Origin of the sequence: Bradyrhizobium sp. CCBAU 45321 (genome assembly GCF_028128975.1) — a bacterium.
Taxonomy (GTDB): Bacteria; Pseudomonadota; Alphaproteobacteria; order Rhizobiales; family Xanthobacteraceae; genus Bradyrhizobium; species Bradyrhizobium yuanmingense.
Genome location: NZ_LFKZ01000120.1, coordinates 55072 through 169315, shown reverse-complemented (window position 1 = coordinate 169315; position 114244 = coordinate 55072). Strand labels below are relative to the sequence as shown.

Genomic DNA, 114244 nt, shown 5'->3' with positions numbered 1-114244 from the left:
CCGGCAATCTCTGCTCCGCAACCACGCGCACTGGCGGAAAAGAAACGCAATCCACGACGTCGAACAGCACGCTGATGCTGCCGCTGAATGACTCCGCGAAAGCGATCGCGTCATCGCGCTTTGCATCGGCGATTTGTGTGCCGAGCGTGCAATGAGGTCGCCAGTTTTCCGGCCGATAATGCAGCCGACACAAGGCTGGATCGATTGCAGCGCTGATGGAAGCGTGCCACCGGACGAGCGTTTCATCGAACTCCGGCTCCGCCCAGAGCACGAGTGGCGGACCTGCGAACCAACGAATTCGCTTGAACCCGACCTGCAATGGCCCTTCGCCTCCAACTGCGCGGAGCATGGTCTCCCACGCGGTCTTGGCGGCAATCTCGGGCGCATCATAAATGGCGAATGTAAAATGCGGCCGATAGCCGAGACCCCTCATCGAAGGCTGGCTCTCAAACGCGGCAACTTCATCCCACAAGGCTTCGATCCGCTCTGCGGAGGAATCGTCGGACCGAATGTTGATAGCCAAAGCCATGCGCCGGTCGCTCTGTGAGGCAATGGATTTTTGCCTCACCAATGGCGACAAAACCAGGCCTTTTGTGCGCTAGTGAGCCATAAGGACGGGGATATCCGCGTGCTCCATGATATAGCTGGTCGCTCCACCGAATATCATCTGCCGTAGCCGCGTGCGGGTGAAGGCTCCTTTGATCAATAGATCGCAACCGTGTGCCCTGGCGGCATCGAGGACCGCCTCACCAGTTTCGCGCCCGTCCAACTCAACGCTGATCAAGCTGGCCGCAATGCCATTGTATTGGAGTTGCCGAGCGATCTGACCGGCAGACGGTCCTGGCACCGCTTGGCCGCCGACAACGGTTAGGACCGATACCCTTTCGGCCAGACGAAGCAGCGGCATGGCAAATGCGTTTGCCCGAGCTTGCTCGGTACTCCCGTTCCAGTGGATCATAATGTTTGTTGCGACGCTTCTTGGTCCATTCGACGGCGCCAGTAGAACGGGCCTGCCGCTCTCAAACAGCGCGGACTCAATCGCGCGGCGGTGAGGGCCCGCAGCATCAATATCAGACCGCGCCATCACGATCAGATCGAAAGCGCGCCCATAACTTCCGACAAAGTCTTCGCCCTCAGGCGCGGTCTCCAGCCAGCCGAAGCAAGGCGGGTTCGACCCTGCGGTGGCGCGGGGAACATCATGCTTCAGCATGAATGCTTCAAAAAAGTTGCGCATGTCGTTCAGTTCGGCTTCGCTCTTCACTTGATACGAATCCAGGAGAATGCCGGTGGCCAATTCGGCGGCCGCATATTGTGGGATGCCGAACCGGAGTGGAAAACCTTCGATATAGGCGCCGGAGCGACGCGCTAGGCCTACGGCCACAGCGAGCGTGGCTGTCATCATCGGAATATTCTGAAGCGGGACCAGGAGCGTCTTCATTTCGAATCTCCGATTTTCTGACGAAGATTGACGGTGGATGCATGCTCTCAATTGGGGCGGCGTCTGCAACAGCTTCACTTTGCGAGCCGCTCTGGTTTACCACCGGCAACGGTTGCAATCATGCGGCCTGCTCAAGCCTCGCATCGATCTCCTGGCGCAGCGCGGCGAAGTCGATTGGCTTGGTCAACAGGTCGGCGGCGCCCTTCTCCAGCGCCTTGCGCTTGGTCTCGGCATCACCGTAGGCCGTGATCATGATAACCGGTACATCGGGGCGGGCCGAGCGCACGATAGGCAGCATCTCCAGTCCGCTCATTCCGGGCATGTTGATGTCGGACAGGATCAGAATCAGGGTGGCATCCGCAATCTCGGCCGCGCGCTGCAATGCCAGGGGCGCCGAGGATACAAACTCCATCAGAAAACGACCGGCGCGCAGATCGCGCCGAAACTGCTGCCGGAACAGCGCCTCGACATCGGGCTCGTCGTCGACCACCATGATATAGACGCTCAACTTCTGCCTCCGCTCTGCAATGGTGCCGCCCGCGTACGTGGCAGCGTAATGATGAACTCGGTATACTCGCCCGGCTCGGTATCGACCTCGATGCTGCCGCCGTGCTGCTTCACGATGATGTCGTGGCAGATCGAAAGCCCAAGGCCAGTTCCTTCGCCGGCCGGCTTGGTCGTGAAGAATGGATTGAATATCTTCTCTCTGACGTCGGCCGGAATGCCGGTGCCATTGTCGCGGATGCGGATTTCGACGGCGCCGCCGAGGTCTGTGGTCGTCGCGCGCAGCCTTGGCTCGAAGCCGTCGCCGGCGGCGTCCCTTTGCTTGCTGGCTGCGTAGAAACCGTTTGACACCAGATTGAGGAACACCCGGGTGATTTCCTGCGGATACAGCTCGAGCGCTCCCGCAGACGGATCGAGTTGTCTTTCAAGCGTGATGTTGAAGCCGGCTCTTTCCGCGCGGGCTCCGTGATAGGCCAGGTTAAGACTTTCCTCGAGGATGGCGTTGATGTCCGCCGCGCGGCGTTCGCCAGACCCTTCGCGGGAGTGCAGAAGCATATTCTTGACAATGGAATCGGCGCGCGTTCCGTGCTGCACGATCTTTTCCAGGTTACCTTGCAGCATGTGGATCAGCGCATCGATGTCCTGCCTTTCCGCCTCGCCCAGGCTGGCTGAGCGCAGCGCTTCGCCGAGCTCGTCGGTGAGTTCGGAGGACAGCGCAGCAAAATTGTTGACGAAATTGAGCGGGTTCTTGATCTCGTGCGCAATGCCGGCGGTGAGTTGCCCGAGCGAGGCAAGTTTCTCGGTCTGGATCAGACGATCCTGCGCATTTCGCAATTCCTCGAGCGATTGCGACAATTCCATGGTGCGCTCGCGCAGTTCATTCAGCAGGCGTGCATTCTCGATCGCGATCACGCCCTGATGTGCGAAGTTGGACACGAGCTCGATCTGCTTGTCTGTGAACGGTTTCACTTCCTGGCGGAAGATCGTGATGGTGCCAATCAGCTCATCTTCCTTGAGCATGGGCACGATGACGAGGGTCCTTGCGCCGGCGAGGTCAGCGAGCGCGCGAACATTGGGGTTGCCTTCAATATAGGGCGGCTGCGTCCTGATGTCGTCGATATGAACCGTCTGATGAGTCTTCTCGACGGTGCCGAGCCCGCTCGCGGGATGCGGGCGAATGTTCTGGTACAGCCGGGTATCGACATAAGCTTGCGGCGCGTTGTGCAATGCGACCGTGCGAAAACCGCCCTCCTCGTAGAGATTCATGGTGCCAAAGCCGGCGCCGCAAATTCGCGTCGCATTCTCCAGCATCTTGTGAAAGACAGGGGTGAGTGCGCCCGATGAAGCGCTTATGATTTCCAGCACCTCCGACGTTGCCGTCTGCCGCTCGAGCGATTCATTCAATTGCTCGAACAGACGCACATTGCCGATGGCGATAACAGCCTGATCGGCAAAGGTCTGCAGCAAGGTGATCTGCTTGTCGTCGAATGGGCGCACCTCCATACGACGCAGCACGATCGCCCCCATGCTCTCGCCTTCGCGCAAGAGCGGCACACTCAAAACAGTCCGAACGTTCGAGCGAGCCGCATATTCGCGTCCTATCGGGTATTCCTCTCCATCGGGCCCAAGCAAGTCGTGCACTTGAACGGTGCGACGATCGACAATTGCCCGGCCGGTGGGCGATTTGACACTGATCGCCCGCCGGCTCCACACCACGGGAACTTGGCCATGATGCGCCTCGATGACGATATCGTCGCCATCCCTCAGAACGACCAGCGCATCATATGCCTCGCAAAGCCCGCATGCGCTTTCCACGATCGCCTTGAGCACCGGTCCGACTTCAGTCGGAGAGGAAGCGATGACCCGCAAGATATTGGCGCTGCCGGTCTGGTACGTCAGCGCCTCGGATAGATCTCGCGTCCTGGTTTGCAATTGTTCGAAGAGCCGGACATTCTCGATGGCGATCACCGCCTGGTCGGCAAAGGTCTGCACGATCTCGATCTGTCGCTGGGTAAATGGGCCCGGCTCCGGTCGCGCCAAACTGAGAACCCCGATCGAGGTGCCCTCGCGTATTAGCGGTATGTTGAGGGTCGCGCGATAGCCGCCGATTCTCGCGAGGTCGTGCCGCGAGAAGTCGGGGTCTTTCATGAGATCGGCGACATGGTCGACGCGGCCAGTGAGCGCTGCCCGGCCGCTCGGCGTGTCGCGGCTCGGCGCAAGCGGCTGGCTCTTGCGTAGCGCGACCCATTCCGGTGGGTTGTTATGGGAGGCTTCCAGGTGCAGCAACCCATCGCGAATGAGATAGATCGCGGCTCTGGGGTCGCCGCAGAGCCGTGCGGCCGAGCTGACAAGCGTCTCGAGAACATTGGGCAAATCGAACGCCGAACGGCTGATCACCTTCAGCACGTCGGCCGTTGCGGTCTGCTGGCGCAGCGACTCGCTGAGATCCTCAGTACGTTCGCGCAACTCCTTGAGCAACCGCGCATTCTCGATGGCGATCACCGCCTGGTCGGCAAATGTGGCGACGAGCTCGATCTGCTTTTCGGTGAAGGGCTGCACGCGCTTGCGGGCAATCACGATTGCGCCGATCGGCTCATTCTCGCGCAGAAGGGGAACACCGAGCGCCGTGCGTTGACCAGCGATCGTGATCGACGCCTGCAGGCCGTATTCGGGATCGGCAGCGACGTCGAGGATTTGCACCGGACGGCGTTCGAGGACGGCCCGACCCGTGACCGTGGCCCGTCCGGGGGCGATCGGATGAGCCTGCAGAAAGGCAATGTAGTCCTCGGAAAACCCGACCGCCGCTCCGGCCTGATATTCATCGCCCTCGCGGCGCATGACGAATGCCATCTCCGCTTCGCACAGCCGTGCCGCCGACTCGACCAGCGTGTCGAGCACGGTTTGCAGATCGAAGGTCGAGCGGCTGATCACTTTCAGCACATCGGCCGTCGCAGTTTGCTGCTGGAGCGACTCGGCGAGGTCGCGCGTCTTCGCCTGGACCTCATCGAACAGCCGCACATTTTCGATCGCGATCACGGCCTGATCAGCGAAAGTGGAGACAAGGTCGATCTGCTTGTCCGTGAACGAGTTCGCGGTCTTGCGGCCCAGGAATAGCACGCCGATCACTTCTCCGGACCGAAGCAGGGGTACGCCCAGAAGGGTGCGGTAACCGCCGGCCCTCTGTTGCTCGGGATAGGCATAGTCGGGATCGACCAGGACATCCGGGATCTGAACGGCCTTGCCGCACAGCAGGACGCGCCCGACCAGGCTACCGCGTCCGGGATTGAGCCGAATGCCCGCCGAGACCTTGGCCCATTCGGGCGAGAAATTGTACCGAGTTGCATGAGAGTAGGCACCATCGGCGTCCTGCCGGACGATTGCCGCCATGTCGGCGCCACACAGCGACGCCGCCGATTCCGTCAGCGTGTCGAGAACCGTCTGCAGATCGAACGCGGAGCGGCTGATGACCTTCAACACATCCGCGGTCGCGGTCTGCTGCTGCAGCGATTCCCGCAAATCGTCGGTACGCGCCTGCACCTCGTCGAACAGCCGCGCGTTCTCTATGGCGATGACAGCCTGGTCGGCGAAGGTCTGCAGAAGCTGCACGTGATGCGGAGCGAAGGCCCCCGGCTCCGCTCGCGTGACGCTGATCATGCCGATCACCGTGCCGCCGGTCGCGAGCGGAACGAACAACATGCTGCGAAAGCCGCGGGCACGCGCGATGAACTTGATGTCATTCGTCAGCGCTTCCGTATCGGGGGTCGGCACCACCTTGCCGGCCTCTGTCCTCGCAAAACTCTCGAAATCGGCGATCGGACGCGGAAACATCTTCTTCAAGGCTTCATCGGCGGCAGAATTCGTCGGCGTGAACGCCGCCAAGTGGGCATTGCCGTCGATGAAGCGGAATACGGTCGTCGAAAAGCCGCCGAGCAAGGCATTTGCGCGCCTCGCGATAGCATCGAATACCGGCTTTACCTCCGATGGCGAACTGGCAATGATCTTGAGAATGTCCGCAGTGGCGGTCTCGCGATCTTGTGCGGCGCGCAACTCGGCCAGGAGCCGCGCGTTCTCCTGCTGCAATTCCGCCACAACGTCCTGAGGAAGCGCGGCCATGATGAAAATCCACGTCGCCAGCCGGTTCGCGGCCGACGTCAAAATTCAATCAAGAAAGCGTCGGGATTATTTCACCATCAGGTGCTTCCGACCAGACCTATCGTGAGTTGATTTTCAATCGACTGCGCGTCGATTCGCCTCCACGATCTGCGGCAAGGACAAAGGGGGGCGGCTGGAAATGGTGAGCGACGAGCCGTATCTGAAATGATCCGCGGGGGCGGTAGATTGCGTCCTGAAACAGCCTGGGAGAACCGCATGGCGACCATATTCATCACGGGCAGCACGGATGGCCTCGGCCGGGCGGCGGCGCAATCGCTGCTCGATCAGGGGCACCGCGTCGTGCTGCACGCGCGTTCGGCCGATCGTGGGGCAGCCCTCGGCGGGCTCGCGTCGCGTGCGAAGGGATTGGTGGTCGGCGATCTCAGGAGCGCGGCGGAGACGCGGAGCATCGCCGACCAGGTCAACGCGATCGGGCGCATGGATGCGGTCATTCACAATGCCGGCGTCTACACGCGGCCGAGCCGCGGCGCGACGCCGGAAGGCCATGCCGAGACGCTGGCCATCAACACGCTTGCGCCGTTCATGCTCACGGCCCTGATCGCGCGGCCGGCCCGATTGGTCTATCTCAGCAGCGGATTGCACCGCGGTGGAGAGGGCTCGCTCGACGATCTCGATTGGACCAAGCGGACGTGGGACGCGGGCACGGCCTATGCCGAGAGCAAGCTGCACGTCGTCGCGCTCGCCTTCGCACTGGCGCGACGCTGGCCCAACGTCCTCTGCAACGCCGTCGATCCCGGTTGGGTGCGCACGAAGATGGGCGGCGCAGGCGCCCCGGTCGATATCGACACCGGGCAACGCACCCAGACCTGGCTGGCAGTCAGCGAGGATCCCGCGGCCCTCGTGAGCGGGCGCTACTGGCATCACCTCGAGCAGCAAGCGCCGGCCCGTGAGGCGACGGATTCGAGATTTCAGGACCGGCTCATCGGCAAACTGAGTGAGCTGACGGGCGTCGAGCTGCCGGAGGTGTGACGCTCGATGTATCCTCGTCATTGCGAGCCAACGGGTCCGCGCGAAGCGCGGCCCGATGACAGGCTCCACGAAGCAGTCCAGAATTCTTCTGCGGAAAGACTCTGGATTGCTTCGTCGCAAGGGCTCCTCGCAATGACGGTGGAGAGAGCGGCGCCTCACATCGCGCGCTGTGGCCGCCAGGCCGTGTAGAGACCGATCAGTGTCCCCATGGCGACCAGCGCGGCCGCCAGCAGTACCTGCAATTCGCCATCATCGGTGGGGCCGATGGACGACACCAGCCGGGATACGATGACGAACAGAATGCCCACTGCGGCCGCGGCCCCCACGCAGAGATAAGCGAGCTCGCGCGTCAGGCTGCGGCCGAGCAGTCCGAGCGCGGTGAAATACATCGAGCAGGCGTTGGGATGAACGAACAAGGCAATGCGCGCATAGCGGCCATAGGCGTCGAACAGCGACTCGCATCGGCGCAGGGCCGCCTTCGAGGCCACCCGCTGCAGAAACGGCCTGAAGAAACGCGCCTGTCCATAGCTGAGAACGGCGCCCAGGATGATGGCGAGCCACGCCGCGAGGAAGACGGAGCCATCCACGGCCTTCGGACTGAGCGCCACGGACATCAGAATGAGGGCGGTGCCGGGAAAATAGCCGAAATACGGGAAGACCGCTTCCACCAGCACGCAGGCGAACATGAAGGCTGGAAACCATGCCGACCCGGCCGCACCATGGACGATGGCGTTCAGGTCGAACAGGCTCGTCCTGTAGAGAACGAGGTACATGCACATGGCGAGGCCCGCCAGCGCATAGAACGGCAAGGCTCCAGACAAAAACCGTCTCATCCAATCATCAACTTCGTTTGGCGGAGACGACGGCCTCGCGCTGTTCCGGATCATGCTTTAGGCGAATGGGATTGAGGCTGTCGATGGCGCTCTTTGCCACGCAACTCACCTCGGCTTGCGCCCCCCTACGCAATCGACAGGATCTCGATCTCCTGCGCGCCTGAACCGACGACGTCGCCGACCGCCTTGCCCATCAGCGACCGCGCGACCGGCGCGACGAACGAGATCGAGCCGGCCTTGGGATCGGCTTCGTCCTCGCCGACGATGCGGTAGGTCTGGACGCGGCCGTCAGCGCGGCTGAAGCTCACGGTGCTGCCGAAGGCGACGATTTCGGTCGCGACAGGATCGGGCATCACCTGCGCCGTGCGCAAGCGTTCGGTGAGATAGCGGAGATCGCGCAGGGGCACGGCGGACTGCCGGCGCCTCTCGTTGACGTCCTCGATGGCTTGCGCGGCTTCATAGGCCGCCCGTGCTTCGGCGAGCTGCGCCTGCAATGCGTTGAAGCCTGCTTCCGTCACGAGGTTCGGATGCGGCGAGATCGGGCGGTCCGGCAACAGCGTCTCGGACGCGGTTTCGGCGCTCTCTTCCTTGGTGAAGGCGACGCTCAATTGAAGATCCTGTCGAACTGTTTCGCATGCGACGCCATGGCGCCGACGACGAGATTATATCTCAAGTTCGACGAAACGGCGGAGCTTGAAGACGAGGTCCGGCACGGCCTGGCGGAACCGGGTTGCGTTCTGGAAACTGGTGGAGAACGGCGCGAAAGTGAGCATCGCGTTCCAGTGCCGGTAACCATAGACCGTGACCGAGACGCCGGAACTCGGGAAGTTGTCCAGCTTGCGCAGCTCGCCGAGCACGAGATCGGCGATCGCCTCCGCCGGCAGCAGCCGCTTGCCGTCACGCGTGGTTGCGATTTGCGCGGGCGGCTCGGCCGGCTCGGCGGCCGCCGCTGCGGCATCGGGCGCGCTCTCGGCTTTGGCCGCATCGGATCCGGACTCGGACCTGGACTCGGACTTGGACTCGGACCTGGACGTCGCGGCCGGCTCCACGGGATCCGCCGGAACGATCGGCGGGACCTCGGCGAGCGGAGGCGGTGCAACAGGGTCTGCGCGCTTGTTGCCTCCCAGGATGCTGCTGATCATGGCCACAAGGCCGGCATCCTTCACCTCGTCGCTCATCATTCCCCCCGGGCTTCGGCCTACTCTAGCACCGCTCGCGCAGACCGCCACCGGCGATCTGGCAGGGCTATCGCACATGGGAGCTCTTCCCTTGCGGCCATCCTTCGAGACGCCCGCTTTGGCGGGCTCCTCAGGATGAGGTCGGAGTGCGCGGCAGCAGCTTCAACGAGCGCTGGTGCCGCAGAGCCTCATCCTGAGCAGGCGCGTAAGCGCCGTCTCGAAGGACGAGGCGTGCGCGCCGGCCCCGCCACAAGTCATAGGCGATAGCGTGCGATCCGTTACTGCTTAGCGAACGGAATGTATTGGTGGTACCGCTTGGGCACCGAGCTGCGGTAGCGCGCCGGCACGGTGCCGGTGTCGACCGAATGATCGATCTCCTGCTGGCGGGTCATCTTCTTCTTCGCCGGCTTCTTCGACGCGCTCTTCTTGCCGTCAGTAGGCTGGCTGGACGTGTCGGTGGTCGCGCTTGGCGCTGTGGTCGTCGCAGCCGGCGCAGTGCTTGTCGCGGCAGGCGCAGCGGTTCCGCCCGTGGCCGGCGCGCCCTGCGCCAGCGCGAGCGGCGATTGCATCATGAGCATCAGCGCTGCCGTCGCAGCCAGCAAATATGATTTCTGCATCAGAACCTCCAAAGTGCCTGATCCGAATGAGCCAGCGTAGGCCTCCGGCATCGACGCGTGCAAGTCCGCCCACGATAGGCCCGATCGCACGCCGAAACTGTGGTGGGGGTCACACTCCCGGCATGGTCTGCCTCACGACCTCGCAGCGCGCGCAGGTGCGCAATGGCGCGCTCGGCTATGCGCGAGCTGCGCGGCCGGCCTCCTCCAGTCGCGAGGCGAACCAGCGTGACAGCGGCTCGTCGACGGCACCGCTGACATAGACCTCCGACATCGTCACATGTTGCCTGTCCAGCACCAGGAGCAGGCCGATCCAATAAGGAAACCAGACATGGACGTCGGTCAGCGCCCGCAGCTTGTGCTGGTCGTGATCGAGCGGCGTGTGGTTGCTCGCCTTGCGGATCTCCACGGCGAGCAGATTGTTCGGGATCTCGCGCTGATGCACGACGACATCGGGGTAGATCGACTTACCGAGATGGTCGTCGGTCGAGATGATGGTGCCGTGCGGCAGATGCAGCGTGCGCTCGCCGAGCCGGTCGTAATTGCAGTCGACCGACCAGCCCGAAAACTGCTTCTCCAGATGCACGGCGAAACGGTGCGTGACCGCCCGCTCGCCGACGTCCTTCTCGAACAGGAAGCCCTCGTGGGCGTAGAAGTCCCTGACAGAAGCGATCACCTTGTTCAGCTCGGTCTGCATCGTGCCTCCGGGCTCACGGCGCTCTGTCTGCTGCCGCCCTACATCTGAACTTCGATCAGGCGCGGGCCGGGCTCGGCGACGGCCTCTGCCAGCGCCTTGTTGAACTCGTCGGCGTTGGTGACGGCGCGGCCGGGAACGCCCATGCCTTTGGCCAGCGCCACGAAGTCCAAGGTCGGGCGGTCGAGGCGGAGCATGTCGTTGGCGCGCTGGCCGGGCTCGCCGGCGCCGACATTGTCGAACTCACCGCGCAGGATCTGGTAGATGCGGTTGGCGAACACGATGGTGACGATGTCGAGGTTCTCGCGCGCCTGAGTCCACAGCGACTGGATCGTGTACATCGCGCTGCCGTCGCCGACCATGGTGATCACCTTGCGGTCCGGGCAGGCGATCGCGGCACCGATCGACAGCGGCGTCGAGAAGCCGATCGAGCCGCCCATGTTCTGCAGCCAGTCGTGCGGGGCGGCCGCCGCCGTCGGCGGGAAGAAGCCGCGGCCGGTGGTGAGGGATTCGTCGACCATGATCGCGTTCTCGGGGATCGCACAGGCAATGGCCTGCGCGATGGAGGCGAAGGTGAGCGCGCCGGTCGGCTTGACCAGTTCCTGCAGCGCCTGCGGCTTGACGTCCCTGGCGCTGGCTTTCACGGCGCCAGCGAGCGCTTCGAGCGCGGCGACCGAATTCTCGCCCCAGGAGGTCATGCGATGCACCTCGCAGCCCTGCGGCTTGAGCATGCTCGGCTTGTTCGGATAGGCGAAGAATGCCACGGGGTCGTCGGACTCGACCAGCACGATGTGACGGAATTTCGCCAGCATCGGCAGGGCCTGATCGATGACGTAGTGGATGCGGTCGATCGAGAAACGGCCACGGCCGCGCGCCATCTTCGGACGGAAGGTCGGGCCCATCACCGTGCAGCCGGTCTTGCCGGCGATGCGCTCGGCCAGGGCCAGACCCTGCGCGCTCAGCGCGCTGCCGGTCATCAGGAGCAGCGTGCCTTCGCCGTCGCCATGCAGGATCTTTGCGGCCTGCTCGACCGCCTGCGGCGAATAGCTGGCGCGCTGCTGCTCGGCCGGAACCTCGGCGATGCCGTCGGCCTCGTTCCAGGCGGTATCGGCGGGCAGGATCAAGGTCGCGATCTGCGGCGGCGCGCTTTTGGCGGCGGCAATTGCCGCGGCGCCGTCGGCGGCGACCGATTTGGCATCCGGCGAGGTGCGGACCCAGGACGACATCGGCCGGGCCAGGCCTTCGATGTCCGAGGTCAGCGGGGCATTGTAGCCGATGTGGTAGACGGCGTGCTGGCCGACGATGTTGACGATGCCGGAATTGGCCTTCTTGGCATTGTGCAGATTGGCAAGGCCGTTGGCGAGGCCGGGGCCGAGATGCAGCAGGGTCGAGGCCGGCGTGCCCTTCATGCGGAAATAGCCGTCGGCCGCGCCCGTCACCACGCCTTCGAACAGGCCGAGCACGCAGCGCATGCCGGGGACACGGTCGAGCGCCGCGACGAAATGCATCTCGGAGGTGCCGGGGTTGGTGAAGCAGACGTCCACCCCGCCCTTGACCATCGTCCGCACCAGGCTTTCCGCACCGTTCATTCTGTCTGCTCCCGCAACCGGCATTTCCAGCAATCCGTTCGATCAATCATTGTTCGCGCCGCCCGTCAAAGCAATAGCGGGCATTGCGGCCCTGCCCCGCGTGGTGAGACGCGGATTTGGCTAACGCTTTCCAGCAAATTGGCGCAGTTGCGATTTGGTAACGTCAGTCGTTAACGATGCGACCCTCACGGGCCCGTGGCTTGCGAAACGCGCGCAAATATGGCCTCTGGGTCCGGTTGAATCGATTTTTTCTGGGGGAGATGATGATCCGGTTTTTTGCCGCTCCGATGGCCGCAATGGCGCTGCTGCTGGCTGGCGCAACCGACGCGTCCGCGACGGGGATGATAGACTTCACGGGCACCAGTTCCACCAGCTATATCGGCCGCGGCGGCTCGAGCCCGATCCCCCGCACCACCGTCATGTATAACGGCAGCTACGCCCCGGGCACCGTCGTCGTGAACACCGCCGAGCGGCGGCTCTATTTGGTGCTCGGGAACGGGCAAGCGCTGCGCTACGGCATCGGCGTCGGCCGCGACGGCTTCCGCTGGGCCGGGGTGCACAGGATCACCGCCAAGAGGGAATGGCCGGACTGGACGCCGCCCTCGCAGATGCTGGCGCGCCGGCCGGACCTGCCGCGCCACATGAAGGGCGGCATCGACAACCCGCTCGGCGCCCGCGCCATGTATCTGGGCTCGACGCTGTACCGCATCCACGGCTCCAACGAGCCGGAGACGATCGGTCAGGCCGTCTCCTCGGGCTGCTTCCGCATGACCAACGACGACGTCACCGACCTCTATAGCCGCGTCTCGATCGGCACCCCGGTGGTGGTGCTGAACAACTGACCAGGAACCCGCGCGACGCGTGAATTTGCGCTCTTGTGCACGCGGGGCGAATGCGGCAGCGTCACAGCACGATGAGCGCATTCCCGCCCTCGCCCGGCTTTCGCTTCGCCCTGCTGGCCCTCGCGACGCTTGCCTGCGCGCCTGACATCGCACCCATGGCTGCCGCCGGCGAGCTGCCCGCGGTGTCCTCGCGCCAGCGCGCCGAGAAGAAGAGCTTCACCGACGGCGAGATCATCGAAGGCTTCCTGAAGACGGCATTCGGCGCCGAGTACCATCTTGCCGGCCGCGTCGACCGCATCCGCAAGTTCGACGGGCCGGTACGCGTCTACGCCGAGAGCGACCGCGAGGATCGCAAGACGCAGCTCGCCAAGGTCGTGGCCGACATCGGCAAGCGCGTGCAGCATCTCGACATCGCCATGATCGACACCAACGAAGCGGCGAATGTGCGCGTGAAGCTGGTGCGCGACCGCGATCTGTTCCGCACCATCTCGAGCTTCTACGGCGCCGAGAAGGCGCGCGAGATCCGCTCCTCGCTCGATCCGCAATGCCTGTCCGGCTTCCGCAAGAACGACAATTTCGAGATCGAGCATTCCGACGTCATCCTCACCGTCGACAACGGCGATTTCACCTTCCTCGATTGCGCCTATGAGGAGCTGCTGCAATCGCTCGGGCCGATCAACGACACCACGAGCGTGCCCTGGACCATGTTCAACGACAACGTCTCGATGGGCTATTTCGACGTCTACGACCAGTACATCCTCAACCTGCTGTACGATCCCCGCATCAAGGCGGGCATGACCGTGGCGGAGGTCAAGGCCGTGCTTCCCGCCGTCCTCAAGGACGTGCGCGCTTGGGTGAAGCGGGCGAATAATCTGAAGGAGTGAGGCGGTCCAAGGGAGCGATCTACTCGTCCCCGTCCTTCTTCCGCAGCAGATCCGTCGCCAGATCCGACAGCTTCGGCGGCGGCAGGGCCGCGAACGGCAGCGGCCGCGTCACATCGATCGCGGCCAATCCCAGCCGCGCCGTCAGCAGCCCGTTCAGCACGCCTTCACCCAAGCGCTGCGACAGCTTCGCCGCGATGCCGTGGCCGAGCATCTGCTGCACCAGGCTGTCGCTCGCGGCCATGCCGCCGGTGATGGCGAGATGGGCGATGACGTGGCGAAGCAGGCGGATCATGCCGAGCGCGCCGGGACGGCCGCCATAGAGATAAGCGAGCTGGCGGATCAGGCGCAGCGCCGCCACGAACACGAACAGCACGTCGATGGCGGCGCGCGGGCTCACCGCCGTCACGATGGAGACTTTTTGCGCGGCCGAGGACACCAGCCGCCGCGCCTCGGCGTCCAGCGGCGACATCAGCTCGCGCTCGGCGAGGCGGATCATGTCGGCGCCGTCGATGATCTCGCCGGCGTGGCTCTCCAGCGTCGCGCGGGCGCGCGCCAGCTGCGGATTCTGGTGCGCGATCTTGAGCAGGTCCTGGACGATGACGCGGCTCTCCTTGCGATCGTCGCTGGCCAGCACGGAAGCTGCGCGCTGGTGCAGCTTCTCGATGGTCGCAAGGCGCGCGAGACCGAACGCCTCGCGTCCGATCACCACGGCAAGCGCCAGCGCGGTGACGGCGGCGAAGGCAAGCCCGACGAAGCCGAGTGTCTCGTTGCGCGCGAACAGATCCTCGATCAGGTGGACCACGCCGAGCCCGGTGCCGAGCAGCGTCAATCCGGCGAGCCCCGACCAGAACAGCGTGCCCCAGGGAAAGCCGCGCCGCGCCGGGACTGCGGCTTGCACCGGCACCGGCAGCATCGCCGGATCGGGCTCCGGCGTGATCTGGATGGTGACGCGACCGAGACGGCCGGTCTCATCGGCCTCGGCGACGACGACGCCGGGATCGTCGAGCCGGAACGTCGCCGGCCGCCGTGGCTTGGATCGCTCGGTCATGACAGCTTGTCTCCGATCAGGAACTGCAAGGCACGGTCGAGGCGGATGTGTGGCAGCGTCGGCTCTTCGGCACCCTCGCGTTCGAGCTTCGGCGGGCGGAAGCGCAGGAAGCGGAAATCGCTGTTCCCGGCCGCCGCCGTCGCGAGCCCGCGGAACGCATCCGTGCCGTTGAACAGCGGTTCGGGATCGAGCGGAAGATCGCCCGGAAAGGTCGCAACCTCGGTGTTGCCGTCGAAGAACTCGCCCCCGGCGCTTTCGCCCGCGGCGGGTGTTCCGAGGATCGACGGCAGCTTGTCGCGGCCGTGCGCCACCTGCGCTTCGCGCGTGGCGCGCACCGCGGCCAGCGCCACGACGTCGATCGCCGCGCCGGTGTTTTCCGCGCGCGCGACCGCGCGCGCGACCGCGCGGCGCAGCACGGCCTCGAGCCGGTCGTGGCTCGAATGATGCAGATGATCCGCCTTGGTCGCGGCGAACAGGATGCGGTCGATGCGCGGCCGGAACAGGCTGGAGAGAATCGTGCTGCGGCCGGTGTTGAAGCAGTCGAGAATGCCTGATAGCGCGGCTTCGAGATCGTGCAGCGCCTCGGGGCCTGAGTTGAAAGCGGAGAGCGCGTCGGCCAGCACGATCTGACGGTCGAGCCGCGCGAAATGATCTCGGAAGAACGGCCGCACGACGACGTCCTTGTAGGCTTCGAAGCGCCGCACCATCATCGCCCACAGCGATCCCTCGCCCGCCTGCCCGACAGCAGGCACGTCCAGCGGCGCAAAGGTCAGCGCCGGCGTATCGGCGAGATTGCCAGGCATCAGGAAGCGGCCGGGCGGCAACAGGCTCATCGCAAAGCGCTCGTCGCGGCAGGCGCGCAAATAATCGGTGAAGAGCTTTGCGGCCGTCAGCGTCGCCTGCTCGTCCTCGCGCGATTCGGGCTTGAGCGTTGCGAGATGACTGTGCCACTCGGCCGCGAGATGCGCGCGCGGCGCCTCGCGCGACAGCGCCAGGCTCTCCGCCGACCATTGCTCGTAGCTCTTGTGAAGCAGCGGCAGGTCCAGCAGCCATTCGCCGGGATAGTCGACGATGTCGAGCGTCAGCGTTCGGTCGGCGCCGTTCGGGCGCTGGTAGTCGATCACGAGCCTGAGCTCGCTGATGTCCACGGTCGAGCTCGGCCAGCGCCGTTCCTCGATCAGCGCGCGCAGATGGGTCTCATAGGCAAAGCGCGGCACGGCATCGTCCGGCTGCGGCGCCAGGTGCGCCCGCGCGATCCGGCCCGAGGCATAGGCCTCGAACACCGGAAACCTGCCGCCGCGCGTCAGTCCATGGATCAGCGCGGTGATGAATACGGTCTTACCGGCGCGCGACAGACCGGTGACACCAAGCCGCACCGTCGGGTTGAAGAAATGCTCGCCATAGTCGATCAGCGCCCGCGCCGACAGCCGCGCTTCCTCGACCATATCCTGGAAACTGAATGCCATATGAACGTGAGGGGATCTCGGGCGAGGGATACGCAAAACGGATTAGTCACAAAAGTGGCAATTGCCTGAAGAAATTCAAGCTTTCATACTTCCACCGCCTTTCTCGGCAAATCAGCCGTTTGAACGACCCGCCGGTCCCGAAACACCCATCGAGAGGGCATTGCCTCGAGCCTTTGCGGATTGCCATGACCGTCTTCCAGTTGAAGCAGCTTGCATCCTCTTCCGTCCACGCCGCAGCCGACGCGATCGGCTGGGACTACGATCGTGCCGAGCTGATCGCCGACGGCATCGTCCACGGGATCGGCGTGCTCGCGGGCATCATTGCCGCGACGGTGCTGGTGGTGCTGACGGCGGTCTATGCCGACGCCACCGACATCGTCGGCGTCTCCGTCTATGTCGCCGGCCTGCTCTCGATGCTGGTGCTGTCGGCGACCTATAATCTCTGGCCGGTCTCGCCGGCTAAATGGCTGCTGCGCCGCTTCGACCATTCCGCGATCTATCTTTTGATCGCCGCGACCTACACGCCGTTCATCCTGGAGCTGAAGGACAGCGTGTTCGCGTTGGTGCTGCTGGCCGGCGTCTGGTGCGTGGCAATCCTCGGCATCGTGCTGAAGCTGCTCTATCCCGGCCGGTTCGACCGCGTCTCGGTCGGCATCTATCTCGCGATGGGCTGGAGCGGCATGATGCTCTACGATGCCGTGGTCAGGGCGTTGCCCACGCTGGTGCTGGGCTTCATCCTTGCCGGCGGCCTGCTCTACAGCTTCGGCGTGATCTTCCACGCCTGGCGACGGCTGCGCTTTCAGAATGCGATCTGGCACGGCTTTGTCTTGGCCGGCGCGGCATGTCATTATACCGCGGTGCTCGACCTCGTGTTGAGCTGAGAAGTTTCCGCGAAGCGGTATAAGACGAGAGGAGACGTCGCATGCAGGTGACCGGCAAGGTCGTGGTCGTCACGGGCGGCGCAAACGGCATCGGCAAGGCGCTGTGCGAGGCCTTTCACAATGCGGGTGCGGCCAAGGTCGTGGTCGCGGACATGGACGCCGCCAATGCGCGAGCGGTCGCGGCCATGGTCGATGGCGCCGCGTTCAAATGCGACGTCGCGCAGGAAAAGGACATCGTCCACGTCATCGAGGAGACCGAGCGGCAGTTCGGCCCGATCGCGCTGTTCTGCTCCAACGCCGGCATCGGCGGCGGCTTCGATCCGATGTCGGAGAATGCCGGCGGCGCTTCGGACGAGCCGTGGCAGCGCAGCTGGGCGATCCACGTCATGGCGCATGTCTATGCGGCACGGCATCTCGTCCCCCGCATGAGGGCGCGCGGCGGCGGCTATTTCCTCAACACCATCTCGGCCGCGGGCCTGTTGTCGCAGGTCGGCAGCCCGGCCTATTCGACGACGAAGCACGCGGCGGTCGGTTTTGCCGAGAATCTCGCGATCTCGCACAAGGCCCACAACATCAAGGTCTCGATCCTCTGCCCGCAGGGTGTCGACACCAACATGCTGCGCTCGATTCCCAAGGGCCCGCAATCCGGCGACGGCGACCTGACGCCCGAGCAGGTGGCGAAAGACGTGCTCGCCGGCCTCGAGCAGGAGACGTTCCTGATCCTGCCGCACCCGCAAGTGCTCGGCTACATGCGCAAGAAGACCGAGAATTACGACCGCTGGATCGGCGGCATGGCCAAGATCCAGGCGCGGATGCGGGAAGAGTTCGGGAGGTAGTCGACGTCGTTACCGCAAAGAACCCTGTCATGCTCCGCGAAGGCGGGGCATCCAGTATGCCGCGGCGGTAATTGGTTTGCACAACTGCCGCCGTGGAATACTGGATCGCCCGCCTTCGCGGGCGATGACACTGATAGTGTGGCTACACCGCCGCTTCCACCGTCTCCCCCACCCGGCTCGCCCGCAGCGCGCGCGCATAGAGCATCATGCCCTCGCACACGGTGCGCTGCTCGGCCGGCGTCAGCGCGGCCAGCGCGCCGCGCACCTGCTGCCGGCCGAACGCATGGAGGGCCTCCAGCGTGCGCCGGCCCTTCGCCGTCAGCGACAGCAGCTTGCTGCGCGCATCCGTCTCGTCCGGCGTCTCCTTGAGCTCGCCGCAATCGACCAGCTTGCGCACCAGGCGGCTGACGCTGGATTTCTCCAGCCGCAGGAAATCGCCGAGCTCGCCCGAATTCATCGGGCCGCGGATGCCGATCTCCAGGATGGTGTGGACCGCCGAGGGCGGATAGCCCGAGGCCGCCACCGTGGCGTCCATGAAGCCGAGTTCGCGCACCATCAGGCGCGAGGCGGCGCGGATGTCGTCGATCAGCGAAAGCTCGGCCATCTTGACTCCGCCCATATAGTTGTACCATACAACTATATGGGCGGAACGGCGCGCGCAAGTGTCTTGGAGTCCAAGTGTCTTGGAGTCCAAGTGTCTTGGAGTTCAAGTGTCTTGGAGCGGACCATGAGCGGAGCTTTGCCGGCAGGTCAGCGGATGAGCGGCAAGGTCTGCCTGGTCACGGGCGGCGGCAGCGGCATCGGGCGCGCGACGGCGCTGCGGATGGCTGCCGAAGGGGCGGCAGCCATCATCATCGCCGGCCGGCGCGAGGCCGAGATCGAGGCCACCGCCGCCGCGTGCCGCGAGCTCGGCACGGAGGCGATCGCGCTCAAGACCGACATCACAAAAGACGACGAGGTCGCGCGCCTCGTCGCCACAGCCGTCGGGCGCTGCGGCCGGCTCGACGTCGCCTTCAACAATGCCGGCTTCCAGGAGCGCCGCGCGCCGCTGGAGGAGCAGGGCACGGAGATCTACGACAGCGTGTTCGACACCAATGTCCGCGCGCTGTTCCTCTGCCTGCGCCATCAGTTGCCGGCGATGCTGGCGCAGGGGCGCGGCAGCATCGTCGTCAACACCTCCGTCAGCGGCGTGCGCAATCCCAATCCAGGCTTTTCGCTCTACTCGGCCTCAAAGGCCGCCGCAATCTCGCTGACGCGCTCGGCGGCGATGGAGAACGCGCCGCGTGGCATTCGCATCAATGCGATCGCGCCCGGCCGCGTCGTCACAGACATGATGCTGCGCGCCGGCGTCGGCGATGTGGCAACGGTCAGTGCGGGATTGCCGCTGCGGCGGATGGGCAGCCCGGAGGAGGTCGCCGAGGCGGTGGTGTGGTTGTCGTCGGATGCGTCGTCGTATGTCGTCGGGCATGTGCTCGCGGCGGACGGAGGTTTTTTGGCGTCGTGATGACGCCGTCAATTCTTCTGCCCGTACAGCACCGGCACTGCGGAATCCACGACGACCTCGACGAGACTCGTGCCCGCATACGCCATGCCACGCTTCAGCGCTTCGCCCAGTTCCGCAGCCTTCGTCACCCGCACCGCATGGCAGCCCATGCCCTCGGCAAGCCGGACGAAATCGATCCCCGGCAACTCCAGCCCCGGCACGTTGCGCACCTGCATCACCTGGCTAAACGAGCGCATCGCGCCGTAGCCGGAATTGTTGATCACGACGACGGTAAGCGGCAGCTTGCGCTGCACGGCGGTCCAGAGCGCCTGGATCGAATACATCGCCGAGCCGTCGCCGATCAGGCACACCGTGCGCTGCTTCGGCTTGCCGAGCGCCATGCCGACAGCAGCCGGCAGCGAGTAGCCGAGACCGCCGCTCGACATGGTGTAGAAACTGTCCTGGCCGCGCATCGGCAGGAATTTTTGCATCGCCGGCCGGTGCGAGGGCACTTCCTCGACAAGTGATGCGTCATTCGGCATCGCCTGCGACAGCGAATGCAGCAGGAATTCGACCGGCAGCGGATCGGCAGGCTGCGGCGCCGGCGGCAGCGTGCGGCCCTTCGGCGCGGCGCGCTTGCTCTCCGGCAGCAGGTCGAGCAGCAGGCTCAGCGCCGGCTTCATCGTCGCGATGATGCTGGTGCCTGATGGCGTCACCGCGGCGGCATCCGCATCATCCGTGATCTGGAAGATGGTCGCGCCGCGGTCGAAGATCGCGGCATGGCCCTCGACATGGAAGGTGAACACCGGCGCGCCGATGACGACGACGACATCGTGCTCGCGCAGCGCATCGGACAGCTGCGCCGGCGAGGCGTGCAGAAAGCCTGCGAATTGCGGATGCCTTTCGGGGAACGAGCAGCGTGCAGAGAACGGACTAACCCAGACGCTCGCCCTGGTCTTCTCGGCAACGCGCACCATCAGATCCACCGCGCCGGCGCGATCGATTCCAGGGCCGACGACGAGCGCAGGGTGTTTGCTTGAGGCGAGCGCCGCAACCAGCGCCTTCATCGGCTCCAGCTCAGGGCCGATCTCGCGGCTCACTTTGCGCGCCTCGACCGGCGCGCAGGCATGGGCCCAATCGTCGATCGGGATCGACACGAAGGTCGGCCCGCACGGCGGCTGCATCGCGGTGTAATAGGCCCGCGCGATCGCGGCGGGCACGTCCTCCGGCCTTGCCGGCTCGACGCTGTATTTCACATAAGGCCGCGGAAACTCGGAGGCGCGCTCGGCATAGAGGAACGCCTGTAAGGGCAGGATCGAGCGGGCCTGTTGGCCTGCGGTGATCACTAGTGGGGTCTGGTTGCGATGCGCAGTGTAGATGTTGCCGAGCGCATTGCCGACGCCGGCCGCCGAATGCAGGTTGACGAAGCCGGCATTGCGCGTCGCCTGCGCATAGCCATCGGCCATGCCGACAGCGGAAGCTTCCTGCAGCGCCAGCACGTAGTCGATATCGTCGGGCCAGTCGCTGAGGAACGGCAGCTCGGTCGAACCAGGATTGCCGAACACCCTGTCGATGCCGAAGGCGCGCAGCAGGTCGAGCGTCGCCTGCTTCACGGTGACGGACTTGCTGCCGGTCTTGCCGTTCTTGGACATCGATTCCATCCCCTCTTAGTTCCTCATCCTGAGGAGCGCGTCTTCGCGCGTCTCGAAGGATGAAGGCCCGGCTGGTGGCCTCGCCCTTCGAGACGCCGCTGCGCGGCTCCTCAGGGTGAGGGTCTAACAGTGGTGGCTCACCACACCGCCGTGCCCTTCATCGTCGGCTGCCCCTCCGCGTTCGCGGTCCACAGCTCCATGCTCTCACCGCTGTCATTGGCGTTGACGGAGAACTCCGTGCCCTCGAACAGCGGCTGCACGCCGCGATACGAAAACCTCTTCGGCGCCTTGCCGCCACGAAGCTTGGCCGCCATCTCGACGATCAGCGCTGCCTGTAGTGGACCGTGGAAGATCAGGCCCGGATAGCCCTCGACCTCAGTGACGTAGTCGCGGTCGTAATGGATGCGGTGGCCGTTGAAGGTCAGCGCGGAGTAGCGGAACAGCAGCACGGGATCGGACACATGCGTTTCGCGATGCTGCGCCTGCGGCGGCGGAGGCGACGCCTTGCCGCCAGCCGGCGCGCCGCCGCTCATCTCGCGATAGACAATGTCCTGCCGCTCGCGGATCGCCGTGCCCCTTGGCGAGGAGATGCTGTGCTCGACCGAGACAAAGCACAGCGTGCCGGTCGATCCCGATTTCACCTGCACGTCGGCAATGCGCGAAGTCCGCGTCGATTCATCGCCGACGCGCAAGGGCTGCAAGAACTCGATCTCGCCGCCGGCCCACATCCGGCGCGGCAGCGGCACCGGCGGGAGGAAGCCGCCGCGGGTCGGATGGCCGTCCGGACCGAGCATCGACATCGGAAACACCGGCTGCGCCAGGCACCAATGCACCGTGAACGGCGCGGCGTCGCCCGCCTTGGGCTCGCCGACCTCCTGGAACAGCGTCGCGCGCAGGCCCTTCACGAGCTGCGCGGTGACGATGTCGGTGGCCTCCTGGCTGCGCCCGATCCATTGCCTGAGATGATCGATGTCGAGCTTCTCGGTCATGACGCTTCGCTCTCTTTATTTGGACTGGGGACGCTCGCCGATCGCGGGCACGGCGCCGTAGCTGCGCGTCTCGCCGACGATGATCGGCGCCGGCGCGGGATAGCTGACGCGGCCGTTCGGCGTGTCGACCTCGATCCGCCGCAGATGCGGATGGTTGGCGAGATCGGCCATGGTGTTGACCTCGGCGAACGCGATGTCCGCGTCCGAGAGCCGCTTCAACAGCTCGTCGCGCGTCATCTTGCCGAAGATATCGGCCACCGTCGTGTCGGTGAAGTCGCGGTTGCGCACGCGCTCGACCATGTTGGCGACGCGGGGATCGGCCGGCAGGTCCGGCTGATCCAGCACCTTCGCGCACAGCGTCTTCCACTCGCGTTCGCTCTGGATCGAGATCAGGATGTCCTTGCCGTCCTTGGAGGTGAACACACCATAGGGCGCGATCGATGGATGGCGCAGGCCCATTCGCTTGGGCGGATTGCCGGCTTCGGCATTGAGCAGCGGCACGGTGCACCAGTCCGCCATCACGTCGAACATGGAGATGCGGATGTCGGCGCCCTTGCCGGTGCGCCCGCGCGCGATCAGTGCCTCCAGGATCGCGGCATGCGCGGTGGCGCCGGTCGCAACATCCACGATCGACATGCCGACGCGCGAGGCGCCATCGGGATTGCCGGTGATCGAGGCGAGCCCGCTCTCGGCCTGGATCAGGAGATCATAGGCCTTGCGGTGGGCGTAGGGACCCTCGTCACCATAGCCGGTGATGGTGCACGAGATCAGCTTGGGATAGTCCTTCAAGAGCCGCTCGCGCGAGAAGCCGAGCTTGTCCATCGAGCCGGGTTTCAGGTTCTGGATCAGCACGTCGGCACTCGCGATCAGCTTCTCCAGCTCGGCGCGGCCTTCCTTCGTGGTGAGATCGACCACGACCGACTGCTTGCCGCGGTTGAGCCAGACGAAATAGCTGCTCTGGCCCTTGGCCGCGGCGTCATAGCCGCGGGCGAAATCGCCTTCGGGCCGCTCGATCTTGATCACCTCCGCGCCGGCATCCGCCAGGCGCGAGGAGCAGAACGGCGCCGCCACCGCCTGCTCGACCGCAATCACCCTGATCCCGTCCAATGCTCCCATGGCCGCAACCTCAGTACGAGCGCGGCATGCCGAGCACGTGCTCGGCGACGAAGGACAGCACGAGGTTGGTGGAGATCGGCGCCACCTGGTAGAGCCGCGTCTCGCGGAACTTGCGCTCGACGTCGTATTCCTCAGCAAAGCCGAAGCCGCCATGGGTCTGGATGCAGGCGTTCGCCGCTTCCCAGGACGCATCCGCCGCCAGCATCTTGGCCATGTTGGCCTCCGCGCCGCAATCGAGCCCGGCCTCGTATTTGCGCGTCGCTTCCTTCACCATCAGCTCGGCCGCGCGCATCGAGGCGTAGGCCTTGGCGATCGGAAACTGGATGCCTTGATTCTGGCCGATCGGCCGGCCGAAGACGGCGCGCTCCTTGGCGTAGTTCGTCGCCTTCGCGATGAACCACTTGGCGTCGCCGACGCATTCGGCCGCGATCAGGATGCGCTCGGCATTCATGCCTGAGAGGATGTAGCGAAAACCCTTACCTTCCTCGCCGATCAGATTCTCGGCCGGCACCCTCATGTCGGTGAAGAACACTTCGGTGGTGGCGTGGTTCATCATGGTGCGGATCGGGCGGATCTCGAGACCGTTGTTCTTGGCCTCGCGCATGTCGACGATGAACACCGAAAGGCCATCGGTGCGCTTCTTGACCTGGTCCTTCGGCGTAGTGCGCGCCAGCAGCACCATCAGGTCGGAATGCTCGGCGCGGCTGGTCCAGATCTTCTGGCCGTTGACGATGTAGCTGTCGTTGCCGTCCTTGCGCGCGAAGGTCTTCAGCGAGGAGGTGTCGGTGCCGCTGGTCGGCTCCGTGACGCCGAACGCCTGCAGCCGCAATTCGCCGCTCGCGATCTTCGGCAGGTACTTTGCCTTCTGCTCGGCATTGCCGTGCCTGAGCACCGTGCCCATCGTGTACATCTGCGCGTGGCAGCCGCCGCCATTGCAGCCCGCGCGCTGGATCTCTTCCAGGATCGCCGCGGCCGCCGACAGCTTCAGGCCCGCGCCGCCATATTCCTCGGGGATCAGCACCGAGAGATAGCCGGCCTCGGTCAGCGCATCGACGAACGCCTTGGGGTAGGCCATCTCGCGATCGAGCTTGCGCCAATATTCGCCCGGGAACTGCGCGCAGAGCTTGGCAACGGCCTCGCGGATGTCGGCATAATCTTCGGTGTGGTGTTCTTGACTCATGGCGTTTCCATTCTCAGCGGCAGTTAAGATAACGCCGGCGAACCCACGGGCGTTGTGAAAACAATGCCCGCCCCCTATGCTCATTTGTTATAGCGTATGGAGTAGCCTTCCAGGATTGGCAAGCATGGATTTCCGGCAGCTCAGGACCTTCAGTTGCGTGGCGGAGCTCGGCAGCCTGTCCAAGGCCTCCGACACATTGCGGGTGGCGCAGCCGGCGCTCTCCAGGCAGATCAAGCTGCTGGAACACGAGCTGCGCACAGAGCTCTTCACGCGCAACGGCCGTGGCATGGTGCTGACCGAGGCCGGCCGCCTGCTGCTCGCACGCACCTCCGGCATCGTGCGGCAGATCGACCAGATTCGCGACGACATCCAGTCGGCCAAGGGACCACCGTCCGGGCAGGTCGTGCTGGGCCTGGTTCCGACCGTCAGCTGCGTGCTGTCGGCGCGCTTTGCGCGGCGCTGCGTCGAAAAATTTCCCGGCATCTCGCTGCGCATCGTCGAGAGCTACAGCGGCCATCTGGTGGAATGGCTGCATCGCGGCGAGATGGACCTCGCCATCCTCTACGGCCGCTCCGCCGATCTGCATCTCAACGTGCAGAGCCTCGGGCGCGACAATATCGTCGCGGTGGGTCCGCGCGGCTGCGGCCTTGCCCGCAAGAAGAGCGTCGACATCGGCTGGCTGCTGCGGCAGCGGCTGGTGCTGCCCTCTCATTCCCACGGCCTCCGGGCGCTGATCGAGCACGCCGCGGCCCAGCGCAAGATCAAGCTCGACGTCCAGCTCGAGGCGGATTCGTTTCGCGTGCTGACGAGCCTGGTCGAGGAGGGCCTGGGCTTCGCGTTGCTGCCGCCGTCCTCGGTCCATGGCGAGGTCGCGGACGGGCGGCTGGAAACCGCCCCCGTATCGAAGCCGATGACCCGCGAGCTCATCTTTGCCTCTCCAATCGACCGCCCGGCCTCGACGGCCTCGCTCGCCATCACCGCGCTGTTGCGCGAGGAAGTCGCCGCCTGCCGCAAGGACGGCGTGTGGGACATCCGGCTGAGTTAGATGGCGTGTGGTAGAACAGCCGCGCGCGGTCGTGCCTTCGCATCTGGCGCGAGCTGTCATGCCAGAATTCTATAGCTGGACCAGCACTTTCGAGATCAGGAGGGTGTGGGCTGCGCTTTCTAAGCCCACTCTCAGTGGCATTGCCCGCGAAGGCGGGCAATCCAGTATTCCAGAGACAGCAGTGCTTGAGCCGACAAGCGCGGCGTACTGGATGCCCCGCCTTCGCGGGGCATGACAGCGAAGGTTGAAGAGGCGGCTTGCCCTATCCCGGGATCCTCACCGGCAGCGTCTCATATCCCTTGATGAAGCTCGAATAGATCCGCTTGGGCTCGCCGACCACCTCGATGCGGTCGAAGCGCTTCAGCATCTCCTCCCAGACGATCTTGAGCTGCAGCTCGGCGAGTCGCATGCCGACGCAGCGGTGGATGCCGAAGCCGAAGGACAGGTGCGTGCGCGGGCGCGGGCGGTCGATGATGAACTCGTTCGGCTTGTCGAACATCTCCTCGTCGCGATTGCCGGAGACGTACCACATCACGACCCGGTCGCCCTTCCTGATGTGCTTGCCGCCGATCTCGGTGTCCTGCAATGCGGTGCGACGCATATGCGCCAGCGGCGTCTGCCAGCGGATCACCTCCGGCACCATGGAATCGATCAGCTCCGGATTGGCGCGCAGCTTGTCGTATTGCTCCGGGTTCTCGTTCAGCGCCAGCACCGAGCCGGTCATGGTGTTGCGCGTGGTGTCGTTGCCGCCGACGATGAGCAGGATGATGTTGCCCATGAGGTTGTCGGGGTCCATGTGGCGCGTGGCCTCGTTGTGCGCCATCAGCGACAACAGATCGTTGCGCGGCGCGGAGTTGACACGCTCGTTCCAGAGCTTGGACATGTAGGCATAGCACTCGTCCATCTCGCGGCGGCGCTCTTCGGCGCTGGCGACGATGCCGCTCTTGGGCAGCGCGGTGGAGACGTCGGACCAGCGCGTCAACTTGCGCCGCTCCTCCCAGGGGAAGTCGAACAGGGTCGCCAGCATCTGCGTGGTCAGCTCGATCGAGACGCGCTCGACGAAGTTGAACGTCTCGTTGCGCGGCAGATTGTCCAGCACGGTCTGCGAGCGCTGGCGGATCAGCTTTGCCAGCTCGTCCAGGTGTGTCGGCGTGAACATCGGCGACACCGTCTTGCGCTGCGCCGAATGCCGGGGCTGGTCCATCGCGATGAAGCTCGGATAGTCGTAGCCTTCCGGCACGTCGCGGATCGAGATGCCGCCGAGCTTGGAATCCGAGGAGAAGATGCCGTGATTGGTGTCGACATGCATGATGTCGTTGTACTTCACCACCGACCAGTACGGCTCGATCGGCGCATTGGTGCAGTAATGCACCGGCTCTTCCTTGCGCAGCCGCTCGAACCAGGGCCACAGCGTGTCGTCCTGGAATAGCCGGGGCGCGCCGGGGTGGAATTGCGACAACGGCGTGGCATAGGCCTCCTCGCGCGCCTTCCGCATGCGTTCGGCCTTGTCCACTTTAACCGGCGCTTGGATGTTCATGATCGTGGCTCCGTTGCGTTCGACTCACGCAGCAATCTTCACCGGCAGCGTTTCGATACCCTTTACAAAACTCGAATAGACCCGGGTGGGTTCGCCGACCACATCAATATGGTCGAACCGCTTGAGAATTTCCTCCCAAATAATCTTGAGCTGGAGCTCGGCGAGCCGCAGGCCGACGCAGCGATGGATGCCGAAGCCGAAGGACAGGTGCGTACGCGGGCGGGCACGGTCGATGATGAACTCGTAGGGCCTGTCGATCACGTCCTCGTCGCGGTTGCCCGAGACGTACCACATCACGACCTTGTCACCCTTCTTGATCTGCTTGCCGCGGAACTCGAAATCGGACAGCGCCGTGCGGCGCATATGCGCGAGCGGCGTCTGCCAGCGGATCACCTCCGGCACGAAGCTGTCGAGCAGATCGGGGTTCTGGCGCAGCTTGCGATATTGCTCCGGATGCTGGCTCAGCGCGAGAAGCGAGCCCGACATGGTGTTGCGCGTAGTATCGTTGCCGCCGACGATCAGGAGGATGAGATTGCCGAGGAAGTTCTTCGCATCCATGTCGCGCGTAGCAGTGCCATGCGCCATCATCGACAACAGGTCGCTCTTCGGCGGCTGCTCGATGCGCTCCTTCCACAGCCTCGAGAAATAGACCGCGCATTCCGTCAGTTCGGCCTGCCGCTCGTCCTCGGTGGCGACGAGGCCGTCGGGACCGGGAATGGTGGTCGCGATATCGGACCAGCGCGTCAGCTTGCGGCGATCCTCCCAGGGGAAGTCGAACAGCACCGCCAGCATCTGCGTCGTGAGCTCGATCGAGACGCGGTCGACCCAGTCGAACACCTTGCCGCGGGGAAGATTGTCCAGGCACTCGGCCGAGCGCTTGCGGATGTTGATGGCGAGATTGTCGAGGTGTGTCGGCGTGAACATCGGCGCCACGGTCTTGCGCTGGGCGGCATGGCGCGGCGGGTCCATCGAGATGAAACTCTCACGGCGCAGATCCGGATCGATGTCGCGGATGGTGATGCCGCCGAGCGCGGAGGCCGAGGAGAACACCGCATGGTTGGTCTCGATCTCCATGATGTCGTTGTAGCGCGTCACCGACCAATACGGCCCGAACATCGAGTCCTTGCAGTAATGCACGGGATCCTCGCGGCGCAGCCGGTCGAAATAGGGCCAGAACGTATCGGTCCTGAACAATTCGGGGTCGCCGGGATCGAACTGCTCCAGCGGCAGCGACATCGCGCGCTCGCGCAAGGCGTCGAGCTTGCCCGCGCTTTCGATGGTCCCATGCATGACCGTTCTCCCTGGATATGAACCGCGCGTCGTTGAATTCTGCGCTGCGGTATTTGATTTGCAATTACAGCCGGTTGTCTGCGCCGGGGCAAGGGAGAGTTTTGCCTCATCCAGCCTTCACGAGCGCGTTGCACGATCGTCACGACGCCACGAGAACGTGACCTCCCGCACGCCGGACGACAGAGTATCGCGCGAGAAATCCGCTGGAATCGAGCTAAATCGAACCCGCTCATCTTGGGGATCGACTAACCTCTGATCTATAGTTTGGCCGGAACAGATCCGCATCCCGAGGTTGCCGCCGTGAACGACATGCAATGGACCCCGATCGGGTCCGAACCCTTGCCCCCGCCGCTGCCGGCGACGCGGGTCGATTTCTCCGGCAGCCGCTCCGAGTTCCGCAAAATGGTCACCAAGGGTGCCATGCTCGAGCTCGTCACCTTCGGCTTCTACCGGTTCTGGCTCGTCACCGACATCCGCCGTCACCTGTGGACGCACACCGCGATCGACGGCGACGCGGCCGAATACACCGGGCGGGCCAAGGAGCTCCTGGTCGGCTTCCTGTTCGCGCTCGCGATCCTGGTGCCGATCTATCTCGCCTATTTTCTCATTGGCATTGAGTTCGAGCGCTGGCAGGCCTTTGCCTCGACGCCGCTCTTCATCGCCTTCTACGCCTTCGGCCAGTTCGCGATTTTTCGCGCGCGGCGCTACCGCCTGACGCGCACGGTCTGGCGCGGCGTCCGTTTCTGGATGGACGGCTCGGGCTGGGCTTACGCGTTTCGCGCCATGCTGTGGGGCTTGCTGGTGCTCCTGACGCTCGGTCTTGCGCTGCCCTGGCGCGCGGCGGCGCTCGAACGCTACAAGATGCGGCACACCCATTACGGTGATCTCCGCGGCGATTTCGAAGCCGACGGCTGGACCTTCTTCAAGCGCGGCTGGTGGCTGTGGCTGCTCAGCCCGATCGCGTTCGTCGTCTTCCCGCTCGCACCGTTCTTCTATGCCGAGTTCAAGGCGCGCGAATGGCGCTGGTGGCTCGACGGCATCCGCATCGGTGGCGTCAGCCTGTCCTCAAAGCTGCCGCATGACGCATTCTACGGCCTGTACTGGAAGGTGATCGGCTGGTGGATGCTGCTCACGGTCGCGTTTACGGCCTATATGGCCGGCGGCGCCTTCCTGGTCGTCTCGCTCACCGGCGTTTCCGCCGAGGAGATCTTCGCCGGCGACAATGCGACGAAGAGCATCCCGATGGTGGTGATGATGGTGATCGGCTATTTCGCACTCGCCCTTGCCATCAACATCGTCATGCGGGTCTATCTTCAGCGCGATCTTTGGGCCAAGGTGCTGGAGACCGTCGAGGTACACAACATCTGGGCCGCGGCGGACGTGCGCGGCAGCGGTCAGCTTGCCGGCGCGCTCGGCGAAGGCTTTGCCGACGGACTCGATGTCGCGGGATTCTGAGCTGTGAGTGACGTGTTTGCCGAGCCCCCGGCGCAGTCGGAGAGGCCGACCATCTTCTTCGACGGCGTGTCGAGCCGCAGACGGCAGGTGACGCTGACGCTCAGTGATGCGCTCGAGATCGCCGAGGACGGCGCAACGCCAGTTCGCTGGGCCTATGCCGACCTTCGCCGCGCCGACAGTCCCCCCGGAATCCTGCGCCTGGCTGCGACGTCTGCACCGCCTCTGGCTCGGCTGGAGATCCGCGATGCGGCGCTCGCCGCGGACGTGGCGGCCCGCTGCACGCGTCTCGACGAGCACCGGACGACGCGCAGCGGCGTCGCGAAGATCGTGGGCTGGTCGGTTGCCGCCGCCGTCTCCATCGTCTGCGTCGTCCTGTTCGGCGTGCCGCTCGCCGCCGACCGGCTCGCGCCGCTGGTGCCTAAGCCCGTGGAACGGCGCATCGGCGACGCGGCCGAGGTCCAGATGAAGACCATCTTCGGCCGCAGCGTGTGCGAAGACCCCGCGGGCAAGGCCGCGTTCACGAAGCTCGTCAACCGGCTGCGCGATGCGGCCGGCCTCGACGACACCATGACGGCCGGCGTGCTGCCGACCGCGGTGCCGAATGCCTTCGCGCTGCCCGGCGGCAAGGTGTTCGTGCTGAAGGGCCTGCTCGACAAGGCCCAGAGTCCCGACGAGCTTGCCGGCATCCTCGCCCACGAGCTCGGCCATCTCAAGCATTACGACAACATGCGCGGCCTGATCTACAACGGCGGCACCTCGTTCCTGATCGGCCTCTTGTTCGGCGACATTACCGGCTCCTCGGCCGTGATCTTCGCCTCGCGCAGTCTGGTCGAAGCGTCCTATTCGCGCGAAGCCGAGACCGGCGCCGACACTTTCGCGATCGAGATCATGCATGCGCTCGGCCGTTCGCCGAAGCCCGCGGCCGAACTGATGTTCCGCATCACCGGCAAGGAGGGCGGCTCCGGCCTGACAAATATCCTCGCCAGCCATCCGCTGACCGAGGATCGCCTCGCGCGCATGACGAAGGAGGACCGGCCCGCCAGCGGCCCGCCGCTGCTGACCGACAAGGAATGGCAGGCACTGAAGGGCATCTGCGGCAGCGGGAAGGTGTGACGGCCCGCTCCTAGCGCATCACTTCGCCGGCGCAGCCGGTGGATTCGATCCGGTGGTGACGTTCGGCGCCGTGTTCGGGTTCGAGGTCGTGGTCTGGGGACCGAACTCGCGACCATTGTAGAAGAAGACGGCCGCGACCACGGCGATCACGAAGATCGCGCCGACTGCCCAGCCGACCGGGCTGTTGCGGCGTGCACGGTCAGTCCTGGGGTCATCATTCTGATAGGTCATCGTGCTCTCCCTGTTGGTGCAGGAGAACCTCGCGCGGCGGAAGCTGTTCCTAAAACGCGCCCAGCACTTACCGCGTTCCGTAGGCGCGGTCGCCGGCATCGCCGAGGCCAGGCAGGATGAACCCGTTGTCGTCGAGCCCTTCATCCACCGCCGCGGTCCAGATCGGCACGTCCGGATGCAATCCGCGCAGCCGCTCGAGCCCTTCCGGTGCCGCGATCAGGCAAGCCAGGCGGATGTCCCTGGCGCCGCGCTCCTTCAGCCGGTCGATGGCGGCGACGGCGGTGTTGGCGGTGGCGACCACCGGCGTCACCACGATGGCGAGGCGCTCGCTGAGGTCGGACGGCGATTTGAAGAAGTACTCCACGGCGGCAAAGCTGTGCGGCTCGCGGTAGAGCCCGATATGGGCGACGCGCGCGGTCGGCACCAGGTCCATCATGCCGTCGACGAAGGTGGTGCCGGCGCGCAGCATCGGCACGAACACCAGCTTCTTGCCGGCGATCTTGGCCGAGTGCATCGTCGCCAGCGGCGTCTCGATCACGGTATCGGTAAGCGGCAGGTCGCGCGTCACCTCGTAGCACAGCAGCATGCCGATCTCCTTGATCAGCTCGCGGAACGACTTGGTCGAGATGGACTTGTCCCGCACCAGCGTCAGCTTGTGCTGCACCAGCGGATGATCGACGATCGTGACGCCTTCCATGATGGGATGCTCCTGAAATTCACCGAGACGTCATTGCGAGCGCAGCGAAGCAATCCAGAATCTGCCCGCGGTGGGACTCTGGATTGCTTCGCTGCGCTCGCAATGACGCGCTTGGCCGAAAATCTCTATCCATTCTCTAAAAAACCGTGCCGTCGCTGATCACCTTGAGCGGCGGCGATCCATCGGGGCGGCGTGCAAATGCGATGGCGCGGCCCGCCGCCCAGGTGCCGCCTTCGAGGATGCTCGCAAGCGGCAAGGTCTCGGGGGTGCGGCCGAGCTTGGCGCGAATGCGCTCCGCCAACCTGTCGAGCAATGCAATTGTGAGCGCGCGCCACTCCACCACGAGGAGCGAATCCACCGCATGCGCGCGCTCGGCGTCGGCGGCCTCGCGCAGGCGCAGCACGTCATGATCGACGAACAGGCCGCCATTGCGATATTCGGCAAGGCCCGTGAGGCCGTCGATGTCGGTCACCTCAAAGCCGGCGCGCTGCAGCGGCTCGATCAGCGAATAGCTCAGCCATTGCGACAGCTTGTGCAGCGGCACGAGGCCTGCCGTGCCGTCGTCCGCTTTGATCGCCGGATGCCGCCAGCAATCGCCGAGCGGCACGCCCGCAAGCTCAAGTCGCGACGGCCAGATCGGCCCGAGCTGGTTCAGCACCGCGGACAGGATCGCGGGCGCGGCGATGGTGGCATCTACAGCCTGCGCCGCGATGTGATCGAACAGACCACCCGGCCGCGGCGTATCGTGCAGGCCGAACACGTCCCCACGCTCCGAGACCTGCCTGCCCAGACGCTGCAGCAGGTCGGTGCGTCCCTCCAGGCCGAGCAGCGGATTGGCCTCGGTCACCTGAAAGGCGGAGGTGAGTGAGCCAAGAGGCAGTCTTTCAAGCACCTCCGCATCGGCCCTGAACGGCGCGCGCGCATCGTGTGAAAACAGCCCGCTCGCGAACATGTCGAGGCTCGCGATCGCAAGCCCTTCCGATCGCCCTACGTCTGCTCCCGTCACACTGTCGCGATAGCGCCATGCTGCGCCGGCACCTGCATCGAGCAGCACGCTGACGATGGCGAGGTCGAACTCGGCGCGCGCCCGCGCCGTGCGATCCGGCCAGGACGCAGCATCGGCGAGCCGGGCCCAGCGGTCGACGCCGCCGAGCACGAAGTGCCGCCAGCGCGCATGGAACGGAATGTCGAGCGTCGGATAGGCTTTACGGGTCACCGCGAGCACGGCATCGGCAACGCCATCGATGCGGCCGAGATCGACAGTGAAATAAGTGAGCCCGCCGGCAAGGCCGAGCTCGAGCATCTGCCCGGCGCGCGCGCGCACCGCGTTTGCGGTGAGCAGCGCGCGCGCCTGCGCTTCCAAAGTGTCCGCCATCGCGATCAGTATTTTTCCAGCGAACGCCCGACGACGCCGTCCATCGATTGCTCCGGCGCGATGTCGGTGGAGTAATAGCCGGCGGCCTTCTTCGCGGCGATCTCGACATGGGCATCGGCCGGAATCAGCTCCAGCGGGATCGGCACGCGCTCGACGATGTCGATGCCTTGCGAGGTCAGCGCGTCGTATTTCATGTCGCTCATCGACAGGAAGCGGTCGATGCGCTTGAGGCCGAGCCAGTGGATCGTATCCGGCATCAATTGCTGGAAGCGCGCGTCCTGGACGCCAGCCACGCACTCGGTGCGCTCGAAATAAGCGGCGGCCGCATCGCCGTCCTCCTGCCGCTTGCGCGCATTGTAGACCAGGAATTTGGTAACCTCACCGAGCGCGCGGCCTTCTTTGCGGTTGTAGACGACGAGCCCGAGCCCGCCCTCCTGTGCGCCGCGCGCGGATTCCTCGATGCCGTGGATCAGATAGGGCCGGCAGGTGCAGATGTCGGAGCCGAACACGTCGGACCCGTTGCACTCGTCATGCACGCGGCAGGTGATCCTGGTGCGATGGTCCGGCAGTTTTGTCACGTCGCCGAACAGGTAGACCGTGGTGCCGCCGATCGGCGGCAGGAATACCTTCATGTCCGGGCGCGTCACCAGCTCCGGGAACATGCCGGCGGTCTGCTCGAACAGCGTGCGCCGCAACTCGGTCTCTCCGGTGCCGAAGCGCGCCGCAAGGCCAGGCAGGTGCCACACCGGATCGATCGCGATCTTCACCACCGAGACGCTGCCATTGGCGTGCACGACCTCGCCATCCGCGCGCAGCCGCTTTGCGGCGAGCGCTTCGCGGATCTCCGGCAGGTCGAGCCGCGCCCGCGTCACCGCGATGCTCGGGCGGATGTCGGCACCTTCCGCGATCTCCTGGCGGAAGTTCTCGGCGACCAGATGCCCCCAGGGGTCGAGCGCGACGATCTTGCTAGGGTCGCTCCATTGCGGGAACGGGCCGATAGTCGCGGCCGGAAAGGTGTTGGTGAGGTCAGGACGCCTGATGGGGTCGAGCGCGCCGGCGGAGACCGCGAGCGCGCGGTACATCGCGTAGGACCCGCCATGGCTGCCGATCACGTTGCGATCCCCGGCGCGCGACACCGTGCCGATGATCGGCCCGCGCGCGCGCGCATCAGCGGCGCCCCAATGGATGGGAAAGGCGGCCTTCCGGCCCGGCTCCGGATGGGAGGTCAGGCGGATGTGGTCGGTACGGTTGGCACGGCTCATGTCCAGGCTCCCAAAAAGCCAACGGCCCGCCGCTCGGACGGGCCTGGCTCACTTGCGACGCCGAACCGGCGGCGCAAGCTCAATCCAACATATTGTAGCGGCCGGCGACGACAGACAAGTTAATCGTGGCAGGGCGCAGGGGCCGTTCGGGGCCAAATTCTCGTCATCGGACCTGCCGACGCCGCTCATCGCGCTCGCCGCCTGCCGGTGAGGCCAGTTTAAGGAATTGAAATAGTTCCATTTTTCGTGTTTTCAAGGTGTTGCTTCGTTTCGTGCGGTGGGCTTCAAGTTCGGCGCGCCGCGCTGCCCTGCCTTGGAGACTGCCATGCCTGCCGCCAGCTACATCGATCCCCGCAACGGAAAGCTCTATCCCTTGGACCAGCCGCGCTGGTGCTCGGACGAGCGCACGCCGCTGCTGGTGACGCCGGGGGCGGGCATCTCACGCGAGGACATCGATGGCCGGACGCGCTCGCTGTGGCGCTACCGGGCGGCGCTGCCGGTCGAGATCGAAAACCCGATCACGCTCGGCGAGGGCTGCACGCCGCTGGTCCAGCAGGACTGGGGCGCGCTGCGCCCGCTGTTCAAGCTCGAATGGTTCAACCCGACCGGCAGCTTCAAGGACCGCGGCTCGGCGGTGATGCTGTCGTTCCTGCGACAGATCGGCGTCGACGCCATTCTGGAGGATTCCTCCGGCAACGGCGGCTCGTCGATGGCGGGGCTGGGTGCGGCCGGCGGCATGCGCGTCAAGATTCTGGCGCCGGCCTCGACCTCGCCGGCCAAGATCGCGCAGGTGCGCGCCTACGGCGCGACCGTGCAGCTCGTGGAGGGCCCGCGCGAGGAATCCGAAGCCGAGGCCATCCGCCAGTCGAGCCAGACCTTCTACGCCAGCCACAATTGGCAGCCGTTCTTCCTCGAAGGCACCAAGTCGCTGGCCTACGAGATCTGGGAAGATCTGGGATTCCGCGCGCCCGACAACGTCATCATTCCCGTCGGCGCCGGCAGCAGTCTGCTGGGTTGCGCCTTCGGCTTCCGCGAGCTGTTGAAGGCCGGGCAGATCTCGAAGCTGCCGCGCCTGTTCGCGGCGCAGCCGCTCAATTGCTCGCCGATCGATGCAAGCTTCAAGGCCGGTGTCGATACGCCCGTCGCGCGCGAGGTGAGCAAGACCGTTGCCGAGGGCACCGCGATCAAGACTCCCCTCCGCCTGCGTGAGATCATCGCCGCCCTGCGCGAGAGCGGCGGCGGCACCATCGCGCTCACCGAGGACGAGATCGTCGCCGCCCTGCGCCGCCTCGCGCGCCAGGGCCTGTTTGCCGAGCCGACCAGCGCCAGCGCGGCTGCGGCGCTCGACAAGCTCGCCGCAACCGGCGCCATCAATGCAAACGACACCACGGTCGCCGTTCTCACCGGCACCGGCCTCAAGGCCGCAACCACCGTCGCCGATCTCGTGCAGTAGGCTCGCGCTTACCCTCCCGCTCCAGGCTCCTGGAGGGGATTGGAGAGAGAACGCGAGCGCCCGCCGGCGTCCGCCAGCACCTTCCACTGGAACAGCGGCGAGTCCTTTGGCGGCGAGAGCTGCGGGGTCCAGCCGGTGAGCTTTTCGATCACATAGGTGTTGGTCACGACGCCGCGCCAGCGGCGTTCGACCGTGGCGAGTTGCTCGCGCTGCGCCGGAATGTGCTCCCACAGCGATGCGCGGTTGTCCGGCTCGCGCCCGACATAGATGCCGGCATGACCCTTGATCCTGTCCATGCCGGGGTCGCGGAAATCCTGGAAGCGGCCGCGCTCGTTGATCTCGATAACGGGCACGCGGCCCCGAAACAGCCAGCGCATCATGGCGTAGGTGCGGTAGTCCGTGGTTGCGATCCAGGTCGCGCCTGTTGCGTCGAGGGCGGCTTGCGCCCGCGCGGCGACCTGCTCGTAGCCGGCCTCGGCGCCGATCGGGTCGATCTTGCCGAGCAGATTCCAGGGCGCGGCAACGTAGTAGAGGAACACGATGATGACGAAGGGGATGCCTGAGACGATCGCCGTCCTGGCCCAGAACAGCGAGGACTCCAGCATCCTGGCGGACCATCCCTCTTTCCTCATCGTGACGAGGTTGACCGCGGTGGCGGCAAAACCGACTGGCCACATGAACATCGGCCAGGTGTCGCCGACGCGCAGCGTCAGCGACTTGAAGAAGAAGTAGGCGAACGACACCAGCACCGCCGTCGACAAAAGGATCGCGACCGGCTCGCGCGTGCGATAGCCGCGCCACGCCGTCAGCACCAGGCCCGTCAGCACCACTGGCAGCAAGACGAAGCCGACCAGACCGAATTGCAGGCCGACGTAATCGCCGATCGTACGCAGCGAGATGCCGTAATTGGCGGTGGCGCGCACGCCCTGGAAACGGAATGAGGCCCAGTCGTGCTGCGCGTTCCAGATCAGCACCGGCGAGAACACCGCTAGCGCGACCAGCACGGCGAGATAGGGGTAAGGACTGCGCAGCCAGCGCCAGCGCCAATCCGGCACCAGCAGAAAGGCGGCGACCGCAGGCGCGAACATGACCATGGTGAATTTCGACAGCATCGCGAGGCCCGCGAACAGGCCGGCTGCCAGCCACCAGCGGCCGTCGCCGCTTTGCGCCAGCCGCACCAGCGACCACACCATCGCGACCGCGAACGGGATCATCGCGACATCGGGCGCAACCTTGGCCATCAACAGGCCGTAATAGAGCGCGGCCTCCGGCATCAGCACCGCGAACACGATCGCGCGCGCATCATGGGTGAGGCGGCGGACGATGTCGGCGAGCAGCAGCTGCGTCACCAGCATCGCGACGATGCCGCCGAAGCGGACGCCGAGATTGGTGTCGCCGAAGATCGCGGTTCCGAAGCGGATCAGCCAGGCGATGCCGGGCGGATGATCGAGGAAGCTGAGCGCAGCCTCCTTGGACCAGGTCCAGTAATAGGCTTCATCGGTGCGCAGCTCGATGGCCGAGGCATAGACGATGCGGAGCAGCGTCATCGCGGCGATGATCGCTGCGGCCATGAGGATCAGACGCCGTTCGGCGCCGGCCGGCTTCGCAGAGATGTCGGGAGCGATCGTCACGGCGGCGCTTTTCCCCGACTTGGAAGGGGGAGTCAATGTGGGGCAAACTCTCTCCCCGGGGGTGGTCCCGGACAAGCGCAGACGTCGTAGGGCGGGCAAAGCGAAGCGTGCCCACCGTGAGCATATCGGGATAAAAATGGTGGGCACGGCGCGCAAGTGCGCGCCTTTGCCCACCCTACGGTTCTCGTCCGGGAACGACAGCGGTGCCTTGCGACGCATATCGGACAGGCTGTCCGCCGCCGGAATTAAAGGTTACGCTGGCTGGTCTCCTCCATGACCTGACACAACCGAATCATGGCCACCGCTCCCACACAGATGTCAGTCGTCCGCGCCGCCGGCGTGCGGCAGGTGCGCCTCGTTTGCGGCATCATCCTGTTTGCCTTTGTGGTCAGTCATCTCCTCAACCACGCGCTCGGCAACATCTCGGTCGATGCCATGGAGGCCGGGGTCTACTACCACACGCTGTTCTGGCAGTTCCTCCCGGTCGCGATCGTGTTCTACACGGCCGCGCTCACCCATATGGGGCTCGGCGTCTACGCGTTGTATCAGCGTCGCCAATTCCGCTGGCGAACGATTGAGCCGCTCCAGCTCGTGCTCGGCTTGAGCATCCCCGTCCTCGTCATGGGCCACGTCATCGGCGTGCGGCTCGCGCAGACGCTGTACGGGCACGAGAAGCTCTATCCGCAGGAGCTCTATTTGTTCTTCGTGGCGGCGCCGGGTCTGCTCTGGCAGATGACGATCCTGCTTCTCATTGCCTGGGTGCACGGCTGCATCGGCGTCTATTTCTGGCTTCGGCTGAAGCCGTTCTTCACGCGCGCGGCGCCCTATCTGCTCGCGGCCGCCGTGCTGATCCCGACGCTCTCGCTGCTCGGCATCTACCAGGGCGGCCGCAGCGTCGCCGTCGACAGCGACGATGCCGAATGGCGAAAGCAGCATCTCACCCGCCGCCAGGTCGGCACGGTTGCGGAAGGCAACACGCTCGAGCGCATCGCGGGCGGTCTCACCATGGGCTATTTCGGTCTGTTGGGACTGGTGCTGGCGGCGCGCGGCGTGCGCACCCTGCGCGAACGGCGCGGCGGCATGATCGCGCTGTCCTACGGCAACGGCAAGACGGTGCGGGTCCCCAAGGGGCTGTCGGTGCTGGAGGCGAGCCTGCGCCACAACGTGCCGCACGCCAGCGTCTGCGGCGGCCGCGCTCGCTGCTCGACCTGCCGCATCCGTATCATCGGCGATCATGATGCCCTGCCCACTCCGTCGCAGCGCGAGGCTTTCGTGCTCACCCGCGTCGGCACCGCCGATCCCTCGATCAGATTGGCCTGTCAGCTGCGTCCGACCTCCGATCTCTCCTTCTTCCAGCTCTTCGCAGCTCACACGCATGCAACGGACGGAGCCTCGACATCGGCCAGTATCGGCCAGGAACGGTATCTCGTCAGCCTGTTCGTGGACATGCGCGGCTCGACGCAGCTGGCCGAGAAGCGCCTGCCGTTCGACACGGTCTTCATCGTCAACCGCTTCCTCGGCGCGGTGTCGCAAGCGGTGATCGAGAACGGCGGCCAGCCGAACCAGTTCGTCGGCGACGGCATGCTGGCGCTGTTCGGACTCGCGGCCGACCCGCAAACCGCCTGCCGGCAGGCGATGAAGGCAGCCGCGGGAATCGCTGCGCATATCGACGAGCTCAACGATCTCCTGAGCCACGATCTGCGCCAGCCGATCCGCTTCGGCATCGGCATCCACGGCGGCGAGGTCATCATCGGCGACATCGGCTATCGCGATCACATCGTCTTCACAGCGCTCGGCGATGCCGTCAACGTCGCCGCCCGCCTGCAGGACATGACCAAGACGCTGGCCTGCGAGGCCGTCGTCTCGGATGAAGTGCGCCGTACCGCTGATATTGCAGAGGACGCGCTGCCGCAGCAGGAGGTCGCCATCCGCGGCCGCGACCAGCCGCTCGCGGTGCGGGTGGTGGCGAATGCGAGGGAGCTGGCGGCGCTGGTCGATCGCAGCGAGCGCGTGGCGGCGTGATTGTTCACCTCTCCCCGCTTGCGGGGAGAGGTCGGAATGCGCGCGTTGCGCGGATTCCGGGTGAGGGGGTACAGGTCTCGCGGCAGTCGAAGGTGTGGAGAGAGGCCCCTCACCCCAACCCTCTCCCCGTAAGAACGGGGCGAGGGAGCGCACCGCCGTCGCAGCCACAGCTCGGCACAATCTCCTACATGCGTAACACCGGCCTGCTGCAACGCAGCGGCACGGGCTTGCCGCGAAAGCGCGAATTGACTTCACGCAAATGGTTGCGACAGATGAGCGCAGGATCGTGGTGATGACCGCCGATCCAACGAGAAGCTCCGGGAGGAGAAGGAATGTTCGATCGACGCGACCTGCTCAAGGGAGCAGGCCTTGCCGCCATGGCGGCCACACTGAATTCCACCAAGGCGCTGGCCCTCGACACGGTGACCCTGCCCTTCGCCAACGGCGAACGGCCGCTGGTGAAGTATCCGCAGAAGCGGCCGATGATCGGCCTGACCAGCCGGCCGCCGCAGCTCGAGACGCCGTTTGCGGTGTTCAATGACGGCCCGATCACGCCGAACAACGCGTTCTTCGTGCGCTACCACCTCTCCGACCTGCCCTACGATCTCGACCCCGACAAGTTCACGCTGGAGGTCAAGGGCAAGGTCGACAAGCCGCTGAAATTGTCGCTGAAGGACATCCGCAAGATGAAGGCGACGGAGATCGTCGCCGTCAACCAGTGCTCCGGCAACAGCCGCGGCTTCTTCGAGCCGCGCGTCGCCGGCGGCCAGCTCGCCAACGGTGCGATGGGTTGCGCGCGCTGGCGCGGCGTGCCGCTGAAGAACGTGCTGGAGATGGCCGGCGTGCAAAGCGGCGCCAGGCAGGTCACCTTCAACGGCATGGACGGACCGGTCAACGACAAGACGCCGGATTTCATCAAGGCACTCGACATCGATCACGCCACTGACGGCGAGGTGATGCTGGCTTATGGCATGAACGGCGAGGACCTGCCGTTCCTCAACGGCTTTCCGCTGCGCCTGGTCGTGCCCGGCTATTACGGCACCTACTGGGTCAAGCACCTCAACGAGATCATCGTCATCGACAACGTCTATGACGGCTTCTGGATGAAGTCGGCCTACCGCATCCCCGACACGCCGAACAATGCGGTCGAGCCGGGCACCGCGCCGAAGGCGACGATTCCGATCAACCGCTTCACCATCCGCTCCTTCATCACCAGCGTCCCCGATGGCGCCAAGCTGAAGGCGGGAGCCGTGACCCTGCGCGGCATCGCGTTCGATGGCGGCAAGGGCATCAAGCAGGTCGAGGTCTCCACCGACGGCGGCAGGACCTGGGCCCGTGCCAAGCTCGGCAAGGACCTCGGCAAGTACGCCTTCCGCGAATGGAAGCTGCCGGTGAAGCTCGCGGCCGGCAGCCACGAGCTCAAGGTCCGCGCCACCGGCAATGGCGGTGAGACCCAGCCGGACATGCCGCGCTGGAACCCGGCGGGCTATTTGCGCAACGCCGTCGAAGCCGTCCGCGTCAGAGTGGCCTGAAGGAGACTGACCATGCAGCGCATCGTTCGCCTCGCCATCACGCTCGCCGTCGCCGCATTAATGGGCTCGTCACTTGCAGCGCCCGTCAATTACAAGACCCCCGACGAAGTCGCCGCCTTCAAGCCCGGTCCCAATCTCGAGGTCGTGCAGGGCAATTGCAGCGCCTGCCACTCGTCCGACTACGTCGCCACGCAGCCGCCGATGAAGGACAAAAGGGCGTTCTGGCAGGCCGAGGTGACCAAGATGATCAAGGTCTATGGCGCACCGATCGACGATGCCGATGTCGGCAAGATCGTCGATTATCTGGCTGCGACCTACTGACCGACGCCGTCACGCGTGCCGGCCATTTGACCGCGAAACGGGCAAAACCGGCAAAAACGCCGCGAAGTTGAGCGGAATTCGGCGAAATGGCGATGTGGTTTGAGCTACCAAGCCTGCCACATTCCGCGTATCCTGTTAGGACCGAACCGGCCGGTTGGCGGGGACTGGCGGTTCGAGATCTCGGAGGAAGACCCGCGGAGAAGTCGTGATGGCTAAAGGTACGGTCAAGTGGTTCAACCCGACGAAGGGTTATGGATTTATCCAGCCTGCGTCGGGTGGCAAGGATGTGTTCGTGCATATCTCGGCAGTGCAGAAGGCCGGTCTGTCGACCCTCAACGAGGGACAGACGGTGGAATATGAAGAGATCGCAAACCGGGGCAAGACCTCCGCGGAAAACCTCAAAGTATAAGCCCGCGCCAGCCTTTGCTGCCTCCCGGATTTGTCCGGGAGCGGGCCAAGAAAATTTAAGAAGACGGCCGGTGCATTCGACGACAGGCGTTGCGATTGCACAAGGATAGCTATTTTTTCCTTGCGAAGACCGCTCATCGAACCACAGCAATGACAATCGCGACTGCACTTCGCTAACCCACCGGCAGCGGTGCGTCGCGCTTGATCTCCTCCATCACCGCATAAGTTCGCGTCTCGCGCACGCCCGGCATCGACAGCAGGGTCTCGCCGAGAAAGCGTCGATAGGCGGTCATGTCGGCAAGCCGCGCCTTCACAAGATAGTCGAAGCCGCCGGCAACCATGTGACACTCCAGCACTTCAGGGGCGAGCCTCACGGCTCGGGCGAACCGCTCGAAATTCTCGGGCGTCGTCTTGTCGAGCAGCACCTCGACGAACACCAGGAGCCCAAGGCCCAGCCGGTGCGGGTTGAGCCGCGCGCCATAGCCTTCGACGAAGCCCTCGCGCTGCAGGCGCTTCAACCGCTCGCCGATCGAGGTCGGCGACAGCCCGATGCGCTCGGCGAGCTCGACATTGGCGATGCGCCCATCCTCCTGCAGGATCGAGAGGATTTTCCGGTCTGTTCGATCCAGTTCCATAGCTTATGTGGCCAAGTGGCTAATGCTCTTCATTTTCTAAGGCAAATTGGCTAAATTGTCTATCGAACTACGGTCACGCGGGCCTTATCCTGGATTTCAGCCACAGGACACGCCATGCCGAACATCCCGCCCCCCTTCTCTGCGCCCTACGCTCCCGATGATCCCGAGATCGCCGCAAAGCTTCTGCCGGCCTCGCATCTCGTCCCGGCCCAGGAGGCCCGGATCGACCGCACGGCGACGCGGCTGATCGAGGCGATCCGCAAGCGCGACGACCGGCTCGGCGGGGTCGAGGACATGCTGCGGGAGTTCGCGCTCTCGACCAAGGAGGGGCTGGCGCTGATGGTGCTGGCCGAAGCGCTGCTGCGCGTGCCCGATGCGCGCACCGCCGACCAGTTCATCGAGGACAAGCTCGGCGAGGGCGATTTCATCCACCACGAGACCAAGTCCACCGCGTTCCTGGTGAACGCTTCGGCTTGGGCGCTCGGCCTGTCGGCGCGGGTGATCCAGCCGGGCGAGACGCCCGACGGCACCATCGGCCGGCTGGTGAAGCGGCTCGGCGCACCGGCGGTGCGCACCGCGACGCGCCAGGCGATGCGGTTGATGGGCAACCATTTCGTGTTAGGGGAGACCATCGAGCAGGCGCTGGAGCGGGCTCGGCCGCGCTCCGGCCAGAAGCCGCGCTATTCCTTCGACATGCTCGGCGAAGGCGCGCGAACGGCCGCCGATGCCAAGCGCTATTTCGACGCCTATGCCAGCGCGATTGACACGATCGGCAAGGCTTCGGGCAACCATCCCCTGCCCGACCGGCCCGGCATCTCGGTCAAGCTCTCGGCCCTGCATCCGCGCTTCGAGGCGATCAGCCGCGGCCGCGTGATGGCCGAGCTGGTGCCGCTATTGCTGGACCTTGCGCGGCGCGCCAAGGCGCATGACCTCAACTTCACCGTCGATGCCGAGGAGGCTGACCGGCTGGAGCTGTCGCTCGACGTGATCGCAGCGACGCTCGCCGATCCATCGCTTTCCGGCTGGGACGGATTTGGCCTCGCGATCCAGGCCTATCAGAAGCGTGCCAGCGCGGTGATCGACTATGTCGATGAACTCGCCCGCGCGCATGACCGCAAGCTGATGGTGCGCCTCGTCAAGGGCGCCTATTGGGACACCGAGATCAAGCGCGCGCAGGAGCGCGGGCTCGACGGCTATCCCGTGTTCACGCGCAAGGCGATGACCGATCTGAACTTCGTCGCCTGCGCGACGAAGCTTCTCGCCTTGCGGCCGCGCATCTTCCCGCAATTCGCCACCCACAACGCGCTGACGGTCGCGACCGTGCTGGAGCTCGCAACTGATGGCGGCGGCTTCGAGTTCCAGCGCCTGCACGGCATGGGCGAAGCGCTCTACGAGCAACTCGCAAAGGATCATCCTGACATCGCCTACCGCACCTATGCGCCGGTCGGCAGCCATCGCGACCTGCTCGCTTATCTGGTGCGGCGGCTGTTGGAGAACGGCGCCAACTCCTCGTTCGTGGCGCAGGCGGCCGATTATCGCGTGCCTGTCACGGCGCTGCTGCAGCGGCCGGCGGATGCCATTGGCCGGCCGCAACAGGCGCCTCATGCCAAAATACCGTTGCCGGCAGATCTGTTCGCGCCGGAACGGCGCAATTCGCGTGGCGTCGAATTCGGTGAGCGTGCCGCACTCGACCGGCTGCTGACGGACGTGAAGGCCGCGGCGGCCGAGCTTAAGCCTGTCGCTGACGCAACACCGGATCAGGCCAACGCGGCGGTGACGGCTGCGCGCGCCGGCTTTCGCAGCTGGAGCCGGACGCCTGCAGGCACGCGCGCCGCGGCGCTGGAGCAGGCCGCGCATCTCCTGGAAAGCCGCGGCGCCCGTTTCATCGCGCTGCTGCAAGCCGAGGGCGGCAAGACGCTCGACGACGCTCTGTCCGAGCTGCGCGAAGCCGCCGACTTCTGCCGCTACTATGCCGCGCAGGGCCGCAAGCTGTTCGGAAACGATGCCGCCATGCCCGGCCCGACCGGCGAGAGCAATGTGCTCGCCATACGCGGCCGCGGCGTGTTCGTCGCGATCTCGCCGTGGAATTTTCCGCTCGCAATCTTTCTTGGCCAGGTGACCGCGGCGCTGATGGCCGGCAACAGCGTGGTGGCGAAACCCGCCGAGCAGACGCCGCGCATCGCGCGCGAGGCGGTCGCTCTGCTGCACGAGGCTGGCATCCCCAGAAGCGCGCTGCATCTCGTCACCGGCGACGGCCGCATCGGCGGCGTCCTCACCGCGCATCCTGATGTCGCCGGAGTAGTCTTCACCGGCTCGACCGAAGTCGCGCGCCAGATCAACCGGACGCTGGCCGCCAAGGACGGGCCGATCGTGCCGCTGATCGCGGAGACCGGCGGCATCAATGCCATGATCGCGGATGCGACCGCACTGCCCGAGCAGGTCGCCGACGATGTCGTGACCTCTGCGTTCCGCTCCGCAGGCCAGCGCTGCTCGGCCTTGCGGCTCCTGTTCGCGCAGGAGGATGTCGCCGACCGCATGATCGAGATGATCGCGGGCGCCGCGCGCGAACTGAAGATCGGCGATCCCGCGGATGTCGCGACTCATGTCGGTCCAGTGATCGATGACGAGGCCAAGCAGCGCCTCGATGCGCATATCGCGCGGATGAAGCGCGAGGCGCGGCTGCACTTTGCAGGCGCCGCGCCGGATGGCTGCTTCGTCGCCCCGCATATCTTCGAGCTCAAGGAGGCCGGTCAGCTCACCGAAGAGGTGTTCGGCCCGATCCTGCATGTCGTGCGCTATCGCGCGGAGAACCTCGAACGTGTGTTGCAATCGATTGCGCGCACCGGCTACGGGCTCACCCTCGGCATCCATTCGCGCATCGACGACACCATCGAGGCCATCGTCGACCGCGTCCAGGTCGGCAACATCTACGTCAACCGCAACATGATCGGCGCCGTGGTCGGCGTGCAGCCGTTCGGCGGCAGCGGCCTGTCCGGAACCGGCCCCAAGGCCGGCGGCCCGCACTACCTCGCGCGCTTTGCCACCGAGCAGACCGTGACGATCAACACGGCTGCGGCCGGCGGCAATGCCGCATTGCTTGCGGGGGAGGAGTGAGGCCCTGCGCCAGGCGCCGTTGCATCCCGGCAAAACATCGGTCTAATGCTCCCACTACCTGCCCGCGCCAATTCCAGCGTGCGGGAAACGACTGAAGCAAGGGAGCGACGCCGCGATGGAGAAGGGCATTTTTGCAGGCCTGAAGGTTCTGGACTGCGCGAGCTTCATCGCAGCGCCCGCGGCCGCGACCGTGCTGTCGGATTTCGGCGCCGACGTCATCAAGATCGAGCCGCCCGGCACTGGCGACCCCTATCGCAACCTGCCGAACCTGCCGGGCTATCCCTCAGGCGAGCACAATTTCGCCTGGCTCTTGGAGGCACGCAACAAGAAGAGCATCGCGCTCGACCTGTCGAAGCCGGAAGCGCAGGCCGTGCTCTATAGACTGGTGGCGGAGGCCGACGTCTTCATCACCAACATGCCGCCGCCGGTGCGCGCCAAGCTCGGCATCACCTATGACCACCTCGCCCATCTCAACGACCGGCTGATCTACGCCTCCTTCACCGGCTATGGCGAAAAGGGCGAGGAAGCCAACAAGCCTGGCTTCGACAGCAATGCCTATTGGGCGCGCTCCGGCCTGATGGATCTCGTCCGCGCCGACACCGACACCACGCCGGCCCGCTCGGTCGCGGGCATGGGCGACCACCCTTGCGCCATGGCGTTCTACGGCGCGATCGTCACCGCGCTGTATCAGCGCGAGAAGACCGGCAAGGGCTCGCATGTTTCGTCCAACCTGATGGCGAACGGGGTGTGGGCGGCGAGCGTGCTGGCGCAAGCAAAACTCTGCGGCGCCAAGTTCGGCGAGCGGCGCCCGCGGGAGCGCGCGCTGAACGCAGTCGCTAACCACTACCAATGCAAGGACGGCCGCTGGCTAATCCTGTCGCTGCTCAACGAGGAGAAGCAGTTTCCGACACTGGCCAAATGCCTGGGCCGGGAGGATCTGATCAACGATCCCCGCTTCGTCACCAAGGCCGACCGTCACGCCCGCTCGGTCGACCTGATCAAGATCCTGGACGAGACCTTCGCTACCAGGGATCTCGCCGAATGGCGAAGAATCCTCGACGGCAATGGCCTCGTGTTCGGCGTCGTCGCCATCCTGGACGACATCCCCAACGACAAGCAGATGCTCGACAACGAGGTGCTGGTGCCGTTCGAGAACGACACCATGCTCACCATCAACAGTCCGATCTGGATCGACGGCGCCAAGAAGGTGCAGCCGCGCAAGCCGCCCGCGGTGGGCGAGCACAGTGACGAGATTCTGCGCGGGGCGGGATTTGACGAGGCGGCGATCAAGCAGCTGCGGGGCTCGGGGGCGGTCGGTTAAGAGCGCGCGCTCTAACCCCGTCATTGCGAGCGCAGCGAAGCAATCCAGAGTGTCTCCGCGGACGCATTGCTGGATTGCTTCGCTGCGCTCGCAATGACGGCGTGGGCGATCTCGCTTATAATCGCAGCAACAACACGCTTCGCGAGGTCCCATGCCCAGCTACCGCCTGCACTACTTCCCCGAATCCGGCAACAGCTACAAGCTGGCGCTAATGTTGACGCTCTGCGGCGAGACGTTCGAGCCGGTGTGGACCGATTTCGCCGGCGGCGTCACGCGCACGGCGGAGTGGCGCAAGGCCGTCAACGAGATGGGCGAGATTCCCGTGCTCGAGATCGACGGCGTGAAGATGACGCAGACCGCACCGCTGCTGCTGAAGCTGGCCGAGCAATACGGCCGCTTCGGCGCCGAGACGGAGGACGAGAAGTTCGAGCTGCTGCGCTGGCTGTTCTGGGACAACCACAAGCTCACCGGCTATATGGCGACCTACCGCTTCATGCGCGCCTTCACCGAGAAGAACGACCCGCAGGTGTTGAAGCATTTCCGCCGGCGGCTCGAGGACTTTCTCGGCATCCTCGACGGCCATCTCCAGCACAATGCTTTCGCGATCGGCGCAAGGCCGACGGTCGCGGACATCTCGATGATGGCCTATCTGCATTATCCCAGCGACGAGCACGGCTTCGATTTTGCGGCGAGCTATCCCGCCATCCGCGCCTGGCTCGGCCGCATGGCCGCGCTACCCGGCTGGAAGCCGGCCTACGAGCTGCTGCCGGGAAAACGGATGACGAATTACGCGACGTGAGGACTCTCTCTTCTCCCTCGCCCCGTTCTTACGGGGAGAGGGTTGGGGTGAGGGGCCTCTCTCCACATGTGAGTTCGTCGAGGGATCTGTACCCCCTCACCCGAATTCGATCGGCGATCGAATTCGACCTCTCCCCGCAAGCGGGGAGAGGTAAACCCGCGGCTCGCTCCGGGCCTTCGGTCGAAGAGTTTGCGGAGCTATCTCAGCGACAGCCAGCCCAGCGTGAACAGAATTCCGCCGACGATGACGGCCACCGCGACGGCCCAGATGCTCACGCGGGCGCTGCCGATAACCTGCTTGGCTTCCTCGTTCCGCGCGATCTCGCGATTGCGCGCCTTGTTGGCTTCGCCGGTATCCGTCATGGGTCATCCAAATCGCTTGAGACTTTATCTTGCGCGTGATCCTTCGGAGAACCGCTCCACACTTTTCCTGGATCACGCGCTAACGTGTCTTGATGAAGCACATGCCGATGCGGCGCGAGGCCGCGGCAGCCTGACAGGTCAGACCGTTAACACAGCTCCATGACGTAAAACTCCTGTCCGGCGCTCCCGATCCCGCATCTTGCAGGGAACAATGCGCGCCCCAGCCGTCCTGATATTCGCTGCCGGCCAGTTCGCTGCTGCCGCGGGTCTGTGGCCGACTGGCAAATCCGCGTGAGAAATCAGGGGTTTTTCCGGCCGCGAACGCGGTCAGGATGTCGCGGCGGCGGAGCTGGTCGCCGAAGAAGTGCGGCGAGGCGGCCACGATGGCGACATTCGACGGTCTGTCCGCAAGCCAATCGACGCCCGGAAAATGGAAGCCGCCGATGCCACGGGCCTGGTGACAGCCGGCGCAGGTGATGTCGTTGAGACGGCGCTGGAAGCCTGCGACCGAACGGACGTTCTGCATGTCGAGGCCGCGTGCCGCCGCCTGCTTCAGCGCGCCGACCACGTCATTGTCGGTGAAGACGGGATCGCCTTTGCCCTCCCCCTGCATCAAGCCGAACTCCGGCTGCAAGGCTGAAGCGTCGAGGCCGGCGGGGGTCGGCACAATTGCGACCTTGGCCAGGAATTTCTCCGGGATCAGCACGGTGCCGCGATCGAACTCGCGCAAATTCTCCGGCGCGAGCAGCCAAGCCTTGAAGTCGCGCCGCAGCGCATCGTCGGCAAGAATGCGGTCGCGGTCGATCTGGTTCTCCAGCGTCGATTCCTCGAACGTCCTGGTGGCGGCGTCGTACTTGAACACCTTGAGAAGATAGTCGGAGCGGAAATCGTGCAGCGCCGATTTCGGCGCGACCGAGACCTGGATGTTGGTCTCGATGCTGTCGAGCATGGCGTCGTCAGGCGGGAAGCGACTGCCGATCAAGCCCTGCCAGTCGCCGTTGTCGAGCCAGCGCCGCGCGATCTCGGCGCAGTTGATCGGCTTGCCGCTCGCATCCGTCTGGCGCGCGTCGCGCGCCTTCAGCACGAGGTTGAACGTCATCGGCAGGCGCGTTGCGGTTTTGCCGCCATCCGGCCCGCCATCGAACCGCGCGAGACGATAGATCAGCCGGATCTCGCCACAGGACTCTTCCGAGACATAGGCACGGTCCATGCGATTGACGATGCCGGCCAGCACGAAGCGCGCCTCGCGCGATTTCAGATTGGCCCGATCGAACAATTGCGCGTCGAAGCCCTCGCCGACGCCGATGGTCTCACCCGGATAGGTCGTCTTGTACCAGGCGATGTAGCGTTCGAGTTCCGCATCGATCGCGGGCAGAATCGCTTTCAGCTGCGGCAGCGCGGCGAACATCCGCTCGGTCGTGAGCGGGACGTCCGAACTCTGCTGCGGCGACAAAAGACGCGAGATCGTCAGCGTGTTGTTCTGGTCGAGCTTGCGCAGGAGAGCGGGATCGGTGATCGCGGTACCGCGCGTCAGCGCAGTGCTCTCCGCTGCTAGGAGCGAAACGACACCGCCCAGCAATGCGGCAACAGCAACGAGAATTCGCAAGGCGCGGCCCATGCCTGAGGTAACACCGCGCAAGCATGCCTATTCAAGCGAAAAGGCGCTTCACATCGCGGTGAAGCGCCTCTTCGAAAGTCGGATATCGGAGGCTCAGCGTCCGACGATCAGCCCCCTTGAGGTGACGACCACCCAGCGGCCATCCTGGCGGCGGATCGCATCGACACGGCCGACGCCGGGGATGGGATCGCCGGGATAGACCTCGTACAGGCCGTCGCGGCCCTCGATCAGCGCGCCGCCGTTGCTGGCGTTGCGCAGCCGCCAGCCTTCAATCGTCGGCAGACGTCCGACTTCGGTCTTGGGCGCTGCGCCGACCGGGGCCGGTGCGGCCGCCGCGGTCGCGACCTGAGTCTGGGGCTGGGTCGGCGCGATCGAGCCGGTGGTCTCCTTGGGCACCGCTGCTGCGGCCTGCGCGGGCGCGGCGGGCGGCGTGGCGCGGAGCTTGTCGACGGTCTCGGACAGCTTTGCGATCCTGGCCAGCGGCTCGGCCTGCGCCTTCTCGAGCTTGTCCAGGCGGTCGTTGGCCCGGTTGAACTGGGTGAGGCCGGTCTTCGAGCTCTGCTCGACAGAGGCCTTGAGTGCGACGAGGTCGGCATCGATCCGCGCGACGGACGCATCCAGCGCGCTGGTGTCGGCGACCTGGACAGGAGCCGGGGCGGGTGCGGCGAAACGCATCATGCCGGCGGTCGCAAGCGCACCGCTGATCGCGCCGACGCTGGCGGCAATCGCCACCACCGCGGCCATCGCCGACAGCCGGCGCTTGCTGCCGGCTTCGCGCGGCTCGTCCGCCTTCCCATGCGGGGCGAACTCCTCGCGCTCCCAGGCGCGGTCGGCGGGGGGCATGACGATGAGCTTGCCGTGCTTCGGCTCAGCCTTTGCCTCGGTCCTGGCCTCAGTGGCTTCGAACTTCGACACTTCGATCCGCGGCGGCTCAATCTTCGGGGCGTCCGCCTTGACCGGATCGGGCTTGGGCGGCGCTTCGTGATCGGGGGCGATCGAGGGGGCCTCGATACCCGCGGCAGCCTCGATGGCCTGCGGCGCTGCCGCGTCGACGGCAGCGGAATCCTGGGCAGCCTGCTCGGGCATTGGTTCGCTCACGGCTCAAATACTCCAGTCTCGGTTGACCTTTTGGTAACTTTCATTGCTTGCGAAATCCTTACCTCGGGACCCGCTTACCGAAATTTTAGGAATTCATCCGGGGCCGAATTGGGCCGGGAAAGTGGAACCGGTGTGGCGGGCGTGAAACAGTTCGTAATCGGGGGAAGATGAACGGGGGCGGAATGGCCCCCCATGGCGTCATTGCGAGCGCAGCTCCGCGGAGGCAGTCTGGATTGCTTCGTCGCAAGGGCTCCTCGCAATGACGGAGCGCGCCGCACGCGCTCCGACCACATCACTATCCGTCACATCACGACGGGAGCATCCGGCAGCTCGTTCGCATGCGGCCCTTGCTTGGGAAAATGCTTTGCCATTTCGCGCGAGACGGCCTCGATGCCATGGATCACGCCGCGTTCGAACCGGCCCGATCTGAACTCGGCCTCCATCGCGCGGCAGATCGTCTCCCAACCCTCCGCGCCGACCTTCGCGTCGATGCCGCGATCGGCGATGATCTCGACGTCGCGGTCGGCGAGCAGGAGATAGATCAGAACGCCATTGTTGTGGGCGGTGTCCCAGACGCGCAGATGCGAGAACACGTCGAGCGCGCGCTCGCGGGCCGGCTGGTTGCGGAACAGCGGACGGCCGTCGAGCGCCCCTTCGACGACGAAGCGGACCTGGCCGGAATGGGTGGCTTCGCCGCGCTTGATCGCCTGCTCGATGCGGTCGAGCACCGCTTGCGGAAAGATCTGCTTCGCGCGCCAATGATGCTGCACGAGATGTCTGGCAATGCGCTTGATGCTCATGACCGCTACCAGCTCCCCGAGGCGCCGCCGCCGCCGAAACTACCCCCGCCGCCGCTGAAGCCGCCGCTGTCGCTGCTTGACGATCCGCTGCTCCATCCGCCGGAGGAGCCGCTCGACCACGAACCGCCGCGCGAACGGCCCGTGCCCGGCGTGATCGCCGAAAACAGATCGGCGACAAACCCGACGATAAAGCCAAGGATGCCGACAGCCGCCGCGAGCGCGGCGGAGCCGAGGATGAGCCAGGTCACGGCTGCGATGATGCCGCCCGTCACAAATGAGCCGAGCAGCCGCCCCAGGACCGCGCGGAAGAACCCGCCAACGCCGATCGAGGCGAACAGCGCCACTGCAAACACCGGCACCAGATCATCCAGATTATTGTGGGCGAAGTTGACGCTGCGCGAGGGTGCCGGCAACGGCTCGCCGTCGATCACCCGCATCATGCGGTCGACGCCTGCGCCGATGCCCGCGGCGAAATCGCCGCTCCTGAATTTCGGGGTGATAGCCTCGTCGATGATGCGCCGGGAGGTGACGTCGGTGAGCACGCCTTCGAGACCGTAGCCGACCTCGATGCGCAAATGCCGGTCGTTCTTGGCGACGACGAGAATCGCGCCGTCGTCGACCTTCTTGCGGCCGATCTTCCAGGCCTCGGCGACCCGAATCGAGAATTGCTCGATCGTCTCCGGCTGCGTTGTCGCGACGATCAGGACAGCGATCTGGCTGCCCTTGCGGTTCTCGAACTCGCGCAGCTTTTGCGTCAGCGTGGCGATGTCGCTGCTGGAGAGCGTGCCGGTCTGATCGACGACACGGCCGCTGAGCTGGGGGACGGCGACGTCGGCGCGGGCGGGGAAGGCAAAGGTGAGGAGGAGGGCTGCAACGATCACCGCGCACCACACCCTCGCTGTCATCCCCCGGCTTGCCGCCTTCGCTGAAGCTTCGGCGCGCCGAGCACCCGTGCGAGCCTCGGCGTAGCCTTGGCGAAGCCGGGACCGGGCGATCCAGTATTCCAGAGACGCCGGCGGGATACGGAGAGGCCGCGGCATATTGGATTCCCCGCTTTCGCGGGGAATGACCGTGGTGGGTGGGACGCGCATCGGGGCCGAACGCGACTACTTCGACGGCGACGGTGCCGGATTGAAGTCCACCTTCGGTGCGGTCGAGATCGCCTTCTCGTTCTCGACCGTGAAGTTCGGCTTCTCCTTGTAACCGAACGCCATTGCGGTGAGGTTGGTCGGAAACGAGCGGACGGTGACGTTATAATCCTGCACCGCCTTGATGTAGCGGTTGCGCGCCACCGTGATGCGGTTCTCGGTGCCCTCGAGCTGCGACATCAGATCCTTGAACAGGGCGTCGGACTTCAGCTGCGGATAGTTCTCGGTGACGACCAGGAGGCGCGACAGCGCGCTGGAAAGCTCGCCTTGGGCGGCCTGGAATTTCTGGAACGCGGCGGGATCGTTCAGCACCTCCGGCGTCGCCTGGATGCTGCCGACCTTGGCGCGTGCATTGGTGACGCCGAGCAGCACGTCCTTCTCCTGCTGGGCAAAGCCTTTCACCGAGTTGACGAGATTGGGCACGAGATCGGCGCGGCGCTGATACTGGTTCACGACCTCGGACCAATTGCCCTTGATCTGCTCGTCCTCGCTCTGGATCGCGTTGTAGCCGCAATTGGTCAGGCTCAGCGAGGCCAGGGCGGCCAGCACGGTCAGGATCTTGCGCATTAAATTTCTCCCGGTGGAATCCGGCGCAAACTATCAGATTGCGCGCCTGAGAAAAGCAGCCGGCTGACGCAAGCCTCTTGCCTCGCACCGGCCGACATAGTCAACTCCGGCAAAACAAGAGCGGAAACACCAGGGGGAACGCGATGTCCTCGTTCGAGACCATCCTCGTGGAACGGCCTGAGCCGGCGATCGCCCGTGTCGTGATGAACCGGCCCGAGGCGCGCAACGCGCAGAACCTGCAAATGACCTACGACCTCAACGCCGCCTTCGACGCGGCGGTGCAGGACGATGCGGTCAAGGTGATCATTCTCGCCGGGAACGGGCCGCACTTCTCCTCCGGCCACGACCTGCGCCCCGGAGACAAGAATACCGCTGGGGTCGATTTCCCGCCGATCGGAAATTGGGGCGGTTTCGCCGAGCCGAACGCCCACGGACGCTTCGCGCGCGAGCAGGAAATTTATCTCCAGATCACCCGGCGCTGGCGCAATCTGGCAAAACCCACCGTTGCCGAGGTCCACGGCAAGTGCATCGCCGGCGGCTTGATGCTGGCCTGGGCCTGTGACCTCATCGTCGCCAGCGACGATGCGGAGTTCTGCGATCCCGTCGTCACCATGGGCGTGTGCGGCGTCGAATGGTTCGTGCATCCCTGGGAGCTGGGGCCACGCAAGGCCAAGGAGTTCCTGTTCACCGCCGACAGCTGGAGCGCGCAGGAGGCGCACCAGCTCGGCATGGTCAACCAAATCGTGCCGCGCGCCGAGCTCTCGTCGCGCGTGCTGGAGCTGGCGCGAAGGATCGCGACAAAACCGTCCTTCGCGCTGAAGCTGACCAAGGAGGCGGTCAACCGCTCGGTCGACGTCATGGGCCAGCCGGCCGCGATCGACCAGGCCTTCGCGCTGCATCAGCTCTGCCACGCGCACAATCTCCAGGAGTTCGGCATGATCGTCGATCCATCCGGCCTGCATCCCTCCGTACGCAAGCCGCCGGCCGCCGCGGAGTAGACGCGATGGATCTCAATCTCAGTGACGAGCAAAAGTTGCTGCGCGAGAGCGCGGAACGATTCGTGGCCGAAAGCTACGATGCCGAGCACCGCCGCAGAATCGCGAACGATCCGCTCGGCTTCAGCCCGGCCGTTTGGAAGCAATTCGCCGAGCTCGGCTGGCTGGCGCTGCCGCTTCCGGAAGAGTTCGGCGGGCTCGGCGGCGGCGCGGTCGATATCGGCATCTTGATGGAGGCCTTCGGCCGGGGCCTGGTTTCTGAGCCTTATGTTGCAACCGTCGTGCTCGGGGCCGCGCTGATCGCCAGATGCGGCACCAGCGAGCGGAAGCAGGCGAGCCTGCCCAAGGTCGCGGACGGATCGCTGAAGCTTGCCTTTGCGCATGCCGAGCGCGCGGCCCGGTTCGATCTTGCCAAGGTCACGACCAGCGCCAACAAGATAGGACAAGGCTGGCGCCTGTCCGGCAGCAAGATCGCCGTGCTCGACGGACATGCCGCCGACGAGATCATCGTCTCCGCCCATATCCACGACCATCGGGGACCCTCGGGCCGGATCGGCCTGTTCCTCGTGCAGGCGACGACGTCAGGACTCGTCATCAGCGATTATCCGCGCCTCGGCGGCGGACGAGCCTGCAATATCGAGCTGTTCGACGCGCATCTGCCGGAAGACGCCCTGCTCGGCGACGGCAGCGATACCCTGCCCGCGATTGAATGGGCGATTGATCGCGCCATGGCCGCGCTAGGGGCGGAAGCTGTCGGCATCATGCAGACGCTGCTCGACACCACGCTCGACTATACCAAGATCCGAAAACAATTCGGCCGGCCGCTCTCCGCCAACCAGGTGATCCGCCACCGCCTCGCCGACATGGCAATGCAGGTGGATGAGGCGCGCTCGATGGCGCTGCGCGCGGCGTTGAAGGCCGATAGCGCGCCGATCGAGCGTGCCCGGGCAGCCTCGGGCGCGAAGGCGAAGATCGGCAAATGCGCGCGCTTCGTCGGCGAGCAGTCGATCCAGCTCCATGGCGGCATGGGTGTCACCGAGGAGCTCGAGGTCGGCGCCTATTTCAAGCGGCTCGTCGCGTTCGACACGCTGTTCGGCGGCAGCGCGCATCACTATGCCCGCCACGCCGAGCTGGGCCGCAGGGCCATCTCTGCTTAACAAGGAGCGCCTCATGGACCTGTCGTTCAATGCCGAGGAGCGCGCCTTCCAGAGCGAGGTGCGCGGCTTCATCGCCAAGAATCTCACCGAGGAGATGAAGCGCGCGACCGCGCTGACGCCATCGGTGTTCTCCGATCCTGATATCGGGATGGCGTGGCAGCGCGCGCTGCACCGCCAAGGCTGGGGTGCGCCGGGCTGGCCGGTCGAATATGGCGGCCCCGACTGGACGCCGGCGCAGCGCTGGATCTTCGAGACTGAATGCGCCCGCGCCGGCGTGCCCAACGTCAACGTGATGGGCGTGAAGATGGTCGGGCCTGTTATCATCGGCTTCGGCAGCCCCGAGCAAAAGAACTTCTACTTGCCGCGAATTCTCTCGGGTGAGGATTATTGGTGCCAGGGCTATTCCGAGCCCGGGTCCGGCTCCGATCTGTCGTCCCTCAAGACGCGCGCGGTGCGTGACGGCGACGACTACGTCATCAACGGCACCAAGATCTGGACCACGCACGCCCATCACGCCAACCGCATGTTCGCGCTGGTGCGCACCAGCGACGGGCCGCGGCAGCAGGACGGCATCAGCTTCATCCTGATCGACATGAAGACGCCTGGAATCACCATCCGTCCGATCCTCACCATCGGCGGCGACCACGAGGTCAACCAGGTGTTCTTCGACGACGTCCGCGTGCCCGTCGCCAATCGCGTCGGCGAGGAAGGCAAGGGCTGGACCTACGGCAAATATTTGCTCGAGTTCGAGCGCGGCGCGGGCATCGCCTCGGCCAAGCTGCGCGAAGGGCTGAAGGCGATTGCGGACCTCGCGGAGTCCGATTTGACGGGCCGCGCGATCGACAGTCCCGATATCGCGACGCGGATTGCCGAAGTCGAGGTCGACATCGACGCGCTGGAGATGACGGAGCTGCGCGTGCTCTCGGCGCTGCAGACAGGGCAAAACCCCGGCGCGGTGTCGTCGATCCTGAAGCTGCGCAACAGCGAGATCCGCCAGGCCGTGACGCGGCTAGGGGCCGACGTGATCGGCCACGATGCGCTCGCCGTCGAGCCGATGCGCCCGCTCTACAGGCTCAACCACGAGCCGGCGACGCCTGAGGAGATGCTGACGGTGATGCCGGAATATCTCAACGGCCGCGCCTACACCATTTTCGGCGGCACCTCGGAGATCCAGCGCGATATTATCGCGAAGATGATGCTGGGGATTTAGGACTCGTAGCCCGGATGGAGCGCAGCGCAATCCGGGATATGGCGAGCGCCCGTGCTCCGATCTGCGCTGTCGTCCCCGCGAAGGCGGGGACCCATAACCCCAGGGAGAGTTATGGGGTGAGCTGGTCACTACGAGTCTTCGCCAAACTCCGCCCTGTGGTTATGGGTCCCGGGCTCGCGCTTTGCGCGCCCCGGGACGACGAGCTGAGTTTGGTGCAATAGCCTGCGCAACAGCTAGCGCACTTACCCCGCCGCCTTCGCGTCCCGGATCGCCTGCCAGATCTTCTGCGGCGTCAGGGGCGTGTTGAGCTGGGTGATGCCGAGCTCGGCGAGCGCGTCCATCACGCCGTTGGTGACGCAGGGCGGGCCGCCGATGGCGCCGGATTCGCCGCAGCCCTTGGCGCCGAGCGGATTGGTGCGGCAGGGTGCGGAATCGTCCAGCGTCACCACGATCGGCGGCACGTCGTCGGCGCGCGGGATGCAGTAATCCTGATAGCTCGCGGTCAGCAGCTGGCCGTCGGCATCATACGACACGCCTTCATACAGCGCCTGGCCGATGCCTTGAGCGACGCCGCCATGGATCTGCCCCGTGACCAGCATCGGGTTCACGGCGACGCCGACGTCGTCGACCGTGGTGTAGCGCACGACCTTGGAGACGCCGGTCTCCGGGTCGATCTCGACCTCGCAGATATGCGTGCCGTTCGGCCAGCTGGGACCATCGACCTCGCCTTCGGAATCGACGCTGAGCTTGGCGCCGCTCTCCTTCTCGGCGAGATCGAACAGGCTGATGCGGCGGTCGGTGCCGACCACGGTGAGCATGCCGCCCTGATATTCGATGTCCTCGACCGAGGTCTCCAGCACGTTCGCCGCCTTCTCGCGCGCCTTCTGGATCAGATCGTTGGAGGAGACCGCGACCGCCGTGCCACCGACGAACAGCGAGCGCGAACCAACGCTGCCGAAGCCCATGGCGAGATCAGTGTCGCCCTGCACCACGTCGATCTTGTCCATGGGAATGCCGAGCGTGTCGGAGATCATCTGGGTGTAGGTAGTCTGCAAGCCCTGCCCCATCGCCATGGTGCCGGAATGCAGCACGACGCGCCCTTGCGAGGTCGCTTGAAGCGTGACCTTTTCGGTGTGGGCGCGGCCGCCGGTCCACTCAATGTAGGAGGTGAGGCCACGGCCGTAGAGCAGGCCCTTCTTCTTCGCCGCCTTCTTGCGCGCGGCGAAGCCGTCCCAGTCGGCAAGCTTCACGGCCCGGTCGAGCATGTGCGCGAAGGCACCGGAATCGTAGACCTGCCCGGCCGCATTGGTGTAGGGCAGCTGCGCCGGCTTGATGTAATTGGCCTTGCGGATCGCGCGCGGGTCCATGCCGATTTTTCGCGCAGCGGCGTCGAACAGGCGCTCGACGATGAACACGGCTTCGGGGCGGCCGGCGCCACGATAGGCTCCGACCGGCGCGGTGTGGGTCATCACCGACTTCACCTCGAAATGCACCAGCGGCAGGTCGTAGACGCCGGTCTGCACGAACGGCCCGAGCACCAGCGGGATGATGTTGGCCGCGCCCGAGGAATAGGCCCCGGTGCAGCCGATCGACTTGACGCGATAGGCCAACACCTTGCCCTTCTCGTCCAGCGCGAAGGACGCCGTGGACGTGAGATCGCGGCCGTGGGTGCCGCCGACGAACTCGTCGGTGCGGTCGCCGCGCCAGCGGATCTTCTTGTTCAGCTTGGTCGCGGCATAGGCGACGATCCCGTCCTCGGGATAGAGGTTGGTCTTCTGGCCGAAGCCGCCGCCGATGTCGCCGACCAGCACGCGGACGCTGTCCTTCGGGCGCTTGAGCACGGCTTCCGCCAGCACGTCGCGGGTCGAGGCCGGCGTCTGCGATTGCACGTGCAGCAGGAGACGGCCGGACTTCTTGTCGATCTCGGCAATGGTCGAGCGCGGCTCCATCGCGGACGGAACGAGACGCTGGCTGACGATATCGAGTTCGACCGTATGCGCGGCCTTGGCAAAGGCCTCGTCCACCTTCGCGGCGTCGCCGTAAGACATCGCGCCGACGATGTTGTCGGGCGCCTCCGGCCACACCACGGGCGCACCTGATTTCACCGCCTCGACGGGATCGACCACCGCGGGCTGCACATCGTATTCGACCGCGATCGCCTCCGCCGCGCTCTGCGCCTCCACGCGCGAGGAGGCCACCACTGCGGCCACGGCCTCGCCGGCGTAGCGGACGACCTCGTGGGCGAGCAGCCGGCGCGGCGGCACCGTCATCGGCTTGCCGTCCGGGCGCTTGAAGATGTTGAGCGTCGGGATGGTGCCGATGTCGTCCTTGACGAGGTCCGCGCCGGTGTAGATCGCGGCAACGCCCGGCATCGAAGCCGCGGCGCTGGTGTCGATCGAGACGATCTTGGCGTGGGCGTGCGGCGAGCGCAGCATGTGCAACCACAGCGCGCCGTCCGCCGGCTTGTCATCGATGAACTGTCCCTTCCCGGTGAGCAGCCTCTGGTCTTCCAAACGCTTGACGGGCTGCCCCGCTCCGAAACGCAAATTGCCGGGAAGAATGTTCATTCCGCTGTATCCTCGAGATCGGGAAAAACGACGGCGGCGGTTTTAACCGATTTTGCGCGCCAGACAACCGAGCCCCGGCGCATCTGCAATGCGCGTCGGAGCCCCTTGCACGCGCGGATCGAGCGGCTAGGACCGGTCGATATCGACGATGCCTACATTCACGTCACGGGTGTCCGATCCGCGCTTGACCGTGAGCCGAACGGTCTTTCCGGCCCCGGCCTGCTCCAGCGCATCGGTCAGGTCGGCAAGGCGCCGCACCGGCTTGCCTTCCACCGCGGTGATGATGTCTCCGACCGCTCCCGTGGAAAAGTTGACACCGCGAATCCCCGCCCGCTCGGCAGGACTGCCGGGGGCCGTCCGCACCACGATCACCCCTTCGACAGCAAGCCGGGTCGACACATCCTCGCCGGCGGCCACGATGCCGATGCCTGGTGTCGGCACCCGGCCATTGCGGATCAGCTCGGGCACGATCCGGTTCACGACGTCGACCGGCACCGCGAAGCCGATGCCGGCGTTCGAGCCGGACGGCGAGATGATCGCCGTGGTGACGCCGATCAGCCGGCCGGCGGAATCCAGCAGCGGCCCGCCCGAATTGCCGGGATTGATCGCGGCATCGGTCTGGATGACGTTGGCGATCTCGCGGCCGGCATGGGTGGGGAGCCGGCGCTTGAGAGCGCTGATGATGCCAGAGGTCATCGACTGATCCAGCCCGAAGGGATTGCCGATCGCGAAGGCGAATTGCCCGACCTTCAGGTCACTCGAACTGCCCAGCGCGATCGGAGCCGGAAGCTGGCGCACGCTGCGGATTCGCAGCACGGCGAGATCGTAATTGGGAGCCGTGCCGACGAGGTCGACCTGGGCCACTTCTCCCGATGCAAACCGCACCGCGATCTCGCCGCCATTGGCGACGACATGATTGTTCGTCACGAGATGACCGTCGCGGTCCCAGACGAAGCCCGTGCCGGAGGCGCCGCCACCGCCCTGGCTCTCCTCGCCCATGAGGGGACTTGCCAGGGGACTTGCCGCCGACCTGGCCGCAACCTGAACGACCGACGGCGATACGCGCTCGAAGATGTCGATGGTCGCCTTCTCGCCGTCCGACAGAGGGCCGCGCGGCTCTACGGCACGTGCGGAGGGCGCCGCCCATGGGACATACGAGACGGGTACATGCAGGATCTTCGCGGCCGTGACGGCGAGCAGCAGGGCGGCGAAGGCTGCAGCGGCAATCGCATAGCGACGATTCATTGGGTGATCACCGTGTCTTGTGCTGAATGCGGGCTGTGAGATGCACATGCATGAAGTGGCAGGATCTCGCTTACGCAGCAACGTCGCAAACGAGCGGAAGTTTCTCGCTCAGGTAAGGACCATTCTCCGCCTGGCACGGGTGCCGGGGCATATTGCCGCGTGGCGAGCTATTCCAGCTCGCGCAGCGCCGTTTCCACGATTTTGCGCGCATCGGCCGTCAGTGGCGCCTGCGGCGGGATGGGGCCGCCGACGTCATAGCCCTGGATCGCAAGGCCGGCCTTGATGCACGCCGCGAGATTGAAACGGGCGAAGGCTTCGTTGATCCGCCACAGCCGCCGCTGCAGCGCCATGGCCTCGTCCCAGCGGCCGGCGGTGCAGAGGTCGTAGAGCATCACGCTCTGGCGCGGGATGATGCAGGCGGGTCCCGCCATCCAGCCGCGGCCGCCGATCAGCATCACCGCGGCCGGAATGTGGGCGGAGGCGGAGAACACGCGCAAGGCGTCGCCGCAGCGGTTCATGATCGAGAGCAGCCGGCCCGTGTTGGTCGAGGCATCCTTGATGTAGCCGATGCGCGGATGCTCGGCGAGGCGCGCGATGACGTCGAGGGTGAGATCGGAGCGCTGGAATTGCGGATTGGTGTAGATGACGACGGGAATGTCCACGGCATCGGCGATGGCGCGGAAGTAGGATTCGACCTGCGCATCGGCCAGCGGAAAATACGCCTCCAAAATCGCAAGGATGCCGTCGGCCCCACACTTCTGGCAGGCTTTCGCCTGCGCCACCGCATCCGCCGTCGCGGTCGAAGCGACGCCGGCGATAACAGGCACGCGCCCCTGCGCGGCCTCAATCGTGGTCTGCACGACCGCTGTGCGTTGCGCGGCGTTGAGGTAAGCGAATTCGCCGGTCGAGCCCAGCGGCGTCAGCCCGTGCACGCCGGCGCCGATCAGGTCGTCGCAGAGTTTTGCCAGCACGTTGGTTCGCACCGTGCCGTCGGCATCGATGGGCGAGACGAGATACGGAAAGACACCGTGGAATTCGGACATGCGGCGCTGATCCCGGTCGATTGGTTTGCGGCTGACCGCTATTACCAATGCCAGCGCCGGCGATCAAACCCTGAGCAGACGCACCCGCGTGCCCCAGGGATCGATCGCCTCCACCCCATCCGCAAGCGCCGTGACCTTCACACCGCCTTTGCGCAGCCGTTCTTCCTGCGCGGCGAGCAGCTCCGGCTTCGCCATCACCAGCGAGAACCAGGCAAGACCGGTCGTGGAATCGTCGCGCTGGCCGGCGCCCTGGCTCTGCCAGACGTTCATGCCGAGGTGATGGTGATAGCGGCCCGATGCCAGGAACGCGGCGCCGCTGCGGCGGCGGGTCGGGTCGAGGCCGACCGTGCCGTGATAGAAGCTCTCGGCCTGGGCGAGATCGCCGACGCGCAGATGCATGTGGCCGATGCGCATTCCATCCGGCGCCTTGGCATAATCGGGAACGCGCGTATTGGTGAGCGACAGCAGGTCGGGGATGTTGAGCTCGTCGGTCGCCATCTTCACGCTGCCCTCGCTCCATTGCCATTGCGAGGGGTCGCGGTCGGCATAGACCTCGATGCCGTTGCCTTCGGGGTCGTCGAGATAGACGGATTCGGAGACGAGGTGATCGGCGAAACCCGACAACGGCACGCGGTGCGAGGCGGCATGAACCAGCCAGCGCGCCAGATCCTTGCGCGTCGGCATCAGGAAGGCGGTGTGGTAGAGGCCGGCGGCGTTGCGCGGCTCGATTGCGGCATCGGGCCGGGCCTCCAGCACCAGCAGCGTGATGCCACCTGTGCCGAGCTTTGCGGCTACCGCCGAGCGCTCCATCACGGTGAGCCCGATCACGTCGCGGTAATAGTCTGCGACCTTGTCGAGATTCTTCACCCGCAGCGTCACCATGCCGACCCGCATCGGCGTACGGCTGGCAAAGGTCGGGCCGCCGCCCTGCGCTGTGCCCTCGGCACGGGCCGCGGCTGCGGCGGCCATGGCGAGCGAGGTGGCGCCGGCGAGCTGCAGCAGGGTACGGCGGGTCAAGTCGATGGTCATCAGTCAGGGCTCGCTGGAAATCTTGAGGCCATATGGCCCAATTTTGGGATTGCTACACGTTCCCGTGAGGCGCTCCCAATCACATGTTCGTCGGCCGTGGTCTTGCGGAGGCCGTACTGGTCCTGGCCACCCGGCCAGTTTCGCAATCGCCCGCGGCATCCCAGATTGAGGACAACTTACGGGAGCCCGCCATGACTGATCTTAGTCCCCTGTCCTCACTGTCGTCCGCGCTCGCGGACATTGTGGCGCGCACCGCGCCGTCCGTCGTCTCCGTGCATTCGCATCGCGCTCGCGCGACCGGCTTTGCCTGGAAGAGCGGCCTGATCATCACCGCCGATGAGGCCCTCGCCGACGAGGGCGAGGTCGAGATCGGCCTCGCCGACGGTAGTCGGGTCACTGCCACGATCGCCGGCCGCGACCACACCACCGACATCGCGCTGCTGCGCACTGAGGCCGCGGTCGCGCCGGTCAAGCTCGCCGCAACCGTCCCGCCGCTGGGCGTATTGTCGGTCGTGGTCGCGACCAACCGGGAGACACCGAGTGCGGCGCTCGGGATGGTGTCGGCATCCGGAAAGAGCTGGCGTTCCTTGCGGGGCGGCGACATCGACGCGCGGATCGAGCTCGACGTCCGCCTGCGCGGCAGCCAGCAGGGCGGGCTCGCGCTCGATGCATCGGGCGAAGCCTTCGGCATGGCCGTGCTCGGGCCGCGGCGCGTGCTGGTGATCCCGACGGCGACGATCGAGCGTGTCGCGCCCCAGCTGGAGGCGCGCGGCCGCATCGCGCGCGGTTATCTCGGCCTCGGGCTGCAGCCGGTGCGGCTCGACGACGGCATCGGCGCCATGGTGATGAATGTCGACAAGACCGGGCCTTCGGCCGCGGCCGGCATCCGCCAGGGCGACGTGATCGTGGCGGTCAACGGCCAGAAGCTCTCGGGCGTGCGCGCACTGTCGCGAACGCTGGGACCGGCGAGCGTCGGCGCGGTGGTCGACGTCGCCGTGCACCGTGGCGGCGAGCCGGTCAGCTTCAAGGTCACGGTCGGCGAAAGGCCGGAGGCGTGAGCGAGGACAGGACGGCCGAGATCGTACTGTCGCTCGAGATCGACGATCCCACCCTCGCCGATCGCCTGGCGGCCCTGCTCGGCAATGTCGCCGGGCTTCGCCTTGCCGCGCCCGGCGAGCAGGCCGCCGCGACAATCATCGCCCGCGATCCGCGCATCAGCCCTGCGGACATCGCGCTGACCCAGCGGGAGCTAGATGTGCTGGCGCTGATGGCCGAAGGCGCCTCCAACAAGATGATCGCGCGTCAGCTCGGCATCTCCGTGCACACAGTGAAATTCCATGTCGGCTCGCTGCTCGACAAGCTCGACGCCACCGGGCGAACCGATGCAGTCGCGCATGCGGCACGCCGCGGCGTGATCGAGCTTTGAGCGCTCTCCAAGCTATACAACCCGCGGCGTAAAAGGAGCGCGGCGGCATCAGGAATCGCGCTTTAATGTCAAAAGAATCAGCTTCACGCTACTGCGTCGACGACGGCTTTCACTGCCGATTCATACTATTCAAGACTACCACTGTATCAGGTCCCAAAAGACGCTTTACTCGGAACTGCGTAGCGCGTTCGGGCGGCGATTCACTACGGCGATGAGCCGAGCGAGCAACGAGATCAGCTCCCACTGTTGCATTGCACGAAAGACCTGAAGGGCTAGATCATTCCGGTCGTTTCTCAAGTCAAAGGTCCTAACTAACGATGCAAGATTCCTAATCCGTGTAACCAGCTCAGCATAAAGATCAGGGATATTAATGCTCCCTCCTAGATAAGGATAGTCATACCCATCGTAGTATCGTCGAGGAATCGAGGCCAAATCAAGCTCCGCGGGAGTCAAGCCATCGACCAAGAGCGGACTTATACCATCGAGGCTTTTCGAGTATGCGTCGGCCGCTTTTCCCAAGGCATTCACACAACGATGCTTGATCTCGTCTTCGTCGTTTACGGTATCAACTCGATCGAACTCCCAACTCTCAATTCTAGAAAACAATTGCCAAAGTTCCGCACCTCCAGACAGAGCATTTGTGCCGGCTTGACGAAGCTGAGACTCAACTGACGGCCACTTGACCCCGGCGTTCGCGAAGAATGTCATGACACCCCCCGAAGGCGATCAACATATTCACCGAACTCGCGACTATGCAGATTCCTGAGCTCCTCAAATCTCTGCCTAAATGGGGGTTCGCGCATCGACTCCCGGACATCATTGTCCAGCAGCTTCACGGCAGATTCAGGCAAGTGGAGGACCCTTCTAAGCTCGAAGCAACTCGCATAGTATGCAATAATAACACCCATAAAAAATTTGGTCTTTTGATCTTCCGGAACCAAATCATCCATGAACTTGCGCTGCAAATCTCGCCCCTGAACCAACATATTATTGTAGAGCTGGGCTTGAGCGTTCTGAAGCCCCAGAGCCAGTGTCCTCCAGGAAAAATAGAAACCAGCGACAACTGCAAACAGTTGAACGATGCTTATAATGTTAGTCGTCGATATAGGCTCAAGGTGAAACATTTCTGCCTCCAAATGAGCTAGGCAAAGAGCCGCAATTCAGCGCGACACACAAAACAAAATCTACTTTTAGTTGCTTTTCCTGACTTAGACAAGAGCATCTTATTCCGCAGCAACGAACCTTCTCGCGAGCGCCACCTGGCCGTTGGTAGGCGGAAACCGGAGCTCGACCTTCAGGCCCGGGGAATTGTCGCGCAACGCGATCTCGGCGCCATGAAGCCGCGCGACCGCGGCGACGAGGCTGAGGCCGAGACCATTGCCCGGCGTGTAGCGGCTCTGCTCGAGCCGGTAGAAGCGCTTGAAGACATGCTCGCGCTGCTCGGCGGGAATGCCAGGACCGTCGTCGATAATCGAGATCACCCCACCGCCGTCGGCCCTGCGGCAGCTCACAATCACCTGCCCGCCCTTCCGGCCATGCTTGATCGCGTTGTCGACGAGATTGGCGATGGCGTCGAACAAGAGGTCGCGGTCGCCGGTGATCGCGACCTCGTGGTCACCATCGAGGCTGAGGTGCGTGGCAACTTGCTCGGCAGCGGCATCGTAGAGCTCGACCACCTCGGCGGCGATCTCGGAAAGATCAAGCACGCGGAAGGCGCCGGTGCGGGCGCGGGTCTCGATCTCCGAGATCCGGGTGATGGAGGCGAACATGCCGAGCACGGCATCGAGATCGGCGATGGTGTCGCCGATCAGCGCGGCATCCGTCTCGCTGTTGCGCGGCGCGTGATAGGCCTTCTCCAGCCGGCCGCGCATGCGCGTCAGCGGCGTGCGCAAATCGTGCGCGACATTGTCGCTGACCTGCTTGACCTCGCCCATCAGCGTCTCGATGCGGTCGAGCATCTGGTTGAGGTTTTCGGCGACGCGATCCCACTCGTCATTGCTGCCGCGCAAGGGAATCCGCTGGTCGAGGCCTGCGAGCATGATGGCGCGGCTCGTGGCGTTGATCTGCTCGATCCGCCCCACAGTGCGACGCGTCACCAGCACAGCCGCGAGCCCGGCGAGCACCAGCAGCAGCGCGGCGACGGCGGCCATCGCGAGCTCGATCATGCCGGTGAAGCCGTCATGATCGCCGACCGTACCGAGCCGGCTCTCCACATAGGCCAAGGTACCGAAATAGACGTAAGCCATGATCGCTGCGACGATCAGCCCGAACGCTGCGATCGCGATCAGCGCCAGGCGGAAGGTCGAGGACCGGAGCGTCTTAACCAGGAGCACGGAGGCAATATCCGATGCCGCGAATGGTGTGGATCAGCGGATAGGCCTGGGCATCGTCGACCTTGCGGCGGACCCGGCCGACATAGACATCGATGATGTTGGTGGAGGGATCGAAATGCAGGTCCCAGACGTGCTGCAGCAGCATCGCGCGGGAGACGACCCGGCCCTCGTTGCGGACGAGATATTCGAGCAGCTGGAACTCCCGCGGCAGCAGCGGGATCTTGCGGCCGCGGCGCGAGGCGCTGCGCGCGATCAGGTCGACGGCGAGATCGCCGACGCGCAGCAGCGTTTCCTTGGCGATGGTCTCGCTGCGGCGACCGAGCGCCTCGAGCCGCGCCAGCAATTCCGTGAAGGAGGTAGTCGTCGCCGCCGGCTCGCAGGCCGCGCACGCGGTCGTCGACTTCGCCGAGCGCGGAGATGATCAGGAAGGGGGCGGCAATGCCGTCGTCGCGCAGCTGGCGCATCACGCTGATGCCGTCGATATCGGGCAGCATGCGGTCGATGGTGATCACCGCATAGTCGCGCGCGGCGCCCTGATTGAGGGCTTCGCGGCCATTGGCGGCGAGGTCGACGTCGTAGCCCGAAACCGTCAGCTCCTCGACGAGCTGGCCTGCGGTTTCCGGATCGTCTTCGACGACCAGGATGCGACGGTGACCTCCGGTCATGAAACACTCCGCGCGACAATCGCCACCAGACTATCCCGTTCCGGGGCTGGACGGAACCGCCCGGTGGCGATCGCGACAATGGTGCGGTACGGCGATGCTAGTACCAACCGCCCCCGCACACATTGACCCATTGCCACCCATAGGGCGTCCAGCTCCTGCGCCAGCAGCCGTCGTTGTAGCCGGTGTAGAAATAGGGCGCGCCGAAGACAGCGAAGCGACGGAAATGATGGTGATGGTGGAAGCCGTGACGGCCATGCCAGCCCGCGCCGGCGAAACGCGGCCCGATCGGCGCGTGCGCGAACCGCGCCCCGCCGAAGCCGGGTCCGCCGACATGAGCGAAGCGTGCACCGCCCATGCCGTCGGCCCGCATGCCGCCAAAGCTGCCGGCGTGCATGCCGCCGCCGAAATGGCCGCCACCGCCAAAGCCGCCGCGCGCGAGCGCCGGTGACGCGACCGCCATCATGGCCGCGATCACGCTCGCCGTGAGGCCCTTAAGAAACCTGTTGTTCATCGAAGCGTCCTCCTTGCAGTGCGGCGGTCTCGGCGCCGCACGAGGAGGATCAGATGAGGAGAACGGGAGCGTTGCTTCAACTTACAAATGCGCCAGATTCTGACGCGGGAGTTAGGGAGGGTAGTCCCAGCTCTCTCCCCGTCATTGCGAGGAGCCCTTGCGACGAAGCAATCCAGAATCCCTCCGCGGAAGCACTCTGGATTGCTTCGCTGCGCTCGCAATGACGACGTGGATGGAGCGAATTCCGACCTCTCCCCGCAAAGAGCGGGGAGAGGTTAAGAGGTCACGCCCGCTTGCCGCCGTTCTTCTCCGCCGCGCGGCGCAGCGCCTCGGCGAGTGCGCCGCCGCCCGAAGATTCCTGCTTGCGCGGTGCCGCCGACGTCATGCGGCTTGCGTTGCGCTGATTGTTGTCGCGCTGCATGCCCGGCGCGTCCTTCTTAGGCCCGACCTCGTCGTCGAGGCGCAGCGTGAGCGAGATGCGCTTGCGGGCGACCTCGAAGTCCAGCACCTTCACCTTGACGATGTCGCCGGGCTTCACCACCTCGCGCGGGTCCTTGATGTAGGTCTTGGACATCGCCGAGATGTGCACGAGACCATCCTGGTGCACGCCGATGTCGACGAAGGCGCCGAAGGCGGCGACGTTGGTCACGGTCCCCTCGAGGATCATGCCCTTCTTGAGATCCTTGATCTCCTCGACGCCCTCCTTGAACACTGCCGCCTTGAACGCCGGACGCGGGTCGCGGCCCGGCTTTTCGAGCTCGCGCAGGATGTCGGTGACGGTCGGCAGACCGAAGGTCTCGTCGACGAAATCCTTCGGCTTCAGCGTGCGCACGACGTCGCTGTTGCCGATCAGCGCCTTGATGTCGCTCTTGGTCGCTTCGAGAATCCGGCGCACCACGGGATAGGCTTCGGGATGGACGCCGGAGGCATCGAGCGGATCCTCGCCGCCGAGGATGCGCAAGAAGCCCGCGCACTGCTCGAACGCCTTCGGCCCGAGCCGCGGCACGTCCTTGAGCGCCTTGCGCGACTTGAACGGGCCGTTGGCATCGCGATGCGCCACGATGCTCTGGGCGAGGCCGGAGCCGACGCCCGAGACGCGCGCCAGCAGCGGCGCGGAGGCGGTGTTGACGTCGACGCCGACCGCGTTCACGCAATCCTCGACCACGGCGTCGAGCGATTTGGCGAGCTTGGCCTGACCGAGGTCGTGCTGATACTGGCCGACGCCGATCGCCTTCGGCTCGATCTTGACAAGCTCGGCAAGCGGGTCCTGCAGGCGCCGCGCGATCGAGACCGCGCCGCGCAGGGTGACGTCGAGGCCGGGCAGCTCCTCCGAGGCGAAGGCCGAGGCCGAATAGACCGACGCACCGGCTTCCGACACCACGATCTTGTTCATCTTCAGCTCGGGCAGACCCTTGACCAGCTCCGTGGCGAGCTTGTCGGTCTCGCGCGAGGCGGTGCCGTTGCCGATCGCGATCAGCTCGACGCGGTGCTTGATCGCGAGCCGGCCGAGGGTCGCCAGCGACTCGTTCCATTGCCGCTGCGGCTCGTGCGGATAGATCGCGGTGGTGTCGACCACCTTGCCGGTGGCATCGACGACGGCAACCTTCACGCCGGTGCGGTAGCCGGGATCGAGCCCCATGGTGACGCGGGTGCCGGCGGGCGCGGCGAGCAGGAGGTCGCGCAGGTTCGAGGCGAACACGCGCACGGCCTCGGTCTCGGCCGAATTCCACAGCCGCATGCGCAGATCGATATTGAGATGCACCTGGATCTTGGTGCGCCAGGCCCAGCGCACGGTATCGATCAGCCAGCGGTCGCCGGGACGCTTGAGATCGGCAATGCCGAACCGCTTCATGATCTTCAATTCATAGGCGCTCGGCACGCCCGGCGGCGGCGCCTCGGCCTCGGGCTGAATTTGCAGGTCGAGAATTTCTTCTTTCTCGCCGCGGAACATCGCGAGGATGCGGTGCGAGGGCAGTTTTGTCAGCGGCTCGGAGAAATCGAAATAGTCGGCGAACTTCTCGCCCTCGGTCTTCTTGCCGTCGCGCACCTTGGAGGCCATGCGCGCATTGGTCCACATCTCTTCGCGCAGGGCGCCGATCAGATCGGCGTCCTCGTCGAACCGCTCGACCAGGATGGCGCGGGCGCCGTCGAGAGCGGCAGCGGCGTCAGCGACGCCCTTCTCGGCGTTGATGAAGCCTTCCGCCACGACCTTCGGATCATTGCCGGGTTCAGCCATAAGCTGATTGGCGAGCGGCTCGAGGCCGGCTTCCTTGGCGATCTCCGCCTTGGTGCGGCGCTTCGGCTTGAACGGCAGATAGATGTCCTCCAGGCGGGCCTTGCTGTCAGCGGCCATGATCGAGGCCTCGAGCGCCGCATCGAGCTTGCCCTGCTCGCGGACCGATTCGAGAATCGCCTTGCGGCGATCCTCGAGCTCGCGCAGGTAAACCAGGCGCTCCTCCAGAGTGCGCAATTGCGCGTCGTCGAGCGCACCGGTCGCTTCCTTGCGGTAGCGGGCGATGAAGGGAACCGTGGCGCCGCCGTCGAGCAGCGTTACCGCCGCCTCGACCTGCTCGGCGCGAACCCCAAGCTCCTGCGCAATTTTCTGGTTGATGTTGGCCACGCGAGATTCCCTCTAATCCAAGCACGCGGGCGCAGGGGCGAACCACCGGCCGCGGGACGCCGCTTATGGACCAACCAAGGTTGATTCATCAAGGTGCGGTACGCAACCGTCGACAGAGGATTTTTTGCCCGACCGATGCGATCTCGCCACATTCGTGGGGGCGCGGCGACTTGACATCGGCCCCGCGTTCCGCGCCTGCTTGCTCCCGCCGGGCCAATGAACTCTCCGCACGAGGACCAATCATGCGTACCACATCGGTCGGCGTCTTCAGGATCGCCACCACGGGACCCGGCGACGTCTCCGGCCTGATGGACTTGATCGTTTCAGGCGCGATCGATCCCAACTCGATCCTGGCTATTCTCGGCAAGACCGAGGGCAATGGCGGCGTCAACGATTTTACCCGGGAGTACGCGGTGGCCGCGCTCTGCACGGCGCTGGCGCCCAAGCTCGGCCTGTCGGCGGAGGCGGTCGAGCAGCGTATCGCATTCGTGATGTCCGGCGGCACCGAGGGCGTGCTCAGTCCGCATCTTACGGTGTTCACACGGAGCGAGGCCGAGCGCCCGGCAGGCCTGTCCGGCAAGCGCCTCGGCATCGGCATGGCGCAGACGCGGGATTTTCTGCCCGAGGAGCTCGGCCGCTCCGCGCAAATCGCGGAGACGGCCAAGGCCGTGCAAGCCGCCATGGCCGATGCCGGCATCAACGATCCCGCGGACGTTCATTTCGTTCAGATCAAGTGCCCGCTGCTGACCAGCGAGCGCGTTGCGGCGGCAAACGCCCGCGGCAACACAACGGCGACGACAAACGCTTACAGCTCGATGGCCTATTCGCGCGGTGCGTCCGCGCTGGGCGTTGCGGTCGCGCTCGACGAGATCGGCGCCGACGTCGGCGATGAGGACGTGCTGCGGCGCTATGATCTCTTCTCCAAGGTGGCCTCGACCTCGTCGGGGATCGAGCTGATGCACAACGTCGTCATCGTGCTCGGCAATTCGGCGTCATCGGTAAGCGCGTGTGTGATCGGGCATGCCGTGATGGAGGATGCGATCGACGCCTCGGCGGTGCTATCGGCATTGAATAGTGTCGGGCTCGGCGCTGCGCCGCAAACCACAGCGTGCCGCACGCTCGTCAACATCTTCGCCAAGGCGGAGGCCTCGCCTGATGGCGCCGTGCGCGGCTTCCGCCACACCATGCTTGAAGACACCGACATCAGCTCGACACGCCACGCCCGCGCAGCGGTCGGCGGCCTGATCGCGGGCCTTGCCGGCACCGGCGCGGTCTACGTGTCCGGCGGCGCCGAGCATCAGGGGCCGGCCGGCGGCGGCCCGGTTGCAGCGATCGCACGACTGTCGGATTGATAGCCGGCAGCCCGACCTCTCCGCCGGGCGCAACCCTGCCCCTCGTGGCGCCTCGGTTGATTCACGCGGGCCGTTGCGAAAAAGGTGACGCCGCGATCTTGAGGGATTTGACTTCATGACTTTGCCGATGAGCTGGAATGAATGGGCGCAGCACGACGGCGTTGCGCTGGCAGGGCGCGTCCGCAAGGGCGAGCTGACGGCGAAGGAGTTGGCACGCCAGGCCGCCGCGGGCGTCGCCAAGGTCAATCCGGCGCTGTCCGGCGTGGTCGAGCTGTTCGAGGACGTGATCGCCGATCCCGCCAAGGACGGCGCAAATCTCGCAGGCCCGTTCGCCGGCCTGCCTTTCCTGATGAAGGACCTCGGGCCGACCATGAAGGGCCGGCTGCAGGAGATGGGCTCGCTGCTGATGCGCGGCAATCGCGCGAGCGCCGATACGTTCCTCACCGGCAAATTCCGCCAGGCGGGGCTCAACCTGATCGGACGCACCACGACGCCGGAGTTCGGCGTGTGCTCGTCGGCCGATAATCCGGCGGTCTACGTCACGCGCAATCCCTGGAATACCGACTATACCACCTGCGGCTCGTCGGCGGGCAGCGCCGCGATGGTCGCCGCGGGCGTGGTGCCGATCGCGCATGCGACCGACGGCGGCGGCTCGATCCGCATTCCCGCCGGCGTCAACGGCAATATCGGCCTGAAGGTCTCGCGTGGCGTGTTCTCACTGGCCCCGCACATGTCGGACCTCACCGGCCTCGTCTCGATACAGGGCTGCCAGTCGCGCTCGGTGCGCGACACTGCCGCCTTCGTCGATCATGCGCGCGGGCCTGCGCCCGGCGAGTTCATGCCGTTCTGGACCACGGCGCAGCCTTACACCGAGATGATCAAGCGCGATCCCGGCAAGCTTCGCATCGCGCTGTCGCACACATGGGGCAATTACACCGCGACGCCCGAGCTCGCTGCCGAGCTGGAGAAGGCCGGACGCTTCCTCGAAGGCCTCGGCCATCACGTCGACTATGCACTGCCGGAGATCGACCTTCCCGCCGCCTTCGAGGCGCAGACCACCTGCTACATCTCGAACTTCGCGGTGGTGATCTCCAACATGCTCGCTGCGCGCGGACTGGAAAAGCCGCCGGAGGATCTGATCGAGCCCATGAACATCCGCATCTGGGAAGCCGGGCGCCACACCAGCTTTGCCGAGCGGGCGAAGATGCAGGCCGTGTTCAACACGACCTCGCGCGGCTTCGGCAGCTTCTTCGAGCAATGGGACGTGATCCTGACGCCGATCACGGCGCTGCCGACGCCGAAGGTCGGCACCAGGGAATATCTCACCATCTCCGACAACCCTGATGTGCGCGACTGGTTCGACAATCTGTGGCGCTTCTTCGCCTTCACGCCGCTCGCCAATCTCTGCGGCATGCCGGCGATCTCGCTGCCGATGGCAGCGCAAGACCACGGCCTGCCACTCGGCATCCAGGCGATCGCCAAGCAGGCCAATGACGGTCTGTTGCTGCAGCTCGCCGCCCAGATCGAGCGCGCGCTCGACGGCAAGTGGAACGGCGGCAAGACCGCGAAGGTGCATGTGACGAAGGCGTGAGATAACAGGTCAATGCGGGAAGGTGATCGCGTTTCGCCGTCAGACCGAGTCAATCAAAATCATCGGGCGTGCGATCTCAGTTCTTCACCGCCGGTATCTCCTCCGCCACCGGCTGCTTCTGACCTTGCTGATACATTGCGAGCGCCTTGTCGAGGGCTTCGCGCAACGCCAGCGCCGCGGCGACACTGCAACGTAAGTGCGCGGTCTGGACCACGTCGACCCTGACGGCGGCGCCGACCGGCATCAACAGGTTTGCGGCAAGCTCGATCTGGATCGCGCCGTTGTGGTGGCCGAAGCAGGATGCGCCGTCGAAATAGATGATCGGCGCCCGCTCGGCGCTGGAGGTGGAAATGGTGACGGGCCCCTGGGCGGTCGAGGGCGTTTCGGGGTCGGCCATGGGCGCTCCTTGCAGTTCATCGACGAACGAAGCGCCCACCATCGGCGCTTCGGCGCGCCCTGTCGAGACCTAACCGCCCGGTGCGGGGCTCATTCGGGGTTTTGCGCGAGGGCCGACACTGGTCTAGAAGGTCCCCATGAGCACCACGCCGACCACGCTTGCCTTCGAGGAACTCGCCGAGGCCATCAAGGGCCGCCGCTCCGATTACGGCCATATCAGCGGGCTCCAGCTCGACCGCTTCGCACCTGGCGAGGCGTGGTCCAGCCTGCCCTATCGACCGGTCTTCGTCGGCGACACCGAGACCGGCGTGCTGCATGGCGGCGTCGTCACCGCGATGCTGGACGAGAGCTGCGGCATGGCGGTGCAACTTGCGCTCGACGGCACCCGCGCGATCGCGACTCTCGATCTGCGCATCGACTATCAGAAGCCGGCGACGCCCGGCCTCGACATCAAGGCGCATTCGGTGTGCTACCGCACCACGCGCTCGATCGCCTTCGTGCGCTCCACCGCCTACCAGGAGTCCGAAGAAGATCCGGTCGCGACTGCAACCGCCTGTTTCATGATCGGCGCCAACCGCACCAACATGCTCGCCGACCGCCGGATGGATGCACGCAGCATCCCGACGCTGGAGGCGCCGGCGGATCCGGACGGTCCCTTTGCGCGCAGCCCGTTCGCGCGCGCGCTCGGCATCCGCGTCAACGATGACGGCACGCTGACGATGCCGTTCTCGCCGCAGATCATCGGCAATCCGATCCTGCCCGCGATTCACGGCGGCATGACGGGCGCGTTCCTCGAAACCACCGCCATCATCGGGGTGGCGCGGGAGCTCGGCGCTGCCGCACCGCCCAAGCCGATCGGCCTCACCGTCAACTACTTGCGCTCCGGACGCGCGCTCGACACGTTTGCCGACGTCTCGATCGTGAAGCAGGGCCGACGTATCGTCGCCTTCGAGGCGCGGGCCTGGCAGGACGATGCTGCGAAGCCGATCGCCACCGCTTTCGGTCACTTCATGCTGCGCCCGACGCCTGGAAGTGACGAGGAATAAGCCCATTTTGACTTGACGGCCGCAGCTCCGGCCCCAACGATAGCGCGCCTTTCGCCAGAGGAATTGGATTGCGGCATCCGCTCGACATCGTTGCCATGTTCGCCGCACTCTGGCTGCTGGCATCGATGGTGCTCGACACGCTGACGCCGAAGGAGCTGACCGCGGTCATGATCGGCATCGCGATTGGCCCGGCCATCGTCATCACCGCCGTGTTCTATTACCTGCGCTGCCCGCGAACGGATTTTGCGGTGATGTTCGCAGCGCTGTGGCTGATCTCCGATATCGCCATCGCCCTCATCTCGCCAAAGCAGCTGCCGCATTTCCTGATCGCGCTCGGCTTTCTGCCGGCGCTGCTGATCGGCATCGTGCTGCACTGGCAGACTTTCACCTCTCCTCGACGAGGAGAGGTGAACCACCGCGCCGGCTGATATCACCGCGGCAAAAGATTCGTCTTCGCGAGGTCCAGCACCTCGTCGCCGCGGCCGTTCATCACCGCGCGGAGCACCCAGAGGCTGAAGCCCTTGATCTGCTCGGCCGTGATGGTCGGCGGCATCGACAGCTCCTGCTTGGCGGTGACGACGTCGAGCAGCGCCGGCCCATTGTGCGCCAGCATCTCTTTAATCGCGCCCGGAAGCTCGCCGGGATCCTCGACGCGCTTGGCAAAGATGCCCATCGCGCGCGCCATCGCGGCGAAATCCGGGTTCTCCAGGTCGACATTGGTGTCGACGAAGCCAGCCGCCTTCATCTCCAGCGCGACGAAGCCGAGCACGCCGTTGTTGAAGACGACCACCTTCACCGGCAGCTTCTCTTGCGTTAGCGTGATCAGGTCGCCCATCAGCATGGTGAAGCCGCCGTCGCCGGAGAGCGAGATCACCTGGCGCCCGGGCTGCGTAGCCTGCGCCCCGATCGCCTGCGGCATGGCATTGGCCATCGAGCCGTGCACGAAGGAGCCGATCAGCCGGCGGCGGCCGTTCATGTCGAGATAGCGCGCCGCCCACACCGTCGGGGTGCCGACATCGGCAGTGAAGACGGCATCGTCGGAGGCGTGGTCGCTGATGACCTTGGCGAGATATTGCGGATGGATCGGCTTGGCTCCGGGCGTGCCCTTGGCTAGCGAATCGAGGCCTTCGCGGGCTCTCTTGTAATGCGCGACGGAGTCGTCGAGATGCTTGCGCTGCGTCTTCGTCTTGAGCAGCGGCAGCAGCGCCTCGATGGTGAGCTTGACGTCGCCGACGAGGCCGAGATCGATCCTGCAGCGCCGCCCCAGATTTTCCGGGCGGATGTCGATCTGCGCGATCTTGGCATCATCAGGGAAGAACTGCTTGTAGGGGAAGTCGGTGCCGAGCATCACCAGCGCGTCGCAGCCGTGCATCGCGGCGTAGCCCGAGGAGAAGCCGATGAAGCCGGTCATGCCGACGTCATAGGGGTTGTCGTATTCGACATGCTCCTTGCCGCCGAGCGCGTGCACCATCGGGCTCTTCAGCGCTTCAGCGAGTTGCATCAAAGGCGCATGCGCGCCGGCGCAGCCGCGGCCGCAGAACAGCGTGATGCGTTCGGCGCCGTTGAGAAGATCGGCGAGCGCCTTCAGCTCGTCCGGCTGCGGCACGACCTTCGGCGGAGCCAGTGCAAGGCCGCGCGTCGTCGACAACGCGCGCTTCGGAGGACTCCGGAACGCAACATCGCCGGGCATGGCGACGACGGCGACGCCGCGCAAGCCCACCGCCGCGCGAATCGCGTTCTCCAGCACGTAAGGCAGCTGGCTCGGGTCCGACACCAGCTCGCAATAATGGCTGCATTCGCGAAACAGATTTTGCGGATGCGTCTCCTGGAAATAGCCGCCGCCGATCTCGGCGGTCGGGATCTGCGCCGCGATCGCCAGCACGGGAACGCGGCTTCGATGCGCGTCGAACAGGCCGTTGATCAGATGCAGATTGCCGGGGCCGCAGGAGCCCGCGCAGACCGCGAGGCTCCCGGTCATCTCGGCTTCGCCGGCCGCCGCGAAGGCCGCGACCTCCTCGTGCCGGACATGAATCCATTCGATCGTGCCGCGGCGGCGCAGCGCCTCGGTGAGCGCGTTCAGGCTGTCGCCGACGATGCCGTAGATGCGCTTGACCCCGGCCTGTTCGAGCGTTGCCACGAACAGATCGGCCACGTTGTTGATCGCCATGTCGGTCTCCTGATTCAGCCAATCGCGTACCACGATGCGCGCATGTCGGCATCGCGCCACCATATGGCAGAATAGACCATGTCAGGATTACGGCTAGTTTATTGCCGGCTCAATCTTTCTCAATTGCCCGATCGTATGCAGCAATTGTCACCTCTGCGCGGGCTGCGACATCTGCTGCTGTCATGCCTGGCTTGTAGAGGCTGGAGCCGAGCCCGAATGCGGTCACCCCGCCCTTGATGTACTCGGCAAAATTCTGATCGGAGACGCCGCCGACGGCGGCGATCATCACGCCTGCCGGCAACACGGCGCGGATCGCGGCGATACCGGCAGCGCCGAGCACGCTCGCCGGAAAGAATTTGAGGCTCGAGGCTCTCGAGCGCGCCGCCAGCAGCGCCTCGGTCGGCGAGAACACGCCGGGCATGGTCACCATGCGATGCTGATGCGCGCGCGCCAGCACTTCGGTGTCGACATTGGGCGAGACCATCAGCCTGCCGCCGACATCGTTGAGACGATCGACATCTGCCGTCGTCAGCACCGTGCCGGCGCCGATCAACACGTCTGATGGCGCGAGCTTCACGGCAAGCGCGATCGAGCGGAACGGATCGGGTGAATTCAGGGGGATCTCGATCGCGGTCATGCCGGCCTCGACCAAGACGCCGACGATCGCTTCGGTCTCCTCAGGCTTGATGCCGCGCAGGATCGCGACCAGCGGCCGCTGCATCGGCGGAAAGGGAACGCTCATCTCTCGCAGTCCTTCTACTTCGTCCAGATCGCGGCTGCCGCCATCGACAGGCCGCGGCGGACGGCTTCATCCGCATCGACCGGCTTTGCGGTTACCGAGAGCGCCTCGAATGCCAGCCGATACAGCACCGCAAGCCGCCCCGCGGCAATCAGCTGGACGCCCGCTTGCGGCACGGTGCCGGAGAGCCCTGCCGCGAGCTCCACACCGATCAACGTGCCCGACAGCGTCTCGCGCGCCGCGGCCGGCGTGCCGCCGAACAGAAGCTGTCGCGACCGTGCAGTGAACAGCAAGTTGGCGGCGAAGGCCGGAGCGTCGAATGCGGCCTTCACGGCTGCCTTGAAGCTCGCGATATCTTCGGCGTCATCAGCGCCGGCGACCGCGAGCGACAGGATCGTCTCGCGCGAGACGGCGCTGAACAGCTCGCCGGTCATGAAGGTGGAGAAGCGCTCGACCGTGCCGTCTTTCATCCGCACCCATTTCGAATGCGTGCCGGGCATGCAGACCAGCGCCTCGCCCGCGGCATCGAGACCGAGCGCGCCGAGCAATTGCGTCTCCTCGCCGCGCATGACGTCCGGCACCTTGGCATCGCGCTGGGCGATGCCCGGCAGGATGCGAATGTCGCGCGCCTCGCCCGGCACGCGCACTGCCTGTTTCAGGACGGTTGAGAGCTTTGCCGGCGTGTCGACGTAGCCGGCCTCGACCCAGCCGGTCTTGGCGCCGGCCATGCCGCAGACCAGAACCGGTAGATGCGTGGGCGCTTCGACCGCGGCCAGATGCGCTTGCAGCACGGCGGGAAAGCCGGTCTTCGCCGCCGCCAGCATGCCCTCACCGCTGCGGCGCTCGGCCAGCACCTGACCGGCGCGGTCGACCAGCCAGAGCCGGAAGCTGCTGGTGCCCCAGTCCACCGCGACATAGGCGGGTTCGGTCATTTTCGGGTCTCGTCCTCGTCTCATGGTCAAGACGCCGTCTCGCTACACATGAGACGATGTCCAGCAGGCTTCCGTCGAGATACCGGCTATTGCGCGAGCAAACCAGCCCTTTCTCTTCATTTTGAGGCTCCGCCGCGCTGGCACACCGCTTGCTCAAGGTTCATCACTCGACAAGGTTCATCACCCAACTCCGTCAACGCGCGACAAGACGCGTCAACATCAGATGAGGAAATCCATGGAGATCGGCTATTTCACGATGCCTTCGCATCCGCCGGAGTGCGGCCTCAAGGAAGGGAACGACTGGGACCTGCAGGTCATGCGCTGGCTCGACGAGCTCGGCTATCAGGAGGCCTGGGTCGGCGAGCACCACACCGCGCCCTGGGAACCCAATCCCACGCCGGACCTCCTGATCGCGCAGGCCTTGATTCAGACCAAGCGCTTGCGCATCGGTCCGGGCGGCTTCCTGCTGCCCTATCATCACCCGGCCGAGCTCGCCAACCGCGTCGCCATGCTCGATCATCTCTCCGAGGGCCGGCTCAATTTCGGCGTGGCGGCGAGCGGGCTGCCGAGCGACTGGGCGATGTTCAACGTCGACGGCATGAGCGGGCAGAACCGCGACATGACGCGCGAGGCGCTGGAGATCATCCTGAAGCTGTGGACCGAGCCGGCGCCCTTCACCCACAAGGGGAAGTACTGGACGGTGACCAAGCCGGACACGATGTTCGACTTCCTCAAGCCTCATATCAAGCCGCTGCAGGCGCCGCATCCGCCGATCGGCGTTGCGGGCCTTTCCAAGAACTCGGACACGCTCAAGCTCGCTGGCGAGCGCGGCTTCATCCCGATGAGCCTCAACCTCAACCCGGCCTATGTTTCCAGCCACTGGGACTCGGTCGAGATCGGGGCGGCCAAGACCGGTCGCAAGCCGAACCGCCAGGACTGGCGCCTGGTGCGCGAGGTATTCGTCGCCGACACCGACGAGGAGGCCTGGAAGCTCTCGACCGGCGACATGATGGGCCGGATGATGAGCGAGTACTTCCTGCCGCTGCTCGGGCATTTCGGCTTCAAGGATTATCTGAAGCACGCGCCCGATGTGCCAGACAGCGACGTCACGGTCGAATATTGCGCCAAGCGGAACTGGATCGTCGGCTCGCCCGCGACGGTCGCCGAGAAGATCGAGAAGATCTACGACGAGGTCGGCGGCTTCGGCGTGCTGCTCGTGTTCGGCTTCGACTACAAGCACAAGGCCGAGGCCTGGCACCACTCGCTCTCGCTGCTGAAGAACGAGGTGATGCCGCGCCTTGCGCATCTCGGCTCCGCGAAGAAGGCGGCTTGACGCTCAGCGGGTGCGGCGCGATCGTGTCGCACCCGCTTCAATTCTGGGAGATTTCCGCGTGACGGTGGACGCGAAGGACTTCAAGCAGGCGATGCGTCAATGCGCCGGCGCCGTGGCGCTGGTAACGGTCGGTGCCGAACACGGCAAGCGCACCGGGTTGACAGTGACCTCGGCCTGCTCGTTGTCTGACAAGCCGCCCTCGCTGATCGTCTGCGTCAACCGCAACGCCAGCGCACATGCGCGCATCCGCGAGGAAGGTGCTTTCGCCATCAACTTCCTGCACGAGGATCACGCGATGCTCGCCCTCACCTTCAGCGGCCAGAAGGGCGTCAACGGCGACGATCGCTTCGCCTTCGGGCAATGGACGCGTGGCGTGACCGGCGCGCCGGTGCTGACGGATGCGGTGGCCGCGTTCGACTGCGTGCTGGCGCAGGAGTTCGAGACGACGACGCATTCGATCTTCGTCGGCGAGGTCCGCAGCGTGTCGCATGCGGATACGGCGCGGCCGCTGGTGTACCTGCGCAGCAGTTTTCACACGCCACAAGAGATGCGCGAGATCGTGACAGTCGGCGACCTCGATTCACGCCATCTGAGCTGGACGGATTTTTCGTAGGCCTTGCGCCGACATTGTAGGGTGGGCAAAGGCGCACTTGCGCCGTGCCCACCTCCGATCAAACATCACGACAAGAGCGGTGGGCACGCTTCGCTTTGCCCACCCTACGACATCTGCGTTCGCGGCAGAGACCTCTCAACTTTTCTTGCCGCACGCGGATCGAGCGCTACTGTGCCGTTTCGATCTTCAGCTGCTTGATCTTGCGATACAGCGTGGCGCGGCTGAGCTTCAATGCGCGTGCGGCTTCCGTCACGCGTCCACCATGCTCACGTAGCGCCGCGACAATCGTCGCACGCTCGGCTGCTTCGAGATCAGGCTCCGTCCGTCCAGCAAACGGCGGCAGATCGAGATCTGCATCGGTGATGACGCCATCTTCCGCCGTGCAGCCGGCGAGCCGCAGCACGTGGCGGAGCTGGCGCATGTTGCCGGGAAACGGGTAGACCGCGAGCTGCGACCATGCTTCCTCCGAGAGCCGGCAGCTCGGCGCCTCCTCGCGCGCGATCTGGCGGATGATGTCGTCGCGGTCGGCGCGCTCGCGCAAGGCGGGCAGACGCACCTCGATGCCGCGCAGGCGAAAATAGAGGTCGGCGCGGAAGGCCCCCGCTTCCGCCATGCGGCCGAGATCGCGATGCGTGGCGCTGATCAGGCGGATGTCGACCGCGACAGGCTTGAGCGCGCCGAGCGGCCAGACCTCGCGGTTTTCCAGAACGCGCAACAGGCGCGTCTGCAAGCCGATCGGCATGTCGCCGATCTCGTCGAGGAACAGCGTGCCGCCGTCGGCCTGCACGATCAGGCCCTTCGAGCCCTCGCGCCGCGCGCCGGTGAAGGCGCCGGCCTCGTAGCCGAACAGCTCGGCGTCGATCAGGCTCTCGGGCATCGCCGCGCAATTGAGCGCGACATAATTGTTGCGCGCGCGGTTGCTCGCACCGTGAATAGCCCGCGCGAACACGTCCTTGCCGACGCCGGTCTCGCCATGCAGCAGCACCGGCAGATTGTGGTCGCCGATGCGCATCAGCCGTTTCACGCTTCCGATCAGGCCGGGATCGCCGCCGGCGAGCCGGTGCAAGGCGTCGAAGCGATCGACGGGCGGATCGCGACGCTTGGTGAGCGGCCGCGCGCGCTGCGGCGGCGCGATCTGCCCCTGCCCCAATGGGCTGCCATCGGCGCGGCGCAGCTGGACTATGTCTTCTGCGTCGCGCGCGGCGTGATGATCGAACTTGATGTAGCGCGACAGGTCGATGCCGGACGCGATCAGGCCGTCGGTGAGGCCCAGCAATGCACGCGCGGATCGGCATGCGCCGACGACGCGGCGATCGTCGTCATAGGCGAGCAGGCCGCTACCGCCGTCGCCTGGCACGGTCGCGATCCAGGCATTGCGGAAATGGTCGCGGAAGATCGCGCCCTCGATGCGGCGCGTCGCCTGCATCGTGACCGCGAGCGCGAGCTGATGCGCGGCGCGGCTGAGATCATCCCGGCAAGACGTGATGTTGACGGCGCCCGCGATGCGGCCGACGGGATCGAATAGCGGCGCGACCGCACAGGAGAAGATGCCCCATTGCTCGCGAAAATGCTCGTCGCGATGAACCAAGATCGGCTTTTGCTCCGCAAGGCAGGTGCCAAGCCCGTTGGTGCCTTCATGGGCCTCGGAAAAATTCGAGCCGGTATAGACTTTCCAGCGCAGGAAGATCTCCGTGTCGGCCTCGCCCGGCAAGCGGCTGAACAGCATGGTCGCGTTGGCATCAGCAAGATTGACGCAATAGCCGGCCTCGCGCAGCACACGGGCGAGATCCTCGAGCTCGGACGTGGCCAGCCGGATCGTCGCCTCCATGGGCTGGGCGACGCGGCGGATCTCGGCTGCGGTCAGCGTCTGCGGCGGGCCCCGACGGGCCGGATCGAGTTTGTGGCTGATCAGGGAGCGCCGCCAGGAATCGGCAATCCGCGAAGAGGCATCGACGTCGGCCACATGATTGGCGACGGACAAGACACGGGCGACATGGTTCGAGGCCGAGAGGCTGGCCATCGCGGACGTCTCCACCCTGTATTATTGTGCAAAGTCTGGCACCACAGGCGGGGATGTCAATCGGGAACCGGGACGCAGTTGTAGGTCGCGATATCTCGGCGCCGTCATGGCCGGGCTTCGTCCCGGCCATCCACGTAGTGCAGCGCGCGCGAAAGAACGTGGATGCCCGGGACGAGCCCGGGCATGACGGCGTTGATATGGATTTGCCTCAAGCATCGGGTTGCTGCACCGCCCTCACCACGTGTCGATGCACGGCCGCTTCTTCTTCGTCCTCGGCTCGGGCTTCGGCACCGTGCGCAAGCCCGCCATGATCCAGCGCCGCGTCTCGGCCGGGTCGATGACGTTGTCGATCTCGAACACGGAGGCGATCGAGACCGCTTTGCCGTTGGCATAGAGCTCGGCGACCTTGTTGCGGTAATAGGTCTCGCGTTGCTCGGGGTCGGCGATCGCCTCCATCTCCTTGCGGAAGCCGAGGCGGACGTAGCCTTCCAGGCCCATGCCGCCGAACTCGCCGGTCGGCCAGGCCGCGGTGAAGAAGGAGGCATGGAAGCCGCCGCCGATCATCGATTGCGCGCCGAGACCGTAGCCCTTGCGCAGCACGATGCCGAACAGCGGCACGGTGAGGCTGGCGCCGGTCACGAACATGCGCGAGACGTGGCGCACGATCGCGGTCTTCTCCGCCTCCGGGCCGACCATGAAGCCAGGTGTGTCGCACAGCGAGACAACAGGCAGATCGAAGGCGTCGCAGAGCTGGAGGAAACGCGCGGCCTTGTCGCCGGCGTCGGCATCGATGGCGCCGCCGAGATGGCGCGGATTGTTGGCAATCAGGCCGAACGGCTTGCCTTCGATTCGGACCAGCGCCGTGATCATGCCGACGCCGTAGTCGCGGCGCAGCTCCAGAACGGAATCCCTGTCGGCGACGAGGTCGATCACGCTGCGGATGTCGTAGACACGCAGGCGGTTCTCGGGGATGGCGCGGCGGAGCAGGCGCTGGTCGGCGGCCTCCCACGCCGTCACTGCGCCCTGGAAATAGGACAGATACTTTTGCGCGACGCGGGTCGCTTCCTCCTCGTCCTCGACCAGGATGTCGATGACGCCGTTCGGCGACTGGAATGATACGGGGCCGACCTCGGCCGGATGATAGACACCGAGGCCACCGCCCTCGATCATGGCAGGACCGCCCATGCCGATCGAAGCGTTCTTGGTGGCGATGATGACGTCGCAGCAGCCGAGCATCGCGGCGTTGCCGGCGAAGCAATAGCCGGAAACGACGCCGACGACAGGCACGAGGCCCGAGAGCCGCGCGAACTGCACGAAGGACGGGCCGTCGAGGCCGGTCATGCCGAGCCGGTCGGTATCGCCGGGCCGGCCGCCACCGCCTTCGGCGTAGAACACCAGCGGCACGCGCCAGTCTTCCGCCAGCGTCAGCATGCGGTCTATCTTCTTGTGGTTCATGTGGCCCTGCGTGCCCGCGAGCACGGTGTAGTCATAGGCGACGACGATGCAACGCGCGCCTTCAGGCCCGAACTTCTCGGCATTGACCGTGGCGACGCCCATGACGAGGCCGTCGGCCGGCGTGTTCTTGATGAGATCGTCGAGCTTGCGACGGCGGCGCTGCGCCGCGATCGCGAGACTGCCGTACTCCATGAACGAGCCGTCGTCGACGAGCTGGGCGACGTTCTCGCGCGCGGTGCGCTGGTTGGTGTTGCGCCGCCGCTCGACTGCAGCGGGGCGGTTCTCGTCGAGCGTGTTCGCCTGGCGCGCAATCAGCTCGGCGAGATCGGGGCGGATATGGTCGAGATCGACATCGGCTTCCGCCGTCGTGCTGTCGGCGGCGACGTCGAGCGGCTCGAGATAGAGGATCGGCTCGCCATGCATCAGCGTGACGCCGTCGCCGGCGATGAGCTTCATCACCCGGCCGCCCTGCTCGGCCATGACGAGGTGCTCCATCTTCATGGACTCGATCACGGCGAGCTGCTGGCCCGGGCGGACGATCTCGCCCTCCGTCACCTGGATGGTGACGATGGTTCCTTGCAGCGGCGCCGCGACCATCACCGTGCCTTCGGGTACGGCTGGCGCGACGTGCACCTCCGCGCCGTGACCGGCGCCGCACTCGGACGCGGCGAAGTAAAGCGGCTTGGCGGCGCCATCCGATGCTTCCACGAGCCTGGCGATGTTGCGGTCGATGAAATCAGTCGCGATACGGTTGGTCCTGAAATCGGGATGCGCGAGCACCGCCTGAAGGAAAGCAATGTTGGTGACGACACCGTCGATCCGGAACTCGCGCAAGCTGCGCGAGGCTTTCGCGACCACATCATGCCAAGCCTCGCTCCGCGTGTGCACGATCACCTTCGCCAGCAGTGAGTCGAAGGAGGCGCTGGTCTTGTAGCCGGCATAGCCAAAGCTATCGACGCGGACGCCGGGCCCCGACGGCGGCTCGAACACGGCTAGGACGCCACCGGTCGGATGCGTGGCGCCTGACACGTCCAGCGTCTCCATGTTGACGCGAAGCTGCATGGCATGGCCGCGCGGCTTCGGGATCGATGCCTGCGCAAGACCGAGCGAGCTTAATGTGCTGCCTGCGGCGACCACGAGCTGGGCGCGGACGAGATCGACGCCGAGCACCTCTTCCGTGACGGTGTGCTCGACCTGGAGCCGCGGGTTGGCCTCGATGAAGGCGAAGCTGTCCTCGGCGGTTCCGTCGACCAGAAACTCGAACGTGCCGAGATTGTCGTAAGACGCAGCACCCGCCAGCTGCTTTGCCGCCTCAATGATGCGGCCGCGCAGGGCATCGCTCAATGACGGGCTCGGCGCCACCTCGATCAGCTTCTGGTGCCGGCGCTGGATGGTGCATTCGCGTTCCCAGAGATGGGAGATCGCACCATGGCGGTCGCCGATGATCTGGACCTCGATGTGGCGCGCCTGCCGGATCAGCCGCTCGGCATAGACGCCCTCGAAGCCGAACGCCGCCTTGGCCTCGGATTGGCAGCGCGCATAGGCTTCCGAAAGATCGGACGCGTTCTCCACCACGCGCATGCCACGGCCGCCACCGCCCGCCATCGCCTTGATCACGATCGCAGCGCTGCTGCCGAGCGAGGTAAAGAATGCCGTGATCTCCTCGAGGCTCGACGGCCCGCTGGTGCCGGCAATGATCGGCACGCCGCAGCGTTTCGCCAGCTGACGTGCCGCAACCTTGTCGCCGAACAGCTCGAGCGCAGCGGGTTTCGGCCCGACGAAGGTGATTCCGGCGTCGGCGCAGGCTTTCGCGAAGGCCGCGTTCTCGCTGAGGAAACCGTAGCCGGGATGCACGGCATCGCACGCCGCGCTCTTCGCCGCCATTACCACGGCGTCGACGTCGAGATAGGCCCGTGCGCCGCGGCCGGGGATCTCGATCGCCTCGTCCGCAACGCGCACGTGCAGCGACAACGCATCGTCGGCAGGATGGATCGCGACCGTCGCAATGCCGGCATCGGCCGCCGCGCGTGCGATGCGGATGGCGATCTCGCCGCGATTGGCGATCAGGAGCTTCTTGAACGACATCGTCTCTCTCACTGGACGGCAGGAGGATTTGGATTGAGGTCCTGCTTCCTGACCTTGCCCGTTGCCGTCAACGGCAGCCCATCGATAATGCAGACTTCCGGAACCTTGTAGACGGCCATGCGCTCGGCGCACCAGGCGCGCAGTTCTTGTTCTGAGACCGTGCCGATCGCTTCCGGCTTGAGCTGGATGTAAGCGACCGGCACCTGGCCCTTGTCCGGATCATCACGGCCGACCACGCCCGAGCCCAGCACCTTCGGATGCTGCCCCAGCAACGCCTCGATCTCCGGCGGAAACACGCTCATGCCCTTGACCTTCAGCATCTCCTTGCGCCGGCCGAGGAAGTGCAGAAAACCGTCCTCGTCGATGGTGCCGATATCCCCGGTGCGCAACCAGCCGTCGACGAGCGATTCCGCCGTCGCCTCGGGCTTGTTCCAGTAACTCTTGAGCAGCGACGGCGTACGCACGCGGATCTCGCCTTCGGCTCCCAGCGGCAGCAGCGCACCGGTCTCGAAATCGGTGATCTTGAACTCGGCGCCGGGGACCGGCAGGCCGACGAAGATCGGCTGGCTGTTGAGGTCGAAATCCCCGTCCTGAAAGCCAGCGGTGAAAGTATTGGAAGTGTGGGTCTCGGTCATGCCCCAGGCCGCCTCCATCAGGATCGTGCCGGTGAGGTCCTTCCAGCGCCTGCGATAGCCGGCGTTGAGCTTCTTGACGAAGGAGACCACGCGCACTTGTTGCAGCGACGACAGGTCGAACTCGCTCCAGCGCGGATGGTCCATCATCTCGACCGCGCTGTCGACCGGCATCGCCGTCATCGTGACCTTGTACTTGTCGATCGCCGCCATCGCGCCGACAGCGTCCCAGCGCGCGAGCAGAACCAGCGTGCCGCCCGAGAACAGCGGGAAGATCAGACCGGAATTCTCGCCCGCAATCCAGAACTCCGGAAAGAACGACAGGAACACGCTGCTCTCGTCCGAAGGAATCGAGATGCCGTAATTGGCGGCAGCCGTGTAGACCATGTCGCGATGGGTATGCACGCACCCTTTGGGCATGCCGGTGGTGCCGCCGGTGTAGTTGAGCGCAGCGACATCATCGAGGTGAGGCGGCGGCAGCGGGGTCGGTGCGGGCAGTGCCGCGAGCGCCGGCAGGAGATCAGTTGCGCCGGAGACCGCAACGCGCGGCGTGCGGATCGAGTCCGGTGCCGGAAAGGCAGGCGCCGCCGGCACGACATCGGCGAAGCTGGTGACGATGATCTCGCGCAGGCGCACGTCGCCGCGGACCTGATCAACGATAGGCATGAGCTGGTCGAGCGCGACGATCACCTCGGCCTGGGTGTCATTGAGCTGGTAGGACAATTCGAACGCGCGCGACAGCGGGCTGACGGGGGCATGGACCGCGCCGAGCTTCAGGATACCGAAGAACACGACGTGGAATTGCGGACAGTTCGGCAGGAAGACGGCGACGCGATCGCCCTTGCGCACGCCCTTTGCCTGCAACAGCGCCGCAAAGCGATCGCTCTGCCGATCGAGATCGGCATAAGTGGTCACATGCCCGTAGAAGATCACCGCGGGCCGCTCCGGACTCCGCTTCGCCCAGGTGCGCAGATATTCCGTCAAGGGAACTTCGCCGTGCAGATAGTTCGGCGAGCGCGGCAGGCCCTTCGGCCAGGCCTTGTCCCACAGGCCGCGCAAGGTGGCGAGGTAGTCATTCTCGTCCAGGCCCGTGTTCATGACGTCCTTCCCGTGTTGCTTTTCTTTTCGCGAGGGACGCAAGGCAGCATCGCTCGACCTCGTTACACGTCGAGCACCGCAGAGTTGATGTCAAGGAAAACAGTTTTCCGCAGCACGGCCGATGCCGCGGCGCGGAAAAACCAGAGGTTACGCCGCGACGAGACGAGTGATCCGTCGCACGGCAGATGGGATCGGGGCGATGATTGGCGCCGCGAACATCGGCTGAAGCTCGTGGGCCGCTTCACCCAGCGGCCCGCCGCCGATGATGACCGCTTCCGCTCTGTCTCGCACAATGCAGGCCTCAACCGCGCCGGCGAGCGCTGCGCGCAGCTGCGCCGGATCGCGCATCAGCTCTTGCGGATCACCGTCGGCGAAGCGCGTGCCGGTGTAGCTTGCGCGCAAGCCCAGCGTATCAGGCAATGCATCGATCTTCGCTTTCAGCAACGGCGTCGTGGTCGCCACGCCGAACCGGCGACCGTTCCCGGCGGCTTCCAGCATCGCGGATTCGCCGATGCCGACGGCGGGCAGCTTCATCGCCGCCTTGATCCCGGTGAGACCGGGATCACCGAATGCCGACACGATGACGCCGTCGCACTCGCCGCCACGGAGACGCGCGATCTCCTCGACCTCCAGCGCAGCCACTTCCAGCGCGTCCGCCGAGACGATCATCGTGGGCGCACGCGTTGCCGTGGCGCCGACGATATCGAAACCATCGGCGGCAGCGGACCTTGCGATCGCCACCATCATCGTGGTGGTCGCCTCGTTGCTGTTCGGATTGATCAGGAGGATGCGCGCGCGTCGATCGGAGTTTTGGCCCATCCTCCCGCTATACTAAGCCGCCCGCACGCCCGCAACGAAGGCGCTGACCTCGTCCTGCAGCGATTGCAGCTTGTGCGTCAGCCGGCCGCTCGATTGCAGTACAAGGCCGGCGGCCTGTCCGGTCTCGGCCGTCGCATCGGTGACGCCGGAGATGTTGTGCGAGACCTGGTCGGTGCCGGAGGCCGCCTCCTGCACGCTGTGCGCGATCGCCTTCGTCGCGGCGCCCTGCTCCTCGACCGCCGCGGCGATCGACGAGGAGATCTCGTTGACCTCCATGATGGTGGCGCGGATGCTCTCGATGTTGCCGACGACCTGATTGGTCTCGGCCTGGATCGCGGTGATCTGCGCGCCGATCTCGTCGGTCGCCTTCGCGGTCTGGCTCGCCAGCGACTTCACTTCGCTCGCGACCACCGCAAAGCCCTTGCCGGCCTCGCCCGCGCGCGCCGCCTCGATGGTGGCGTTGAGCGCGAGCAGATTGGTCTGCGAGGCGATCTGGTTGATGAGGTCGATGACCTCGCCGATCTTGTGCGCGGCGGCGGCAAGGCCCTGCACGGTGTCGTTGGTGCGCTGGCCGTCGGCGGCGGCCTTGTCGGCCACTGTCGCGGCCTGCGCGACGCGCTGGCTGATCTCGGCGATCGAGGCCGACAATTCGCCCGCGGCGGAGGCCACCGTCTGCACGTTGCTCGAGGCCTGCTGGCACGCGGTGGCGACGAAGCTCGCACGGTCGCTCGCCTTGTTGGCGGTTTCCGACATGCCCTGCGCGGCCTGCTGCATCGCGCGGGCCTCGTCGAAGACGTCGCGGACGACGGCCTGCACGCTCGCCTCGAACTTGCCGGCGAGATCGGTCATGGTCTTGCGCTTCTCCTCGTCGGCCTTCTGCTTCAACTCCTGCTGCTCGGCATGCATCCGGCTCACCGCCGATGCATTGTCCTTGAACACGGCGAGCGCCTTGGCGAGGCCGCCGACCTCGTCGCGGCGGTCGGTGTAGGGCACGTCGAAGGCGCTGTCGCCGGCGGCAAGGCGCTCGGTCAGCGCGGTGATCCGGGCCAGCGGCCGGGTGACGCTGCGGCCGATCAGGAAGGAGGCGCCGAGCACCACGACCAGCACAGCGAGACAAATATAGGCGAAGGTCATCGCGTTCTGGCGGAAGGCGGCATCGACGTCGTCCAGATAGATGCCAGTGCCGATGATCCAGCCCCAGGGCGCAAAGCCCTTCACATAGGAGATTTTCCCGACCGGCTGGTCGAAGCCGGGCTTCGGCCAGAGGTAGCCGTAGAAGCCCGCACCCTGCTTGGTGACGACGTCAACGAAGCCCATGAAGAGCGCATTGCCGGCGGGATCCTTCATCCCGGAGAGATCCTTGCCGTCGAGCTCGGGCCTGATCGGATGCATGACCATCTTGGGGGTCATGTCGTTGATCCAGAAATACTCGACCTTGTCGTAGCGCAGACTCTTGATCTCGGCCATCGCGCCGGCCTGCGCCTGCTCGCGCGAGAGCTTTCCTTCGCTCTCGAGTTTCTGGTAGTGCGCCAGGATGCCGTAGCCAACATCGACCATCTGCTGCGTCTTGGCCTGACGGTCGGCGACCATCTGCGTGCGCAGGGTCGAGAGGGCGACCGGCGCCAACGCGATCATGCCGAGGAGGCTGATGCCGACAATCAGGACCAGCTTGAAACTGATGCGGGAGAAAATCATCGGTGCTCACAGGAATTGGAAGGGCTGATATGCCAGATTATCCCGCGTCTCTTAGCAAAGCTTTAAGCATTCGGGTTCCGACACTCCGAAATTTTGCGGGGAACGTGACCGGCACGCTCGTATGGCCACGAGACAAAGCGAGACCGACCTCACCCGAGATACGAATTCTTCCAATCTAGAACACCTCGACATCGTCTCTCCGCGCGTTGACTTGGAGAGCTCTCTGGCAGAACGATCGGCGCAGATCATCCGCGCCAGCGCTGGCGTGAGCGCAGCCGGAGGCCAGAGGCACAATGCATCGATCGACATACACGAGGCCCGTCGACCTTCCTGCGCTGAGTGCGGCGGAGCGGCTCTTCATCTGGGGATTTCGGGCGAAGGCGCGTAGCGGAAGCGCCGTCCCGACGGCGGCCGATATCCAGCAGGTGTACGACCATTTTCGCGTCGGCGATGCCGTGCTGTCGCTGGATTCCATCATCGAGATCTTTGCCTGCACCGCGCATACCGCGATCGAAGTGCACTGCCCCACCTGTCCGCGCATGTCCGACAGCGAGCGCGGAATCTTGCGCGCGATTGCCGCGGCCCAGCAGGACCGCGTCGATGTCGCGCGCGAGCAGTTCGAGCGCTGGCTGCCGCCGATCGGCGCCGATTGGGCGCTCGCGCCGGTCCTGGGGCTTGCGACGATCTTCCGCATGGCCGGCCTCGTCCTGCCCGACCGGCACGAGCCGCCTGTCGCGCATGACGGAATTTCGGCGATGAAGAGCTGGTTCGTCGGCAGCGCCACGTTGCATTGACGCGATCGTTCAAGATGCGGGCCAGTTGCGATTCTGCGGCGACGTCGGACGCGGGTGAGCGGCTGCTCTGTCCACTCCAAGCCGCGCTTGCGACCCGTCCGGACATCGACAGCTACGATGATTTTTCCCGCCTCGCGCTGGCGCTGCTCCGCTTCATCGGAGCGGCCTATGCGACCGGCGCATCGGATTGCTGGGAAGCGGCCTATCGCTTTGCCGAGGAAGCGCCCGGCATTGCCGACAGTCCGCTGCTGGTCGCGCGCGCGGCCGCGCTCGTCAGGATCCTGCGCAAGGAGCGGCCCTGCGAGCTGTGCTTCATGCCGCCGTCCTGCAGGCGCCTTTCCAAGGACGAGGCGGAATTGATGCGACTGCTGGCGGTCGCGCGCCGCAAGCAGCCGGGCGAGCTCGAATCCACCGTTGGCCAGGTCGTTGACTTCGGCGAGGATGCTGCGACACGCGCGGTCAACGCGCTCGCGCTGTGCTGACACCTATCCGCCATTCCTGCCGAGCACGAGATCGATCGTGTGCGCGGCGATCTTGCGCAATTGGGGCTCGTCCCCGAAGGCACGCTCGAGCACGGCGAGGCCGCGCGTCACGGTGACGATGTGCAGCGCCGCAGCCGCGGGATTGCCGTCGAACTCGCCCCGCGCCGCGCCAGCGGCCAACGTGTCCTGAAGCAGTGCGGTGATGCGCGAGATCAGGTTCGCAAAAGCCTGGCGCGCGTTGTCGTCGAGCCCCTCGCCTTCGGTGCCGCCGAGTTCCATCAGCCCGCGCGTCGTCGGACAGCCGCGCGGCGGCGTGCCCGAGCGGAAATTGGTGATGGTCAGATCGAAGAACGCGGTGAGGCGCTTGCGCAAGGAACCTGCCCCGAGCGCCTTTTGCACCTTGGCGAGATAATCCCCCGCGTAGCGTTCATAGGCCTGCAGGAATAGCGCCTGCTTGCTGCCGAAGGCATTGTAGAGACTCCCGCGCTGGACCGCCGCATCGCGCGCAATGTCGGACAGCGAGGTGCCGCGCACGCCCTTGCGCCAGAACTGGTCGAACGCGATGCGCAGAACCTCGTCATGATCGAACTCGCGCGGTCTCAAGCTTGGCTCCGCAAAATATTTGACATGCCGTCAAGAACATGCTTTCTCGACATCGTGTCAAAAACCGATCGAGATTGATAGTCCGTTTTTTCTCAATTGGCCGAGCCGGCGGCGTTCACATCGCCGTGTCGGCCGGAGCCGCATGCAAAGGGCCGCGTGATGCCTCTCCTCCACATTTCGATGCGCGCTGGTAAGCCGCAAAGCTACCGGCAGGCGATTCTGGACGGACTTTACCGCGCGATGCGCGAGGCCCTGAACGTGCCCGAAGGCGATGCGTTCATGGCCATCACCGAGCATGAGCCGGCCAACTTCCGCTGCGGCAATGCTTACGGCGTCGAGCGCAGCGAAGACGCCCTGCTGATCCAGATCACCGTGTTCGCCTCGCGCACGGCCGAGCAGAAGAAAGCGCTGTATCGCCGGATCGCCGACCTGCTCGGCGAGAACCCGGGGATCAGGCCCGAGGACGTGTTCGTCAACGTGCTCGACGCGCCCAAGGAGAACTGGTCCGTCGGTCACGGCATCGCGCAGTTCGCGTGAGGTGCACGGCGACGGATGGCCAGTCGAGGACTGAGATTCAGCGTCCTGCATGCGCACCGTGGTGACGGTGATAAGCGCTCGGCGAGGGCCAGGTCCAGCCCTTCAGGGCCGTTCGATCCGGCTCGAAGATTTCGATCTTGAGCGGATGGCATGCCGCGGCATCGCTGGAATGGGTTGCGCTGCAGTCTCCACCCGGACAGGCCGACAGCGCGCCGAGCAGGTCGATCTCCGCGAAGAACTCGATGAAGTCGCCGGGGCGGACTGGACTTGCCTTCATGAAATATTGGTGCGTGTCCCCAGTGAAGCCGGTGCACATGAAGACGTTGAGCACGTCGTGGACATCATGCTCCACTGCGGCCGGATCCGCCTTCAATTCGGTGGCGAGGGCGCGGGACAGGTTGGAGTGGCAGCAAAAATCGTAAGCCGTGCCGTTCAGCAGGAGATTTGTGTAGGGATCGCAGCGCGTGCCGATCACATCGTGAATGCCGGCACCGTCCGCGTCGAAGCCGTACCAGCCAAGCGTATCGTGGCTGATGGTCGCCATCGGCCGAAGATAGGGCATATTGCTCCAGAGCCGGTCACCGATGCCGACATGCGTGCCATGGAGCGCCCGCGTCTTGCCGCTGAAGAAGCGCTCGGAGAGATCGTCTGCATTCCAGAGATTGAGGTCGCCGACCTGCGGGCCTTCGATGCTGACGATGCGGAAGAACTGGCCGCGCGCCACGCGAAAGGCACGGGCATCGCGTGGGGGCACGATAAGCTCGTGCGTCTTGACCGCAGCACGGCGGACTATTTCGAGCGCGGCCATGTCCGGCCCGGGCATCGTCCCGACCGGATAGACGATGGCCGGCTTGGCAGCGCGGCGCGAGGCAGCATCAGCGGGGGCGAGTGGGATATTTGGCGGCATAGTTCGGCCTCGGATCGACTCGGCAAGAGGAGAGGTGGTGGCTAATGGCGGAAGCGGTTGACCCTACCCCCTCAGCTCAGCCGCCGGCAACGCACGCCTCCATGACTTCATCGAGCTCCGCCTTCGAGAGAACGCCAAGCTCGGCAATGAAGACGATCCGCGACCGCGCCGCGCCCGGTGCCGGCGCATCGCCTGGCGCGAGCGTCGCGCGGCCGGCGGCGAACTGAAACACCATCGTGCGGCCGGGCTGCTCGATGGTTTCGAACAGGCCCTTGGCGCGCGCCAGCTTCGGCGCAAGGCGGTTGATGGCCTGCTGCAGGCGCGGCAGCGAGACCGGCTTATCCGAGGTCCAGCTCAGTGCCTCGAAGCGCTCCTCCGCCGGCCGTTTCGGTCCCACCTCGCGCGACGCCGGAGAGCGGTCGGCGTCGGCGGGAAACAGCAGCGCGGGCGGAATCTCGCCGTGGTGTGCATCGACCACCACCGCGGGCACGCGCTGGGCGCGGATGGCGTCACGCATCCGCACCCCCGCGCCCGCGCCCGCCAGATCCAGCTTGCTCAATGCCACGATATCGGCGACGCGCAGCTGCGACCGCATCAGCGCGTCGTCCAGAGCCGAAGGCGGTGTCCCTGCGTCCAACACGCAAAGCACCGTCTCCAGCTGCGCCTCGCGCAGAATCACCGGGTCCATCAGGTTGCGCACGATATCGGCGGGATCGGCGACGCCGCTGGTCTCGATGACGATACAATCGGGCTTGGGATCACGCCGCAGCAGCGTCGAAAGCGTGCGGAGCAGATCGCCCTCGAGCGAGCAGCAGATGCAGCCATTGGCAAGGCTGACCACGCCGTCGCTCGCACCCGCGATCAGCTCCGCATCGATGTTGATCGCACCGAAATCGTTGACGACGGCGGCGATCCGCCGCCCCTCCGCATGCGCCAACAGATGATTGACGACCGTGGTCTTGCCGGCCCCCAGAAAGCCGGTCACCAGGAGAATGGGGACCGGCATGGCTCAGCTCTCGACGATTGGGCGCCGCACCGGCCGGCCCGGCCGCGCAGCCACATCGAGAATACCGTCGCTGATCAGCACCTGGCCGCTGACGACCAGATGCCGCACGCCCTCAGAGGGCCGGTTCATCGCCGTGAAAGTCGCTCGGTCCGAAAGCTTCTCGTAGTCGAACACGACGATATCGGCATCCGCGTCCTTCGCCAGCCGGCCCTTGGCGCGCATCGCCGGCGTGCTCTGCGAGAGGATCTCCGCCGGGATCAGCGCGCATTTGCGCACGCCTTCCAGCAGCGACACGGCCTTGCGCTCGCGGACCCATTCGCGGATGAACTTCGTGAAGCAGCCGGCCGAGCGCGGATGCGAGGTCGCGTCATCCGGCAGCGGCCAGGCATCGCCGGTGTAGGTTGAGCCGTCCGACAGCGTCCACGGCATCGCGTCGGAGGCGATCGCGCCGCCGGGATACAGCACCGACATGTCGAGCAGGTCGCGGTGATGCGCGTTGTTGTCGGTGTCGAGGATGTGCCAGAGCACCAGCGAGGACGGCTCCTCGGCCTGCGCCTTCAAGAGCTCCTCGCGGTCGTGGAAGCGGTAGCCGTCGGTCACGCGCTGCACGGAATCGTAACCGGTGCCGTTGCGCTCGACGAACTCCGGATCACTGAAGAAGGCGGCGGCCAGCACGGTCGAGCCGGTGCCGTAAGGATAAGCCTCGACCGTGATCGGCAGGCCCTGTCCTTGCGCCTTCTCGATCAGCACGCGGCAACGCTCGACATCGGTCTTGCTCGACGAGTTGAAATGGCAGATGTGCATATGCGCGCCGGTAGCGCCGGCATAGCCGATCAGGCGGATATAGGCTTCCACCGCGCTCTCTGGGTCGATGCGCGACATGAAGGCGACATGGGTGAAGGTGGGCACGTCCTGCTTCGCGGCGAGCTGGCACACTGCGGTCAGCTCCTGCACGCCGGCGCCGGGCGCATAGGCGTTGAGGATGCCGATGCCGATGCCGCCCTCGTTGAGACCGCGCCCGAGACGCTCGAGGATGCCCGAGACCTCCGCATCGGTTGCGACGTTGTCCATCCAGCGGCGATCGCGCATGGCGTTGCCGAACGCCTCCAGCGAGCTCTCCGCGTTGGAGCCCGTCATCGCGCCGATGCGGGCGAAGGCCCAGTTGGTGGCGGCACCATAGTTCAGCACACGTCCCTTCCGTGCCTGGCGCTCATACCAGGACGCGACCGGCAGCACGCCGGCCTCGAGATCGAGCGTCGTCGTGACGCCGTCGAACGCCTGCATGCGGTCGGCCGGGATCGACTGGCCATGGGCGTGCAGATCGATGAAGCCGGGCGCCACCACGAGGCCGGTGGCGTCGATCACCCGCTCGGCGTCGCCGAGACCGGTGCCGACGGCGGCAACCTTGCCGTCCACCACCGCCACGTCGCCAACGGCGTCCATCCCGCTCGCGGGATCCACCACCCGGCCGCCAGAGATCACCAAACCGCTCATCTCGTCACTCCGAAAAGCAAATTGCCAAAATCTCCGAAGGCCCGGCAGCAGCTTCGGAGGCGCATCGGCGCGCATAGTGCAGATTTTGAGATCGACGACCACCTCCACTGAAGCCGACGCAGCATGCATATCGCCGCTCAGCCAATGCCCGGATCGCGCTGGCGGATGCAGTCTCGGGTTGCATCCCGGCAAAGGCCACGCTATTGGATGCACGCAATCTTTCTTTCTTGGAGGCGACCATGTCTACGACTGCACGCTTCCCGGGTTCGACGCGCGATATTTGACGCGCCCCTCCCGGGATTGAGTCCCGGATGAGATCACAACGCTCCGTATCAAATCGAATGTGCCGCGGTGCCTCTTGGGCCGCGATCGCGAACCTGTTGTCATGACATCCAATCTCCTGCCGGCCCCTTGTCGGGTGACCGCTCGCTCCGACCTGCTCGAACGCAGGCTTCGGCGGTATCATCCGCATTTCCAGGGTGCCGTACGCACTCTGGCCCTGCAGCACCCGCGCTTGGCCGACCTTGCCGCGAGCTTTCCCGCGCTGCTCTTCGCGCTGGCTGTTCCGCGGACACGGCTCGATCCCGCGCGTGCGATCGCACGCGTGGTCGAGGGCGCTCCCCTCGCGCAAGCCGCCGCAGCTGCCGATCTGCCCCTGTGGCTGCGCAAGCTGCCGCCGGAGGCATTCGCGCGCCCGGTCCCGCGCCTGCCTGACGGTGAGCTGTTCCGCCGGCAGATCGCGAACCACCTTCCGCGCTCACTCAAGCTCGCGCCGTGCTGGCTTCAGCTCATCGCCGAGACCGCCGAGCTCGCGCATGCGCCGATGACTGTGTGGATCGCGCGCGAGTTCGTCCGCGAGCCGCAGCGTGTGAGGACTGCGCGGTTGCGGTTCATCTGTCTCTGGGCGTGGTTTTCGTCTCAACCGACGACATTGGGGCACGATCTGATCGAGAGGCCGTGGACACCGGACCTGGGGATCGATGCCGCACGTTCGGCCGCAGAGGATTGGCGAACGGTCGTTGCCTTGCACACCAACCTCGGCCGCCTGCCGATCGCCGACATGTGGCTGCGGCCCGGCCGGATGGCAGGCTACGAATTCGTGCCGCTGGATTGCATTGCCGCCATCACCGAAGAGGCAAAGGCGATGCGGAATTGCCTCAGAACCCTTGGCAGCAGCCTCGCACACAATCATTCGCGACTCTGGAGCATCCGGAAAGACGGCGAGCGGATCGCGACGTTACGGATCTCCCGCCGCTACCGTGATCCGCTGCCGAACCTCGTCGAGCTCCAAGGCCCCGGCAATGCTGAAGTATCGCGCGAATTGTGGTGGGTCGCTCGCCAATGGCTGCACAAACACGATCTATCGCAGATCGACATGAGGCAATTTGACTGGGGTACGGCACCGATCGACCGCGAAAGTTGGACATTGCTTTGGCGGCCGTACTGGCTTGCCAAGCGGCGCATCCCGCAATGGCTGCCGGTCGCGCCGTCGCGCACGGCGCTTGAGTTGCTGTGAGCCGGAAATGACGCTCTCTGAGATTGATTGCGGTAACTCGCAGAGCTCCACCCATTCTGCGAGCCGATTGGCCTTCGTTCGGACGCAAAGACAACCCGCCGGGATGCGACTCTGCCGTCTTCTCGCCCCCATTCTCCTTCAGGGAGCTAGCGGGGCGGCGTTACGGTGGGCAAAGTTCCCTGAGGTTCCGTGTGATCGTCCGACGTCTTCTGCAACGCGACTGCCGTCCTTCCGTTTCGCGCCGCGCCGTCCTTGGCGGACTCCTGTCGGCAGGCAGCGCGCTCGCGCTCGGCGGATGCGCGGGCCTCGGTGCGACCGGCGCGCGCTACGACGCCTCGTCGCTCTCCGTTGACCCCACGTTGCTTGTCGTCACCACGCGCAAGCCCGTCAACGGCGCCCGCGCGAAACCCTGGTTCGGGCCGGAGCGCGCCGCGAGCATGACAATCGCACGGGCGAAGCTGACAGCGCCGGATGAGAGCCGACTTTCCCTCGCCTCGGTTGGCCTCGAGGATTGGCGTCTCGACCGGATCGAGCCGGTGCCGGCCGAGGCGGGCGATCTCGCTGCGCAGGCCGGCGGCGGGGACGTGCTGATCTATGTGCACGGCTTCAAGCAGACTTTCGAGACGGCGGTGCTGGATGCAGCCCACCTCTCCAATGGGATCAAGTTCCGCGGCCGGACCATGGCGTTCTCCTGGCCTTCCAAGGCAGGACTGTTCGACTACGCCTATGACCGCGACAGCGCGATGTGGTCGCGCGACAATTTCGAGCGCGTGCTCTCGGCGCTGGTGTCGGCACCGGGAGCGGGGCGCGTGCACATCGTAGCTCACAGCATGGGAACCATGCTGACGCTCGAAAGCCTGCGCCAGCTCCATGGGCGATACGGCGACACGGTGACGAGCAAGATCGGCGCGGTGGTGTTTGCCGCCCCCGACATCGACATGGACGTGTTCTCGTCGACGATCCAGCGCATCGGCCCGCTCGCCGGCAAGATCACGGTGATCGCCTCGACCAACGATCGTGCACTGGCGCTGTCGGGACAGCTCGCCGGCGGCATGACCCGGGTCGGTGCGGCCGAGAAGGCCGCCATCGCCGCGCTCGGCGTGCGCGTGGTCGATGCGTCGGCGGAAGGCTGGGGCATCGTCAACCACGATCTGTTCCTGTCGAACGCGGAAGTGCAGCGGGTGATTCGGCGCTCGATCGACGGCACGACGGCGTAGGAGAGCGCCTGCGCCGGCCACGCGAAAAGCCTGCTCCTGCCCACATCCGTTGCGGCTCCCAGGGGAATTGCATTGCAGCTTGCGGATGGAAGACCTATGCTGAGTTTCTAGTCAGGCAGCCGCCCATCGTATGGCGAGAGACTGCAGGATCGGCCTCACGGTGGATGGTTTCCATTCAGCATCGGAGGTGATGCCATGGCCATTGCTCCCACCCTCCAGAAATACCTCGCCGCCGAGAACATCCAGTACGAGGTGATCCCGCACGAACTCAGCATGACGTCCGCCCGAACGGCGCAGGCATGCCATATCTCCGGCGACCGCCTCGCCAAGGGTATCGTGTTGCGGCGCGACGGCGGATACATGCTGGCCGTCTTGCCTGCATCGCATCACCTGCGCCTGTCGGACCTGAGGACAAGCCTCGGCGACAATGTCCACATGGCCGATGAAACCGAGATCAATCGGCTGTTCAGCGACTGTGCACACGGTGCAGTTCCTGCCGTCGGCAAATGCTACGGATTGGATATCATCGTCGACGACAGCCTCGAGGCACAGCCGGACATCTATATGGAAGCCGGCGATCATGAGACGCTGCTTCACATGGGTCACGCGCAGTTTGCGCGCCTGACGGCCAACGCACCGCACGGCCGCTTCAGCGCGCATGACTGAGGATCCTGTGCGCCGCCCATTGTCCTTGCGGCCCTGGGCGGGAACTCTAGCCGCAAGATCGCCGTCATACCGTTCCGCAGGGTGGCGGCGAGAGTGTCTGCGCTTTGTCTTCTGGTCGGAGTTCGGAGGATGGGGGTGCCGCTGCATTGCACCAACGCACTTGAAACCCACGAACGGAGGCTCACCATGAAAGTCAGAGACGTGATGCACAGGGGTGTCGACTGGGTCAGCCCCGACACGCCAATCACCGAGATTGCCAAACTGATGCGGGCGCATGACATCGGCTGCATTCCGATTGGCGAGGATGACAAGCTGGTCGGAATGGTGACCGACCGCGACATCGTCTGCAAAGGACTCGCGAGCCACAGCTTCGATGCCGGCCGCGCGACGGCACGTGACGTGATGACCGAGGGCATCCATTGCTGCCGCGAGGACGATGACCTCGCCAAGGCGATGCATCATATGGAGAAGCTGCAGGTCCGCAGGCTGCCGGTGATCAACAAGAGCAAGCGGATGGTTGGCATCATCAGCCTGGGTGACATCAGCCATTCCTCATCGGGTGACATGCTCACCGAGACCGTCAGAAGCGTTTCGGCGCATCACTGAAGTTACCGCCAAAACGTATGGCCACGGCTCCTCTCGCGATCCCCCCGAATAGGGTTGGGGGGAGCCCGAGGCATGCGCTCGTGGTGCAACCGTCGCGCGGCGCAGAAGCGACGACGCGATGCGGCTCATTTTGCGCCGGAGTGAATGCAAGTTGCGCCGGAATGGATGCAGGGCCCGTTCACTCGATCACGTCATCATCGATGACGCTGCGACGCGCAACCTACCACGATGTGTTCTTTCAAATGCGGGCCTGCAGCGGGCGATCCGCCGCTCGATTGACTGCACTGCCGCGTGAAAGAGCGCCTGCACAGCGTCGGGCTACGCGATCAAGCGCTGCACCAATGCCGACTCGCTCGAATACGTCAGGAGCGCCTCGTGAGTTGCACGGGTCACCCCGACATAGGTCAGCCGGACACATTCCTCGACGGTCTCGCCGTGGCGGCCGAGCAGGCCCAAGCCGGTGATGGCGACGCAGGGAAACTCCAGCCCTTTCGCGCTGTGCATGCTCAGGAATCGCACGGCGACCCGCTTGACCGCAACGCGGTTGCGATTGTCCTTGGCGATGTCGATCGGCGCACCATGCCCAGAGAGAATCTGCGCGACCCGTCCGCCGATCCAGTGCTCCGGGTAGAGACACGCCATCTGCGACCACTCGTAGCCGGCTTTCTTACGGTCGAGAAACCACTCGGCAACGCAGTGAGCTTCTGCGTCGATGCTCACGCACCGCCGCACATCCGGCTCCAGTCCCTGCCGACCCGCATCTTCGGGCAGCAGGATGGCGTGTTCGTCGTCGGCCGTGATGCCGGGAGCGCCGATAACGTCCGCGGCGAAGCGTCTCGCGAAGGCAACGATTTGGGCGGTGTTGCGATAGTTCACCTTCAGTACGGTCGTTCTGCCCTTTGCTTCAATGCCGAGCTGGCTCCAGACCGGCCGTTCACGCCCCTTATAGATAGCCTGGATATCGTCGTAGACGACCATCAGCGCCTTGGTGCGCGGGTTCACCATCTTGGCCGCAAGCGCGAGCCATTGCGGTTCGAAGTCGTGCGCCTCGTCGATCAGGACCGCGTCGTACTGCTCCGCCGGGATATGGCCGTGATCGACCGCCTTCACGACCTCTGAAACGCTCGCAGCCAGGCGCTCCGCGTAGTCCGGATAGTCTCGCTCGGATGGGGCGACAATCCCGTACGTCCGCAGCATCCGGTAGCACCACGAGTGGAAGGTGAGAACCTGAACGCGGTCCTCGACGCCTCTGCTCTGCATGGCATCTTCGAGCCGGCCGGCGATGCCGTTGGCGTAACACAGGATCAGCACCGGCTTTGCCGCCGCACGTGCCAGATACTCGGCGCGAAAAGCGAGGATCAGGGTCTTGCCCGATCCGGCGACGCCGCGAATGATGCGATGCCCCTCGCCCAGGCTGCGCGCGAACTGCTCCTGATGAAGGTCCATGACCGCGAGCGTCCGATCCGAAGAATCGGCGCGAGGCGCATCGTCCAAAGGCAGGGCAATCTGTCGTATCCGAACCTCCGGAAACAGCAGCGCGCGCAGGCGGTCGAATTGCGGCATGGACAGCGGCTCTTCGACACGCGGATGAACCATGCGCCACAATTTCGAACGGAATTCCTCGGGGTCCGCGCCCTCGGTCATCTCGTCCTTGAACAGACAGAGATGCTCGGAGAACACCTCCTTGAGATCGGTCTGATCGAACTGCTTGCGGGTGATGTTCGTGAACACGGCCCCGAAGCCGAACGGAACAATGGACCGGCCCGCGAGGCGATGCCCCGGCGGAAACAACAATTGCCCGTCGCGCTCCAGCGTTCGCACGACCTCGAACGTATATTTGCGAGCCTGCTCGAGCGGATTGCTTTCCCGCACCGCACCACGGCTCGTCAGCAGCTCGACCTTCGTCTTGTCCGCCGAAACGATCGTCTCCAGGCGCCAGTCTTTCACCTCGAGCACGAGCAGGCCGTTCGCGGGATGAATGATGATGAAATCCGGATGCCGGTTGCGAGGGCCGACGGGCAGGTTGTGCCAAACGACGGCGTTCTCCTCGAGGAAGTCCTTCAATCGTTCCGCCAGTCGTAGCTCCCCACGGCTGTCGAAGCGTGCGAAGCCGAGACTCGGGATCAAGATAGCCATGTCACGGCCGCGAGCACCATTTGCGGACCGCCTCGTGAGCTACGTGCAACAGAGCGGCCGCTCCAGGCTCACATGGTTGCCTAGAATGTGCAGGTTTTCAATGGCTTAGGATTTGGCTGGCGCTCCCTAGGGGAGACGAAGGGCATCTGAAAAACGCACTGAAAAATCAAGCAAAATCATCTTTGCTGCTGCTGAACTGCTACCACGCCTTGCTACCACTTCTCAAGGCACGGCGCGCAACTACGTACCGCCTCACGCAAAATGATACCTTGCGGGCACGATGCAGAAATTGATGATTTTTGGCATCCTATCGGGACGGGCTACGTGAAGGACATCGCCTGCTAACGTCACACCTTCAAGCGTGGTGAAGCGCGCCGCTAAGATTGCACCGTTCCTGGTTTGCCCAGCACGAGCATCACAGGCATACCCCAACGCGACAGCACTTCGTTTTGCAAAAGAAATAGATGGTAGCGCGCTTGCCTCCGCACCGGGTCGAGATGCTGGAATGACAAATCCCTGCTCGAGGATCAGTCGAGCGTTATCTTCCGATGTACCATGAAACCAGACAAGGGGGTCTTGATCTAGGCCCTCCGGAAATACGCAATAAGCTCGCTCCTTCAGGCCTTGCTCAATGAATGGGAGTTGCTCCGGATGCATTTCATAACCATCGTTAGCTTTTACTAATGATGCTTCAGGAGCCGCTTGAGGGCACCGCTGGTCCCTCTGGTGCTTGCAGCCACTGAGCAAGCATCGCAAGTTCAAGCGCGTGAGCGTACTGAATGTCGAAAGCCTTGTCAGGCTCCAGCGAAGGATCAAATGGTAGTCGAATAAAGGCGTGGTGGAGTTGATGCGGCTCAATTGGATCGGGGTGCACCTCACGGTTATTCTTTGCTGCAGCTTCTTGGAGCAACTTTGCCCACCCACGACAAGGGCGGCCGCGCAAACCTGTCTGCACCGCCGCCGCAGTTGCCAAACTGCTCACGTAATGAAGCCGATCCACTGACAGCTCGTTCACACCCTTCTTCTCAAGGAATACTTTGGGTGGAATTGAACCCTTGTTGACGGCGCTTTTGACATCCTTGCTATCGAAAATCGCCCGCCCCAGTTCTTCGGCGGGCAGCAATTGATTAGGCGGCGTCATCGTTTCTGAATGGCTGCAAATAGAAGTTCAAATGGGTACGCCACGTCTTACCGTTCATAGCGTAATCAGCTCGGAAACTATCTCCAGCGGAACTACCGAAGAAATGGATAGTGCGATCCGGCCTGACTACAACGAGCAGCCCTTCGGCTTCCCGCTTCCAGAAAAGGTTCAAATTGCCTTGTGGGTCGATGTCTGTTGACGGCGCTTCCGCACCAACTGCCGCTGCCTCAGCCAAAACACTTTGCCCGAGTTGGGCCAAAACAGCCTTTGTCTCAGAACCCAGCTCAGTTGCGTCCTCACACTCAAGAGCGTCGTTCAGCTCCTCGAACGCATCATTCAGCCAATCTACGGCCTTGAACTTCTGTTCGGAGTGCGGGGTATGCTGAACAAGATGCGCCTGCATCGCATCAATGGCGTTCAGCACGCTCTCAGCGGGGTTGATCAGGCCCTGCACTGTCTCAAAGTATTGAAGAACGGAAGGCTCCACGATGCTCGTGTAATCGAGCGCTGCAGTTTTAGTAAGCCAACCACCGAAGGTCCGTGAACCAGCCCCCGCTAGTCCGCTGCAGATATGGGGATCTGAGGCGCTTGTTGTCATCGCCAGATCGAGGAGGCGCTGCCGCTTGGTTAAGCGCAAAGCTGCTTTGTAGGCCTCGTACTCGGCGTCGCGCTGAGTGGGCGAAATCACTTCTGTCTCATGCTCGTCAGCCATGCCTCCCAGCAGGCGGTTGGCAAGTATTCCCTCAAGGCCGGTTACTGAATTACTCATCAAAAAACCTCACCCAGCCGAAGATTTTCCTCCAGCACACCGCGAAGGAAGTGTAGCTCAGACAAAATCTCTTCGCCTTGAAACTGAACCTCTGTTGCTGGGGCAGTGTTAAGGTCGCTTTCGAAGTTCACGTAATTATCCTCCGAGAGAACGGTAGGGCTTTCCGTTAGCCCCAGAGCACCCATTCGCGTTCTTAGGGAACTCCATGTTCCGAGCCGATTTACTACTCTACCAGCAGTGTCTCGAATTGGCCAGTTCACGCGATAGGTGAGATCACTCATTCGCTCAGGTTGCACTGCGACAGACTTAAGAAGGCCCTTGAGCATTAGATAAGCCTCCGTCTTCGAAGAAACAGGAGACAGGAATACGCCACCTAACGCGATCCGGTGGACCGCCTTCGCCCGAGCACAAATAGGAGCAATTCTAGAGAACGTAGTCTCAAGCAGGGTGTCCACAGAGCCCATCGTCAGCTTGGGCAACGTCTGGCTCTCTTGGAGAGGCACCTGCAGCAGCGGGCTGAGGGCTTGGTAGGTAAGATCAATTCGGCCGACACCGCTCGAAAGGGAGAGCAGCTTATCCTCGAACGCCCCACTTACGACGACGATGGCGTCCTTAGGCTGCCTGTTCTCATTGTCGGGCGAAAAGCCGGTAAAATCGGTCCACCATTCGGAGGAAACCGCTGTCGCCTCTATGGGAAAAAGGGTCACCCGAAGGGCCTGCACTTCCCAATTTGCTGACACGGTGCCACCTATCTGTTGACTGGGCACCTTTTATCTAACCTTCCTTAAGCATCTGCAACACGCGCTCATTCACATCTCGCTTGTAAAAATCCTAATCGGTCGATAAGGTTCTTTACAGACCAGCTCTGGAGGACCTTTACGTGCCGATGGCTCCCCTGATCACCTACATCCGCGTCAGCACCTCGGGCCAAGGCCGCTCAGGGCTAGGCATTGAAGCCCAGCGGCAGACCCTCGCCCACTTCGCCGCCTCCGAGGGATACGAGGTCGCCCGCGAGTTCGTTGAGGTGGAGACGGGCAAAGGCTCGGATGCTCTCGACCGGAGGCCGCAGCTGAAGGCCGCCCTGGGCACCGCGCGCAAGCTCAAGTGTCACGTAGGTGTGGCCAAGCTCGACCGGCTCAGCCGCGACGTCCATTTCATCAGCGGCCTTATGGCTCACAAGATACCCTTCGTGGTCGCCGAGCTTGGGCCCGATGTAGACCCTTTCGTGCTCCACCTCTTCGCGGCACTGGCCGAGAAAGAACGTGCGCTGATCTCCACTCGTACCCGGCAGGCCTTGTCGGCCGCCAAGGCTCGCGGGGTCAGCTTGGGCAACCCTAAGCTCCACGTGGCTCGCAAAGGGGCTGTGGAAGCCGTTAAGGCCGAGGCGGACCGCTACGCTGCCAACGTGCTCCCTATCATTCGTGAGGCTCAGAAGGCTGGCGCAAGCACGCTCAGGCAGCTGGCCGACGCGTTGAATGCGCGGGGTATCCCTACGGCCCGAGGTGGCCAGTGGTACGCTCAGTCCGTCGCGAACATCCTACAACGGGCATAAGGGGGACCGTGATGTCAGCTCTTGGCACAATATCGGTGTTACTCGCGTCACTGCTGTCAATTGTCCCTGGGGCGACATGGCCCGCAAGCGTGCTTTTCATCATTGGCCTGTGGATGGTGTACTCCTCTTGAGCACCCAGGGGACACTGGTCTAGCCTTAGGATGTTTGGGGGAAATGCACTTGGCCGACGCGTGGTATTGCGCCCATCAGGGCAGGCAAATTGGACCGCTTGCGCTTCAGCAGATGCAGGAGACAATGCTGCACATGTCTGAACCGGAGAGCGCCCTTGTTTGGCGGGCGGGGTTCTCCAATTGGATGAAGGCCAGTGACGTGGCCGAGTTCAGCGCGCTAACACTTAGGCCGCCCCCAGTGCCTCCTGATCAACACCCTACGTGGAGGGTTAGTTGGTGGTGGTATCCCGTCCCGTTCATCGCATGGGGCGTTGGTAGTCAGATTGGTCGGAAGGTCATGGCCTGGAATCATGTCCAGCGGAGGAAAGCGAAAGCGCTGAGGCGCTAGCGCGAAAAATGAGGCTCCCTTTCGCGGAGGGATCCTAATTTGGCGACGCGTCCCCACCGGACTTCAAGGCTTCTTCGCTTAAAGCCCCCGCCGCCGCCAAGCTCCCAGCGCCCGTGTGTCTTCAGGAGAACCTGGGGCGCCAAATGAGCCTCTCGTGATCGGTCGCCGCGGACCTAACGACCTATACGGCCTGCGCACAGCCGAGGGTGGTGATGTTGCCTTGCACGACTGAGGCTTGAGATTGGAAGTGGTGCTGGATATCATCGCCTCCATGGCAAGATGCACAGCACCAAGATTTGGCCATCGCACGGCGAGCGGTCGAGCGGCCTGCCCGGCATGTGGCGGGGGCGGCTACCGAAGCTACGGCGGTTATGGCGGTGGCTACGCCTCGTATTCGCCCCCGTCGTATTCGTCCCCCTCTTACTCTTCGTCGGGTAGCAGCGGGGGCGGCCGGAGCAGCGGCGGCCGGTCCAGCCGCAACATAAAACCACGCTGGTCGGGAGCCGGTTCGTCTCAGCTTTACACGCCCGAGGAAGTACGGGCGCTCAATCCAATACGGGACACCGTCGAGAAGCGAGCGTCCATGCCGGACCTACGGCACATCTTTCTGTGCCACGCGTGGGACGACCGCCAGGGTGTCGCCAAGGAACTGTACGATCTGCTCGTGGCACGCAATGTCTCGGTCTGGTTCAGCGAGAACGATATTGGCCTCGGCGAGCCGTTTCTCCGCGCTATCGACAAGGGACTAGCGAAGTCGCGGATCGGGATCGTTCTGGTGACCCCTGCGCTACTGAAGCGCCTCCCGGCAGCGGGCGTCGCAGACAAGGAGCTTTCGGTACTCCTGGCGCGAGACCAGCTCGTCCCTATCGTGCATAACACAACGTACGAAGCTCTCCGCGAGGTCAGCCCCATGCTCGCGTCGCGAAATGGCTTAGAGACTGCAGAAATGCCGATGGCCGACGTCGCGGCCAAGCTCGCCGAGTTGGCCACCCTTCCCTAGATCTATTTTCGGGGCGTCCGTTCGCCCACTGATCTTCACGAGAAAGCGCTCGAAAGGAACCGTCCCACGAGGCCTAGGGGGCATTTCCAAGACCGTTTTCTTAACTGCATACAAAGCACCTCTTTTTCGAGTGTCTTTGCATTTTGTATCAACGACTTACCGACCAAGCACACTGACTTATACCAGAGAGCGCCGCCGCTTCTTGCGCGGCTTGACCTTCGGCGCCTGTAGCAGGAGCCTTAGCAAGCACTCAGTGCGCATCATGATATCCTTTGCGCTGCGGGCCGGAAGCATGTCCTTGAGCGCCCCGGTCGCCTTTAGTGTCTTCTCGCGGTTCTCTCGTTGATGGACCATCAGGTCACGAGGCCATGCACCAAAGACGCGCTTTCGTCCCCGATAGGGCTTTACGGCACGCTTGATCACATCCCGCATGCGCAGCACGGTCCTATAGTTTACCCCAAGGTCTGACTGTATTTTCAAGAGCGGCAGCTTGACATCGTAGCTGAAGGCATAAGCTGCGAGCACCCAAGTGCTCAACGGGATACGCAGGCGCTCGAAGAGAGTACCTACGGTGACACTGAACCCCTTGCGACACCGCTTGCACTGACGGAGGCCCTCGCGGTGGCTGTGCTTCTCACCGCCAATCAGGAACACCTCGGGCCCCTGCGCATCGCATCGAGGGCAGTGAGGACCGTTGGGCCACCTAAGTCGCTCTAAGAGAGCCCGAGCTGCGGTGTCGTTTTCGAAGGGAGACGGCATAAGCATCAGCGGGTCCGGCCTTGTGACATCCCCACCATAGGCCGTTTTGTTAACTACACAAAATAAGAGCGCGAACAGAAGCGTTTGCACAAAGGATCAACGGCTTAGCGGACGAACTCCCGGCGTTCTGACCAGAAGGCGAGCCATTTGATCCCGCCGTTTCGTTAGGTGCATACCAAACCCTGCCTTTTTGAGCACCACTGGCAATGATGCCAAGCACTTAGCGGCAAGGCGCCCCCACCTATGGAGGAAAGCGCAGCCACCGTCCCCCGATGGATACCACGGGCTGCTCCTCGCTCACCGCGCACACCGAACTTGAACCAAGCACTTCCACCTATTGAAAGGAACCCCCATGAAATGTGAGCTGATAATGGATGAGTTTACACTCGACGACCTCTTCAACGAATTGTTGGCCGAACTGCAGTCTTTCAGATCCTCCGCAGATTGGTTGCATGAAGACGGATACGAACTGGCGCTATGGAGGACGCTTGAAAGGCTATATCCGCGATTAATGCTCAACCGCGCTCTTAGGAACCAAGCTATCAGCAAGTCCACATGATGACCTGCGGTTCGCCAGTGCATTCCTGGGGAATTAGCTACCTCGTGGCAGCTATCGGCCTCCCCTCGGCTATCCTGTGGTTCAACACGCGAGCCTTCGGAGCCGAGGGGAATCAGATGTCGGAAGACGAGAGCCAGCAGCCATCACCAAAGACGCAGCGGTACTCGATGTCGCAGACCTGTTCTTCCAGTTGCGCGACCGGATGCCGATCTCCTACGTGGCCACGCTCCTCCGCGTGGCGGCGACACAGGGCCTCACGGTCTCAGAGCTGGCCGTACGTCGCTCTGTGAGCGGCGCTGTGTTGTCTAGGCACATCGGTGAACTCGGGAGTCGCACAAGGCAAGGTGGGACTGGCTTAAGCTCATCACCCTGATCCAGAAGACCCACGGGGACCGCAGGGAGTACTGGGTTGTGCTCACGGAGAAAAAGCGCTGCCCTTGCGCCCCAAGTCCACATCGCCGCTAGGGGCGGAGGGCCTTGGGCTCAACGATTACACAAGCGAACCTTGAGCAGGAGCCCACGGTCCCCCGCAAAAACCGGTGACCTACCGTGATGCCATCAGAGCACGCCGCGCCCTGATCGCACTCGGGGCACTTCAGGCTTCTACGGGAATCGCTGAGAAGCCCTCTGGATCCTAGCCACACGTAGAGCACCACGGCGCCCAAACGAATCCTGGGGCTTCTCTGGGAGGCCTAGGGGCTACCTCGTGAGGCAGCTCAAAGGCGATAACACCCACCGCCCTTTGTAATTATATCTGTGCTCGAACTTGAGCGCGATCAGCTGCATCTACACCACAGATGCGCACGGTAGTCGGTACGGTCACCCTGTGACCTTATGTGCCTTCGTCTCCCAAATGGGGGGCCAACCTCTAAAGGAGATATCCTTTAGGGATCTCACCCCCATTAATTCACGGACATTTTCAATACTATGACAGCCTATATCGGCCTACACGAGCAATATGCTCTCGTGTCGCCGCAGACGTTCGTCCACAGGTTCACGCAACGGTGGACCAATGAGTTCGACATGCCAGCCAGCGAGCCCCTTAGGAAGCTCTGGCGCATTATGGCAAATACCTACGAGCAATCAATTATCGCCTCCGCTCAAGACCAGCCAAGTCGCTGGCGTGTTCTTCAGCCCCCTACGGGCTCTGGGAAGACTATGGGCGCTGTGGTGTATGCTGCACTCCAAGCTGAACTCAATGCTGGTGTCCCTGATGGTGTAAGACCAATTGGTGTGATGATTGTAACTCGCCTCAAGGCTCAGGCTGACGAGGTGGTGTCGCAAATCAATTCCTACGTAGGTCGCATGGTCGCTATAGCGGACCATACGGACCATAGGGCCGCCCCTGAGCAACTTGCAGAGAGCGACATCGTAGTCATCACACACGAAGCTTACACCAGGGCTAAAGAGACATTGTCTGGTGTCAATGCTGATAGATGGCATCGATTGACTAATTGGCGTGGTGGGCGGCGTCTACTCACTATCGTTGATGAGGCATTAGCGAATGTGGTGAAGCACAGTCAGGTGAAGCTTGATGAGCTAAGCCGGGTGATCGGCCACATCACGCACGAGATGCGGCTCGCTTATCCCGCCCAGGTGGAAGCCTTAGAGACCCTTCGTGAGGAGATGTTGTTCCAAGCCGGTGTCAATGACGGCTTTCGCATTGGCACTGCTCTGGCCTGGGAGGCTGGCCATAGCCCCGCCACGGTGGACCTCTCCGGCCTACGCGCGGACATGCGCCGGTTGCCGTACGACCGCATCATTGGAAAGGACGACGACAAGGAGCGCGACCGATTAGCGAAGCGGTACGATAAGACGCTTGCCGCCGCTGAAGAGCTGCTCGACCAACATGCGTTCATGGCTCTGAAGGGCAACGAGCACACGCTGAACTCATCGGCCCTCGCGGTGCCGTTAGAGCTGCCGGGGCCCGTGGTGCTAGATGCTACCGCTGGCGTGGATTTGATGTACGACCTGATGGAGGACCGCGCAGACATCATTCCGACCCCTCGGGGCGTTCGTGACTACAGCAACGTGACTCTCCACGTAGCGCGCACGGAGCGGATCGGTAAGACCGCAATGGATGAGCTGGCCAAGTCTAGGTTTGCAGCCCTGCAACACAACCTGGTTCAGCACCTTACCCCGGAGCGCCAAGTGCTGTTCGTGGTGCACAAGCGCGTGGAGCACCTCGCACCGACAGCGGCAGACCTGGGCGTTCAAGCGGCCTCAGCCACGCACTGGGGCGCTGTGGACGGCAGCAACGTGTTCAAAGACTACGATACAGCTGTCATCCTTGGGCTCCCCTTCCGGGATCACGTGTGGGGCACCAACGTGTTCTTTGCATTCCAAGGGGTGCAAGGGGACGACTGGCACGATAACCCCTCATGGAAGGGGCATGCGAACGTCCGTGAGCTTCTCCAGCAGCGTCACCTTGCGGCGTCCATCGTGCAGGCCATAGGGCGCGTTCGGCTCCGCAAGGTCGTCGACGTGCAGGGGCGCTGCGCTCCCACGGACGTATTCATTGTGCTTCCGACTGGCGAGCGTGGATCGGAGATACTGCGCTACATCAGGCAGGAGCTGCCTAACGTGTTGGTGCAAGACTGGGCATTCGAGCCAGACGGTCCGAAGGTCCGTGTGAAGCGCTCGGGGATACCTCACGAGCGGCTGGTGACCTTCATGGCCAACCGCCACCCCGGCCGCACCTACATGAACGCGATTGGTAGGGAGTTCAGCCTGAAGCCTCAGCAGCGAAAGGACCTGCAAAAGGTGCTGCGCGATGAGAACCACCAGACCACGGTGGCCCTAAGGTCCTTTGGGGTGACGTATGGGTCGGAGGGTAGGGGCAGAGGCGCCAAGAGCTTCCTGATGAAAGCAGCTTAGCCGGCTGCACACGGGAAACCATCTTGCAAGTAAGGTGGCTGAACTCCACATAAAAAGGCCGACATAGAGGAGGTGCCTTTGACCAAACTTTTGAGTGTGCCGGAGCTTTTCCGTAACTGATCCACGCATTCTTTTGGATCGTCCGGCTCAAGTGCGCGGCGAAGTGAGCGCTGGATGAAAACAGCACGTCGTTAGTTAATGCTCGCGCCGATTTCTCACTCAGGCGCTGTGGCTCTCGAAGAATCTGGCTGACTCCTTGAGAGCTGAGCAAATCCTTAAGGCCAGATGTAGAACAGGCCGCACCTAGGTTTCCATCAGGATCCCTCGGGTGCGGCCTTCTTGCTTGAGGGCCGCAAGCCAACCGATCACTTCTGCGACGGCAGTCAACGGATGCAGTTGAACTGAAATTCGTACTTGTCGCTGAAGGGCCAGTGCTCCTTCCAAACCTTGCCGCTCGGCGCAAGCTGCGCAACACGACCCGCTTTCGCACAATGGGCTTGCGCTTGGTCCGCCGCGAGCTGGTCACAGGGCTCGCCGCTTTTGCACGAAACTCCCACAGTAATCGACGCGGGTGTGCTCAGCATCACCGTCACTTCGGTTGCGTATGCTGCAGCACAACTAAGCGCGAGAAAAGGCGCAAGGAAAACCGACTTCATAGCGACAACCCCATTGAAACTCCCCCTGTCTTATGACCAGCTCAACCAACACGCTTGTCAAACCGGGGCAGGAATCGTGTTTCCGGTATCCCGAAAATCCTCTTGCTTCGTCGGGCAAAACAGTGGTTCGTAAGGCGCTGGCTCTAACTAGTTAAGAGGAACCAGCATTATGGTGGATGAGTCCGAGGCGTCGTCCGAGCTATCGAAAATCGCGAGGCTCAATGGAGACTTTCGCAGGAACTACGGGACACTGTTGGGAGCCTTTCTCTATTTGCGATCAATCAGCGCCGTGCGTGGTCGCTCTTGGTTTTGGGCGGGCTTGCTTTCACTTGTCTGCTCAGCGGCACTGGGGTGGGTGGGAAAGCACGGCCTGCCTTGGTTACCCTCCGGGTAATCGAACGAACAAGAGCCTCAGAGGTTTTAAAGCAGCTCATCGAGCGACTAGCCCGGGCCGCATCAGAAAATCTTATTGTCCGCTTCACCTTGCCATCTGTGGGTAACAACACGTAATCGAGCACTGCTTGGTTATGCTCAGATAGCCTGATTGCAGCTATCCAGCCGGCGGGCACATGCGTATCACATTGGATAGTCCAATGGGGCGAATGGGTCTCCTCCTTTCCCGGCGTCCAACGGGCAGCTCTAACCGAAACGCAAATGGTGCCATTCACGCGTAGCGAGTCTGTCCAACCCCCGGTGCTGGTGCGGCAACCCGTCCTCCTAATGGCGGCTGCAATGCGACAAGCGAGCTTTGTTTTTTGCTCGGACCAAAGAGGCCTCGACTCCAAAAATTCGTAGTTCCGCTTGGGAGTATAGCCGAGCAATCGATACAGGTTCCGCAAGCTGCCGAAGTGAGCTTGACATGTAGCTGAACAAGGCAAGCCTGGCGTGCGGTTTATAATGCCGACACTCAGCTTCCCTTCTTTGAGCAAAGTTCTGCGCAAGCGGAAGAGCATCTCCTCTTCGGTAAGGTCAACACGCCGCTCGTTGATGAACTTGGCGACCTTCGAGAATATGCCCCGGTCAACAATCGGTTCAAGACAGCCCTCAGCCCTGATCCACTGTTCAGGAGGGTTGTAGGTGCGAGTTTGGCGCAGCTTCCATGATCGCCGATTGAAGAGCAAATTCCCGATGTAACTTTCGTCCCTAAGGATGGCGCCTACCATCACCCTGGTCCATGGCGTCCCTGGACGGCTCGGGACTTTCTTCTTATTTAGTTCCCAAGCCACAACCGTTTCACATTTCACCTCAAGGAAGCGATTGAATATCCAACGGACGGTGGCCACCTCCCGCGGGTCCCCAGGGCGGACTCGGACGTGATCAGTGGCCAGATACTTTCTCTGCCCCCTCTTTAGAACGCCCTTCGATTGCTCCTTCTCGTCAACTAGCTCCCGCACTAAGCCATAGCCAGGGTTACCACACGGCTTGTAGCCAAGACGAGCAAAGCGGCATTGACCGGCATAGACCTTCACTGAAAGCTCGCGACTGTACTCCGCCGCCATTACTCTTTTGATGTTCTTAACGATGCTGGCAAGCATAGTGCCGTCGTTGTCGAACTGCTCCGCGCAATATGCGACCTTGATTCCGGCTCGCTTGCACATGAACTCGTAGTGCGCGCTCTCGTCTACGTCTTGGAAGCGCCCCCATCGGCTTATGTCGTAGACGAGGAGGTGACCGAAGTCGGTTTGCGCATTTTCGACATCCTCCATTAGTTGGAGGAGGCCAGGCCTGTTCTTGATCAGCAATCCGCTTTCACCCTCGTCTTTGTACGTACGGACAAGAGTAAGATTATGGGCATGCGCGTAAGCAGCTATCACGGCAGCCTGATTCTGGATCGAATAGTGCTGCATCTCAGTGGACATTCGGACGTATTGAGCAGCACGACTGCCGAGAAGGGTCTTCGGAAGGTGAGCCTCGTGAACGACAAGCGCATTGCTCATTCGCCACCGCCACTTCATGCGTCCCCGCCCGGACGAGCTCAAACTACCACGCGCAGAGTGATTGAACGGCCGTTTGGGCCTGGGAGCTATTTAGTTTCGCCGCCTTAGTCGACTCGGTACACTTGGCATGATTGCCCAAGCGCTCTCTGCGTGAATAGGATTTCTAAGGCGACAATGTCTGTATAGCCGCGAGTCTCATCCCCGACGTTGATCAAGTCAACCACCGTCATGCCCGGCCCCGTGTCAAAATTAGAGGCTGGTGCGCCGGGGATCCGAATGAGCCCCTGCATGCTCGGTCCCCGCGTTTGGATAGCAACCTTGATTTGCGAGGCTCTATGCGAAAAACGCTGCTCGGATCGAAGCGGAACTCGCTGCCACTGATCGATGTCCCTTGCAGTTTGACCCATGTAATTCGCGCGATTCGTCTGATCGAGGGCAGCAAGGGCGGGGACGGCGAGCACTGAGATACCGGCAGTAAAGGCAGCCACACGGAATGTGACAGGATGGAGGCTTCGCGCCTCAAGGATTGGGCGG

98 protein-coding genes and 1 pseudogene (1 of these 99 cut by a window edge) are annotated in these 114244 nt (G+C 64.4%); 39 read left to right on the top strand and 60 right to left on the bottom strand.

All coding sequences use genetic code 11. The features are described from left to right. The 4 genes from ACM43_RS17075 to ACM43_RS17060 all read right to left on the bottom strand — a co-directional run. Nucleotides 1-529, bottom strand: the 5' portion of a protein-coding gene (locus tag ACM43_RS17075) for a 2'-5' RNA ligase family protein (protein WP_271541492.1). 14 nt of this gene lie to the left of the window's left edge; the window shows 529 of its 543 coding nt (coding positions 1-529); the start codon lies at nucleotides 527-529; its stop codon lies beyond the left edge, outside the window. Nucleotides 530-598: 69 nt separating this feature from the next. Next, nucleotides 599-1438, bottom strand: coding sequence for a universal stress protein (locus ACM43_RS17070; RefSeq protein ID WP_271541490.1), 840 nt, complete (start codon nucleotides 1436-1438; stop codon nucleotides 599-601). Nucleotides 1439-1556: 118 nt separating this feature from the next. Then, on the bottom strand, nucleotides 1557-1946 hold the full coding sequence (locus ACM43_RS17065; RefSeq protein WP_036009791.1) for a response regulator: 390 nt from the start codon (nucleotides 1944-1946) through the stop codon (nucleotides 1557-1559). After that, the gene (locus tag ACM43_RS17060) at nucleotides 1943-6055 is read right to left on the bottom strand and encodes a GAF domain-containing protein (RefSeq protein WP_271541488.1); all 4113 of its coding nucleotides are present in this window, start codon (nucleotides 6053-6055) and stop codon (nucleotides 1943-1945) included. The genes ACM43_RS17065 and ACM43_RS17060 overlap by 4 nt, the downstream gene beginning before the upstream one ends. 255 nt (nucleotides 6056-6310) lie before the next feature. Between ACM43_RS17060 and ACM43_RS17055 the strand changes: the two genes are divergently transcribed. Continuing rightward, complete coding sequence (locus tag ACM43_RS17055; RefSeq protein ID WP_271541486.1) at nucleotides 6311-7084, top strand: SDR family NAD(P)-dependent oxidoreductase; 774 nt, start codon at nucleotides 6311-6313, stop codon at nucleotides 7082-7084. Between the two features lie 155 nt (nucleotides 7085-7239). Here the strand turns inward: ACM43_RS17055 and ACM43_RS17050 are convergent, their stop codons facing one another. From ACM43_RS17050 to ACM43_RS17025, 6 genes are all read right to left on the bottom strand, one after another. After that, on the bottom strand, nucleotides 7240-7917 hold the full coding sequence (locus ACM43_RS17050; RefSeq protein ID WP_157284956.1) for a hypothetical protein: 678 nt from the start codon (nucleotides 7915-7917) through the stop codon (nucleotides 7240-7242). Nucleotides 7918-8042: 125 nt separating this feature from the next. Then, entirely contained in the window at nucleotides 8043-8525 is a 483-nt protein-coding gene (greA, locus tag ACM43_RS17045) for a transcription elongation factor GreA (protein WP_271541484.1), read from the bottom strand. Between the two features lie 54 nt (nucleotides 8526-8579). After that, nucleotides 8580-9095, bottom strand: a complete 516-nt coding sequence (locus ACM43_RS17040; protein WP_271541482.1) for a hypothetical protein — start codon at nucleotides 9093-9095, stop codon at nucleotides 8580-8582. A gap of 278 nt (nucleotides 9096-9373) precedes the next feature. After that, nucleotides 9374-9712 carry a hypothetical protein gene (locus ACM43_RS17035; protein WP_036009769.1) on the bottom strand — a complete coding sequence of 113 codons (339 nt, stop codon included), beginning with the start codon at nucleotides 9710-9712 and terminating at the stop codon, nucleotides 9374-9376. A 175-nt stretch (nucleotides 9713-9887) separates the two neighbouring features. Next, entirely contained in the window at nucleotides 9888-10406 is a 519-nt protein-coding gene (locus tag ACM43_RS17030; RefSeq protein ID WP_271541478.1) for a hypothetical protein, read from the bottom strand. Nucleotides 10407-10444: 38 nt separating this feature from the next. After that, nucleotides 10445-11992 (bottom strand): acetolactate synthase large subunit, encoded by a 1548-nt coding sequence (locus tag ACM43_RS17025; RefSeq protein WP_271541476.1) that lies wholly within the window; start codon nucleotides 11990-11992, stop codon nucleotides 10445-10447. Nucleotides 11993-12333: 341 nt separating this feature from the next. Here ACM43_RS17025 and ACM43_RS17020 point away from each other — a divergent pair, with 341 nt between their 5' ends. Both ACM43_RS17020 and ACM43_RS17015 read left to right on the top strand, forming a co-directional pair. Next, entirely contained in the window at nucleotides 12334-12834 is a 501-nt protein-coding gene (locus ACM43_RS17020) for a L,D-transpeptidase (RefSeq protein WP_430516674.1), read from the top strand. 71 nt (nucleotides 12835-12905) lie between these two features. After that, entirely contained in the window at nucleotides 12906-13718 is an 813-nt protein-coding gene (locus ACM43_RS17015; RefSeq protein ID WP_157284960.1) for a DUF2927 domain-containing protein, read from the top strand. Nucleotides 13719-13737: 19 nt separating this feature from the next. Here ACM43_RS17015 and ACM43_RS17010 read toward each other — a convergent pair whose 3' ends face one another. Then, entirely contained in the window at nucleotides 13738-14766 is a 1029-nt protein-coding gene (locus ACM43_RS17010) for a YcjF family protein (protein ID WP_271541473.1), read from the bottom strand. Beyond that, complete coding sequence (locus tag ACM43_RS17005; protein ID WP_271541471.1) at nucleotides 14763-16232, bottom strand: YcjX family protein; 1470 nt, start codon at nucleotides 16230-16232, stop codon at nucleotides 14763-14765. The genes ACM43_RS17010 and ACM43_RS17005 overlap by 4 nt, the downstream gene beginning before the upstream one ends. 185 nt (nucleotides 16233-16417) lie before the next feature. Here ACM43_RS17005 and trhA point away from each other — a divergent pair, with 185 nt between their 5' ends. Both trhA and ACM43_RS16995 read left to right on the top strand, forming a co-directional pair. Beyond that, nucleotides 16418-17113: a PAQR family membrane homeostasis protein TrhA gene (trhA, locus tag ACM43_RS17000; RefSeq protein ID WP_036009743.1), complete on the top strand. Its 696-nt coding sequence runs from the start codon at nucleotides 16418-16420 to the stop codon at nucleotides 17111-17113. A 41-nt stretch (nucleotides 17114-17154) separates the two neighbouring features. Further along, the gene (locus tag ACM43_RS16995) at nucleotides 17155-17949 is read left to right on the top strand and encodes an SDR family oxidoreductase (protein WP_271541468.1); all 795 of its coding nucleotides are present in this window, start codon (nucleotides 17155-17157) and stop codon (nucleotides 17947-17949) included. A gap of 142 nt (nucleotides 17950-18091) precedes the next feature. On the opposite strand, the gene ACM43_RS16990 is transcribed toward ACM43_RS16995, so the two are convergent. Further along, a complete protein-coding gene (locus ACM43_RS16990) occupies nucleotides 18092-18553 on the bottom strand; it encodes a MarR family winged helix-turn-helix transcriptional regulator (protein WP_271541466.1) in 462 nt (153 codons plus the stop codon). A gap of 123 nt (nucleotides 18554-18676) precedes the next feature. On the opposite strand from ACM43_RS16990, the gene ACM43_RS16985 reads away from it, so the two are divergent. Beyond that, the gene (locus ACM43_RS16985) at nucleotides 18677-19453 is read left to right on the top strand and encodes an SDR family NAD(P)-dependent oxidoreductase (protein WP_271541464.1); all 777 of its coding nucleotides are present in this window, start codon (nucleotides 18677-18679) and stop codon (nucleotides 19451-19453) included. 8 nt (nucleotides 19454-19461) lie between these two features. On the opposite strand, the gene mdlC is transcribed toward ACM43_RS16985, so the two are convergent. The 4 genes from mdlC to ACM43_RS16965 all read right to left on the bottom strand — a co-directional run bounded on the left by mdlC (nucleotide 19462) and on the right by ACM43_RS16965 (nucleotide 24369). After that, nucleotides 19462-21084, bottom strand: a complete 1623-nt coding sequence (gene mdlC / locus ACM43_RS16980; RefSeq protein WP_271541462.1) for a benzoylformate decarboxylase — start codon at nucleotides 21082-21084, stop codon at nucleotides 19462-19464. A gap of 137 nt (nucleotides 21085-21221) precedes the next feature. Next, nucleotides 21222-22073, bottom strand: coding sequence for an FAS1-like dehydratase domain-containing protein (locus ACM43_RS16975; RefSeq protein ID WP_271541461.1), 852 nt, complete (start codon nucleotides 22071-22073; stop codon nucleotides 21222-21224). 15 nt (nucleotides 22074-22088) lie between these two features. Then, a complete protein-coding gene (locus ACM43_RS16970) occupies nucleotides 22089-23189 on the bottom strand; it encodes a CaiB/BaiF CoA transferase family protein (RefSeq protein ID WP_271541459.1) in 1101 nt (366 codons plus the stop codon). Between the two features lie 10 nt (nucleotides 23190-23199). Continuing rightward, on the bottom strand, nucleotides 23200-24369 hold the full coding sequence (locus tag ACM43_RS16965; RefSeq protein ID WP_057027777.1) for an acyl-CoA dehydrogenase family protein: 1170 nt from the start codon (nucleotides 24367-24369) through the stop codon (nucleotides 23200-23202). Between the two features lie 124 nt (nucleotides 24370-24493). Between ACM43_RS16965 and ACM43_RS16960 the strand changes: the two genes are divergently transcribed. Further along, on the top strand, nucleotides 24494-25414 hold the full coding sequence (locus ACM43_RS16960) for a LysR substrate-binding domain-containing protein (protein WP_036009724.1): 921 nt from the start codon (nucleotides 24494-24496) through the stop codon (nucleotides 25412-25414). A 262-nt stretch (nucleotides 25415-25676) separates the two neighbouring features. Here the strand turns inward: ACM43_RS16960 and ACM43_RS16955 are convergent, their stop codons facing one another. Both ACM43_RS16955 and ACM43_RS16950 read right to left on the bottom strand, forming a co-directional pair. Continuing rightward, nucleotides 25677-26951, bottom strand: a complete 1275-nt coding sequence (locus tag ACM43_RS16955) for a cytochrome P450 (RefSeq protein WP_271541453.1) — start codon at nucleotides 26949-26951, stop codon at nucleotides 25677-25679. 24 nt (nucleotides 26952-26975) lie between these two features. Further along, nucleotides 26976-28241 (bottom strand): cytochrome P450, encoded by a 1266-nt coding sequence (locus tag ACM43_RS16950; RefSeq protein WP_271541451.1) that lies wholly within the window; start codon nucleotides 28239-28241, stop codon nucleotides 26976-26978. Between the two features lie 300 nt (nucleotides 28242-28541). Between ACM43_RS16950 and ACM43_RS16945 the strand changes: the two genes are divergently transcribed. Together ACM43_RS16945 and ACM43_RS16940 are read left to right on the top strand one after the other, a co-directional pair. Beyond that, the gene (locus ACM43_RS16945) at nucleotides 28542-29696 is read left to right on the top strand and encodes a DUF898 family protein (RefSeq protein WP_271541449.1); all 1155 of its coding nucleotides are present in this window, start codon (nucleotides 28542-28544) and stop codon (nucleotides 29694-29696) included. Nucleotides 29697-29699: 3 nt separating this feature from the next. After that, nucleotides 29700-30809: a M48 family metallopeptidase gene (locus ACM43_RS16940; protein ID WP_271541447.1), complete on the top strand. Its 1110-nt coding sequence runs from the start codon at nucleotides 29700-29702 to the stop codon at nucleotides 30807-30809. 18 nt (nucleotides 30810-30827) lie between these two features. Here the strand turns inward: ACM43_RS16940 and ACM43_RS16935 are convergent, their stop codons facing one another. The 4 genes from ACM43_RS16935 to ACM43_RS16920 form a co-directional block, all read right to left on the bottom strand. Beyond that, on the bottom strand, nucleotides 30828-31040 hold the full coding sequence (locus ACM43_RS16935) for a hypothetical protein (protein ID WP_036009716.1): 213 nt from the start codon (nucleotides 31038-31040) through the stop codon (nucleotides 30828-30830). Between the two features lie 67 nt (nucleotides 31041-31107). Further along, nucleotides 31108-31737, bottom strand: coding sequence for a uracil phosphoribosyltransferase (gene upp / locus ACM43_RS16930; protein ID WP_036009715.1), 630 nt, complete (start codon nucleotides 31735-31737; stop codon nucleotides 31108-31110). 136 nt (nucleotides 31738-31873) lie between these two features. Beyond that, nucleotides 31874-33112, bottom strand: a complete 1239-nt coding sequence (locus ACM43_RS16925) for a URC4/urg3 family protein (RefSeq protein WP_271541443.1) — start codon at nucleotides 33110-33112, stop codon at nucleotides 31874-31876. 5 nt (nucleotides 33113-33117) lie between these two features. Further along, entirely contained in the window at nucleotides 33118-34374 is a 1257-nt protein-coding gene (locus ACM43_RS16920; RefSeq protein WP_271541441.1) for a GTP cyclohydrolase II, read from the bottom strand. 325 nt (nucleotides 34375-34699) lie between these two features. Here ACM43_RS16920 and ACM43_RS16915 point away from each other — a divergent pair, with 325 nt between their 5' ends. After that, entirely contained in the window at nucleotides 34700-35827 is a 1128-nt protein-coding gene (locus ACM43_RS16915; protein ID WP_271541439.1) for a threonine synthase, read from the top strand. Nucleotides 35828-35835: 8 nt separating this feature from the next. Here the strand turns inward: ACM43_RS16915 and ACM43_RS16910 are convergent, their stop codons facing one another. Beyond that, a complete protein-coding gene (locus ACM43_RS16910; protein ID WP_271541511.1) occupies nucleotides 35836-37398 on the bottom strand; it encodes a glycosyltransferase family 39 protein in 1563 nt (520 codons plus the stop codon). A 354-nt stretch (nucleotides 37399-37752) separates the two neighbouring features. On the opposite strand from ACM43_RS16910, the gene ACM43_RS16905 reads away from it, so the two are divergent. The 4 genes from ACM43_RS16905 to ACM43_RS16890 all read left to right on the top strand — a co-directional run bounded on the left by ACM43_RS16905 (nucleotide 37753) and on the right by ACM43_RS16890 (nucleotide 41742). After that, on the top strand, nucleotides 37753-39480 hold the full coding sequence (locus tag ACM43_RS16905; protein ID WP_271541437.1) for an adenylate/guanylate cyclase domain-containing protein: 1728 nt from the start codon (nucleotides 37753-37755) through the stop codon (nucleotides 39478-39480). A gap of 332 nt (nucleotides 39481-39812) precedes the next feature. Next, nucleotides 39813-41012 (top strand): SorA family sulfite dehydrogenase catalytic subunit, encoded by a 1200-nt coding sequence (sorA, locus tag ACM43_RS16900; protein WP_271541435.1) that lies wholly within the window; start codon nucleotides 39813-39815, stop codon nucleotides 41010-41012. A 12-nt stretch (nucleotides 41013-41024) separates the two neighbouring features. Further along, nucleotides 41025-41333 carry a SorB family sulfite dehydrogenase c-type cytochrome subunit gene (gene sorB / locus ACM43_RS16895; RefSeq protein WP_271541433.1) on the top strand — a complete coding sequence of 103 codons (309 nt, stop codon included), beginning with the start codon at nucleotides 41025-41027 and terminating at the stop codon, nucleotides 41331-41333. 208 nt (nucleotides 41334-41541) lie between these two features. Then, nucleotides 41542-41742: a cold-shock protein gene (locus tag ACM43_RS16890; RefSeq protein ID WP_008563500.1), complete on the top strand. Its 201-nt coding sequence runs from the start codon at nucleotides 41542-41544 to the stop codon at nucleotides 41740-41742. A 172-nt stretch (nucleotides 41743-41914) separates the two neighbouring features. Here the strand turns inward: ACM43_RS16890 and ACM43_RS16885 are convergent, their stop codons facing one another. After that, nucleotides 41915-42376, bottom strand: a complete 462-nt coding sequence (locus ACM43_RS16885; protein ID WP_057027770.1) for an Lrp/AsnC ligand binding domain-containing protein — start codon at nucleotides 42374-42376, stop codon at nucleotides 41915-41917. Between the two features lie 114 nt (nucleotides 42377-42490). Between ACM43_RS16885 and putA the strand changes: the two genes are divergently transcribed. The 3 genes from putA (at nucleotide 42491) to ACM43_RS16870 (ending at nucleotide 47610) form a co-directional block, all read left to right on the top strand. Next, a complete protein-coding gene (gene putA, locus ACM43_RS16880; protein WP_271541430.1) occupies nucleotides 42491-45490 on the top strand; it encodes a bifunctional proline dehydrogenase/L-glutamate gamma-semialdehyde dehydrogenase PutA in 3000 nt (999 codons plus the stop codon). A 115-nt stretch (nucleotides 45491-45605) separates the two neighbouring features. After that, nucleotides 45606-46811, top strand: coding sequence for a CaiB/BaiF CoA transferase family protein (locus ACM43_RS16875; RefSeq protein WP_271541428.1), 1206 nt, complete (start codon nucleotides 45606-45608; stop codon nucleotides 46809-46811). A 151-nt stretch (nucleotides 46812-46962) separates the two neighbouring features. Beyond that, entirely contained in the window at nucleotides 46963-47610 is a 648-nt protein-coding gene (locus ACM43_RS16870; RefSeq protein ID WP_271541426.1) for a glutathione S-transferase family protein, read from the top strand. Between the two features lie 197 nt (nucleotides 47611-47807). On the opposite strand, the gene ACM43_RS16865 is transcribed toward ACM43_RS16870, so the two are convergent. From ACM43_RS16865 to ACM43_RS16840, 6 genes are all read right to left on the bottom strand, one after another. Further along, nucleotides 47808-47972, bottom strand: coding sequence for a hypothetical protein (locus ACM43_RS16865; protein WP_198399824.1), 165 nt, complete (start codon nucleotides 47970-47972; stop codon nucleotides 47808-47810). A 79-nt stretch (nucleotides 47973-48051) separates the two neighbouring features. Next, the gene (locus ACM43_RS16860; protein ID WP_271541509.1) at nucleotides 48052-49590 is read right to left on the bottom strand and encodes a hypothetical protein; all 1539 of its coding nucleotides are present in this window, start codon (nucleotides 49588-49590) and stop codon (nucleotides 48052-48054) included. Between the two features lie 93 nt (nucleotides 49591-49683). Continuing rightward, nucleotides 49684-50676, bottom strand: coding sequence for a hypothetical protein (locus ACM43_RS16855; protein WP_271541507.1), 993 nt, complete (start codon nucleotides 50674-50676; stop codon nucleotides 49684-49686). A 314-nt stretch (nucleotides 50677-50990) separates the two neighbouring features. Next, complete coding sequence (locus ACM43_RS16850; RefSeq protein ID WP_157284980.1) at nucleotides 50991-51488, bottom strand: TPM domain-containing protein; 498 nt, start codon at nucleotides 51486-51488, stop codon at nucleotides 50991-50993. Between the two features lie 5 nt (nucleotides 51489-51493). Then, the gene (locus tag ACM43_RS16845) at nucleotides 51494-52393 is read right to left on the bottom strand and encodes a TPM domain-containing protein (RefSeq protein WP_271541423.1); all 900 of its coding nucleotides are present in this window, start codon (nucleotides 52391-52393) and stop codon (nucleotides 51494-51496) included. Between the two features lie 201 nt (nucleotides 52394-52594). Beyond that, nucleotides 52595-53203: a LemA family protein gene (locus ACM43_RS16840; RefSeq protein WP_128264016.1), complete on the bottom strand. Its 609-nt coding sequence runs from the start codon at nucleotides 53201-53203 to the stop codon at nucleotides 52595-52597. A 143-nt stretch (nucleotides 53204-53346) separates the two neighbouring features. Between ACM43_RS16840 and ACM43_RS16835 the strand changes: the two genes are divergently transcribed. The 3 genes from ACM43_RS16835 to ACM43_RS16825 are packed head-to-tail and all read left to right on the top strand — an operon-like array spanning nucleotide 53347 to nucleotide 56565. Beyond that, a complete protein-coding gene (locus ACM43_RS16835; protein ID WP_271541420.1) occupies nucleotides 53347-54201 on the top strand; it encodes an enoyl-CoA hydratase in 855 nt (284 codons plus the stop codon). A gap of 5 nt (nucleotides 54202-54206) precedes the next feature. Continuing rightward, entirely contained in the window at nucleotides 54207-55355 is a 1149-nt protein-coding gene (locus ACM43_RS16830) for an acyl-CoA dehydrogenase family protein (RefSeq protein ID WP_271541419.1), read from the top strand. A gap of 13 nt (nucleotides 55356-55368) precedes the next feature. Next, on the top strand, nucleotides 55369-56565 hold the full coding sequence (locus ACM43_RS16825; RefSeq protein WP_271541417.1) for an acyl-CoA dehydrogenase family protein: 1197 nt from the start codon (nucleotides 55369-55371) through the stop codon (nucleotides 56563-56565). 242 nt (nucleotides 56566-56807) lie between these two features. Here the strand turns inward: ACM43_RS16825 and ACM43_RS16820 are convergent, their stop codons facing one another. From ACM43_RS16820 to ACM43_RS16805, 4 genes are all read right to left on the bottom strand, one after another. Next, a complete protein-coding gene (locus tag ACM43_RS16820) occupies nucleotides 56808-59132 on the bottom strand; it encodes a xanthine dehydrogenase family protein molybdopterin-binding subunit (protein ID WP_271541415.1) in 2325 nt (774 codons plus the stop codon). 126 nt (nucleotides 59133-59258) lie between these two features. Then, nucleotides 59259-60377, bottom strand: coding sequence for a S1C family serine protease (locus ACM43_RS16815; protein ID WP_271541413.1), 1119 nt, complete (start codon nucleotides 60375-60377; stop codon nucleotides 59259-59261). A gap of 167 nt (nucleotides 60378-60544) precedes the next feature. Beyond that, nucleotides 60545-61420, bottom strand: a complete 876-nt coding sequence (locus ACM43_RS16810) for a dihydrodipicolinate synthase family protein (protein ID WP_157284987.1) — start codon at nucleotides 61418-61420, stop codon at nucleotides 60545-60547. A 63-nt stretch (nucleotides 61421-61483) separates the two neighbouring features. Next, nucleotides 61484-62449: a VOC family protein gene (locus ACM43_RS16805; RefSeq protein ID WP_271541411.1), complete on the bottom strand. Its 966-nt coding sequence runs from the start codon at nucleotides 62447-62449 to the stop codon at nucleotides 61484-61486. A gap of 191 nt (nucleotides 62450-62640) precedes the next feature. Here ACM43_RS16805 and ACM43_RS16800 point away from each other — a divergent pair, with 191 nt between their 5' ends. Together ACM43_RS16800 and ACM43_RS16795 are read left to right on the top strand one after the other, a co-directional pair. Beyond that, complete coding sequence (locus tag ACM43_RS16800) at nucleotides 62641-63507, top strand: S1C family serine protease (protein ID WP_271541409.1); 867 nt, start codon at nucleotides 62641-62643, stop codon at nucleotides 63505-63507. Next, the gene (locus tag ACM43_RS16795; protein ID WP_271541407.1) at nucleotides 63504-63875 is read left to right on the top strand and encodes a response regulator transcription factor; all 372 of its coding nucleotides are present in this window, start codon (nucleotides 63504-63506) and stop codon (nucleotides 63873-63875) included. The genes ACM43_RS16800 and ACM43_RS16795 overlap by 4 nt, the downstream gene beginning before the upstream one ends. Before the next feature lie 704 nt (nucleotides 63876-64579). Here ACM43_RS16795 and ACM43_RS16790 read toward each other — a convergent pair. The 5 genes and pseudogenes from ACM43_RS16790 to ACM43_RS16770 all read right to left on the bottom strand — a co-directional run bounded on the left by ACM43_RS16790 (nucleotide 64580) and on the right by ACM43_RS16770 (nucleotide 70004). Then, entirely contained in the window at nucleotides 64580-64999 is a 420-nt protein-coding gene (locus tag ACM43_RS16790) for a hypothetical protein (protein WP_271541405.1), read from the bottom strand. A 99-nt stretch (nucleotides 65000-65098) separates the two neighbouring features. Continuing rightward, nucleotides 65099-66208 (bottom strand): sensor histidine kinase, encoded by a 1110-nt coding sequence (locus ACM43_RS16785; protein ID WP_271541402.1) that lies wholly within the window; start codon nucleotides 66206-66208, stop codon nucleotides 65099-65101. Beyond that, a pseudogene (locus tag ACM43_RS16780) lies at nucleotides 66195-66873 on the bottom strand (response regulator transcription factor). The gene ACM43_RS16785 and the pseudogene ACM43_RS16780 overlap by 14 nt, the downstream one beginning before the upstream one ends. A gap of 97 nt (nucleotides 66874-66970) precedes the next feature. Continuing rightward, entirely contained in the window at nucleotides 66971-67384 is a 414-nt protein-coding gene (locus tag ACM43_RS16775; protein WP_271541400.1) for a hypothetical protein, read from the bottom strand. Between the two features lie 283 nt (nucleotides 67385-67667). Next, the gene (locus tag ACM43_RS16770; RefSeq protein ID WP_271541399.1) at nucleotides 67668-70004 is read right to left on the bottom strand and encodes a Tex family protein; all 2337 of its coding nucleotides are present in this window, start codon (nucleotides 70002-70004) and stop codon (nucleotides 67668-67670) included. A gap of 242 nt (nucleotides 70005-70246) precedes the next feature. On the opposite strand from ACM43_RS16770, the gene ACM43_RS16765 reads away from it, so the two are divergent. Both ACM43_RS16765 and ACM43_RS16760 read left to right on the top strand, forming a co-directional pair. Continuing rightward, nucleotides 70247-71356 carry a ring-opening amidohydrolase gene (locus tag ACM43_RS16765; RefSeq protein ID WP_271541397.1) on the top strand — a complete coding sequence of 370 codons (1110 nt, stop codon included), beginning with the start codon at nucleotides 70247-70249 and terminating at the stop codon, nucleotides 71354-71356. 115 nt (nucleotides 71357-71471) lie between these two features. Further along, on the top strand, nucleotides 71472-72947 hold the full coding sequence (locus ACM43_RS16760) for an amidase (protein ID WP_271541396.1): 1476 nt from the start codon (nucleotides 71472-71474) through the stop codon (nucleotides 72945-72947). Nucleotides 72948-73023: 76 nt separating this feature from the next. Here ACM43_RS16760 and ACM43_RS16755 read toward each other — a convergent pair whose 3' ends face one another. Next, entirely contained in the window at nucleotides 73024-73344 is a 321-nt protein-coding gene (locus tag ACM43_RS16755) for a hypothetical protein (protein WP_025032108.1), read from the bottom strand. A gap of 136 nt (nucleotides 73345-73480) precedes the next feature. Between ACM43_RS16755 and ACM43_RS16750 the strand changes: the two genes are divergently transcribed. Continuing rightward, nucleotides 73481-74389 (top strand): PaaI family thioesterase, encoded by a 909-nt coding sequence (locus ACM43_RS16750; RefSeq protein WP_271541392.1) that lies wholly within the window; start codon nucleotides 73481-73483, stop codon nucleotides 74387-74389. A 68-nt stretch (nucleotides 74390-74457) separates the two neighbouring features. Continuing rightward, the gene (locus ACM43_RS16745) at nucleotides 74458-74817 is read left to right on the top strand and encodes a hypothetical protein (protein WP_198399827.1); all 360 of its coding nucleotides are present in this window, start codon (nucleotides 74458-74460) and stop codon (nucleotides 74815-74817) included. A gap of 2 nt (nucleotides 74818-74819) precedes the next feature. Here the strand turns inward: ACM43_RS16745 and poxB are convergent, their stop codons facing one another. The 3 genes from poxB to ACM43_RS16730 all read right to left on the bottom strand — a co-directional run bounded on the left by poxB (nucleotide 74820) and on the right by ACM43_RS16730 (nucleotide 78227). Then, nucleotides 74820-76556: a ubiquinone-dependent pyruvate dehydrogenase gene (poxB, locus tag ACM43_RS16740; RefSeq protein ID WP_271541390.1), complete on the bottom strand. Its 1737-nt coding sequence runs from the start codon at nucleotides 76554-76556 to the stop codon at nucleotides 74820-74822. Between the two features lie 109 nt (nucleotides 76557-76665). After that, a complete protein-coding gene (locus ACM43_RS16735) occupies nucleotides 76666-77298 on the bottom strand; it encodes a 2-dehydro-3-deoxy-6-phosphogalactonate aldolase (protein ID WP_271541388.1) in 633 nt (210 codons plus the stop codon). A gap of 14 nt (nucleotides 77299-77312) precedes the next feature. Next, complete coding sequence (locus tag ACM43_RS16730) at nucleotides 77313-78227, bottom strand: 2-dehydro-3-deoxygalactonokinase (protein WP_271541387.1); 915 nt, start codon at nucleotides 78225-78227, stop codon at nucleotides 77313-77315. A gap of 235 nt (nucleotides 78228-78462) precedes the next feature. Here ACM43_RS16730 and ACM43_RS16725 point away from each other — a divergent pair, with 235 nt between their 5' ends. Beyond that, the gene (locus ACM43_RS16725; protein ID WP_271541384.1) at nucleotides 78463-79560 is read left to right on the top strand and encodes an LLM class flavin-dependent oxidoreductase; all 1098 of its coding nucleotides are present in this window, start codon (nucleotides 78463-78465) and stop codon (nucleotides 79558-79560) included. A 58-nt stretch (nucleotides 79561-79618) separates the two neighbouring features. Next, a complete protein-coding gene (locus tag ACM43_RS16720; RefSeq protein ID WP_271541382.1) occupies nucleotides 79619-80173 on the top strand; it encodes a flavin reductase family protein in 555 nt (184 codons plus the stop codon). Between the two features lie 166 nt (nucleotides 80174-80339). Here the strand turns inward: ACM43_RS16720 and ACM43_RS16715 are convergent, their stop codons facing one another. From ACM43_RS16715 to ACM43_RS16695, 5 genes are all read right to left on the bottom strand, one after another. Next, nucleotides 80340-82193: a sigma-54-dependent Fis family transcriptional regulator gene (locus ACM43_RS16715; RefSeq protein ID WP_271541380.1), complete on the bottom strand. Its 1854-nt coding sequence runs from the start codon at nucleotides 82191-82193 to the stop codon at nucleotides 80340-80342. A gap of 234 nt (nucleotides 82194-82427) precedes the next feature. After that, nucleotides 82428-85733 (bottom strand): acetyl-CoA carboxylase family protein, encoded by a 3306-nt coding sequence (locus ACM43_RS16710; RefSeq protein WP_271541378.1) that lies wholly within the window; start codon nucleotides 85731-85733, stop codon nucleotides 82428-82430. A gap of 8 nt (nucleotides 85734-85741) precedes the next feature. Next, nucleotides 85742-87463: an AMP-binding protein gene (locus ACM43_RS16705; RefSeq protein ID WP_271541376.1), complete on the bottom strand. Its 1722-nt coding sequence runs from the start codon at nucleotides 87461-87463 to the stop codon at nucleotides 85742-85744. A gap of 147 nt (nucleotides 87464-87610) precedes the next feature. Continuing rightward, nucleotides 87611-88282, bottom strand: coding sequence for an aspartate/glutamate racemase family protein (locus tag ACM43_RS16700; protein WP_271541375.1), 672 nt, complete (start codon nucleotides 88280-88282; stop codon nucleotides 87611-87613). A 12-nt stretch (nucleotides 88283-88294) separates the two neighbouring features. Then, nucleotides 88295-89977 (bottom strand): methyl-accepting chemotaxis protein, encoded by a 1683-nt coding sequence (locus ACM43_RS16695; protein ID WP_157285001.1) that lies wholly within the window; start codon nucleotides 89975-89977, stop codon nucleotides 88295-88297. A gap of 293 nt (nucleotides 89978-90270) precedes the next feature. On the opposite strand from ACM43_RS16695, the gene ACM43_RS16690 reads away from it, so the two are divergent. Both ACM43_RS16690 and ACM43_RS16685 read left to right on the top strand, forming a co-directional pair. Then, nucleotides 90271-90771: a hypothetical protein gene (locus ACM43_RS16690; RefSeq protein ID WP_157285002.1), complete on the top strand. Its 501-nt coding sequence runs from the start codon at nucleotides 90271-90273 to the stop codon at nucleotides 90769-90771. Nucleotides 90772-90785: 14 nt separating this feature from the next. After that, on the top strand, nucleotides 90786-91253 hold the full coding sequence (locus tag ACM43_RS16685) for a hypothetical protein (RefSeq protein ID WP_271541371.1): 468 nt from the start codon (nucleotides 90786-90788) through the stop codon (nucleotides 91251-91253). 3 nt (nucleotides 91254-91256) lie between these two features. On the opposite strand, the gene ACM43_RS16680 is transcribed toward ACM43_RS16685, so the two are convergent. Next, nucleotides 91257-91856, bottom strand: coding sequence for a TetR/AcrR family transcriptional regulator (locus tag ACM43_RS16680; RefSeq protein ID WP_271541370.1), 600 nt, complete (start codon nucleotides 91854-91856; stop codon nucleotides 91257-91259). A gap of 159 nt (nucleotides 91857-92015) precedes the next feature. Here ACM43_RS16680 and ACM43_RS16675 point away from each other — a divergent pair, with 159 nt between their 5' ends. Further along, complete coding sequence (locus tag ACM43_RS16675) at nucleotides 92016-92393, top strand: tautomerase family protein (RefSeq protein ID WP_109145972.1); 378 nt, start codon at nucleotides 92016-92018, stop codon at nucleotides 92391-92393. A 37-nt stretch (nucleotides 92394-92430) separates the two neighbouring features. Here the strand turns inward: ACM43_RS16675 and ACM43_RS16670 are convergent, their stop codons facing one another. From ACM43_RS16670 to ACM43_RS16660, 3 genes are all read right to left on the bottom strand, one after another. Continuing rightward, complete coding sequence (locus tag ACM43_RS16670; protein WP_271541368.1) at nucleotides 92431-93300, bottom strand: urea carboxylase-associated family protein; 870 nt, start codon at nucleotides 93298-93300, stop codon at nucleotides 92431-92433. Nucleotides 93301-93376: 76 nt separating this feature from the next. Next, nucleotides 93377-94306: a CobW family GTP-binding protein gene (locus ACM43_RS16665; protein ID WP_271541366.1), complete on the bottom strand. Its 930-nt coding sequence runs from the start codon at nucleotides 94304-94306 to the stop codon at nucleotides 93377-93379. A 3-nt stretch (nucleotides 94307-94309) separates the two neighbouring features. Beyond that, nucleotides 94310-95800, bottom strand: coding sequence for an amidohydrolase family protein (locus ACM43_RS16660; protein WP_404543817.1), 1491 nt, complete (start codon nucleotides 95798-95800; stop codon nucleotides 94310-94312). A gap of 358 nt (nucleotides 95801-96158) precedes the next feature. Between ACM43_RS16660 and ACM43_RS16655 the strand changes: the two genes are divergently transcribed. From ACM43_RS16655 to ACM43_RS16640, 4 genes are all read left to right on the top strand, one after another. After that, on the top strand, nucleotides 96159-97316 hold the full coding sequence (locus ACM43_RS16655; RefSeq protein ID WP_271541364.1) for a hypothetical protein: 1158 nt from the start codon (nucleotides 96159-96161) through the stop codon (nucleotides 97314-97316). 191 nt (nucleotides 97317-97507) lie between these two features. Further along, nucleotides 97508-98533, top strand: a complete 1026-nt coding sequence (locus tag ACM43_RS16650; protein ID WP_271541362.1) for an alpha/beta hydrolase — start codon at nucleotides 97508-97510, stop codon at nucleotides 98531-98533. 195 nt (nucleotides 98534-98728) lie between these two features. Then, nucleotides 98729-99199 carry an aminoacyl-tRNA deacylase gene (locus tag ACM43_RS16645; protein WP_157285009.1) on the top strand — a complete coding sequence of 157 codons (471 nt, stop codon included), beginning with the start codon at nucleotides 98729-98731 and terminating at the stop codon, nucleotides 99197-99199. 186 nt (nucleotides 99200-99385) lie between these two features. Next, nucleotides 99386-99805, top strand: a complete 420-nt coding sequence (locus ACM43_RS16640) for a CBS domain-containing protein (RefSeq protein WP_157285010.1) — start codon at nucleotides 99386-99388, stop codon at nucleotides 99803-99805. 318 nt (nucleotides 99806-100123) lie between these two features. Here ACM43_RS16640 and ACM43_RS16635 read toward each other — a convergent pair whose 3' ends face one another. The 4 genes from ACM43_RS16635 to ACM43_RS16620 form a co-directional block, all read right to left on the bottom strand. Then, nucleotides 100124-101941: a DEAD/DEAH box helicase gene (locus ACM43_RS16635; protein WP_271541360.1), complete on the bottom strand. Its 1818-nt coding sequence runs from the start codon at nucleotides 101939-101941 to the stop codon at nucleotides 100124-100126. A gap of 691 nt (nucleotides 101942-102632) precedes the next feature. Next, complete coding sequence (locus ACM43_RS16630; RefSeq protein ID WP_271541359.1) at nucleotides 102633-103082, bottom strand: hypothetical protein; 450 nt, start codon at nucleotides 103080-103082, stop codon at nucleotides 102633-102635. Beyond that, the gene (locus ACM43_RS16625; RefSeq protein ID WP_271541356.1) at nucleotides 103069-103851 is read right to left on the bottom strand and encodes a hypothetical protein; all 783 of its coding nucleotides are present in this window, start codon (nucleotides 103849-103851) and stop codon (nucleotides 103069-103071) included. The genes ACM43_RS16630 and ACM43_RS16625 overlap by 14 nt, the downstream gene beginning before the upstream one ends. Beyond that, the gene (locus ACM43_RS16620; RefSeq protein ID WP_271541354.1) at nucleotides 103851-104591 is read right to left on the bottom strand and encodes a hypothetical protein; all 741 of its coding nucleotides are present in this window, start codon (nucleotides 104589-104591) and stop codon (nucleotides 103851-103853) included. Before ACM43_RS16620 ends, ACM43_RS16625 begins: the two co-directional genes overlap by 1 nt. A 146-nt stretch (nucleotides 104592-104737) precedes the next feature. Here ACM43_RS16620 and ACM43_RS16615 point away from each other — a divergent pair, with 146 nt between their 5' ends. From ACM43_RS16615 to ACM43_RS38640, 3 genes are all read left to right on the top strand, one after another. Beyond that, complete coding sequence (locus ACM43_RS16615) at nucleotides 104738-105403, top strand: recombinase family protein (protein ID WP_271541352.1); 666 nt, start codon at nucleotides 104738-104740, stop codon at nucleotides 105401-105403. A 174-nt stretch (nucleotides 105404-105577) separates the two neighbouring features. Next, entirely contained in the window at nucleotides 105578-105922 is a 345-nt protein-coding gene (locus ACM43_RS38955) for a DUF4339 domain-containing protein (RefSeq protein WP_442869314.1), read from the top strand. Nucleotides 105923-106505: 583 nt separating this feature from the next. Next, a complete protein-coding gene (locus ACM43_RS38640) occupies nucleotides 106506-106922 on the top strand; it encodes a toll/interleukin-1 receptor domain-containing protein (RefSeq protein ID WP_333919226.1) in 417 nt (138 codons plus the stop codon). 177 nt (nucleotides 106923-107099) lie between these two features. Here the strand turns inward: ACM43_RS38640 and ACM43_RS16605 are convergent, their stop codons facing one another. Continuing rightward, entirely contained in the window at nucleotides 107100-107681 is a 582-nt protein-coding gene (locus ACM43_RS16605; protein ID WP_271541501.1) for a transposase, read from the bottom strand. 1486 nt (nucleotides 107682-109167) lie between these two features. On the opposite strand from ACM43_RS16605, the gene ACM43_RS16600 reads away from it, so the two are divergent. Continuing rightward, nucleotides 109168-111117, top strand: a complete 1950-nt coding sequence (locus ACM43_RS16600; RefSeq protein ID WP_271541351.1) for a hypothetical protein — start codon at nucleotides 109168-109170, stop codon at nucleotides 111115-111117. A 383-nt stretch (nucleotides 111118-111500) separates the two neighbouring features. Here ACM43_RS16600 and ACM43_RS16595 read toward each other — a convergent pair whose 3' ends face one another. Next, nucleotides 111501-111773 carry a hypothetical protein gene (locus tag ACM43_RS16595; RefSeq protein ID WP_271541349.1) on the bottom strand — a complete coding sequence of 91 codons (273 nt, stop codon included), beginning with the start codon at nucleotides 111771-111773 and terminating at the stop codon, nucleotides 111501-111503. Between the two features lie 281 nt (nucleotides 111774-112054). Continuing rightward, nucleotides 112055-113710, bottom strand: coding sequence for a recombinase family protein (locus ACM43_RS16590; RefSeq protein ID WP_271541347.1), 1656 nt, complete (start codon nucleotides 113708-113710; stop codon nucleotides 112055-112057). Nucleotides 113711-114244 lie beyond the last annotated feature (534 nt).

What these genes read in the sequence shown, in the direction of transcription:
- trhA (WP_036009743.1), top strand. Translation starts at nt 16,418, where the DNA reads ATGACCGTCTTCCAGTTGAAGCAGCTTGCATCCTCTTCCGTCCACGCC.
- ACM43_RS16715 (WP_271541380.1), bottom strand. Translation starts at nt 82,193, where the DNA reads ATGGCCAGCCTCTCGGCCTCGAACCATGTCGCCCGTGTCTTGTCCGTC.
- poxB (WP_271541390.1), bottom strand. Translation starts at nt 76,556, where the DNA reads ATGGCGATCAACAACGTGGCCGATCTGTTCGTGGCAACGCTCGAACAG.
- ACM43_RS16975 (WP_271541461.1), bottom strand. Translation starts at nt 22,073, where the DNA reads ATGACCGAGAAGCTCGACATCGATCATCTCAGGCAATGGATCGGGCGC.
- ACM43_RS16790 (WP_271541405.1), bottom strand. Translation starts at nt 64,999, where the DNA reads ATGTTTCACCTTGAGCCTATATCGACGACTAACATTATAAGCATCGTT.
- ACM43_RS16905 (WP_271541437.1), top strand. Translation starts at nt 37,753, where the DNA reads ATGGCCACCGCTCCCACACAGATGTCAGTCGTCCGCGCCGCCGGCGTG.
- ACM43_RS16675 (WP_109145972.1), top strand. Translation starts at nt 92,016, where the DNA reads ATGCCTCTCCTCCACATTTCGATGCGCGCTGGTAAGCCGCAAAGCTAC.
- ACM43_RS16730 (WP_271541387.1), bottom strand. Translation starts at nt 78,227, where the DNA reads ATGACCGAACCCGCCTATGTCGCGGTGGACTGGGGCACCAGCAGCTTC.
- ACM43_RS16755 (WP_025032108.1), bottom strand. Translation starts at nt 73,344, where the DNA reads ATGGCCGACCCCGAAACGCCCTCGACCGCCCAGGGGCCCGTCACCATT.
- sorB (WP_271541433.1), top strand. Translation starts at nt 41,025, where the DNA reads ATGCAGCGCATCGTTCGCCTCGCCATCACGCTCGCCGTCGCCGCATTA.
- ACM43_RS16815 (WP_271541413.1), bottom strand. Translation starts at nt 60,377, where the DNA reads ATGAATCGTCGCTATGCGATTGCCGCTGCAGCCTTCGCCGCCCTGCTG.
- ACM43_RS16820 (WP_271541415.1), bottom strand. Translation starts at nt 59,132, where the DNA reads ATGAACATTCTTCCCGGCAATTTGCGTTTCGGAGCGGGGCAGCCCGTC.
- ACM43_RS38955 (WP_442869314.1), top strand. Translation starts at nt 105,578, where the DNA reads ATGCACTTGGCCGACGCGTGGTATTGCGCCCATCAGGGCAGGCAAATT.
- ACM43_RS16775 (WP_271541400.1), bottom strand. Translation starts at nt 67,384, where the DNA reads ATGAACAACAGGTTTCTTAAGGGCCTCACGGCGAGCGTGATCGCGGCC.
- ACM43_RS16860 (WP_271541509.1), bottom strand. Translation starts at nt 49,590, where the DNA reads ATGGGCCGCGCCTTGCGAATTCTCGTTGCTGTTGCCGCATTGCTGGGC.
- ACM43_RS17010 (WP_271541473.1), bottom strand. Translation starts at nt 14,766, where the DNA reads ATGACCGAGCGATCCAAGCCACGGCGGCCGGCGACGTTCCGGCTCGAC.
- ACM43_RS16725 (WP_271541384.1), top strand. Translation starts at nt 78,463, where the DNA reads ATGGAGATCGGCTATTTCACGATGCCTTCGCATCCGCCGGAGTGCGGC.
- ACM43_RS17070 (WP_271541490.1), bottom strand. Translation starts at nt 1,438, where the DNA reads ATGAAGACGCTCCTGGTCCCGCTTCAGAATATTCCGATGATGACAGCC.
- ACM43_RS17015 (WP_157284960.1), top strand. Translation starts at nt 12,906, where the DNA reads ATGAGCGCATTCCCGCCCTCGCCCGGCTTTCGCTTCGCCCTGCTGGCC.
- upp (WP_036009715.1), bottom strand. Translation starts at nt 31,737, where the DNA reads ATGGAAGGCGTCACGATCGTCGATCATCCGCTGGTGCAGCACAAGCTG.
- ACM43_RS16660 (WP_404543817.1), bottom strand. Translation starts at nt 95,800, where the DNA reads ATGAGCGGTTTGGTGATCTCTGGCGGCCGGGTGGTGGATCCCGCGAGC.
- ACM43_RS17055 (WP_271541486.1), top strand. Translation starts at nt 6,311, where the DNA reads ATGGCGACCATATTCATCACGGGCAGCACGGATGGCCTCGGCCGGGCG.
- ACM43_RS16705 (WP_271541376.1), bottom strand. Translation starts at nt 87,463, where the DNA reads ATGAACACGGGCCTGGACGAGAATGACTACCTCGCCACCTTGCGCGGC.
- ACM43_RS16615 (WP_271541352.1), top strand. Translation starts at nt 104,738, where the DNA reads ATGGCTCCCCTGATCACCTACATCCGCGTCAGCACCTCGGGCCAAGGC.
- ACM43_RS16695 (WP_157285001.1), bottom strand. Translation starts at nt 89,977, where the DNA reads ATGATTTTCTCCCGCATCAGTTTCAAGCTGGTCCTGATTGTCGGCATC.
- ACM43_RS16965 (WP_057027777.1), bottom strand. Translation starts at nt 24,369, where the DNA reads ATGAGTCAAGAACACCACACCGAAGATTATGCCGACATCCGCGAGGCC.
- putA (WP_271541430.1), top strand. Translation starts at nt 42,491, where the DNA reads ATGCCGAACATCCCGCCCCCCTTCTCTGCGCCCTACGCTCCCGATGAT.
- ACM43_RS16670 (WP_271541368.1), bottom strand. Translation starts at nt 93,300, where the DNA reads ATGCCGCCAAATATCCCACTCGCCCCCGCTGATGCTGCCTCGCGCCGC.
- ACM43_RS16850 (WP_157284980.1), bottom strand. Translation starts at nt 51,488, where the DNA reads ATGAGCATCAAGCGCATTGCCAGACATCTCGTGCAGCATCATTGGCGC.
- ACM43_RS16925 (WP_271541443.1), bottom strand. Translation starts at nt 33,112, where the DNA reads ATGGCGGACACTTTGGAAGCGCAGGCGCGCGCGCTGCTCACCGCAAAC.
- ACM43_RS17040 (WP_271541482.1), bottom strand. Translation starts at nt 9,095, where the DNA reads ATGAGCGACGAGGTGAAGGATGCCGGCCTTGTGGCCATGATCAGCAGC.
- ACM43_RS16645 (WP_157285009.1), top strand. Translation starts at nt 98,729, where the DNA reads ATGGCCATTGCTCCCACCCTCCAGAAATACCTCGCCGCCGAGAACATC.
- ACM43_RS16735 (WP_271541388.1), bottom strand. Translation starts at nt 77,298, where the DNA reads ATGAGCGTTCCCTTTCCGCCGATGCAGCGGCCGCTGGTCGCGATCCTG.
- ACM43_RS16835 (WP_271541420.1), top strand. Translation starts at nt 53,347, where the DNA reads ATGTCCTCGTTCGAGACCATCCTCGTGGAACGGCCTGAGCCGGCGATC.
- ACM43_RS16640 (WP_157285010.1), top strand. Translation starts at nt 99,386, where the DNA reads ATGAAAGTCAGAGACGTGATGCACAGGGGTGTCGACTGGGTCAGCCCC.
- ACM43_RS16875 (WP_271541428.1), top strand. Translation starts at nt 45,606, where the DNA reads ATGGAGAAGGGCATTTTTGCAGGCCTGAAGGTTCTGGACTGCGCGAGC.
- ACM43_RS38640 (WP_333919226.1), top strand. Translation starts at nt 106,506, where the DNA reads ATGCCGGACCTACGGCACATCTTTCTGTGCCACGCGTGGGACGACCGC.
- mdlC (WP_271541462.1), bottom strand. Translation starts at nt 21,084, where the DNA reads ATGTCCAAGAACGGCAAGACCGGCAGCAAGTCCGTCACCGTGAAGCAG.
- ACM43_RS16595 (WP_271541349.1), bottom strand. Translation starts at nt 111,773, where the DNA reads ATGAAGTCGGTTTTCCTTGCGCCTTTTCTCGCGCTTAGTTGTGCTGCA.
- ACM43_RS16630 (WP_271541359.1), bottom strand. Translation starts at nt 103,082, where the DNA reads ATGACGCCGCCTAATCAATTGCTGCCCGCCGAAGAACTGGGGCGGGCG.
- ACM43_RS16765 (WP_271541397.1), top strand. Translation starts at nt 70,247, where the DNA reads ATGCGTACCACATCGGTCGGCGTCTTCAGGATCGCCACCACGGGACCC.
- ACM43_RS16995 (WP_271541468.1), top strand. Translation starts at nt 17,155, where the DNA reads ATGCAGGTGACCGGCAAGGTCGTGGTCGTCACGGGCGGCGCAAACGGC.
- ACM43_RS16990 (WP_271541466.1), bottom strand. Translation starts at nt 18,553, where the DNA reads ATGGCCGAGCTTTCGCTGATCGACGACATCCGCGCCGCCTCGCGCCTG.
- ACM43_RS16635 (WP_271541360.1), bottom strand. Translation starts at nt 101,941, where the DNA reads ATGGCTATCTTGATCCCGAGTCTCGGCTTCGCACGCTTCGACAGCCGT.
- ACM43_RS17025 (WP_271541476.1), bottom strand. Translation starts at nt 11,992, where the DNA reads ATGAACGGTGCGGAAAGCCTGGTGCGGACGATGGTCAAGGGCGGGGTG.
- ACM43_RS16760 (WP_271541396.1), top strand. Translation starts at nt 71,472, where the DNA reads ATGACTTTGCCGATGAGCTGGAATGAATGGGCGCAGCACGACGGCGTT.
- ACM43_RS17035 (WP_036009769.1), bottom strand. Translation starts at nt 9,712, where the DNA reads ATGCAGAAATCATATTTGCTGGCTGCGACGGCAGCGCTGATGCTCATG.
- sorA (WP_271541435.1), top strand. Translation starts at nt 39,813, where the DNA reads ATGTTCGATCGACGCGACCTGCTCAAGGGAGCAGGCCTTGCCGCCATG.
- ACM43_RS16920 (WP_271541441.1), bottom strand. Translation starts at nt 34,374, where the DNA reads ATGAGCCGTGCCAACCGTACCGACCACATCCGCCTGACCTCCCATCCG.
- ACM43_RS16590 (WP_271541347.1), bottom strand. Translation starts at nt 113,710, where the DNA reads ATGAGCAATGCGCTTGTCGTTCACGAGGCTCACCTTCCGAAGACCCTT.
- ACM43_RS16840 (WP_128264016.1), bottom strand. Translation starts at nt 53,203, where the DNA reads ATGCGCAAGATCCTGACCGTGCTGGCCGCCCTGGCCTCGCTGAGCCTG.
- ACM43_RS16870 (WP_271541426.1), top strand. Translation starts at nt 46,963, where the DNA reads ATGCCCAGCTACCGCCTGCACTACTTCCCCGAATCCGGCAACAGCTAC.
- ACM43_RS16915 (WP_271541439.1), top strand. Translation starts at nt 34,700, where the DNA reads ATGCCTGCCGCCAGCTACATCGATCCCCGCAACGGAAAGCTCTATCCC.
- ACM43_RS16825 (WP_271541417.1), top strand. Translation starts at nt 55,369, where the DNA reads ATGGACCTGTCGTTCAATGCCGAGGAGCGCGCCTTCCAGAGCGAGGTG.
- ACM43_RS16845 (WP_271541423.1), bottom strand. Translation starts at nt 52,393, where the DNA reads ATGACAGCGAGGGTGTGGTGCGCGGTGATCGTTGCAGCCCTCCTCCTC.
- ACM43_RS16750 (WP_271541392.1), top strand. Translation starts at nt 73,481, where the DNA reads ATGAGCACCACGCCGACCACGCTTGCCTTCGAGGAACTCGCCGAGGCC.
- ACM43_RS16600 (WP_271541351.1), top strand. Translation starts at nt 109,168, where the DNA reads ATGACAGCCTATATCGGCCTACACGAGCAATATGCTCTCGTGTCGCCG.
- ACM43_RS16935 (WP_036009716.1), bottom strand. Translation starts at nt 31,040, where the DNA reads ATGACCTATCAGAATGATGACCCCAGGACTGACCGTGCACGCCGCAAC.
- ACM43_RS16665 (WP_271541366.1), bottom strand. Translation starts at nt 94,306, where the DNA reads ATGCCGGTCCCCATTCTCCTGGTGACCGGCTTTCTGGGGGCCGGCAAG.
- ACM43_RS17005 (WP_271541471.1), bottom strand. Translation starts at nt 16,232, where the DNA reads ATGGCATTCAGTTTCCAGGATATGGTCGAGGAAGCGCGGCTGTCGGCG.
- ACM43_RS16985 (WP_271541464.1), top strand. Translation starts at nt 18,677, where the DNA reads ATGAGCGGAGCTTTGCCGGCAGGTCAGCGGATGAGCGGCAAGGTCTGC.
- ACM43_RS16890 (WP_008563500.1), top strand. Translation starts at nt 41,542, where the DNA reads ATGGCTAAAGGTACGGTCAAGTGGTTCAACCCGACGAAGGGTTATGGA.
- ACM43_RS16690 (WP_157285002.1), top strand. Translation starts at nt 90,271, where the DNA reads ATGCATCGATCGACATACACGAGGCCCGTCGACCTTCCTGCGCTGAGT.
- ACM43_RS16605 (WP_271541501.1), bottom strand. Translation starts at nt 107,681, where the DNA reads ATGCCGTCTCCCTTCGAAAACGACACCGCAGCTCGGGCTCTCTTAGAG.
- ACM43_RS16865 (WP_198399824.1), bottom strand. Translation starts at nt 47,972, where the DNA reads ATGACGGATACCGGCGAAGCCAACAAGGCGCGCAATCGCGAGATCGCG.
- ACM43_RS16855 (WP_271541507.1), bottom strand. Translation starts at nt 50,676, where the DNA reads ATGCCCGAGCAGGCTGCCCAGGATTCCGCTGCCGTCGACGCGGCAGCG.
- ACM43_RS16910 (WP_271541511.1), bottom strand. Translation starts at nt 37,398, where the DNA reads ATGGCCGCAGCGATCATCGCCGCGATGACGCTGCTCCGCATCGTCTAT.
- ACM43_RS16960 (WP_036009724.1), top strand. Translation starts at nt 24,494, where the DNA reads ATGGATTTCCGGCAGCTCAGGACCTTCAGTTGCGTGGCGGAGCTCGGC.
- ACM43_RS17060 (WP_271541488.1), bottom strand. Translation starts at nt 6,055, where the DNA reads ATGGCCGCGCTTCCTCAGGACGTTGTGGCGGAATTGCAGCAGGAGAAC.
- ACM43_RS16955 (WP_271541453.1), bottom strand. Translation starts at nt 26,951, where the DNA reads ATGAACATCCAAGCGCCGGTTAAAGTGGACAAGGCCGAACGCATGCGG.
- ACM43_RS16950 (WP_271541451.1), bottom strand. Translation starts at nt 28,241, where the DNA reads ATGCATGGGACCATCGAAAGCGCGGGCAAGCTCGACGCCTTGCGCGAG.
- ACM43_RS16810 (WP_157284987.1), bottom strand. Translation starts at nt 61,420, where the DNA reads ATGTCCGAATTCCACGGTGTCTTTCCGTATCTCGTCTCGCCCATCGAT.
- ACM43_RS16700 (WP_271541375.1), bottom strand. Translation starts at nt 88,282, where the DNA reads ATGGGCCAAAACTCCGATCGACGCGCGCGCATCCTCCTGATCAATCCG.
- ACM43_RS16830 (WP_271541419.1), top strand. Translation starts at nt 54,207, where the DNA reads ATGGATCTCAATCTCAGTGACGAGCAAAAGTTGCTGCGCGAGAGCGCG.
- ACM43_RS16970 (WP_271541459.1), bottom strand. Translation starts at nt 23,189, where the DNA reads ATGGGAGCATTGGACGGGATCAGGGTGATTGCGGTCGAGCAGGCGGTG.
- ACM43_RS16800 (WP_271541409.1), top strand. Translation starts at nt 62,641, where the DNA reads ATGACTGATCTTAGTCCCCTGTCCTCACTGTCGTCCGCGCTCGCGGAC.
- ACM43_RS17050 (WP_157284956.1), bottom strand. Translation starts at nt 7,917, where the DNA reads ATGAGACGGTTTTTGTCTGGAGCCTTGCCGTTCTATGCGCTGGCGGGC.
- ACM43_RS16685 (WP_271541371.1), top strand. Translation starts at nt 90,786, where the DNA reads ATGCGGGCCAGTTGCGATTCTGCGGCGACGTCGGACGCGGGTGAGCGG.
- ACM43_RS16625 (WP_271541356.1), bottom strand. Translation starts at nt 103,851, where the DNA reads ATGAGTAATTCAGTAACCGGCCTTGAGGGAATACTTGCCAACCGCCTG.
- ACM43_RS16805 (WP_271541411.1), bottom strand. Translation starts at nt 62,449, where the DNA reads ATGACCATCGACTTGACCCGCCGTACCCTGCTGCAGCTCGCCGGCGCC.
- ACM43_RS16710 (WP_271541378.1), bottom strand. Translation starts at nt 85,733, where the DNA reads ATGTCGTTCAAGAAGCTCCTGATCGCCAATCGCGGCGAGATCGCCATC.
- ACM43_RS17020 (WP_430516674.1), top strand. Translation starts at nt 12,334, where the DNA reads ATGATAGACTTCACGGGCACCAGTTCCACCAGCTATATCGGCCGCGGC.
- ACM43_RS16885 (WP_057027770.1), bottom strand. Translation starts at nt 42,376, where the DNA reads ATGGAACTGGATCGAACAGACCGGAAAATCCTCTCGATCCTGCAGGAG.
- ACM43_RS17030 (WP_271541478.1), bottom strand. Translation starts at nt 10,406, where the DNA reads ATGCAGACCGAGCTGAACAAGGTGATCGCTTCTGTCAGGGACTTCTAC.